Raw genomic sequence first — 111,223 nt, forward strand, 5'->3', positions numbered from 1 at the left:
CGATCCTCGGCCTTGTGATCCGGCGACTTTACCGGCGGGCGATCACCCGCGCCATGATGGAAAGCTCCGGCGCGCCGGAGGCCGCGTTCGAGGTGCCCGATGCAACCCGCCCCAACGGCGGATCGGTCGTGTTCGACATCTCCCCGCTGCCGCGCCGCCCGCGCTACCGCACCGGGCTTGCCTTGCGCTATCTGCTGTCCGGTCTCGCTTATTGCCTCGTGCTGGTCGTGGTGATGTTCGTGATCAACGACATCGCCTTCCTTCCGGTTCGGTTCGGCGTGGTGCTCGCTTCCTTCGCGACGGCGGCCATCGTGATGGCGGCCTATGTGGCCGGTCTGCGCTGGTACCTGATCCTGCTGTTTCTCGTGTTCTGGATATGGGCGCTGACCGCCATCGAACCCGAAAGCAACACGCTGATCGGCATCCTTGCCCTACCGGCCCTGTTCCTCGCCCTGCTGGTCGGCAACCCGATCTTGCGCACGACGACCCTGCCGCTATTTCTGGTTGCGGTTGCGCTGGTGGTGCCGCTGACCGTTTCGCTCGACATCCTGTACTATGCGATGGTCGCCGGGGTGCTGGATTTCCTGATCCTGTACCTGCCGCCTATGCTGTCGGCGGTATTATATGTGCTGCTGGCCCTCGCGGTGGTGCTGACGATTGGGATCGCGACGGCCCTGTTCGCGGTGCGGCTGATCGCACGGGCCACGGCCGGGTCGAGCGAGTTCATGATGCAGCATGACGTGCTGTGGCTGTTCCAGACGATCTGGATCGTGGGGCTGGGCTGGGGCGAGAATGGGCCGGTGGTGTTGCTGTATCTGCTGGCCGTTGCCGCCTACCGGATCGTTCTGCGGCTGATGCGGCCGTCGGGTGACGCGGCCGACGTGAACCTGCTTTTGCGGGTGTTCGGACAGCGCCGGTCGCAAACACGGCTGGCGCGGGGGCTGTTGCTCGACTGGCGGGCGGACGGGCCGGTGATGCTGATCGGGGCGGCGGATCTGGCCACCGAAACGCTTGACGCACCTGAACTGGCCGCCTTCCTGAACCGCAGGCTGGCGCGCATCTTCATCGGCACGCCGGAGGACCTGGCCAGCGCGTGCAACGCGGGCGAGGCACGCCACGGCGACGGGCTGTTCCCGATGCAGGATTTCTATTGCCGCGACAACAGCTGGCGCCCGACGGTCCTCACCCTGATGAGCCGGGCGCGGCGCGTGCTGATCGACATGCGCGGCTTCGACCCGACGAAAAAGGGCATCCAATTCGAAATCGACGCGCTCGCCGCCCGGGTGCCCGCCGAAAACATCACCGTTGTCGTGGACCCCGACGGGATCGAACCGGTGCAGGCGCTGTTTGCCAAGGCCTGGGCGGCCGCCGGACGGTCGGATGGAACGGACCGGATCACGATGCGGGTGGCGTGACCGCAAAATGCCACCCCATCACGTCGCGGCTTCCTTGTCACCCGTGCTGCGCAGGGCGTCCTCGATCCGGATCAGGGCAGCCTTGGCGGCCTCGGTCGCTTCCAGCCACTGGCGGTGTTCGTTGGTCACCTGTTCATCGACGGCGGCAGCAAAGTCGCGGGCAAGCCCAAGATTGCCCTTCGACACGGCCTCTCGAACCTCGTCAAGCAGCCCGGCAAGCGCGACCAGCGCCGAATAGGTCCGGTCATAGCGTTCGGCATTGCGCCGGTCCTGCGTCATCTGCTCTCGCCCGATGGCATAGGCACCAAGCGCGGCGCCAAGCACGCTGATCGCCCCGGTCGCGTGTACCCCCTGCCCCGAAAACGCCCCTGCGAGGTTGGAAAAGGTCGCAACGAACGCGCCGATGGCCCCGACAAGAACCGTCTTGTTTGCCGAGGCCTCGTGGTCGCGCGCCCGGTGGAAGAAATAGTTCTTCTGAACCTCGAACTGGTAGCGGCGGAAATATTCCAGCGCCAGCAAGGTCGCGTCCTGCGATGTCTCGCTCGCGCGTTTCAGCAACCCCTCGAAATACCCCACCCGGTGGGTTTCGGCGGTCGCCCGCTTGCGCATCCAGTTTTCCAGCAGACGCCCCTGCCGCAGCATGAGCAACCCGGCCGAGGCGACGGCCGCCGACACCGTCGCCGCGACGGTCAGGCCCAGCGCCCCGTGGCCAAGCAGCCCCTGGGTCAGCGCGTCATGCTTGATCCCCAACAGCCCCCATGCCATGGCGCCCGCGCTCAATACCGAGGTCAGGAAGGTGCCGAGATTGGTTGTGAGCATCCAGCGCATGTAGGTCGACCGCGCCCGATTAGCCTGCCCGTCGAAGCGGGTATAGGTCTCGGCCTCGCTGCGCAGGCCCGCCAGTGCGATCAACCACACCAGATCGGGCGCCGTTTCGCGGTAAAGCCGTTCATGCGTATCAAGGGACAGAATGTAGTCGTCCGGGGCCTGCCGCCCGATGATGCTTTCCGCTTCGCCCCAGTTCATGATGCCCTGTCCCCCGCCCCCGTGCCGACGGCTGGCTCGCACTACGCCAGAAAGGCGCCCGCGACGGGCCAACCGCACAGGGGGCAGAGTATCAGGCAGGCCCCCTCTGGCAAGGGCCGCGGGTCCTCAGGGCCCGGGCTTTGGCGCGGTAATCGCGGTGTAATCGGCCGGTTCGCGATGCTGGGCAAAGTTGAAGATGTTGGCGCGGATTTCGGCGCAGCGGTCAAGGTCGATCTCTGCGGTGATCAGTTCATCGCCAGAGGTCGCGGCGCGGGCCACGACCTCGCCAGTCGGGGCCACGATTACGCTGCCGCCGATCAGATCGCACCCTTCCTCTCGCCCCGCCTTGGCCACGGCCACTGCCCACAGCCCGTTCTGATAGCACCCCGCCTGCACCGACAATTCGTTGTGGAAATACTGCAGGTGGTCGTGCTCCGGCGCGGGGGGATAATGCAGCGGCGTGTTGTAGCCCAACACCACCAGTTCCGCCCCGCCCAGTCCCAGCACCCGCCATGTCTCTGGCCAGCGGCGGTCATTGCAGATGCACATCGCCGTCTTGCCCCCGAAGGCATCGAACACGGGGAACCCAAGATCGCCCTTTTCGAAATAGCGCTTCTCAAGATGCTGGAACGGGCGCCACGGTTCGTTCTCCCGATGACCGGGCAGGTGGATCTTGCGGTATTTCCCGACGATGCGGCCGGCCTCGACAAGGATGGCGGTGTTGAAATGCCGTCCCTCGGCCGTGCGTTCGGCATAGCCAAGGTGGAACCCAAGCCCCAGTTCGACGGAAAGATCGAACAGCGGCTGCACCGCTGCATTCGGCATCTCCGTCTCGAACCAGGCGTCGATCTCGGCCGGGTCTTCCATGTACCAGCGGGGAAAGAACGTGGTCAGCGCGAGTTCGGGGAAGACGACCAGTTGCGCGCCGCGGGCATGGGCGCCGCGCATCAGGGTGCACATCCGTGCCACGGCCGAGGCGCGCGGCTCACTCCGCGCGATGGGGCCAAGCTGGGCGCCCGCGACGATCATCTTGCGGGTCATCGAGCGCCCCCGGCGCGCACCTCGGCTGCGGTCTTGCCGACGATCTGGGCATAAAGGGCGGGGTCGGTGTCGCCCTCCGTCCCGAACAGGACGACGCGGGCCGCGGGACCAAGCCCCAGCGCGGTGCGCACCGCCACATCCTGCATTGCCGCCGTCAGACCGGCGAGGCCCGCGACGGCGGATTCACCTGCGACCACGGCCGGATCACCGGCGACGGGGTCGGACAACCGGCGCATCGCGGCCAGCGCCGTGTCGTCTGGCAATGCCAGCACCGCGTCGGCATGGGTCTTCAGGATCTCCCAGGCCAGCATCGAGACCTCACCACAGGCCAGACCGGCCATGATCGTGTCGAGGTCCCCTTCCACGGCCGTCGGCGCCCCGGCACGCAGGCTGTCATACCAGCAGGCCGACCGGTCCGGATCGCACAGCACGATCATCGGCCGTTCCGCACCCCAACGCCGAACCGCATTGGCCGCCACCGCCGCCGCCATGCCGCCGACACCGGTCTGCAAGAAGACATGGGTGGGCGGCTGGTCAAGCGCATCGAACGCCTCTGCCGCCATGACCTCGTAACCCTGCATCACGTCCTTGGGGATCTCCATGTAGCCGGGGTAAGAGGTGTCGGAGACGACGAACCAGCCTTCGGACGTCGCGGTTTCCTGCGCTTCGCGCACGCTGTCGTCATAGTTCCCGCGGCAGCGGCGCACCTCGGCCCCGTAGGCCTCGATCGCGCGCTTTCGGCCGGCAGAAACCGTCGCATGGATGAAGATCACGCAATCGCAGCCGAAGGCTCGTGCGCCCCACGCGACGGAGCGGCCGTGATTGCCGTCGGTCGCGCAGCAGACGGTGATTTTCGATACGAGGTCTTCATGCGCGCCCTCGATGATCTCGGCCATCGGCACCGGATGGCCCTTGGCGGTCTCGACCTCCCGCTGCAACAGGCGGGCAACCGCATAGGCCCCGCCCAGCGCCTTGAAACTGCCAAGGCCGAAACGCCCGGCCTCGTCCTTGTAGCGGATCGAGGCGACCCCGATTTCCCCGGCCAGACCGGGCAGGTCCAGCAGCGGGGTTTGCCCGTAGCCGGGCCAGGCCGAAATCGTGCGCCGCGCCCGGTCCAGTTCCTCGGCGCTCAGGATCGCGTCCTGCGCGTGGGTCCAGTTGCCGGAGGGGTCGGCCATGGTGTTCATACACAGCGCAAAACCGGTGGCATGGCCGGGGGAAGTATCGGTCGTCATCGGGCACCTTTCGGGTCAACCCCGGGCGGTGTCCCGCCCGGGGCATGGTTTCAGAATTCTGCCTTTTCTTCCTCGATGGAGGCAAGCAGCGCATCCAGCATCTCGATCCCTTCCGCGCCATACTGCTTTTCGATCAGGGCCCGCACGGCGGGCTGAGCAGAGGCCGCGAACTTGGCCTGTTCCTCGGGCGAGACCACGTTGACCTCCATCTTCTCGGCCAGCTTCGGCAGGCCACGGTCGGAGGCTTCGATCACCCGGCTCATCGCGCGTCCGGATTCCGTTGCCACCTCGGCCGCCCAGTTGACCAGCGTCTTCTGGTCGTCGGTGAGGCCGTCATAGAAATCGGCATTCATCGTCCAGATATAGGGCGTGATGATGTGGTTGGTGACGGACAGGTATTTCTGAACCTCGTCGAACTTGGCAAAGGCGATGATCGGCACCGGGTTCATCTGGCCATCGGCCACGCCCGTCTGAAGCGCGGTATAGACCTCGGCCCAGGGCAAGGGCGTCGGCTGACCGCCGAGGCTGGAGATGATCGCCTCATGGGTCGGCAGTGTCATGGTGCGGATCCGCAGGTCCTCCATGTCTTCCACCGTCTCGATGGGCTTTTTCGAGTTGGTGAAGGCAAAGAACCCGCCGGAGTCGATCAGGCCCAGCACCTTCAGCCCGGTCTTGCCTTCCAGATCGGCGACGAATTTTTCACCGAAGGCGCTGTCCGTCGAAATCACGCGGGACGCGACACCGATATTGGGGAAGGCAAAGGGGATGTCGAACACGCCCACCAGCGGATAGTGCTGCGCCATTCCGCCCGAGGAGGAGATGGTGGATTCCACCAGCCCCGCGCGGACTTGGTCGATCACCTCGTTGTCCTTGCCAAGCTGGCCGTTGGGGAACAGCTGCACCTCGATCGCGCCGTTGGAGTTGCTTTCGACCAGCGACTTGAACACGGCGGCCATGGTGCCCGAATGGCTCTGGAACGGATCCTCGGGGTTCAGGTGGGCCAGGCGGATGGTGACGTCGGCAGCAAAGGCCGTGGAGGCGAGAAGCGCGGCGGCCATGCCCATCGCGGCGGTCTTGAAGAAGGTCATCGGGTGGGTCTCCTGTTGGTCGTTTGTGGTTTGAGTCGAGAGAAAGAGGCGCCGGGCGGAGTGGCGCTTCGTGCAGGGGCAACGTCACGGACCATCCCTCACACCCCCAGCAGGCGTGGGATGAAAAGCGTCAGGTCCGACCAGAAGGCGATCAGCAGCAGGATCGCGACCTCGGCCAGAATGAAGGGCCAGAGCTCTCGGGTGATCGCCTCTACCTTTTCACCGGTGACGGAGGCCAGAACGAACAGGCATGCGCCCACCGGCGGCGTCATCAGCGAAATGTTCAGCGCAAGGATGATCATGATCCCCGCATGCACCGGGTCCATCCCGATTTGCAGGGTCAGGGGGGCGAGGACCGGGGCGAGGATGATCAGCGTCGCGTTGATATCCATCACCAGCCCGATCAGCAGAAGCAGGATCAGCACCAGCCCGATGATGACCGACGGATTGTCCGACAGCGACAGCATGAAGGCGGCAATTTCCTGCGGGATGCGGTTGAAGGTCATCCACCAGCCGAGGATCGAGGCCGACGCGATGATCAGGAAGATCACCCCGGTGATGCGGGTGGTGCGCACCGCGACCTCATACAGGTCGCGCCAGGTCAGCGCGCGGTAGATCACACCACCCACGAACAGCGCATAGGCAACGGCGATGGACGCGGCCTCGGTCGGGGTGGCGAACCCGCCGAGGATGGAACCAAGGATGAAGATCGGCAGAAGTGCGGCCAGAAACCCCTCGCGCAGGGCAAGCCCCACGCTGCGCAGGCTGGGCCGTCCGTGCCCCGCCGGCAGGTTCTTGGCCCGCGCCGTCAGGGCGATCACGGCCATGCAGATCAGGCAGATCAGAAGCCCCGGCAGGATGCCCGCCGCAAACAGCCCCGCTATGGAAACCCCCATGATCGAGCCGTAGATGATGGCAAGGGTCGAGGGCGGTATGGTCGGCCCGATGATCGACCCCGCGGCGGTGACCGCACAGGCATAGGGACGAGAATAGCCCGCCTTCTGCATCGCGGGCACCAGCGTATTGCCGAAGGCCGCCGCATCGGCGGTGGCCGACCCGGTGATACCGGCGAACATGACGCTCGCCACCATGTTGGAATGGGCCATGCCGCCCCGCATCCAGCCCACCAGCGCATCGGCCAGCTTCACCAGCCCCTGGGTGATGCCCGACCGGTTCATGATCTCGCCCGCGAGGATGAAGAACGGCATGGCAAGGAACGGAAACAGGTCCAGCCCCGCGAACATCCGGTCGGGCGCCATGGTCAGGAACCGCGGCCCCATGTCGAAAATGCCGATCATCCCGGCAACCCCGATCGAGAATCCCACCGGCATGCCCAGCGCGAGAAGCCCGAAAAAGGCGACAGCCACCATCATCGTGCCCATTCAGCGGTCCTCCTGATCGGAAAGGGGCACGATGGCCGACCCGGTGCTTTCGGGCGCTGTGCGGGCGAACCAGTCATGCACCGCCATCAGGCCCAGTTGAACGCAGGCGAGCCCCGCGGCCAGCGGCACCCCCATGAATGGATAGCCCTTGGGGATCTGGTAGATCATGGTCAGCCGGGAAAAGCCGCGCTCGGCAAAGCCGATGCCATACCAGAACAGCACGAAGAAGAAGACGAAGGCGATGGCGTCGAAACCCACGGCCATCCAGCGCCGGACCGGCGCCGGCAGGCGGGAAAAGACGAACTCCACCCCGATATGTTCGCGATAGGCGATACCGGAGGACACCGCCAGAAGCGCCATCCAGATCATCAGGTATCGGGCCAGTTCCTCGGTAAAGGTCAGCGGCAGGGGGATGACATAGCGCACGAGAACGCCCAGCCAGACATCCAGAACCAGCAGCACCAGAAGCGCCACGCAAAGCCGCTCCACCAGCCAATTGATCCGCAGGCTCCACCGTCTGGCGGTCGTCGCGATATCACTCATGCGCGCCCCTCATAGCACCGGCACCAGACGCGCCGCGGCCTCGACCCCGTCGATTACGGGGCACGGAAGCGCGGTACGCAGATGGGCCGTCAACCGCGCCATCCCGGCACAGCCCAGAACGATCGCGTCGACATCATCCTCTGCCACGGCGCGCAGGGCTTCCCCGGTCACCTGGGCGCAGGCGGCGTCGGTATCGTCCTCCAGCGCCAGCACCGGCACCTCGCTGGCCCGCACCCGCGCCAGATGAGGGCCAAACCCGTAGCCGTTGATATTGGCCTCGATGATCGGGACGGAGACCGAGAGGGTTGTGACCACGGAAAACCGCCAGCCGCGGAGGGCTGCGATGTGAAACGCCGCCTGCCCGATGCCGATGACCGGGCAGGTGGCACGCGCGCGCGCCGCTTCCAGCCCGGTATCGTCAAAGCATCCGATGACCACGCCCTCTGCCCCGCGGCCACCGGCCTGTGCGACCAGTTCCATCAGCGGGCCGATGGCGCGGTGGCCGTCTTCGGCCCCTTGGATCGCGGGGGGGCCATATTGCGATGTCCACCCCTCGAACACATGGCCCGGCGCGGTCGCCTGCGCCACGGCCAGCATGCTGTCGGTCATGGCCGCCGTGCTGTTGGGGTTGATGATGACGAAAGCCATGCGCCTAGACCATGCCCTTGCCTGCATCCGAGCCCTGCCGCGCGCGGCGCCGGTTCATCAGCCACACGGCCATCAGGAACACCCCGATGACGAGGAAGGAAAAGAGCGTGGTCAGCGTGCCAAGGGCAAAGATCACGGGCGTCGTGACATTCGTGGTCATCCCGTAGATTTCAAGCGGCAGGGTGTTGTAACTGCCCGCGGTCAGCAGCGTCCGGGCGAACTCGTCATAGCTGAGCGTGAAGCCAAAGAGCGCAACCCCGATCAGCGAGGGCGCGATGATCGGCAGGACGACATGGGCAATCGTCTGCCATGCCGTTGCCCCCTGATCCCGGGCGGCTTCCTCGTAACTCTTGTCGAAGCGGTTGAAGACCGCGAACATGATCAAGAGGCCAAAGGGCAGCGTCCATGTCAGTTGCGACCCGTACCCGCTGGTCGCCCAGTGCACGTCCAACCCCGACTGGCTGAAGATCAGCCCCACGCCAAGCGAGACCAGGATCGACGGGATGACCAGCGACGTAACAACCAGATAGAACAGCACGGTCGATCCCGCGAACCGCTTGCGGAAGGCCAGCCCGCCCATGACCGACACGACCACTGTCGTGACCATTACCATCAGCCCCAGCGCGAAAGAGCGGCGGAAGCTGCCCCAGATATCGCCCACGGCCTGTTCCTGAAACAGGTCGCGAAACCAGTGTAGCGACACCCCGTTCATCGGGAAGGTCAGCCCACCCTGCGGCCCCTGAAAGGAAAGGATGGCGATGGTGATCGTGGGGCCGTAAAGGAACAGCAGGAACAGCGCGAAGAAGACCGCAAGGACATAGAAGGCGCGGGATCGCTTTTCCATCTTACAACTCCTTCCGGATATCGACGAAGCGCAGGAGGATCCCGATCAACAGCAGAACGGTGGCCAGCAACACCACCGCCGTCGCCGCGGCGGACGGGTACTGCAACAATGCGATGTCATTCGAGATCAACCGCCCCACATTGGCCGACTGGCTGCCAGACATGAACCGCACGGTGATGAAATCGCCCATCACCAGCGTGACCACGAAGATCGTGCCGATCATGATGCCCGGTTTGCAAAGCGGAATGATGACATTGGTCAGGGTCTGAAAGCCCGTGGCGCCAGAGTCATAAGCGGCCTCGATCAGCGACTTGTCGATCCGCATCATCGTGTTGAAGATCGGCACCACCATGAACAGCGTGTAGAGATGCACGAAGGCGAGGATCACCGAAAAATCGGAGAACAAGAGCCATTCCAGCGGCTCATCGATCACGCCCCACGAGATCAGCGTCGAATTGGCAATTCCGTTGCGGCCCAGAAACGGGATCCACGAAATCATCCGGATGATGTTCGAGGTCCAGAACGGAATGGTGCAGAGCAGGAACAGCGCGATCTGCCATGTCAGGCTGCGGACATGGAACGCCAGGAAATACGCGACGGTGAACCCGATGGTCAGCGTGAAGACCCAGGTGATGACCGCGTATTTGATGGTGTTGAAGAACACCTTGTAGGTCACCGGAGAGCCGAACAGGAATTCGTAGTTGTCGAACTGGAAGGCGGGGTAGATCGAGAATTCCGTCGCGCCCCAGAAGCTGACGATCACGATCATCACGATGGGCAGCACAAGGAAGACCGCCAGAACCAGGGCCAACGGCGAGGCGAGAAGCCAGCCGGTCAGATGTCGGTTCTTCAGGAGCGTGGCCATGCGTCGTCCCTCGATCTGCGGAAGTAGGGACCCTTCCCACAGGAGCTACGGGGAAGGGTCAGGGGCCGGGCGGAAACCGGCAGGCGTGAACCCCCGCCCGACCCCGTCTTGCGGTTCATGCCATCAGGCGGCGATGAACTCGTTCCACTTGCGGACCATGTACTGGTTTTCGTCCATGACCGCGTTCCAGCAGGCGACAGCCCCCATCCGGTCGTAGAAGGACCCGCCGTCGCGGGTTTCGCCGGCCCCGGCCAGCTTGTCGCCGAACGGGTTGGTGATGTCGCCCTCGGCGGGCTTTCCCTCGAACCAGTAGCCCCACTCGTCGGCGCTCATGTAGTTCTTCGACGTCTCCGGCACGGCGGAGTAATAGCCCTGCCGCATCAGGAACCCGCCGACCCAGCCGTCGAGATACCAGTTGATGTATTCGTAGGCCGCGTCGAGTTCCAAACCGCTGAGGTTCTTCGACAGGCCGATGCCGCCGCCCCAGGAGCGATAGCCCTCTTCCAGCGGCTGGTAGACACACGGGATGCCGCGCGACTTGACCGCGGTGATGGCGGGCGACCACATCGACTGGATCACCACCTCACCCGAGGCCATCAGGTTCACGGATTCATCGAAGGTCTTCCAGAAGGCGCGGAACTGGCCGGCCTTCTTGGCCTCGGTAAAGATCGCCATGGTCTTGTCGATCTCTTCGCGGGTCATGTTGCCCTTGTCACCGTACTGGATCTCCCCCATCGACTCGCAGACCATCGCGGCATCCATGATCCCGATGGAGGAGATGTCGAGGATCGAGGCCTTGCCCTTGAATTCGGGGTTGAGCAGTTCGTGCCAATGGGCGATGGGACGGCCGATCAGGTCGGGACGGATGCCCAGCGTGTCGGCGTTGTAGATCGTCGGGATCAGCGTCATCCAGCCGGTCTCGCTGTCGGCAAAGGTCTTGCCGTCCGGCCCGTCGGTGAAGCCCACGGTGTGCGGTGCGGTGCCCTGGGCGATTTCGCTTTCAGGTGTCAGCTTGCCGGATTTGAAGATGCCCACGATCTTGTCGTAGTTCTTGATCTTGGACGTATCCATCGCCTGCAGGTTGCCGGTCGGCCAGACCTTCTTGCAGATCCAGTATTCGATATCGGCGATGTCGAAGCTTTTCGGCTGGGTCGCGGCGCGCTGGGTCACCGCGTCGGAATCGAGCGCGGTCATCTCAAGCGTGAAGCCGAGGTCTTCCTTCACCTTCTGCGCCACCTCGTTGAGGTTCGACACGCCGGTGCCGAACTGGCGCAACGTGACGTCCTTGATGTTCTGCGCCCAGATCATCGGCGCGGGGAAGGCGCTTGCCGCGGCCCCGGCGGCGGCGCCTTTCAGCAGGCTGCGCCGGCTGAGCCCGGCGGATTTCGTCTCGGTCATGGGTACACTCCCTGTGGATTGAGTGGGTATCACGCCGTCAAGGCGTGGAGGTTCTGCTCATCCCAACTCAGCCCGACACCGTCGCCGGGCTGGATGGGTTTGGCGAAATAGCGGTGTTCAGGGACGATGGCCGTGATCTCCTGCTCCCCCGCGGCCATCAGGGTCAGCGCCACGCTTGATCCCTGATACTCGATGCCCGTCACATGTCCGTCGAGTTGGCCCTGTGACGGCTCCGTCACCGCGATCTGGTCGGAGCGGATCGCGAAATGGCCCTGCGGCAGCGCGATGACATTATGTCCGCCCATGAAGCGCGCCACGAATTGCGTCTTCGGTTCGTTGAACACCACGCGCGCGGGGCCGGCCTGTTCGATGACCGCGTTGTTCATCACAACGATCTCGTCGGCGAGCGCCAACGCCTCGTCCTGCCCGTGGGTCACATGCAGGAAGGTGATGCCAAGCTCCCGCTGCAGGCGCTTCAACTCACCCCGCATCCGGATACGCAGGAACGGATCGAGCGCCGACAGCGGTTCGTCGAGGAGCAAGACCTGCGGATTGGTGATCAGCGCCCGCGCCAGCGCCACGCGCTGTTGCTGCCCGCCCGACAACTGTGCCGGCAGACGCTCCGCAAAATCGGTCATGTGAACGAGGTCCAGCATGTCCATCGCGCGCTTGCGGCGGGTGTCGCGGTCAACGCCTTTCATCTTGAGGCTGAAGGCAACGTTGTCGGCCACGCTCAGATGCGGGAACAGCGCATAGTTCTGAAACATCATCGCGGTGCCGCGTTTGGCTGGCGGCAGGCCCGAGATATCTTGCCCGCCAAGCACAATCGCGCCGTCCGACACCTCCTCGTGCCCGGCGATCATACGCAAGGTCGAGGATTTTCCGCACCCCGAAGGCCCAAGCAGGCAGGCATAGCTGCCCGCATGAAACAGGTGGTTTATACCCGCCACGGCAACGGTGTCGCCATAGCGCTTGGTCAGGCTGACAAGTTCCAGGTCGAGTTCTGTGCGCATCGAAATTCCCTGTCCAGTACAAGAAGATTGCGACAGCGCGCCGCAGGTTGAAAAGGCCATCACCGTCAGACCTGCTGAAAATTCTGCACTTGCCCAACAAAGCGGCAGCCGCCCACAGCTATGTCTGCAAACTGCACTGCGATTGTATACAATCTTAACCCTCTTTCCGAACCGAAAAGCGAATCTTGTGATCCGCTGCCGTGCGCGCGACACAGGAAGGGACAGGAGGGCTGCGGAGATGAACACGCAACGCCGCACGGCCGGCAAGGAAAGCAAACAGTCCTCCCGCGCGCGCAACGTGGCCGAGGATCTGACACGGGCAATCCATGAACATCGCCTGGGCCCCGGCATGAAACTGTCCGAGGACGAGGTGGGCGAAATCTTCGGGGTCAGCCGAACCATCGTGCGCACGGCCTTGCAGGCGCTGGCCCATGACCAGTTGGTCACGATCGAACCCCATCGCGGGGCCTTTGTCGCGCATCCCTCGATCCGCGAGGCACGCGAGGTGTTCGAGGCCCGCGCGCTTCTGGAACCGCGCACCGCAAACTCCGCCGCTGTCCGGGCCACCGGTGCGGATGTCGCGATCCTGCAGGATCATATCGACGCGGAACACGCCGCACTGGCCGAGGGCCGCACGGGTCAAGCGCTCCGTCTTTCCGGACAGTTCCATATCGAGATCGCCCGCATCGCCGACCAGAGCACGATTGCCGAATTCATCGGGCAACTCGTCTCCCGCTCCTCTCTGGTCATCGCGCTATACTGGAAACGCCGCACGGCGCTGTGCGAAAGCCACGCCCATGACGCATTGGTCAAGGCGATTGCCGATCATGACCCCGAGAGGGCAGAAGAGTTGATGAAGGGGCACCTGCTTGATCTCTTGTCCTCTCTCGACCTGCAGGAGGGACCGCGTGCGCCCAAATCGCTGAAGGAGGCATTGAAGGGCCAATGAAGCTGAGGCAGATGAGCCGCGCAGAACTGGATATCGTGCTGCACTGGGCGGGCGAAGAGGGATGGAACCCCGGCCTTGACGATGCGGATGCGTTCTACGCCACCGATCCGGGCGGGTTCTTCGTTGCCGAGGTGGCTGGCGCCCCCGTCGCCGCGATCTCCGTCGTGAATCATTCCCCGGGTTTCGCCTTCCTCGGGCTTTACATCTGCCGGCCCGACCATCGCGGGCAGGGCATCGGATACGCCCTATGGCAACATGCCCTTGCCCATGCCGGGGCGCGGACGATCGGGTTGGACGGGGTGCCGGCGCAGCAGGAGAACTACCGCCGCTCGGGCTTTGTGCTTGCCGCGCAGAACCAGCGGTTTTCCGGCGTCCTGTCGTTGGGCGAGGGCACAGCCCTGCGCCCGGTCACGCCCGACGACCTGCCCGCCCTGATCGACCTTGAGGCCGCGGCGAACGGATACCGGAAGGAAGCGTTCCTGTCCGCCTGGCTGCGCGATACCGCCACGCGGCAAACCTATGTTCTGGCCGGGGCGGAACCTCCGGCGGGCTTCGTCACGCTGCGCCAGTGCCTGTCGGGCTACAAGATCGGCCCGCTGGTGGCACCGGGCCTCGAAACCGCCACTGCTTTGATCGCGGGCGCCGGTCGCCTGACCGAGGGCGCCAGTGTCATGATCGATGTGCCAAGCGATCAACCGGCGCTTGCCGCCCAGTGCGAGGCGATGGGCATGGCGCCCTGCTTTTCCACCGCCCGGATGTATCGCGGGACTGCTCCTGGGCCCGGCGCCGAATGCCGAACGATCGCAACGCTCGAACTGGGGTGACGGATCGGCAGCGCTGGTGAGAACACGCCCTCCGATCCCCTACCCGCCTTGCGGCAAATTCCGACGCCCGGGGGGCTGAACGGACAATCCCCCTTGGAACCGCGCGTTGGCCGGGCTAACACATGCGATCAGTGACCGGATCGACAAGATGAAGAAACAGACCGCCATGAACCGCGACTGGATCGCCACCGCCCGGACCTTGTCCGAGGCGCTTCCCTATCTTCAGCGCTATACCGGTGCGATCGTCGTGATCAAGTTCGGCGGCCACGCCATGGGCGACGATGCCGAGATGGAGAGCTTTGCCCGCGACGTCGTATTGATGCGGCAGGTCGGCGTGAACCCGGTGGTGGTGCATGGCGGCGGCCCGATGATCAACGAGATGCTGGCCAAGCTGGGCGTCCAGTCTGAGTTCGTGAAGGGCAAGCGGGTGACCGATGCCGCCACCGTCGAGGTGGTCGAGATGGTCCTGTCGGGCCGCGTGAACAAGCGCATCGTGCAGGCGATCAACGATCAGGGCGGCAAGGCCGTGGGCCTGTCGGGCAAGGATGGCGCGCTGATGACCTGCGACCAGACCGACCCGGCGCTGGGCTTCGTGGGCACCCCGGCAGAGATGAACCCCAAGGTTCTGCGACAGTTGTTCGAGGCTGGGATGATCCCGGTCGTCGCGCCCATCGGCGCCGGCCGGGACGGAGAGACGTTCAACGTCAACGGCGACACCGCAGCCGGGGCGATTGCGGCTGCGCTGAAGGCGGATCGCCTGCTGCTGCTGACCGATGTGGCCGGGGTCAAGGATGAAAGCGGCGAGGTCGTCACCGAACTTACGCCCGACCACATCCGCGACCTGACCGACAAGGGCGTGATCGCGGGCGGCATGATCCCCAAGACCGAAACGGCGCTGGCTGCGATCGATGGGGGCGTGCGCGCGGTCGTGATCCTTGACGGGCGGGCACCGAATGCCTGTCTCTTGGAACTTTTCACCGATCACGGCGCCGGGTCGTTGATCCGTACGCCGCGTTGAACGCACTAGGCGGGGGGAACAAGCTGTGACAGGATACCCGAACCTGAGATGCCGTGAAGCCTGCCGCCGATGACATTGCAGTTGATCCTCGTCCGCCATGCGAAATCCAGCTGGGACGATCCGCTTGAGGACGACCACGAGCGTCCGTTGAATACCCGCGGTCAGGGCGCGGCGCCCATCGTCGGCAAATGGCTGGCTGAACGCGGCTACATGCCGGCAGAAGTGGTCAGTTCCACGGCACGCCGAACGCTGGAAACCTGGGAACGCATGGCCCCCATTCTCGGGGAATCGACCGTCATGCGGCGCGACCCAGGACTTTACCACGCCACGTCGGAGCGGATGCTGGAGGTGCTTAACAACTGCGCGGCGTCGCCGGTGTTGATGCTGGGGCACAATCCCGGCATCGCGCAATTCGCAGAGCGTCTTCTGGTGCGGCCGCTCGACGATCCCAAATTCGCCACCTACCCCACCTGCGCCACGCTGGTCGTGGAGTTTGACGGCGAAGACTGGAGCGAGGTCGTTTTCGGCACCGGCCGGGCGCTGGATTTCATCACGCCCAAACAGATCACCGACTGACCCCGCTCCTGCCCCTTCTTAGTCGGCACCACCCGGGTTGCCGGTGAAGCTGATCGTCACGTCCTCGTCACGTGCGATGAACTGGCAGGCCAGGCGATAGCGCGGCGGCATGTCGTTCACCTCGGCATTCTCGATCTCCTCGGCGGTGATCTTGCCCAGTTCTTTCAGCGTCGACTTTTCCTTGTCGGTCAGCATGACACCCTTTTTCTTCTCGGGGTTGTCATAGGTGACCTCGATCAGGCAGGAGCCGCAGTTGCCGTCCCGGCACTCGAACGGGATCGGAATCTTGTTGTCTTCGGCCAGTGCCAGCGCCGTCTTGGTGTCGCCGGCGACGCCGTAGACAGTCTTGTCCTTGTGCATCAGCGGAGAGGTAAAGGTGATGATCGCCATGTCGCTTCAGTCCCTTGGCTTTGCCCGTCCCGCAGGTACGGTCGGGCGGTGGTGGTTGGTTCGAACCGTTCGCACGTATCCATCGCTTGTTAAGCAAGGTCCGTGCCAGCGCTGCGGGGCAGCATCCGCGCCCATCGTACGGTTTTCGTTGGAAAAGCGACATTGCGCGGTGACCAAAACGACAAGGGGGCACCGTGCTGTTCCACGATGCCCCCTTGCATGTCGATTTCGGCCATTCAGTGCCCGAGGATCTGGCTGAGAAACAGCTTGGTCCGATCCGATTGCGGGTTGTTGAAGAACGCCTCCGGTTCGTTCTGCTCCACGATCTGGCCCTGGTCCATGAAGATCACCCGGTTCGCCACCTGACGGGCAAAGCCCATTTCGTGGGTGACGCAGATCATCGTCATGCCCTCTTCGGCCAGCTCGATCATGGTATCGAGCACTTCCTTGATCATCTCTGGATCAAGCGCCGATGTCGGTTCGTCGAACAGCATGATGTTGGGTTTCATGCAAAGCGACCGGGCGATGGCCACCCGCTGTTGCTGACCGCCCGACAACTGGCCGGGATACTTGTTGGCCTGTTCGGGGATCTTGACCTTTTCAAGGAAGTGCATGGCGGTTTCCACCGCCTCTTTCTGCGGGACCTTGCGCACCCAGATCGGCGCCAGCGTGCAGTTTTCCAGAATGGTCAGATGCGGGAACAGGTTGAAGTGCTGGAACACCATCCCGACCTCTGACCGGATCTTGTCGATGTTCTTCAGATCAGAGGTCAGTTCCACACCGTCCACGACGATCCGGCCCGACTGGTGTTCCTCCAGCCGGTTGATGCAACGGATCAGCGTCGACTTCCCCGACCCCGACGGGCCACACACGACGATGCGTTCGCCCTTGTTGATCGTCAGGTTGATGTCGCGCAGCACGTGGAACGACCCGTACCACTTGTTCATGCTGTCGATCTGGATCGCCACCTCGTCCGAGACGGTCAGTTTGGATCGGTCGATTTCGCGGTCCACGGCAAGTTCAGACATTGGCAAACCTCCTCAGCGGCGCTCGGTCTGAAGCTTGCGCTCCAGATACATCGAGTAGCGGGACATGGAGAAACAGAATACGAAGAACATGAAGGCGATGAAGCCGTAAAGCTCCCACACGATACCGTTCCATTCGGCATTCGCCCGGATCGAGTTGGACAGGCCCAACGGGTCCAGCAGCCCGATGATCGACACCAGCGTGGTGTCCTTGAACACCCCGATAAAGGTGGACACGATCCCGGGGATGGAGATCTTCAGCGCCTGAGGCATCACGATCAGCCGCTGCGCCTTCCAGTAGTCGAGGCCCAGCGCATCGGCGGCCTCGTACTGGCCCTTGGGCAACGCGGCCAGCCCCCGCGCACGACCTCTGCCATATAGGCGGAGGCGAAGATCGTCACCATGATGATGACCCGCAGGATGATGTCGAAATTCGTACCCGGCGGCATGAAGTAGTTCAGCAGAACCGACGCCACGAACAGGAGCGTGATCAGCGGCACGCCGCGGATCAGTTCGATGAAGCCCGTGCAGATGGAGCGGATGATGAACAGGTTCGACTGACGGCCCAGCGCCAGCAGCACGCCGATGGGCAGAGACACGGTGATCGCGACAAGCCCGATGGTGATCGACAGCATGAAGCCACCGAAGTTGCGGCTTGGCACCGCCTCGATCCCCAGCGGGATGATCCCCTGCATCAGTTGCGACCAGCCCGCGGCAAGGAACAGCCACCAAAGGACCGGCACGGCCCCGGCCGCAAGCGCGGCGACCAGCGGACCGAAGCGCGGCGCGGCTAGGCGGAAGGCCAAGGCCCCGAACACGAAGCCAAGCGCGGCCGCCACGGGCGTCCACAACGTGCCGCCCCAAAGAAGCCACGGCACGAGGAAGGGCGCCACCAGCGAAAACCGCAACATGATCCGTGGCAGGGCCGTGAACAGGACAGGCGCCAATGCGGTCATCGCAAGCGCGAAGGCAAGGATGGGGCGCCAGTAAAGCTCTGACGGATAGAAGCCGAAGATCAGTTGCAGCCAGCGTTCCCGGATCACGGCAAGGCAGGCGCCATCAGCCGTCGCCCCGTAGGCCGCCTTGATCTGCTGGCGGCATTCGTCAAGCGAATTGGCCGTCCAGCTTGAATGCAGAAGCCAAGGCAGGATTTCGGACAGGACAGAATAGATGAAGGCCAGCGACAGAACCGTCAGAATGCCGTTCAGCCAACTTGAGAACAGGTTCTCCCGCAGCCAGCCGATCACGCCAACCGAGGACGCGGGAGGCGCCTGCTCTGGGACCATCTCCGTGCGGACAAAGGAAACGTCGCTCATCCTACCGCTCCACCAGTTTGACGCGGGAATTGTACCAGTTCATCACCAGCGAAATCGCCAAAGAGATCATCAGGTAGCACAGCATCAGCAGCAGAACGCATTCCAGTTCGCGCCCGGTCTGGTTCATGGTGATGCCGCCCAGCGTGCCGGTGATGTCCATGTAGCCCACGGCGATCGCCAGCGACGAGTTCTTGGTCAGGTTCAGATATTGCGAGATCAGCGGCGGGATGATCACACGCAGCGCCTGCGGCAGGATCACGAGGCTCATGATCCGGTTGGGGCGCAGGCCCAGCGCCGCCGCGGCCTCGGTCTGACCCTTGGAAATGGCAAGGATACCGCCGCGCACGATCTCGGCGATGAAGGCGGCGGTGTAGAAGCTGAGTGCCAGCCACAGCGCGATCAGGGAGTTGCGCATGTGAACGCCCCCCTGAAAGTTGAAGCCCTTCAGCGCGGGATAGCCAAGGTGAAAGCCCAGCGCGACCAGCAGGATGACAACAGGGACCGCGACCACGCCAAGGCGCAGATACCACGTTGTCGGACGCACCCCCGATTCATTCTGGATGCGGTCGGCGCGTGACTTGATCCGGCCCGCCACGAAGAACCCGGCGGCCAGAACGGCAAGGATGGCCAGCAGGTCTATGCTGATGTTGAAGGCCCCAAAGACGGGCAGATCGCCAAGGCTGCGGCTGAACAGCGGCTCGGGGATATAGAAGCCGCGATTGGTCAGTGCAACAGTGTCACCGAACAGCATGAAGGCAGATGGGTCCGCACCGCGGAAATCGCGCGGGGCCGGAAATGTCTCGATCAGGATCGCCATGAAGAAAACGATCCAGAGCAGGACCGGCACGTTCCGGAACATCTCGACATAGACGGTCATGATCCGCGCGACGAGCCAGTTCTTCGACAGTCGCAAGACCCCGATGACCACGCCCATGACGGTCGCAAGAACGCAACCGAGCACCGCCACCAACAACGTGTTCAGAAGGCCGACAAAGGACGCCCTGAGATGGCTGTCCTGGTTGTCGTATTCGATCAGCGTCTGGTTGATGTCGTATTGCGCCGATTCCGTCAGGAAACCGAACTCGATGGGCTTGCCCAGGTCCGCAAGGTTTTGCGCGGTGTTGTTGATCAGCCAGGCCGCGGCCAGCATGAACACCAGCATCGCGACCACCTGAATTGTCAGCGACCGGTACCGGGTGTCGTAAAGCAGCATGCTCAGCCGAAACGAGTCCCGCGGTGCATCCGTAGCTATCGTCATTGGGGTCCCCCCCTTTGGTACGCCGTGCCGACAAACCTTTCCAACAGCGCTGCCGCGGGGCGGCACACCTGACATCGGTTCATCGATCTACTAAAGACAGATAGTCGAAGGGCGCGGATTGTCCCGCGCCCTTGTTGACTTCGCTTACCGGAACGGCGGCGCGTACATCAGGCCACCATCGGTCCACTGCGCGTTCAGGCCGCGCGCCAGACCGATCGGCGTGTTCTCACCGATGTACTTTTCAAAGATCTCGCCGTAGTTACCACCGGCCTTGATCGCATTGACGGCCCAGTCGGCCGGCAGACCCAGCATCTCGCCCAGGTTGCCCTCGGTGCCCAGAAGACGGTTGATCTCGGGGTTGGAGGTCGGCGCCGAGGCCAGTTCGTCGATATTGGCCGAGGTGATGCCCAGTTCTTCGGCGGCAATCAGCGCGTTCAGCGTCCAGCGGGCGATATCGCCCCACTCGTCATCGCCATGGCGGACAAGCGGGCCCAGCGGCTCTTTCGAGATGATCTCGGGCAGAACCACATGGGCGGTCGGGGTTTCAAAGGTCGCACGCGTGGCGGCCAGACCCGATGCGTCGGTTGTATAGACGTCACAGGCGCCGGCAAGGTACTGCTGCTGCGCCTCGGCGTTGGTTTCGATCGGCACCGGCTCATAGCTGATGTTGTTCACGCGGAAGAAGTCGGCGAGGTTCAGCTCGGTCGTGGTGCCGGTCTGGATGCAGACGGTCGCGCCGTCCAGTTCCTTGGCCGAGGTCACGCCCAGTTCCTTGGGAACCATGAAGCCCTGGCCGTCATAGTAGTTCACGCCGACGAAGGTGAACTTGAGGTCCACGTCGCGGGTGAAGGTCCAGGTCGTGTTGCGCGACAGCGCGTCGATTTCCCCCGAGGCGAGCGCGGTGAAACGCGTCTTGCCGGTCAGGTTCACGAATTCGATGGCGGTCGGGTCGCCAAGAACCGCAGCGGCCAGCGCCCGGCAATAGGCCACGTCGAAACCGCTCCACTCGCCATTTGCGTCCGGAGCAGCGAAGCCGACGAGACCGGTATTGATCCCGCAGTTCAGCTTGCCGCGTGCCTTGACATCATCAAGTGTCGCCGCCCCTGCCACACCGGCAGCGAAGCTGGCGATGGTCAATGCGCCAAGAAATACGGATTTGGTCATGTTTACCTCTTCCTGAGTGTCCGTCGTTGGAACGACGGTCTTATGCTGTCCCGTCCCACGGGAATACGATGCGAGAGAACAGACCCCCTCGGCGCTGAGAGTTTGGGCAAATTCCCGCTTATTCGTCAAGGCCACGTTCCGACAGGTTTCGACCAATGTCGTTGCAATCATGGGCCAGCCTGCCCCAATCGGGGGGCGCCCGAAATTTGTGCAGTCACGTATAACTTGAGGGCAGGTCAGGAAAAGCGGGTCAAATCCAGAAACCGGCGGGCCTGAAGAAAATCGCGTTTTTTCGCCTCGGCCACCTCTGCGGCCTCTTCGTCCACGCCCCACTGTTCTTCCTGCCATGTCTCATCAATGCGGGAGATGTCCCACAATGTTTCGACAGGCTGAATGTCTGTCATCGCGGCCAGCCCGATCACCAGGGATCCCGACAAACCCACCAGATCGTGCAAGGCGGTGAGGGTAAAGGCGTCCATCGCAGACACCTGTTCCCGCAGGGTCCGAAGGCTTTCAGGCGGTTGATCGCAGGGAATCACCCCCGCCACCGGAATGAGCGGCGCATCGAGCGCATCCCGCGCCCAATCCAGCAGCGGATCCCATGCCGCGGCCTGCCGCGCGACCAGTGCCTCGGGGCTGTCGGCGCGGTGGCACAGCAGATCGCTTTCGGCATAGGCCGCGATCAGGGCGGCGACCTCGTCTTTCTGCACACTGACCTTGTCGATGGCAGCATTGGCGCCGCGCATCACCGGCATGGTCACGGGGCGGACCTCTCCCTCCTGCGCGTCCCATTCGGCCGCGGCAGCCGCGGCCATCGCGCGCGAGGGCAGAACAAGCGGGTTCTTGGCGGGCGTGCGCACCGGGCGCCCATCCAGATGAACCGTGAACCCGCCGTCGATGTCGGCGACGGACGCGGTTTTCCAGAAACGTTTCAGGGCCCAGTCAGCCATCCGGTCTCTCCCACAGGCGGAGCACGGCCGCGGGCAGATCGGCAAAGCTGTGCACCAATGCGTCGGCCGCGGCCAGCCGTTCGACCGGGTGATAGCCCCAGCCGACCCCAAGCGTCTGCACGCCCGCAGCACGGCCCATTTCGATATCGAATTCGGTGTCCCCGATCATCACGGCATCCGCGGGCGCGACCCCGGCCTCGGACAGGGCCGCCAGAACCATTGCCGGATGGGGCTTGGACGGGTGGTGATCGGCCACCTGCACCGTGACGAAGTGATGCCCGATCCCGTGGGCCTCAAGGATATGGTCGAGCCCGCGCTTTGACTTGCCCGTCGCGATGCCGAGAAGAATATCGTCAACGGCCGCCAGTGCCTCCAACGCCTCCAGCGCGCCGGGGAACAGGGGCGAAGCGCCCTCCCCCACCCGCCGGGCGAAGAAGCTCTGCCGGTAGGTGTCCAGCATCCGCGCGGCCTGATCGGCCGGCAGATCGGGGGCCAAGGTCGCAATGGCCACCGGCAGCGACAGGCCAACCACGCCGATCACCTGTTCGTGCGGCGGCACGGGCAGGCCTTCGGCGGCAAAGGCCGCCTCCATCGCGGCGGCGATGTGGGTCTGGCTGTCGACCAGCGTGCCGTCGACATCGAAGATCACCAGGCGCAGGTCGGTCATTCCATCTCCTCGAACGGGTCGGCGGGCACATCGGCGGGGTCCCATCCCAGCATGTCCCATGTCCGTTGCATATGCGGCGGCAGCGGCGCGGTCAGCGTCAGCACCGCCCCGGTGACCGGATGCGTCAGGCGCAGATGGCGGGCGTGCAGGTGAAGCTTGCGGCTGATCTCTCCGCCCAGTTGCGCGCCCCAGCCATCGCCAAGGTTTTCCTGCCCCGACCCGCCATATTTCCCGTCGCCCACGATCGGATGACCGATCTCGGCCATATGCGCGCGCAATTGATGGGTGCGGCCCGTAACCGGGACCAAAGCGCACCAGCTTGCCCGTCTGCCAAGAGACGACAGAACCGCGTAATCGGTGACGGCGCGTTTCGCGCCCGGCGTATCGTCCACGGCATCGGGATGAAGGCACAGCATCTTTTCGCCCTCCCCCTTCGACCCGTGGCCCGGCGCCTTGACCAGACCGTAGCGGATCGTGCCCATCGCCGGGCTGGGCGTGCCCGCGACGACCGCCCAGTAGATCTTGCGCGTCTCCCGCGCACGGAAGGCGGCGGTCAGGGCATTGGCCACCGCGCGCGTCCGCGCCATCAGCAGAACGCCGGACGTATCCTTGTCCAGCCGGTGCACCAGCCGGGGCTTTTCCTCCAGATCGAAGCGCAGCGCCTCGGACAACCCGTCGACATGGCGGGTCTGGCCGCTGCCACCCTGCACCGGCAGGCCCGGCGGCTTGTTCAGCGCAAGGATATGGTCGTCGCGGAAGATCACGCAGTCGCGGATCATCTGCGCGTCGGCCTCGCTGACCTGCGGCTTTGGCCGGTCTTCCACCGCACCGGGATCGGGCAAGGGCGGAATGCGCACCTGCTGCCCCACGTCCACACGTGTCGCGGGTTTGACGCGGCCGCCGTCGACCCGGATTTCGCCCTTGCGGCACATCTTTTCGATACGGCCCTGGGGCACATGCGGAAAGCGGCGGCGGAACCAGCGGTCAAGCCGTTGATCGCCCTCCCCTTCCGCAACCGTCAGGGTCTGCACACCGCTCACGACATCAGGCTCCGCGTAAGCCAAAGGCCCAGCGCTATGGCACTCAGCGAAATCACGACCGAGGCCAGCACATATGTCAGGGCAAGGTCCGCCTGCCCGCGTTCGTACAAGGCAACCGTATCGAGGGAAAAGGACGAGAAGGTCGTAAAGCCCCCAAGGACCCCGATCTGGAAGAACGGGGCGAACTGCGTGCCGCCCTTCTTCGCCAGCACAACGATCAGGACGCCCATCAGGAACGACCCCGCGATGTTGACGAAGATCGTGCCCCACGGAAAGCCGCGCCCCATCAGATGCGTCGCGGCCACACCGCTGAGATACCGCCCCACGGCGCCCACGGCCCCGCCAAGGGCCACCTGTATAATCGTTCCACCTGTCATGGGCATCCCATCGCCGCCCGGCCGCGGCTTGTCAACCGCCCTGCCGCTTGGCGCGCAGCTTGGTGAAGTAGTCCAGCCGGCGCTTCAATTCCCGTTCGAAACCACGCTCCACGGGCAGGTAATAGACCCCGCGCCGCATCCTCTCGGGAAAGTAGTTCTGGCCCGAGAAGGCATCTTCGGCATCGTGATCGTATTCATATCCCGCACCGTAGCCCTGTTCTTTCATCAGCTTGGTCGGCGCATTCAGGATATGCTTGGGCGGCGGTTCCGATCCGGTCTTTTTCGCCGCCGACCGGGCATTCTTGTAGGCCGCGTACCCGGCATTCGATTTCGGGGCGAGCGACAGGTACAGGACCGCCTGCGCCAGGGCGAGTTCTCCCTCCGGGCTGCCCAGCCGTTCATAAACCTGCCACGCGTCCAGACAGACCGTCTGCGCCTGAGGGTCGGCCAGCCCGATATCCTCGACCGCCATCCGGGTAATCCGACGGGCAAGAAAGCGCGGATCCTCCCCCCCTTCCAGCATGCGCGTCAGCCAGTAAAGCGCGGCATCGGGGTCGGACCCACGGACCGATTTGTGCAGGGCTGAAATCAGGTTGTAATGCGCCTCTCCCGACTTGTCGTAATGCGCGGCCCGTTTCTGCAACCGGCGTGACAGATCCTCGGGGGACAGGGCGCCGGCCACTTTCCACGCCGCGACCTGTTCGATCAGGTTCAGCAGCGCCCGGCCGTCGCCATCGGCCATTTCCAGCAGAGTGTCGCGCGCCGGGCCGGTCAGGGGCAGCGCCCGGCCCAGTTCATGCTCGGCCCGCTGGGCCAAAAGCTCCAGATGGACAAGATCAAGCCGGTCCAGCACCAGCACCTGCGCCCGCGACAACAGGGCGGCATTCAGTTCGAAACTCGGGTTCTCGGTTGTGGCGCCGACCAGAAGGATCGTGCCGTCTTCCATATATGGCAGGAAGCCGTCCTGCTGCGCCTTGTTGAAGCGGTGAATCTCGTCAACGAACAGAAGCGTTCCCTGCCCGTTGGCGTGGCGCAGTTTCGCGGCCTCGAAGACCTTCTTCAGATCGGCCACGCCGGTGAAGATGGCGCTGATCTGAACGAAGCTCAGATCGGTCTCATCGGCCAGAAGCCGCGCGATGGTGGTCTTGCCCACCCCCGGCGGCCCCCAAAAGATGAGCGATGACAACGTGCCCGCCGCCAGCATGACGCCCAGGGGCCCCTCTGGCCCCAGCACATGCTCCTGCCCGATCACCTCCGCCAATGCCCTTGGCCGCAGGCGATCGGCCAGCGGGCGGGGCCCGGCCAGTGCCGGCGCGTCGGCGGGTGTCTGATCGAACAGGTCTGCCATTTGCGCAGCCTAGGTCAGACGGATCAGACGCGAAAGCGCAAGACGCTGCGCCGGCCGTTCCTCAGATACTCGATGGTCCATGTCCGCCCGCCGTCTCGAACGGCCTTCGCAACATCTGCAGTATCGTCGATCTCTTTGTCATTGATCCGCAGCAGGACATCGCCGGGTTTTAGCCCGACCCGGCTGCCCACCCGGCCCGGCTCTGTCACAAGCACCCCCGGCATCTCGGCTGACAGCCCGACCTCCTGCGCCACGGCCGGGTTGATGTTGACGACCGTCAGACCTTCCAGAATGCTGCGGCCGCCAATCTTGACCGGGTCGCGGGGCGGTGTCTCTGGCGGGGCGACCAAGGCGACCTTCGCCGACCGCTCACGCCCCTTGTGCAGATAGCCGACCTTGACCGTTTCGCCGATCCCCTTGGCCGACAGGCGGAACAGCAGTTCCTGAGGGGTGTTCACGGGCTCACCGTCGATTTCCAGAACGACATCGCCGATCTCGAAGCCCGCCTTTCGGAACGGGCTATCACTGTGCAGCTCGGCCAGAACGACGCCCCGGGGCAGGTCGAGACCCAATGCTTCGGCAAGGGCGGCATCGACCGCCTGCGCCGACACCCCCGCCCATGGGCGCAGGAACCGCTTTTCCCCTTGCTCGGCCTGTTCGACAAACCGCGCAACAAGATCGGCCGGGATCGCGAAACCAATGCCGTTCGACCCTCCGGAACGCGACAGGATCGCGGTGTTGATCCCGACAAGGCGCCCGGACATGTCGACAAGCGCGCCCCCGGAATTGCCCGGATTGATGGCCGCATCGGTCTGGATGAACAGGCCCCGTCCGCCGCCGATGGAGAGCCCCGACCGGGCCAGCCCGGAGACGATGCCCGAACTGACCGTCTGACCGATGCCGAACGGATTGCCGATGGCCAGAACCAGATCGCCGACCTCCACCGTGTCGGACGCCCGGAACGCCAGCGCGGGCAGGTCCTTCGCCCCCTTCAACCGCAGAAGGGCCAGATCGGCCTCTTCGTCGGCAAGCAGGACGGCAGCATCGAACTCGCGCCGGTCGTTCAGAACCACGCGGATTTGCGTCGCCTGACCAACCACGTGGTAGTTGGACACAACCAATCCGTCCTCCGACACGATCACGCCGGAGCCGAGCGAGTTCTGAACGCGCGGCTGTACATGACCGAAATTGCGGAACATTTCGGAAAAGAAGGGGTCATTCGCAAACGGCGTGGTCTTTTCGGCCACCACCCGCTGGGCGTAGATGTTGACCACCGCCGGAGCGGTCTGGCGGACCACCGGCGCAAAGCTCATCGTGATCTCGCCCCGGCTTTGCGGCACCTGCGTCTGGGCCGCAACCGGCAGGGCGGTGAGAATCATGAACAGGAAGACTGTGAAATGCCGCATGGTCCCGTTTCAGCTGTTTGACATGCACAGCGGTATATGGGCGGCGGGACCTGATTTCAAAGGCAACGTCGGCCCCCCGCCACAAGGGCGGGGGGTTCGATAACTCAGTGCAGGTTCGGGGCGAAGTTCATCGCGACGACCTGATTGTTCAACCCGTCGATCTGCATCACCGGGCCCAACGCCTCCATGTCGATGCCGACCCGCTGGTGCCAGTGGCGCCAGTTGGCATTCAACAACGCGAGACATTGGGTCGCGCCCAGCGTCCGGGCCGCGCGCGCGATCTCCTGGACGAGGTTGAAATAGATCGGGCGCCGCTGCGCGAGAGGCACCCGCTGCGTCACGAACAGTCGCGAGCTTTCCCAGACGGTCTCGGAGACGGGGGCTTCGCAGTCAAGCAACTCCCGCGGGATCGTGTCGAGAAGACCCAGTTGGGCGTCCCGTATCATGTAGCTGTAGACCCCGCACCGCGCGGTCGTAGGCGTCAACCGAAGCCCGGCCAACACCTGCCCAACCTGGTCATGCACGACGACCCAGCGGCTTGCCGGGGTGTCGTACTGGTCGTATTCCATGCCCAGGGCCTCGGGTAGGTCCCACTTGTTGCGGCCGATGAACGTTTCGCGTCTTGCGCGAAGCATGTTTGCGAAAAGCTCTCCATAGTTGTGAAGATTCTCGAAAGAAAGAGTTGTGGTCTGCATTTGAGCCTCCTGCAGGGATATCGTTGAGTGTGAACCTTGCGGGGGGCGACTGCAGTCACAGCAGTCTGTAGTCCTTTGCGCGCTGAATGGCTTCTGCCGTCGTGCGCGCCATCAGTCGGTCTCGCGCAGATGCGAGACGGGCCTTCAGCGCGCTCTCCGATATGCCTAGCTTACAAGCTGCTGCCGCATGCCGGTCACCCTCCGCAATGCATCGCAGCGCTTCGACCTGAGCTTTGGTAAGCTTTTGCGGTGGCTCGGTCATGTCGTGAAGACGACGCACGAGGGCTTCGATCATTTCGATCTCGGAATCCTCGAATTCCCGATCTGCTCGTGCCACGCTGGCAATTGTCCTGGAGGTGATCGGCCCACAGGAGATCGTCGCGCCGTACTTGAGCCCGAATCGCGCGGCATCCGCGAAGATGCCGAACGGGTCCGGGATCTTTTGGTTGCTCCACCGTGTTGCTCCGGTGGTTGCAAAGCCCCATGCGACCGTCGGATCGCGCAGGACATACCCATGTTCGGTATAGTGGTTCAGCCACTCTTGATCGTATGTCTGAAAGGTCATTATCGGCGAGGTGACACGGATATGGAGGCCGATATGGTACCCCATCGGTGACAAAGCCTCTAAGGCCCGCAACTCTCTATCAAACACCGACTTCTCGAACATGCCTTTTTAGACAAGTTGATCCAAATGCCGTCAACCTTAAATTGAGACGCAGGAGGTGAACGCCTCTGTCGGTCTCGGCACAGTGTAGTTTATAGGAGTATCCAGTGCGGGCAATACACCCAACTCTGTTCAACCGTGTGATGCAACTTCCTGCCGGCATTCGGGCAGAAATTCTTGAGTTCATAGGTTCAGCGTCCATTGGGGACGCGGAAGTGGAACGGATGCTGAACGACGTTTCGGTTTCGCTGGATGACAAGGGGGAAAAGGTCATCGAGCGGCGCCCCATTTATGACGCCTGAGAGCGGCTGGGCATAGCGCCATTTCAGGCACAGTGCCCACTGAAATGAAAACGGCCCCGCCACAAAAGCGGGGCCGTTTTTTTAATCATCCGATGGGCTAGAAATCAGCCTTCCAGGGTCTCTTCAGCCTCAAGGCGGGCACGGTCTGCGGCCCCCTTGGCATCGGGGTCGCGATCGACGAATTCAACAATCGCCATCGGCGCCATGTCACCGTAGCGGAAGCCGGCCTTCAGCACCCGGACATAGCCGCCGGGACGTTCGGCGTAGCGTGGGCCGAGAACGTCAAACAGCTTGGCCACATGGGCGTCCTGTTTCAGCCGCGAGGCCGCCTGGCGGCGGGCATGCAGGTCGCCGCGCTTGGCCAGCGTGACCAGCTTGTCGGCAATGCGCTTGAGCTCTTTGGCCTTGGGCAGCGTCGTCTTGATCTGTTCATGTTCGATGAGCGATCCGGCCATGTTGGCGAACAGGGCCTTGCGGTGCTCATGCGTGCGATTGAGGCGGCGATAGCCGCGAGCGTGACGCATCTGTCTTCTCCATCTTTGCCCTCTACGGGCGGTTTTGCTTTGTCTGGCCGGCGATGCGTGTCACCGACTCTCCTTGGGGCCCGCCCCGGACCGGTCCGGGGCCTAGACCCTATCTTGCGCCATCTGGCGCGGGTTCCGGGCTGTGGCCCGGGATAGGGCCAGAGCCCTAGAACTGGTCCTCGAACTTCTTGGCCAGATCCTCGATGTTCTCCGGCGGCCATTCCTCGACATCCATGCCGAGATGCAGCCCCATGCCGGACAGCACTTCCTTGATCTCGTTCAGCGACTTGCGGCCGAAGTTCGGGGTGCGCAGCATCTCCGCCTCGGTCTTCTGGATCAGGTCGCCGATATAGACGATGTTGTCGTTCTTCAGGCAGTTGGCCGACCGGACGGAAAGCTCCAGCTCGTCCACCTTCTTCAGCAGCAGCGGGTTGAATTCCAGCCCGTCATCCTCTGCCTCGCGGCCGGCCGATTCCGGTTCCTCGAAGTTGACGAAGATCGACAACTGATCCTGCAGGATACGGGCCGCGAAGGCGACCGCATCGTCAGGTGTCAGCGACCCGTCGGTTTCGACCTTCATCGTCAGTTTGTCGTAGTCGAGCACCTGGCCTTCCCGCGTCGGCTGCACGTCATAGGCAACCTTCTTGATCGGCGAGTAGATCGCGTCGATCGGGATGAGGCCGATGGGCGAATCCTCGGGGCGGTTCTTGTCCGCGGCGACATAGCCTTTGCCCGTATTCACGGTCAGTTCCATGAACAGGTCGGCCCCGTCGTCGAGATGGCAGATCACGTGGTCGCGGTTCAGAACCTCGATCCCGGCGGTTTCGGAGATATCGCCGGCGGTCACAACGCCCGGCCCCTTGGCCGAGACCGACAACCGTTTCGGCCCCTCGACCTCCATCCGCAATGCGACGCCCTTGAGGTTGAGCACGATATCGGTGACGTCTTCGCGCACCCCGGCAACCGAGGAGAATTCATGCAGGACGTTGTCGATCTGGACAGAGGTGATCGCCGCCCCCTGAAGCGAGCTCATCAAAACCCGACGCAGCGCATTGCCGAGGGTCAGGCCGAATCCCCGTTCAAGCGGCTCGGCAATGACGGTGGCCTGACGCGCGGGATCGTTGCCCGGCTTGATATCAAGCTGCGTGGGCTTGATCAGTTCCTGCCAGTTCTTGTGGATCATGGATGTCTCCTCAATTCCTGCCCACCGCCCATGTCCGAAGCGGCAGACGCCCGAGGGTAAAACGACATGGCTGGGCCGCGCGCAAAGCACGGCCCAGCTGAATGTTGTAGAATTCAGACCCGGCGGCGTTTCGGCGGGCGGCAGCCGTTATGGGCAATCGGCGTCACGTCGCGAATCGAAGTGATGTTGAAACCGATCGCGGCCAGGGCGCGCAACGCGCTCTCACGGCCAGAGCCGGGGCCCTGCACCTCGACCTCAAGGGTCTTCACGCCATGTTCCTGCGCCTTGCGTCCGGCATCTTCGGCGGCCATCTGCGCGGCATAAGGGGTCGACTTGCGCGAGCCCTTGAACCCCATGGTGCCGGCGGACGACCACGAAATGGCGTTGCCCTGCACGTCGGAGATCAGGATCTTGGTGTTGTTGAAGGACGAGTTCACATGCGCCACGCCTGCGGCGATGTTCTTGCGTTCCTTGCGGCGGGTACGGGTGGTCTTTTCGCGTGCCATATCTTGTACCCTCCCTTATTTCTTCTTGCCGGCGATGGGCTTGGCGGGGCCCTTGCGGGTGCGCGCATTGGTGTGGGTCCGCTGACCGCGCACGGGCAGGTTGCGGCGATGACGCAGGCCACGATAGCAGCCCAGATCCATCAGGCGCTTGATGTTCATCTGCACTTCGCGGCGCAGGTCGCCTTCGACGGTCAGGGTTGCGTCGATATGTTCGCGGATCGCCAGCACCTCGGCATCCGAGAGGTCGTTGACGCGGCGAGTCCGGTCGATTCCGACCGCCTCGCAAATCTGCTCGGCCGAAGCCGGGCCAATGCCATGAATATAGGTGAGTGCGATGGGCACCCGTTTCCCCGTGGGGATGTTGACGCCAGCGATTCGTGCCAAGTTCAGTATCCTTTTCGTTGCGAGCCCGTAGTGCCAGGCCCTTTTTTCACAACATCGGTCCGCGAGCATGTGCCGGCAGGCCTGCGTTGATCAGGTGATCCGCAGAACAGCATTGCTGTCCCGCAACAGAAATTCCATTGCAGAGGTGCGAGGCGTATGAAGATTCGGAAAGGGCGTCAAGCCCCGTTTTGGGGCAAGATCAATAAAAATGCCCGGGCGTGACTCAGGCGACGCCGGCGGCCATTCCCGATGCCGAAAGATAACCGACCAAGCCACCGATCGCCATAGGTTCTGCGAAATGAAATCCCTGCAGCACCGAACAGCCCTCTTCCCGCGCCAGGCGCGCATGCTCTTCGGTCTCGACGCCCTCGGCGGTCACCGAAATGCCCAGCGTGTCCCCGATTTCGACCATAAGCCGGAACAGCCGCCGTCGCCGATCGTCGGTGACCGCGGGTTCCAGCAAGCTGCGGTCGGTCTTGAGCCGGTCGGGCGCCACCCGCACAAGCCCCATGATCGAGGCATGGCCCGTTCCGAAATCGTCGATCTCGATGCCAATCCCCCGCTCGCGCAGCGCCTCCAGCGTCCAGAGCGTGCGCTGGTCGCTGTCATCCAGAAAGGTCGATTCCACCAGTTCGAAACTCAACGCGTCCTTCGGGATTTCCAGCGCATCGATTTCGTCGATCAGGTCAGGCGTACGCAACCGGCGCGACGAGACGTTCACAGAGAGCCGAGGCGGGACGCAGCCCGCGGCGATCAGGCGCGCACGATCTTCCAGGACCGTTTCGAGAACCCGCCGATCCATCTGCGCTTCAAGGTTCAACTCGCGCGTAAGCGCCAGAAACTGGTCCGGTCCGATCAGGCCTTCGGTCGGATGCTGCCAGCGCACCAGGGCTTCGGCCCCGACAACAGACCCGGTCTCGGCACAGATTTGCGGCTGGTAGAAGCATTTGAATTGCCCATGTTCGAGTGCGATGTTGAATTCGTCCGACAGAACCTTTCTGCGACGGGTCTGCGCGGCCAGTTCCGGGGTAAAGGCCTGCACGCCGTTCCGCCCCTCTGCCTTGACACGATAGAGCGCGATATCGGCCTGAACCATCAGTTCCGATAGGTCGAAGGGCGGCTCGCGCTGGAGAGCATAGCCGATCGACACACCGAACCGGCATTCCGCCGCGCCAAAGGTCACCGGCCGCCCAATGCTTGTCAGCAGCCGGTGGGCAAAGACGTCAACAAAGGTGCCATCTTTTCGCAGGATCAGGGCCACGGTGAATTCGTCGCCGCCGATCCGCGCGGCAAAGCTGTTCGGCCCCAGCATCGCCTGTAGCCGGTCGGTCACAGCCTGCAACACGGCATCGCCAGCCGCGTGCCCCAGCGTGTCGTTGATCTCCTTGAAATGGTCGAGGTCGAGATGCATCAGGCCGATGCCCTTGCCAATCGTCTCGGCCTCGCGCGCCATGCGGGCCAATGCCTCCTCCAAACCGCGTCGGTTGGGCAGGCCGGTCAGGGGGTCGTGGACAGCAGCGATCTTGATCTCGCGGCGCGAGCGTTCCAGATCGAGACGTTGACGCCGTTCGTCGGTCACGTCGCGTTCCACCATGATGAACCGTGTGGGCCAACCATCCTGATCGCGCTGGACGGTTACGCGCAGATGGGTCCAGTACTCGGTCCCGTCCCGGGCGGTGTTATGCACTTCGGCATCTTCGAAATCGCCGTCCTCGATGGCCTTCGCGGCCATTTCCTCTGCCGTGTAGCGCTCGCTCTTCTTTGCCAGCAGGTCGGAATGGAGCGCGCCGCGGACCGCGGCCATGGGGAACCCTGTCTTCGCGACGAACGCGTCGTTGGCCCAAAGGATCCGGAAATCCGTATCGGTGATGGTGATCATGTCCTGCGCGTATTCCGCGACGGCGGCGACACCGGCCAACTGGATCCGCTCTTCCTGCATCTTGAGTTCCGAGGCCTTGAGCGCGGCATTCCGCTCGGCCAGGTCGTTTTCCCGCCGAACCCGGTCGGTCACATCCCAATGGGTCGACACCCAATAACTGACCATGCCCGAAGGGTCCTTCACCGGGGTGAGCGTCAGATCTGCATGATAGGGGTCGCCGTCGCGTCGGTGGTAAACGACCAGAATATTGCAGGGGATCGCCGCCTCAACCGCTGCCTCGATCTTTTCAATCGCGGCCGGCTCGGTCGCTTCTCCGTACAAGATGTCGGGGCATAGGCCGCGGATGTCGTCCAGGCTATATCCGGTCAGGTTGGTGAAGGCCTGATTGCACCATACGATCTCGCGCTTTCTTGGATCAGCCGCCGCCGCACGGGTGATCAGGATGCTGTCGCTCGTATAAGCGCCGATATTCCGGATTATCGCGTCAAACTGCACCATACGCTCCGTCTCAGGCACACTCTTGGCCCAACGGGTTAGCGCGTCCAGATTGACGGAAGGTTTCGTCCCGCCCGGGAACAGGCCCGGGCGGACGTCGTCAGCTTAGCCGTTCAGGATATCGGCGATGCTGGCCGCCACCTGATCCATTGCCGCCATGCCGTCAACCGACCGCAGGTCGCCCTTGGCATGGTAGTAGCCGATCAGCGGCGAGGTCTGCTTGTAGTAGGCCATCAGGCGGGTCTTCATCGCCTCGGCATTGTCATCGGCGCGAACCGGCTGGCCCGCGGCCTCGGCCTCCTTGGCGCGGTTGACGACGCGCTGCACCAGCGTCTCGTCATCGACCTTCAATTCGATCACCACGTCCAGCGGTGCGCCCATCTTGTCCAGCAGTTCGCCCAGCGCATCGGCCTGTGCCAGCGTGCGGGGGAAGCCGTCGAAGATGAACCCGCCGGCGGCGCCCGCCTCCAGCTTCTCGGCGATCAGGCCAATCACGATCTCATCGGTGACAAGGTCACCGCGGTCCATGACTTCGGCCACCTTCTTGCCCATCTCGGTGCCAGAGCTGCGCGCCTCGCGCAGCATGTCGCCGGTCGACAGCTGGACCATGCCGCGTTCGTCCACCAGTTTTTTGGCCTGGGTTCCCTTGCCAGCCCCCGGGGGGCCAAGAAGAATGATGTTCATCGGCGAGCTGTCCCTTTTCGTTTGCTCTTGGTCTTCCGCCTGAGCTGAGATTTTTCGATCAGTCCTTCATACTGGTGAGCCAGCAGGTGCGACTGAATTTGCTGGATTGTATCCATCGTGACCGACACGACAATCAGCACGGATGTCCCGCCGAAGTAGAACGGGATCTGAAGCTGGGAGCGCATGATTTCCGGCAGCATGCAGACCAGCGCCAGATAGGCCGAGCCCAGCACCAGCACGCGGTTGACCACGTATTCGAGGTATTCCTCGGTCCGCTTGCCCGGCCGGATGCCCGGGATGAAACCGTTCTGGTTCTTCAGGTTCTCGGCCACGTCATCGACCTTGAAGGCGACGTTGAACGTGTAGAAATACGTGAAGAAGACGATCATCGACGAGAAGAACAGCAGGTAGAGCGGCTGTCCCGGCCCGAAATAGGCAAGGATCGTCGACATCACCGGTCCGGTCTGGCTGCCCGAGAAGGTCGAGATCGTCGTCGGCAGCAGCAGGAGCGACGAGGCGAAGATCGCAGGGATCACACCGGCGGGGTTCACCTTCACCGGCAGATGGCTCGACCCGCCATCATACACCTTCATCCCCACTTGCCGTCGCGGATACTGGATATGGATCTTTCGCAAGGCCCGTTCCATGAACACCACGAAGCCGATCACCGCCACGACCATCACGAAGACCACGAGGATGACGAGGGGCGAAATGGCGCCCGTCCGGCCCTGGCTCAGGAACGATGCAAGCGCAGCAGGGACCTCGGCGATGATGCCCACGAAGATGATCAGCGAGATCCCGTTGCCGACGCCGCGCGCAGTGATCTGTTCGCCCAGCCACATCAGGAACATCGTGCCACCGACAATGGTGATGACGGTCGAGGCGCGGAAGAACCAGCCGGGATCAGAGGCCAGCCCCCCGGCCTCAAGGCTGACGGCCAGACCGTAGGCCTGGAACGTGGCCAGTGCCACGGTGCCGTAGCGGGTGTACTGGTTGATCTTCTTGCGGCCCTGTTCGCCTTCTTTCTTCAGCTGTTCAAGCTGCGGCACCATGGCGGTCAGAAGCTGCACGATGATCGAGGCCGAGATATACGGCATGATCCCAAGTGCAAAGATCCCCATCCGCCCCAGCGCGCCGCCGGTGAACATCGACAGGATACCGCCAAGGCCGGCCGCAGCCTGCTCCATGAAGGCGCGCAACTCGGCCCCGTCGATCCCGGGCACGGGAATATAGGTGCCAAGGCGATAGATGATCAAAAGCCCGAGGGTGAAGAGAATCCGCTGACGCAGCTCGGTGGCCTTGCCGAAGGCCCCCCAGCTCATGTTTGCGGCCATTTGCTCTGCTGCAGATGCCATGCTGAGCCTCTTGTAAGGACAGCGCCGCCGAAACCGTTTTCCGGCTCGGCGGCGCTAGGGAAAACTTGACGGAGATGTAAGCGGCAAGCGCGCCGCCCACAACCGTTTATTCGGTCGCTGCGGCCGGTGCGGCGATCTTGAGGGATCCGCCGGTCTTCTCGACCGCCTCAATCGCGGACTTCGACGCGCCGGTCACGTCAAGCGTGACCTTGGCGGTCAGATCGCCCTTGGCGAGGATGCGCACGCCGTCCAGCTTGCGGCGGACGAGGCCAGAGGCAACCAGCACGTCCTCGGTGATCGGCTGGCCCGCGTCGATCTTGCCGGCATCGATGAATTTCTGGACAAGGCCCAGATTGACCACGGCATACTGCTTGCGGTTGGGCTTGTTGAAGCCACGCTTGGGCAGACGCTGGTAAAGCGGCATCTGGCCGCCTTCGTAGCCGTTGATGGCCACGCCCGAGCGGGATTTCTGACCCTTGATCCCGCGGCCGCCCATCTTGCCCTTGCCCGAACCCGGGCCGCGGCCGATGCGTTTGGCTCTTTTCGCCGCGCCTTCGTTGTCGCGGAGTTCATTCAGTTTCATGTCGCTTCTCCTTGGCCGGACGCGCCCCCGAAGCGAGATGGGACGGCCACGGCGTTTCTTGGTTTTTCTACGTCATTGGCAGGGAGTCGCATCCCAATGCCACCCGCGGCGTATAGGGCTTTGCCCGAAACGATGCAAGCGCTCTGATGTAAGGTCTTGCGCAGGGCCGAAAGCCGGCCGGCAGCCCCCCTCCGATCCGGTACGCCGCTGACTGCAGCCCCCTGAAAACACGTGGCCCCGGCGCGAGCCGGGGCTGTTCAACAGGCCTGCGCGATAGCGCAAGGGCCGCGGGTCTAAGCCGAGCAGTCTCTGCTCAGGTCCGCCGGTCTGTATCGTGCAGATAGTCGGCCCAGTAGGGCACGGGGCCGTCGTTCCAGATTGTCCGGGCACGACGGGCGATGGCGCGCATTGCGGTATTGACAGTCATCATGGCAAACCTCCGTAAAGTGCCATTTTATACGGCAGATTGTATACGCCTTTTCTAAACAGACCGCTAACGACACCATGGCATTACCGGCATGTGCCTGGTGCATTAAGAGCATCAGGCCGTGACGGCCTCCCCGGCTTCACGTCGGCGCAACGCAGCCAGAGCACCCAAGCCGGTTAGTGCGAGCGGCAAGCCAGCGGGAACAGGCACCGGCGCCACCTCCTCCAAGCTGACCGACATGCCAGTAAGGTCATAGGCGAAAAAACCGTCAGCGGACTCGAAGAACCCCCGCGCAAACACCGAATTGCCGAAATACGGTCGCGAAGCTTCAACATCCGACAAATCGAGGCTGTTCATCAGAATGAAGGAAAAGCCGAGCGACGGATCTGCGCCAATCAAGTTCTCCGACTGCATCTCGAAGGTAAAATGGTAGAAGCCGTCGACCCCATCGAGGAAAATGTAAGAAAATGTATCGTTCGGACCGGTTGGATTGTCGTCGATCGCGCGAAAATTGATGCGTGCGTCAACGGTATTCGGCGCGATCAAGGGGCGAGAAGTCGATGTGATCCCGTTCAAGGTAATCTCTGAACGGGTACGCGTTGCATTCAGGCCCGCAGGTTCTGTGATGTTGATGAGCCCGAGTTTCCGATCACGATTTCCCGGCTCAAGTGGCAAAAACGGATCATTGTCGGCACTGAATGTTGCGTTCAGATCAATCTCGAACCGCCCTGTCACGATATTGTCCGGATCAGGCGCTGTCGCGAAGTTTCCTGTCAGGCTATGTGCCGTTCCTGTAAAATCCAAGACGACCGTGTCTGCCTGCGCCTGCGCAGTAATTACGACAGAACACAACGCTCCGAGGCAACTAGCCCGAACTCTTTCCACGACATCCCTCCCCGTCAATATTGGCGGAAAGGTTCGCACGTTGATCGAGCCCACGCAAGGCGAATTGGAATAATCAAAAACGCAAAACGCCCCGGCACTAGGGCCGGGGCGTTCCGTTTCCGATTGCGCGGTATATCAGCCGCGCTCTTCGATGATCTCGACCAGATGCGGGATCTTGGCGACCATGCCGCGGATCGACGGCGTGTCTTCCAGTTCCCGGGTCTTGTGCATCTTGTTGAGCCCCAGACCGATCAGGATCTTGCGCTGAACGGCCGGGCGGCGGATGGGGGAACCCACCTGCTTGACGACGATGGTTTTTGCCATGTCTTTCGCTCCTTACGCTTCGGCCGGCGCATCGGCGGCGGCATCCTGCACGGGCGCATCGTCCTTGCGCAGGATATCGGCCACCTTCTTGCCGCGACGCTGCGCAACCTGCCGGGGAGAGCTTTCCTTGGTCAGCCCGTCCAGCGTTGCGCGGATCATGTTGTAGGGGTTCTGCGACCCGATGGACTTGGCCACCACGTCCTGAACGCCCAACATCTCGAACACGGCGCGCATCGGACCACCGGCGATGATGCCGGTACCTTGCGGGGCAGTGCGCATCACGACGCGGCCCGCACCGTGGCGGCCCTCGATGTCATGGTGCAGCGTCCGACCCTCGCGCAGCGGCACGCGCATCAGGTTGCGCTTGGCCTGTTCGGTGGCCTTGCGGATCGCCTCGGGCACCTCTTTCGCCTTGCCCTTGCCGAAGCCCACGCGGCCCTTCTGATCGCCGACGACCACGAGTGCCGCAAAACCGAAGCGCTTGCCGCCCTTCACGGTCTTGGACACGCGGTTGATCGCCACGAGACGATCGGCGAATTCCGGGGTTTCGTCGCGGTCGCGGCGGTCCCGGCGATTGTCTTCTCTTGCCATCTCTCGTCTCCTCAGAACTTCAGGCCGCCCTCGCGGGCCGCATCGGCAAGCGCCTTGACCTTGCCGTGGAAGAGGAATCCGCCCCGGTCAAAGTAGCACTCTTCCACGCCAGCCGCCTTGGCACGCTCGGCAATCGCCGCGCCAACCTTGGCGGCGGCCTCGACGTTGTTCTTGCCGACGACGCCAAGATCCTTCTCCAGCGAGGAGGCCGCGGCGAGCGTCTTGCCCTGAACATCGTCGATCAGCTGCACGCTGATGTTCTTGTTGCTGCGATGCACGCTCAGGCGCACGCGCCCGGCATTCATCTTGCGAAGCTTGTTCCGAACGCGCAGGCGGCGTTTCAGGAACAGTTGTCTTTTGCTGTTTGCCATCTGTCGCGCCCTTACTTCTTCTTGCCTTCCTTACGGAAGATGAACTCGCCCTTGTAGCGGATACCCTTGCCCTTGTAGGGCTCGGGGCTGCGCCACTCGCGGATATTGGCCGCGACCTGACCGACGAGCTGCTGATCCGCACCTTCGATCACGATCTCGGTCTGTTTGGGGGCCGTGACCGTGACGCCCTGGGGCACGTCGAAGTTCACCTCGTGGGAATAGCCGAGGTTCAGCTTCAGCGTGTTGCCCTGCATCTGGGCCCGATAGCCGACGCCCTGGATTTCAAGCTCTTTCTTGAACCCCTCGGTCACGCCCTTCACGAGGTTCGCAACCATCGTGCGCGACATGCCCCATTGCTGGCGCGCCCGCTTGGACGACCCGCGCGGGGTCACGGTGACGGTGTTGTCCTCAACCGTGAGGGTCACGTCATCCGTGGCGGTGAAGTTCCGGGTACCCTTGGGCCCCTTCACCTCGATGGTCTGGCCGGAGACGGATGCGGAGACACCCGACGGCAGCTCGACCGGTTTCTTACCAATACGAGACATTCCGACCTCCCTTAGAACACCTGGCAGAGCACTTCGCCGCCAACATTGGCAGACCGTGCCGCTGCATCGGACATCACGCCCTTGGACGTCGAAACGATGGAAACGCCCAGGCCCTGACGGACCTGCGGGATTTCCTTCACGCTCATATAGACGCGACGGCCGGGCTTGGAGACGCGGCGCAGTTCGCGGATCACGGGCTCGCCTTCGTAGTATTTCAGGCTGACTTCCAGTTCCGGCAGACCACGGCCGCCTTCGACCGTTTCATAGCCGCGGATGTAGCCTTCGTCTTTCAGCACATCCAACACCCAGGCGCGCAGCTTGGAGGCCGGGGTACGGACCGTCGATTTGCCGCGCATCTGCGCGTTGCGGATGCGGGTCAGCATATCGCCGAGAGGATCGTTCACGGACATCTTTTCCCCTCCTTACCAGCTCGACTTGACCAGACCGGGGATCTGGCCCTTGGAGCCAAGTTCCCGCAGCATGATCCGCGAAACTTTAAGCTTGCGGTAATAGGCGTGAGGACGCCCGGTGAGCTGACAACGGTTGTGCAGCCGCGTCGCCGAGGAGTTGCGGGGCAGCTTGGCCAGCTTCAGCCGGGCCTTGAACCGCTCTTCCATCGGAAGGTCTTCGTTGTTCGCGATCTCTTTGAGCGCGGCACGCTTGGCGGCGTATTTCTCGACCAGGCGCTGACGCTTCTTCTCGCGTTCGACCATAGACTTCTTAGCCATGTGAAATTCTCCCTCCCGCGATCAGCTGTTGAACGGCATGTTGAAATGCTTCAACAGCGCCTTCGCTTCCGCGTCGGTTTTCGCGGTGGTGGCGATAACGATATCCATGCCCCAGACTTCGTCGACCTTGTCGTACTCGATCTCGGGGAACACGATATGTTCCTTGATGCCGGTCGCGTAGTTGCCGCGCCCGTCGAACGATTTGCCCGACACGCCGCGGAAGTCGCGGATGCGCGGCATCGCGATGGTGATCAGGCGGTCGAGGAATTCGTACATCCGGTCACCGCGCAGCGTGACCTTGGCACCAAGCGGCATGTCCTCGCGAACACGGAAGCCGGCGATCGACTTCTTGGCCTTGGTGATCACGGCCTGCTGACCGGCGATCAGCGTCAGGTCGCCCTGCGCCGACTTGGCTTTCTTGGAGTCGCGAACGGCCTCGGCCCCGCAGCCGATATTCAGGACGATCTTGTCCAGGCGCGGGATCATCATCTCGTTCTTGTAGGCGAATTCTTCCTTGAGCGCCGCCTTGATCCGATTGCGGTAGTCCGCCTTCAGACGCGGGGTATAGTTTGCAGCATCAAGCATCGATCACTTCCCCCGATTTCTTGGCGTAACGCACCTTCTTGCCGTCTTCCATGCGGAAGCCGACGCGGGTCGGGCCACCGTCCTTGGGATCGACGAGGGCGAGGTTCGACAGATCGATCGGCATCGCCTTGGCGATCCGGCCGCCCTGGCTCATCTGGCTTTGCTTCTGGTGGCGCACAGCGATGTTGATGCCTTCCACCACGGCCTTGCCGGCCTTGGGATCAACCGACTGGATGGTACCTTCGCGGCCCTTGTCCTTGCCGGCCAGCACGATGACCTTGTCGCCGCTTTTCAGTTTCGCAGCCATCTTACAGCACCTCCGGGGCGAGCGAGATGATCTTCATGAAGTTCTTGCCGCGCAACTCGCGAACCACCGGCCCGAAGATACGGGTGCCGATCGGCTCGTTGTTGTTGTTGAGGATGACGGCGGCGTTGCGATCAAAGCGGATCGCGGTACCGTCTTCGCGGCGAACCTCTTTGGCGGTGCGCACGACGACGGCCTTGCGCACGTCGCCTTTCTTCACGCGGCCGCGCGGGATGGCTTCCTTCACCGAGACGACGATGATGTCGCCGACGGAGGCGTATTTACGCTTGGAACCACCCAGGACCTTGATGCACTGCACCCGGCGTGCGCCGGAGTTGTCAGCGACATCCAGATTGGTCTGCATCTGGATCATGTGGTTTCTCCCGACCTTTGGGAACGATGTCCCAGGGTTTCGCTCAAACCGGGAAGTGAGCGCTCAGGTCAGACCTGGGCGATCACCTCCCAGCGTTTCGTCTTGGACTTCGGCGCGCATTCCTGAATGCGCACGGTGTCCCCAACCTGATACTGGTTGTTTTCATCGTGAGCCCGGTACTTCTTGGACTTACGGATGGTCTTTTGCATGACGGGGTGCTTGAACCGGCGTTCGACCGAGACGGTGACCGTCTGGTTGTTCTGATTGCTGGTCACGGTGCCTTGCAGGATACGTTTGGGCATACTGGTCGGACTCCGTTACTCTGCCGCCGCGCGGGCTTTTTCGTTCAGAACCGTCTTCACGCGGGCGACGTCGCGACGGACGGCACGCATGCGGGCGGTATTCTCAAGGGCGCCGGTCGCCTGCTGGAAGCGCAGGTTGAAGGCCTCTTTCTTGAGGCTCGTCAGCTGCTCGCGCAGCTCGTCGGGCGTCTTGTCTCTCAGTTCCTGGGCGTTCATCGCCTTGTTCCTTTCAACATCACCAGAGGGCCCCTTGGCTTGCGCACGGGTCACCCTGAGTCCGGTGGAGTTCATGGATGAGCGGCCCCTCTAAGCCCCCTACCCCGATAAAGCAAGCGTTATCTTGCCAATCCGGGCCGTAAACAGGTGAATCGGGCCGCGTAGGTCGTTTGGCAAAAGGCCCCGTCTTCAAACGGGGCCTTCGCAATCCTCTCGGAAGACCGATTACCAGTCTTCGCGGTGCACGATCCGCGTCTTGATCGGCAGCTTCATCGCGGCCAGACGCAGGGCCTCGCGCGCGACGACTTCCGACACGCCGTCGATTTCGAACATCACGCGGCCGGGCTTGACCTTGGCGGCCCAGAAGTCGACGGAGCCCTTACCTTTACCCATCCGAACCTCGGTCGGCTTCGACGACACAGGGGTGTCGGGGAAGATACGGATCCAGACACGGCCCTGACGTTTCATGTGACGCGTCATGGCACGGCGCGCGGCCTCGATCTGGCGCGCGGTGATCCGTTCGGGCTGGATGGCCTTCAGGCCGAAGGTCCCGAAGTTGAGGTCGAACCCGCCTTTTGCCTGACCGTGAATCCGGCCTTTGTGCATCTTGCGGAATTTCGTGCGCTTAGGTTGCAGCATCTCTCAAACTCCTCAGCGGTCGCGATCGCGGCGCGGGCGCGACGGGGCACCGCCGCCTTCCTGCAGTTCGGCCGTGCGACGGTCACGGGCACTGGGGTCGTGCTCCATGATCTCGCCCTTGAAGATCCAGACCTTGATCCCGATGATGCCATACGGCGTTTCGGCCTCGGCATGGGCATAGTCGATATCGGCGCGCAGCGTGTGCAGCGGCACCCGCCCCTCGCGATACCATTCGGTCCGCGCGATCTCGGCACCGCCAAGGCGGCCGGCAACGTTGACGCGGATGCCAAGGGCACCCATGCGCATCGCGTTCTGCACCGACCGCTTCATCGCGCGACGGAAGCTGACCCGGCGTTCCAGCTGCTGGGCGATGCTTTCGGCCACCAGTTGGGCATCGAGTTCGGGCTTCCGGACCTCGACGATGTTCAGGTGAAGCTCGCTGTCGGTCATGTTGGCAAGCTTCTTGCGCAGGGTTTCGATATCCGCGCCCTTCTTGCCGATGATCACGCCCGGACGTGCCGTGTGGATCGTGACGCGGCACTTCTTGTGCGGACGCTCGATGATCACGCGGCTGACGCCGGCCTGCTTGCATTCCTTGTGAACGAACTTCCGGATCTCCAGATCTTCCAGCAGAAGATCGCCATAATCCTTGGTGTCGGCATACCAGCGGCTGTCCCAGGTGCGGTTCACCTGCAGGCGCATGCCGATCGGATTGACCTTATGACCCATTACGCTTGCTCCTCGACCTGACGGACCTTGATGGTCAGTTCCGAAAACGGCTTGACGATCTTGCCGAACCGGCCGCGGGCACGCGGGCGACCGCGCTTCAGCGTCAGGTTCTTGCCGACATAGGCCTCGGCGACGATCAGCTCGTCGACATCCAGGTTATGGTTGTTCTCGGCGTTGGCGATGGCGGACTGAAGGCATTTCTTCACGTCCTCGGCGATCCGCTTCTTGGAGAAGGTCAGATCGGCCAGCGCACGTTCGACCGGCTTGCCACGGATCATCGCAGCCACCAGATTCAGCTTCTGAGGCGAAGTGCGAAGCATGCGGGCTTTCGCCATCGCTTCGTTCTCGGCCACGCGGCGGGGGTTCTTAGCCTTGCCCATGACGCTTACCTTTTCTTCGCTTTCTTGTCGGCTGCGTGACCGTAATAGGTCCGCGTCGGCGAGTATTCACCGAACTTCTGGCCGATCATGTCCTCGGACACCAGAACGGGGATGTGCTTGTGCCCGTTGTAAACGCCGAAGGTGAGGCCCACGAACTGGGGCAGGATGGTGGAGCGGCGCGACCAGATCTTGATGACCTCGTTGCGGCCCGACTCGCGGGCTTTCTCGGCCTTCTTGAGGACGTAAGAGTCGACAAAAGGGCCCTTCCAAACAGAACGTGCCATGGTTTAGCGACCCTTCTTGCGCGCGTGACGGGAACGGATGATGTACTTGTCCGTGCCCTTGTTCTTGCGGGTGCGGGCGCCCTTGGTGGGCTTGCCCCAGGGCGTGACTGGGTGGCGGCCACCCGAGGTCCGGCCCTCACCGCCACCATGCGGGTGGTCGATCGGGTTCATGACGACACCGCGAACGGCGGGACGCTTGCCCATGTGACGCGTGCGGCCGGCCTTGCCGAGGTTCTGGTTGGAGTTGTCGGGGTTCGACACCGCACCAACCGTCGCCATGCATTCCTGGCGCACCATCCGCAGTTCACCCGACGACAACCGGATCTGCGCGTAGCCCCCGTCACGGCCGACGAACTGGGCATAGGTGCCCGCGGCGCGCGCGATCTGGCCGCCCTTGCCGGGCTTCATCTCGATATTGTGGACGATCGTACCGATCGGCATGCCGGTGAACGGCATCGCGTTGCCGGGCTTCACGTCAGCCTTTTCGGACGAGATCACCTTGTCACCCACGCCAAGACGCTGCGGCGCAAGGATATAGGCCTGCTCGCCGTCTTCGTACTGGATCAGCGCGATGAACGCGGTCCGGTTGGGGTCGTATTCGATGCGGACCACGACCGCGGACATGTCGAACTTGGTCCGCTTGAAATCCACGATCCGGTAGAGGCGTTTCGCCCCACCGCCACGGCGGCGTGCCGTGATCCGTCCGGTGTTGTTCCGGCCGCCCTTCTTGGTCAGACCCTCGGTGAGGGACTTGACCGGGCGACCTTTCCAAAGCTCCGAACGGTCGATCAGAACCAGCCCACGCTGGCCCGGCGTCGTCGGCTTGTACGACTTGAGTGCCATGCTTTCTGTCTTCCGTCAGCTTCGGACCAAAGGTCCGGTTTCGATCAGGGGCGTTGCCGCCCCGGTTCAAAAAATCCGGCCCCGGGGCGCACCCGGGGCCGAAGATTCTCAGGCTTCTATCAAAGACCCGTGGTCACGTCGATAGTGTTCCCCTCCTCGAGGGTCACATAGGCCTTTTTCACATTGTTCCGGCGTCCAAGGATGCCGCGGAACCGCTTTTGCTTGCCCTTGGTGATGGTGGTGTTGACCGCCTTCACCTTGACCCCAAACAGACCCTCGATCGCTTCCTTGATCTGGGGCTTGTTCGCGTCCATCGCCACTTCGAACACGACGGCATTGGCCTCGGAGGCCATGGTCGCCTTCTCGGTGATGATCGGCTTGCGGATCACATCGTAATGCTCTGCCTTCACACTCATTTCAGGCGCGCCTCCAGCGCTTCGACACCCGCCTTGGTGAGCACCAACGTGTCACGCTTGAGGATGTCATAGACATTGGCCCCCATCGACGGCAGCACATCGATCCCCTCGATGTTGCGGGCTGCGCGGGCGAAGTTCTCGTTCACCTCGGCGCCATCGATGATCAGCACCCGCTTCCAGCCAAGGCTCTTGACCGATTTCGCCAGTGCAGAGGTCTTGGCTTCCGCCAGTTCCGCGGCTTCCAGGACCACCAGCTCACCCGCCTTCGCCTTCGCACTCAGCGCGTGCTTGAGGCCCAGCTTGCGGAACTTCTTCGGCAGCTCATGGGCATGGCTACGCGGGGTCGGCCCCTTGTAGACGCCACCCTTGCGGAAGATCGGCGCGTTGCGGTCGCCGTGGCGTGCGCCACCGGTGCCCTTCTGGCGATAGATCTTCTTGGTCGAGTAGCTGGTCTCGGACCGGGTCTTGACCTTGTGGGTGCCGGCCTGCGCCTTGTTACGCTGCCAGCGGACCACGCGGTGCAGGATGTCGGCGCGCGGTTCCAGCCCGAAGATCTCGTCGCCGAGATCGACGGTGCCGGCAGTGGCGCCATCCAGCTTGATCACGTCAAGTTTCATGCTTCACCCCCTTCGGCGGGCGCTTCGTCTGCGGGTGCCTCGGCGGCTTGCGCGGCCTTGATCGCCGCGGGCAGCACGAGGTTGTCAGGCGTCGGTTTCTTCACCGCGTCCTTGATCGTGACCCAGCCGCCCTTGGCACCGGGGACAGCCCCCTTGATCATGATCAGGCCACGGTCGGCGTCGGTCTTGACGACCTGCAGGTTCTGCGTGGTCACGCGGGCGGCACCCATGTGACCGGCCATCTTCTTGCCCTTGAACACTCGGCCCGGGTCCTGACACTGACCGGTGGAGCCGTGCGAACGGTGGCTGATCGACACGCCGTGCGACGCGCGCAGGCCGCCGAAATTGTGCCGCTTCATCGCACCGGCAAAACCTTTACCGATCGAGGTGCCCGACACGTCGACGAACTGACCTTCGAAGTAATGATCGGCGGTGATTTCGGCACCGATCTCGATCAGGTTCTCCGGCGCCACGCGGAACTCGGCCAGCTTGCGCTTGGGCGCAACGCTTGCTTTCGCGAAATGCCCGCGCATCGGCGCGGTGGTCCGCTTGGCCTTGGCCGCCCCGGACCCGAGTTGAACGGCGGTATAGCCATCCTTCTCGACCGTGCGCTGCGCCACGACCTGGCAGCCATCAAGTTGCAGGACCGTGACCGGCACCTGCCGTCCATCGTCCATGAACAGCCGGGTCATGCCCAGCTTCTTTGCGATCACTCCAGAGCGCATGCTGGTGCCCTCCTCAAACCTTGATCTCGACGTCGACACCGGCAGCGAGGTCGAGCTTCATCAGCGCGTCCACGGTCTGGGGTGTCGGGTCGATGATGTCGAGAAGCCGCTTGTGCGTGCGGATTTCCCACTGGTCACGCGACTTCTTGTCGATGTGCGGACCACGCAGAACGGTGAATTTCTCGATTTTGTTCGGCAACGGAATGGGCCCGCGCACTTGCGCACCCGTCCGCTTGGCGGTGTTGACGATCTCCTGCGTGCTGGCATCCAGTACGCGGTAGTCGAAGGCCTTCAGCCGAATGCGGATATTCTGACTTTGCATTGTTCTTTGCCCTTCAGGCTGATGGGCCGGCACGTGGACCGGCCCGGGCCTTTTGCGATTACTCGATGATTTTCGACACGACGCCGGCGCCGACGGTGCGCCCGCCTTCGCGGATGGCGAAGCGCAGCTTCTCTTCCATGGCGATCGGCGCGATCAGTTCCACCGTGAACGACACGTTGTCGCCCGGCATCACCATCTCGGTGCCCTCGGCCAGCTGAACCGTGCCGGTCACGTCCGTCGTGCGGAAGTAGAACTGCGGGCGGTAGTTGGCGAAGAACGGCGTGTGGCGCCCGCCCTCTTCCTTGGTCAGGATGTAGGCTTCGGCCTCGAACTTGGTGTGCGGCGTCACCGAGCCGGGCTTGCAGAGCACCTGGCCGCGTTCCACCTGCTCGCGGTCGATACCGCGCAGCAGCGCGCCGATGTTGTCGCCGGCTTCACCGCGATCCAGGAGCTTGCGGAACATTTCCACGCCCGTGCAGGTCGTCTTCTGGGTGTCCTTGATGCCGACGATCTCGATCTCGTCGCCCACATTGATCACGCCGCGCTCCACCCGGCCGGTCACAACCGTGCCGCGGCCGGAGATCGAGAACACGTCCTCGATCGGCATCAGGAAGGGCTGGTCCACGGGACGTTCCGGCGTCGGGATGTACTCATCCACGGCGGCCATCAGTTCCTTGATCTTCTCCTCGCCGATCTCGGGGTTGTTGCCCTCCATCGCGGCCAGCGCCGAGCCCGCGACGATCGGGATATCGTCGCCGGGGAAGTCGTAGCTGTCCAGAAGCTCGCGCACTTCCATCTCGACCAGTTCCAGCAGTTCCTCGTCATCGACCTGGTCGACCTTGTTGAGGAACACCACCAGCGCGGGCACGCCCACCTGGCGGGCCAGCAGGATGTGCTCGCGCGTCTGGGGCATCGGGCCGTCGGCCGCGTTCACCACCAGAATCGCGCCGTCCATCTGCGCCGCACCGGTGATCATGTTCTTGACGTAGTCGGCGTGGCCGGGGCAATCCACGTGCGCGTAGTGACGGTTCTCGGTCTCGTATTCCACATGCGCGGTGGAAATCGTGATCCCGCGGGCCTTCTCTTCCGGCGCGCCGTCGATCTGGTCATAGGCCTTGAACTCGCCGAAATACTTCGTGATCGCCGCCGTCAGCGTCGTCTTGCCGTGGTCAACGTGGCCGATCGTGCCGATGTTCACGTGCGGTTTCGTCCGTTCAAACTTTGCCTTCGCCATGGGTAGGCCTCCTCTTGTTCCTGTCGAACGCCGGCTCCGGGCCGCGTCGTCACTTGTTCCGTCGGGGCCCCGGCACTAGGCCGGGGCGCTTGGCTGCATCAGGCGTATTTCGCCTGGATTTCGTCGCTGATGTTCTGCGGGACCGGTTCGTAATGGTCGAACTGCATCGTGAACTGCGCACGGCCCGAAGACATCGACCGCAGGTTGTTGATGTAGCCGAACATGTTGGCCAGCGGCACGAAGGCATTGATGACGTTCGCGTTGCCGCGCGTATCCTGCCCCTGCACCTGACCCCGGCGGGAGGTGAGGTCACCGATGATGCCACCGGTATATTCCTCGGGCGTCACGACCTCGACCTTCATGATCGGCTCCAGGAGCTTGGCGCCGCCTTTTTTCAGACCTTCGCGCATCGCGGCGCGGGCCGCGATCTCGAACGCCAGAACCGAGGAGTCAACGTCGTGATAGGCACCGTCGATCAGCTTGACCTTGAAGTCGATCACCGGGAAGCCCGCGAGCGGACCGCTGTCCATCACCGACTGGATGCCCTTCTCGACACCGGGGATGTATTCCTTCGGAACGGAGCCGCCAACGATGAGGCTTTCGAAGCTGTAGCCTTCGCCCGGCTCGGTCGGGGAGACGACCAGCTTGACGCGCGCGAACTGACCGGACCCACCCGACTGCTTCTTGTGGGTGTAGTCGATCTCGGCCTCGTGGCTGATGGTCTCACGATAGGCCACCTGCGGGGCACCGATATTCGCCTCGACCTTGAACTCCCGCTTCAGGCGGTCGACGAGGATGTCGAGGTGAAGTTCGCCCATGCCCTTCATGATGGTCTGACCGGATTCCAGATCGGTCTCCACCCGGAAGGAGGGGTCTTCGGCAGCAAGGCGGGCAAGGCCCTGAGACATCTTCTCCTGGTCGGCCTTGGTCTTGGGCTCGACCGCGATCTCGATCACCGGATCGGGGAAGGTCATGGTTTCCAGAACCACCTGCTTTTGCGAGTCGGACAGGGTGTCACCGGTGGTGGTGTCCTTCAGACCGGCCAGCGCGATGATGTCGCCCGCGAAGGCTTCTTCGATTTCCTCGCGGTTGTTGGAGTGCATCATCATCATCCGGCCAATTCGCTCGCGCTTGCCCTTGGTCGTGTTCATGACCGAGTCGCCCTTCTTCATCGTCCCGGAGTAGATCCGGGTGAAGGTGAGCGAACCCACGAAGGGGTCGTTCATGATCTTGAACGCCAGGCCCGAGAACGGTTCCGCATCATCGGCACGGCGGGCGATGTTACGCGTTTCGGTCTCGTCATCCGGCGAGAAGCCCATATAGGGCGGCACGTCAAGCGGACCGGGCAGGTAGTCGATCACGGCGTTCAGGAGCGGCTGCACACCCTTGTTCTTGAACGCAGACCCACACAGGACCGGCACGAAGGACATCGACAGCGTCCCCTTACGGATCAGTTTGCGCAGGGTGTCGACGTCGGGTTCGTTGCCTTCAAGATAGGCTTCCATCGCCTCGTCGTCCTGCTCCACAGCAAGTTCGACAAGCTCGGCACGCAGTTCTTCGGCCTTGTCCTTGAGGTCGGCGCGAATTTCCTGACGCGTCCAGGTCGCCCCCAGATCCTCGCCCTTCCAGGTCCACTCTTCCATGGTCACGAGATCGACGAGGCCCTCGAGCTGATCCTCGGCCCCGATGGGCATCTGGATCGGCGCAGGCGTGGCACCGGTGCGATCCGCAATCATCTCGACGCAGTTGAAGAAGTCGGCGCCGATCTTGTCCATCTTGTTGACGAACACGATGCGCGGCACCTTGTAGCGGTCGGCCTGACGCCACACGGTCTCGGTCTGCGGCTCGACACCCGCGTTGGCGTCCAGCACGGCCACGGCCCCATCAAGCACGGCCAGTGAGCGTTCCACCTCGATGGTGAAGTCCACGTGGCCGGGCGTGTCGATGATGTTGAAGCGGTGCTTGGGCGTCTGCGGCTCGGTCCCGGTCTCGGTGCGTTCCCAGAAGGTGGTCGTCGCCGCCGAGGTGATGGTGATGCCGCGTTCCTGCTCCTGCTCCATCCAGTCCATGGTCGCGGCGCCGTCATGCACCTCGCCGATCTTGTGGGACTTGCCGGTGTAGAAAAGGATACGCTCCGTGCAAGTGGTCTTGCCGGCGTCGATATGCGCCATGATACCGAAGTTGCGGTAGCGCTCGAGGGGATAATCGCGTGCCATGGGATAAGGTCCTGAGGGCCTGAGGGTTACCAGCGATAGTGGCTGAAGGCCTTGTTGGCTTCGGCCATCTTGTGGGTGTCTTCGCGCTTCTTCACGGCCGAGCCACGCGACTGGACAGCGTCGATCAACTCGCCGGCGAGGCGTTCTTCCATGGTGTTTTCGTTGCGGGCGCGGCTGGCATTGATCAGCCAGCGAATCGCCAACGCCTCACGACGCTCGGGGCGAACCTCGACAGGCACCTGGTAGGTGGCACCGCCCACACGGCGAGAGCGAACCTCGACCGAGGGCTTCACGTTGTCGAGCGCTTCGGTGAAGACCTCGACGGGCGAACGCTTCAGCTTGGTCTCGATCCGGTCGAGCGCGCTGTAGACGATGCGTTCGGCCGTCGACTTCTTGCCGTCGACCATCAGGTTGTTCATGAACTTCGTCAGCACCCGATCGCCATATTTGGCGTCGGGCAGGACTTCGCGCTTCTCGGCAGCGTGACGACGGGACATGTGTGTCTCTCCTTACTTCGGACGCTTGGCGCCGTATTTCGAACGGCGCTGCTTGCGGTCCTTGACGCCCTGGGTGTCCAGCACACCGCGCAGGATGTGATACCGGACACCGGGAAGGTCCTTGACCCGGCCGCCGCGGATCAGCACGACCGAGTGCTCCTGCAGGTTGTGGCTTTCACCGGGGATGTAGCTGATCACCTCGAAGCCATTGGTCAGGCGCACCTTGGCAACCTTCCGCATGGCCGAGTTCGGTTTCTTCGGCGTCGTGGTGTAAACGCGCGTGCAGACGCCACGCTTCTGCGGGCAGGCCTGCAGATGCATGGACTTCTGGCGTTTCACTTTCGGCTGCCGCGGCTTGCGGATCAGCTGTTGGATCGTCGGCATTCCGGTTCCCCGTGTTGCAACCCGTTCAGTTCTCGTCTCTCAGTGCGCTCCGAATCCACGAAACGCGAAAACCGCATGCGTTCCCTTGTTCGCGGGAACGACGCGGTGGGAATTCAGAGGATCGGGGCGCTGGCCCGGATCATGTCCACTTCAGTTCTGATTTCAGACACGGCAGTGAAGCCCGCCGGCCCGAAGTCCGCGCTCTATAGGTCGAGTCGTTTGGCGTGTCAACACCGGTTGGGCGAACCCTACCGCATTCGCAGCGGCACCGGTCCAGCCTGCTGCCCAAGGCGGCGTTCACGGTAAAACGTGTAGACGCCCGTGCCCACCACGATGGCCGCGCCCACCAGCGTCAGGCCCGAGGGCCATTCGCCGAAGACCAACGCCCCCAGCCCCAGTGCCCAGATCAGGGCGGTATAGCGGAACGGGGCCACGACCGCGACCTCGCCCACCCGCATCGCCATCACCGAAAAGAGGTAGCCGCCGATGATGAACCCCGTGGCCCCGGCGAGTTTCAGAACGGACGCGCCGCTCATCGCGACCCAGGTACCACCCGCGGCCCCGATCCCGGCGAATAGCGTGACCCCGATTGCCGCCACCAGCGCCACGGTCATCGACGGCACCGCCGTGGACAGCCGCCGGGTGACCAGATCCCGCAAGGTCACAAAGGCCACGGCGATCAGCGCATAGACGGAGTAGATCGTGAACCCCTCCGTCCCCGGACGGACGATCAGCAGGACCCCGGAAAACCCGATCAGGATCGCCGTCCAACGCCGCCAGCCGACCCGCTCCCCCAGAAAGAGAGCGCCGGCCAGCGTGACACTCAGCGGTATGGCCTGAATGATCGCGGTGACATTGGCCAGCTTTGCGTGGAAGAGCGCGGTAATGAAGAAATAGGCCGCGCCGATCTCGGCCAGGGTTCGCACCACTGTCAGCCCCCAGTCGCGCAGGGGAAACCGCCATCTCAGGCCACCCAGCATAAGGGCCAGTGCGAACAGAAAGATAATCGTTCCCACACCGCGCAGGAACAGCGCCTGAAAGAACGGCACCTCGCCCGACAGGGCCTTCATGCAGGCGTCGTTGAAGGTGAAGGCGGCCATGCCCCCCATCATCAGCAGCGCGCCGCGCATGTTGTCCGACAGCATCATGGCCGCCCCAAGTTTACAGGTGCCACGCCCGACACGATCGAGCTGACCCGGGTCATTCGATGTGGAACAAGGGTTGCCCCTCCAGCACGGCGTGGGCCGTGCGGACAGCGCGGTTGAGATAGATGCGCACCCGCGGGTCACCGACCGCAAGCCGCGGCATGGTCCAGCCCACAGAGGCCAGCGTGCGCAACATCACGAATACCGGCAGCATCGCATGGTCGTCCGGCGTCAGGCTGCGGACGGTCGCGTACCCCTCCACCAGGCCGGTCGCGATCTTTGAAAGCGCAGGTTCCTCAAGGTTCTGCGAAAGCGCGGTGCCAAGGTCATAAAGCCGGAAGCCGAAACCGGAATCGTCGAAGTCGATCAGATGCGCCAGATGGCCGTCGAACAGGATATTCTCGCGCAGAAGGTCGGCATGGATCAGACCTTGATCGGCGCCGCCCGCGGCATAGTCCGACAACCGCTCCCGCGCATAACGGCGCGCCTCCGACAGGAGAAGTGCCTCATCCTCGCTGGCGGCGGGATGATCCCAGAAGCGCCCCCAGAAGGGCGTCGTGCCCAGCACCCCGTCGATATCCCAATGGGGACGGCTGAACCACGGCGGAAGGGTCAACCGGTCAGAGGCCACATGCAACTGCGCTATCGCGCGGCCCACGCTTGCATAGCGGCGCATCTGACTGTCGCAATCGCCCTCGAACGGGCGCCCGCCTTCGCCCAGCGCCTCCCCCGGCATCCGGGACAGAACGGAGACAACGCGACCATCGTCCAGATGCGCAAGCAGCGCGTCATCGGTTGTCCGTTCCGGGCGCGGCACGGACAGGCCGGCACCGGCCAGGGCCTCCATCCACCAAAGCTCCGACCGGATCGCGTCTTCGGTCTGATAGCCGCGGCGATGGATCCGCAGGATGCCCTGACGCATCTGGGGCAGTGACACCGCGAAGACGGCGTTTTCCCGGTGCGAGATCAGTTGCGGGTGATCGCATCCGCCCCAATGGGTAGCGGCCTCCCGCGCCAGTGTCTGCGCCTCTTCCGTCCTCATTGCGGCACCTCCGTCTGGGCAAGAACCTTTTCCAGCGTATCGATCAACAGGTCCGCATTCTCGCTGGAAAACGGCATCGGCGGGCGGATCTTAAGCGTGTTCATCGCCCGGCCAATACTGCCCAGCAGAACGCCCCGGCGGCGCATGCCCTCGACCAATCCTGCAACGAATTCCGTCGCGGGGGCGCCATTCTCCATCCGGAACTCCGCCCCGAAAAACAGCCCCTTTCCGCGCATATCGGCCAACAGCGGATGGCGCAGCGCCCGCAGACGATCCAGCGCATAGGCACCGACACGCGCTGCGTTCTCTTGCAGCCCCTCCTCTTCCATCACCTCCAGCGTGGCCATCGCGGCCGCGGCCGAGACCGGGTTGCCCCCGAAAGTGTTGAGATAGCCAAAGGCGGTGCGGAAAGACGCCATGATATCGGGCCGCGTCACCACCGCCCCCACCGGATGCCCGTTGGCCATCGGCTTTCCAAGCGTGATGATGTCGGGTGCGAACCCCAGCACATCATGCCCCCAGAACGCCGTGCCCAGCCGCCCGAAGCCGGGCTGCACCTCGTCAGCGATCACGACCCCGCCCGCCCGGCGGATCACCCCAAGCGCCGGGTCGAGAAAGCCCTTGGGCACCGCTGGGAACCCTTCATTCGCAAAGAACGGGCACAGGATCACGCCAGCCAAGCCGTGGCCGGTGGCAACAAGCTCCTCCACCGCGCGGGCGATGTTGTCGGCAAAGGCCTGCGCCTGCGCCGCGGGGCGGCCGCCAAGGGGCGCAAGGCTGTCGGGCGCAGGGACCAGCCGCACATGATCCGGATAGCCACCTATGGGCGGGCGGCGCGTCGACAGCGCGCTGACCGAAGCGGTGTTGCCGTGATAGGTGTTGTCGGTGGCGATCAGCCCGGTCTTGCCGGTTGCGGCCTGCGCCATGCGCAGCGCCACATCGTTTGCCTCCGACCCGGTGCAGACCATGATCGCCTGGGTCAACCCGTGGTCGAGCGTCGCGGTCAGCCTCTCGATATAGTCCAGAATGCCCTGATGCAGGTACCGCGTGTGGGTGTTCAGCAGCGCAGCCTGACGCGCGATCGCCTCTACCACCTTCGGGTGGCCATGGCCCACATGCGGGACGTTGTTGTAGCAATCGAGATACCGGGTGCCGTCCGCGTCCCATAGCCAGACCCCCTGCCCGCGCACGATCTGCACAGGCTCGCGGTAAAAGGTCGGCACGTTCGGCCCCATCAGCCGGGCGCGCCGCTCCAGCAAGGTTTCGGACATATCGACCCCTCCGGCGACCGGATCAGTCTGGGATGCAAGCGCGCCTCTGGCAAGTGCGCGTGTCAGGCAAACCCTTCGGCCAGCCGGATGCGTCCGGTTCGGATGCCGCGCCAGTTGACGACCGGGGCATCCAGATATGTCGCGGCCGTGGGGTGGTCACGGTTCAGCACCCCGAGATGGGCAAGGATCCCGGTAATCGCCGTTTCGGCCGCACGGGTCGCGCCATCCTCGATCTTCAGCGCAACACCCAGGCCGCGCTCCGGCAGGATCGCGGTGAACACGCCCTCTGCCCCGGTCTTGGCGGCGACCTTGCCCTCCATCGCCTGCATCAGCGCGGTGCAGGCCCGCCCCTCCCCGGCGACAAGCATCGGATGGGCCAGCATCGCGGCGACCAGATCGCCCGCGGCCCGGCCGCGCGCATCGCCCGTGTCGGGCCGGGCCCCGGCGAAGAACGCCATCGCGCGAGCCAGACCGTAAAGCGTGGTGGCAAAGTTCGGCGCCGAACAGCCGTCGGTGACCCAAAGCGGGCTGTCTTGCTGGGTGACATCCTCGAACGCTGCGCGCGCCGCGCGTTGAACGGGATGATCGGCGTCCACGTAGTCGGGACCGCCACCCAGATGCCCCGCCAGCGTCAGAAAGCCGGTATGCTTGCCGGAGCAGTTGTTGTGCACCTGCCCCGGCGCCTCTCCGGCCTGCACCATGCGGGTGCGTTCGGCCTTGTCCCGGGTGGGCTGCGCACCGCAGCGCAGGTCATTCTCGCCCCGGCCGATGTCGGACAGCCAGCGCCGCACGAGATCCACATGCACCGGCGCCCCCTGATGCGAGGCACAGGCCAGTGCAAGCTGCGCAGGCCCCAGCCCCGCTGCCCGGGCAGCCCCGCTTTCGACCAGCGGCAGCGCCTGAATCATCTTGCAGGAGGACCGCGGCAGGATCACCGTTCCGCTGTCGCCCCATTCGGCCACGACCTGCCCGCGCGCATCGCACACCACCGCATGGCCGCGATGGCGCGATTCAACCATGTCGCCGCGCCAGACCTCCACCATCTCAACCGGGTTGTTCATGCCCTGCCCCATTCAACTGCGCGCGATTTTCCGCCGGTGGGGCGTTCAAACTTGCACGCGTCTCGGTTAGGTTGCCATTAGCGCGATATACATGTCCGTGCCAATGCAAAGGGTACGGACAAACGGGCAGGCAGGACGAAAGGCAAGGACAGGTGGACTCTGTGTTCAAGATCACATCCGTGATGCGGGGGGCTCTGCTCGGCGGGGCCATGGCGCTTGCGGCCTCGGCGGGCGCAGCGCAGGAGCAATCGACCAACAATGTTGCGGTCAAGACGGACTGGAACGTGTTCGTGGAATCCGGCGAATGCTGGGCAATTTCTCCGCCCACGAAGACCGTCAATACCAAGGGCGGACGGGTTGTTTCGGTGCGGCGTGGCGAAATCGGCCTGTTCGCCACCTTCAAGCCCAGCGACAATCGCGTTGGCGAAATCTCGTTTACCGGCGGCTATACGTTCAAACCGGACTCGGTGGTGAAGGTGGAAATCGGCGACGACCGGTTCGAGTTCTTCACGGAAGGCGAATGGTCGTGGCCGGCGTCGAAGGCGGAGGATGCAAAGGTCGTCGAGGCGATGAGACGCGGTGCCGAGGCCGTGGTCACGGGACTGTCCAACAGGGGCACTACAACCCAGGACACGTTCTCTCTGTTCGGCTTCACCGCCGCGTATGAGGAAGCCGCGAACCGCTGCAGCGCCAACTGAGCTTTCAGTGGCGTGATCCATCCCAAAGCGCGCGGCAGTTTATCTTGCCGCGCGAATCCTGTATGCGTTCCGTCTTGACCTTACGGAGACGCGACAGATGACCGCGACGCCCCCCATCGTGCCCGAGGCGATGCCGATCCCGCGCAAGCTGCCAGAGGCAGAGCGCCTGAACCTCGTGGGCCTGACCCGCGATGGTCTTCGTGCGGCGCTGATCGCTGCGGGCACGCCCGAGAAACAGGCGCGCATGCGGGAAAATCAGGTCTGGCAGTGGCTTTACCAGAAGGGCGTGCGCGACTTCGACGCGATGACCAATCTCGCCAAGGAGTATCGCGCAAAGCTGAAAGAGCATTTCACGATCGAGGTGCCCGAGGTCGTCTCTCGCAATGTCTCTGCCGACGGCACGCGCAAATACCTCGTCCGGATCGGCGGCGGGCACGAGGTCGAGGTCGTCTATATTCCCGAGGACGACCGGGGCACGCTCTGCATCTCTTCCCAGGTGGGCTGCACGCTGACCTGCACATTCTGCCATACGGGCACCCAGCGGCTTGTGCGCAACCTGACCGCCGGGGAAATCGTTGGCCAGATCATGCTGGCCCGTGACGATCTGGGCGAATGGCCGGAACCCGGGCGGCACCCGAAGGACGAAACGCGCCTGATCTCGAACCTTGTGCTGATGGGCATGGGTGAGCCGCTCTATAATTTTGAGGCCGTGCGCGATGCGATGCAGATCGCAATGGATGGCGAAGGCATATCGCTCTCCCGCCGCCGGATCACGCTGTCGACCTGTGGCGTGGTCCCCGAAATCGCGCGCACCGGGGCCGAGATCGGCTGCATGCTGGCGATCTCCTTGCACGCCACCACGGATGAGTTGCGCAACCAGATCGTGCCGATCAACCGGAAATACCCGCTGGAGCAGTTGTTCGCCGCGCTCCGCGCCTATCCGAAGCTGTCGAACTCAGAGCGGATCACGTTTGAATACGTGATGCTGAAGGGCATCAATGACAGCAATGCCGATGCCAAACGGCTGGTAAAGCTGATCGCGGGCATCCCCGCCAAAATCAACCTGATCCCGTTCAACGAATGGCCCGGATCGCCCTACGAACGCTCCAACTGGGACCGGATCGAGGCCTTTGCCGACATCCTTTACAAGGCCGGCTATGCAAGCCCGATCCGGACGCCAAGGGGCGAGGACATCATGGCCGCCTGCGGTCAGTTGAAATCGGCCACCGAACGCGCCCGCAAGAACAGGTTCCAGATCGCGGCCGAGGCCGGGTTGCCCCAGCCGGAGCGGGTGGTGCGCCGCCCGGATGCGCCGGACGTGCATTAGCACTTCCCAAGCCAGTCACGGCCAGTCAGCAATCGGCAGAAACGAAAAGGGCGCCGGAGTTTCCCCCGGCGCCCATTGTCTTTCCGCGCAAGCGGCAGCTTACATCATGCCGCCCATGCCGCCCATGTCGGGCATGCCGCCGCCGGCACCGGCGCCTTTCGGCTCGGGCTTGTCGGCCACCATGGCTTCGGTGGTGATCAAGAGGCCAGCAACCGAGGCCGCATCTTCCAGCGCGGTCCGGGTCACCTTGGCCGGGTCGATCACGCCGAAGGAGAACATGTCGCCATATTCCTCGGTCTGCGCGTTGAAGCCGAAGTGCTGGTTGTCGCTTTCGCGAACCTTGCCGGCCACGACGGCACCGTCGACACCGGCGTTTTCGGCGATCTGGCGCAGCGGGGCTTCCAGCGCGCGGCGCAGCATCGCGATGCCGGCGTTCTGGTCTTCGTTGTCGCCTTCCAGGCCGTCGAGCGCTTTCGCACCCTGAACGAGGGCAACACCGCCGCCCACGATCACGCCTTCCTGAACGGCCGCGCGGGTCGCGTTCAGTGCGTCGTCAACGCGGTCCTTGCGCTCTTTCACTTCCACTTCGGTCATGCCGCCGACGCGGATGACGGCAACGCCACCGGCCAGTTTCGCGACACGTTCCTGCAGCTTCTCGCGATCGTAGTCCGAGGTGGTTTCCTCGATGTTCTGACGGATCTGGCTGACGCGGGCCTCGATCTCGGCCTTCTCACCGGCGCCGTCGATGACGGTGGTCTCATCCTTGGTGATCGACACTTTCTTGGCCGAACCCAGCATGTCCATCGTGACGTTTTCCAGCTTCATGCCGAGGTCTTCGGAGATCACCTGGCCGCCGGTCAGGATCGCGATGTCCTGCAGCATGGCCTTGCGGCGGTCGCCGAAGCCCGGTGCCTTGACGGCGGCGATTTTCAGGCCACCGCGCAGCTTGTTGACCACGAGGGTCGCCAGCGCTTCGCCTTCGACGTCTTCAGCGATGATCAGAAGCGGCTTCTGCGACTGGATCACGGCTTCCAGCAGCGGAACCATCGGCTGCAGCGACGAGAGTTTCTTCTCGTGCAGCAGGATCAGGCAGTCTTCCAGCTCGGCGACCATCTTGTCGGGGTTGGTCACGAAGTAGGGCGACAGGTAGCCACGGTCGAACTGCATGCCTTCGACGACTTCGACTTCCGTCTCCATGCCCTTGTTTTCTTCGACGGTGATCACGCCGTCATTGCCGACCTTCTGCATCGCGTCGGCGATCTGACGGCCGATGGCGGCCTCGCCGTTGGCAGAGATCGTGCCGACCTGCGCAACCTCGTCGGAGTTCTCGACCGGACGGGCCGCGGCCTTGATCGCCTCGACGACCTTCGCGGTGGCCAGATCGATGCCGCGCTTGAGGTCCATCGGGTTCATGCCGGCGGCAACCGACTTCATGCCTTCCTTGACGATGGCCTGGGCCAGCACGGTGGCGGTGGTGGTGCCGTCGCCGGCCTCGTCATTGGTGCGGGAAGCGACTTCCTTCACCATCTGAGCGCCCATGTTCTCGAACTTGTCTTCCAGTTCGATTTCCTTGGCAACGGTCACGCCGTCCTTGGTGATGCGCGGGGCACCGAACGACTTTTCGATGACCACGTTGCGGCCTTTCGGGCCGAGGGTGACCTTTACGGCATCGGCGAGGATGTTGACGCCGGCCAGCATGCGGTTGCGGGCATCGGATTCGAACTTGACGTCCTTGGCAGCCATTTCGCTTGCTCCTTGGAATTCTGTGTTGGTGTCAGGCGACGGCTCAGGCGATGACGCCGAGGATGTCGCTTTCCTTCATGATCAGCAGCTCTTCGCCGTCGACGGTCACCTCGGTGCCCGACCACTTGCCGAAGAGGATGCGGTCGCCCTCTTTGACGGCCATCTCGATCAGCTCGCCCGAATCCTTGCGGGCGCCTTCGCCACAGGCGATCACTTCGCCTTCGGCCGGCTTCTCTTTGGCGCTGTCGGGAATGATCAGGCCGCCCTTGGTCTTCTCATCGCTCTCGACACGGCGGACCAGAACCCGGTCATGCAAAGGTTTGAATGCCATCTTTCGAACGCTCCTTCGTTCATGCTGTGGAGTGTTGTCACTCGCACTCATCGAGTGCTAACGGCGCCGAGATAGGCGGGCGCGTTCGACCTGTCAAGAACTCCGAAACGAAAAAGAATCCGCGCCACCAAAAGACCTTCCTTGTGTCGGGCGAGTGTCGTTTCAACGGCAGGCACCTGTCGATGCGAACGCTTCTCTCGTCCGGCGACCGCCGCTCTCCGCCGATTTGCGCAGGAACCGGGTCGCCTGAAACCGCCCCATCGAAGATGTCTTGCGCACCGCATAGGGAGGACCCAACGTGCTTGGCATAACGGTTGCGCTTATCGTCTTTCTTGCCCCGCTGGCCTACAGCCCCGGCCCCGGCAACTTGTTCTTCGCCGCCAGCGCGGCACGCTTCGGCCTTCGGGCGACATGGCCCGCCAATCTCGGTTATCATGCGGCAACGTGGGGCGTGACCTTGTCCATCGGGCTGGGATTTGCCGCCTTGATGAAGGTCTCTCCGCTCTTCTTCAGCGCGATAAAATGGGGCGGCGTGGCCTATGTCTGCACCCTCTCCGCCGCATTCTTTCGGGCCGGCCGGACGACCGGCGCGGCGGAGGCGACACCCGCAGGGTTTCTTGGCGGCGCGGTCCTGCTGGTCCTCAACCCCAAGGCCTACCTGATCATCGCGATGATGTTCAGCCAGTTCCTGGCCCTGCCCGAGGTCAGCCGACCGCTGAGCGTGGCGTGGATCACGACCGTCTTCACGCTGAACAATTTCATCGCGTTTCTGGTCTGGATGATCCTGGGCGACAGGATCTCCGCTCGCTTCCGTAACGACAGGGATGCACGCCGCTTGAACACGGGTTTCGGACTTGCCCTAGCCGGGGTTGCCGGCTGGCTGGCCTTGGCCTGACCCACGAATTACGCGCTTAACCACAGCGGCAGAAGTCACAAGAGCTTCACACCACGCCCCGTGACAAGCGCAGGGACGATACCTATAAGAGCGCCCGATTCCCTGTCGAGAGAATGGACACCCCCATGACTGTCAAGATTTTTGGCCACAAGGCCCCCGACACCGATTCCACCGGCTCTCCGCTGATCTGGGCGTGGTACCTGTCCGAGATCAAGGGCACCCCGGCCGAGGCGAAGCTTCTGGGTGAGCCCAACACCGAGGCGAAATTCGTTCTGGAACGCTGGGGCTTCGACCAGCCGGAGATCATCGCCGACGTTGCCCCGGGTGACGACGTGGTCGTGGTGGACACCAACAACGTCGCCGAACTGCCCGCCCATATCAATGATGCGAACGTCAAGGCGATCATCGACCATCACCTGCTGCAAGGCGGTCTGAAGACCCGCGCGCCGATCGACATCACCGTGCGCCCGCTGGCCTGCACCGCCACCATCATGCACGACCTGATGGGAGACGACGCGGCGAAAATGCCGGAAAACATCAAGGGCGCGATGCTGTCCTGCATCCTGTCCGACACGCTGGAATTCCGCTCGCCCACCACGACCGAAACCGACAAGGCCCTGGCAGAAAAACTGGCCGCCGATCTTGGCGTTTCGATCCCTGATTATGCAGGCGAGATGTTCGCCGCAAAATCCGACGTCTCCGCCTTCTCCGATGCCGAACTACTGCGCATGGATTCCAAGGAATACGAGGTCGCCGGCAAGAAGTTCCGCGTCTCGGTGCTTGAAACCACCGCGCCCGCCGTGGTGCTGGACCGCAAGGCCAGCCTGATGGACAGCATGGTCACCGTGGCCGAGGAAGACGGCGTCGATCAGGTTCTGCTTTTCGTGATCGACATCCTGAAGGAAGAAGCGACGCTTCTTGTCCCGAACGATCTGGTGAAGACCGTTGCCGAGAAGAGCTTCGCCGCGAAGCCGGAAGGCGACACCGTGGTGCTGCCAGGCATCATGAGCCGGAAGAAGCAGATCATCCCCAATCTGCAACTCTGACCGACCCCAACCTGTTGACAGGGCGCCCGCGTGGCGCCCTTTTCAGTTGAAGACCGTTCCGCCCAAGGACAGACCCAAGGACCGTGCACATGACGCAGATCATTGAATCGCTCGACGACATTTCTTCGCGCTACAAGGCGCTGTTCGTCGATCTCTGGGGCTGCCTGCACAACGGGCGAGAGGCGTTTCCCGACGCCGTCGCAGCGTTGCAGCGGTACAAGGCGACGGGCGGCACGGTCGTTTTGCTGACCAATGCGCCCCGGCATCGCGGGGCCGTGGCCGACCAGCTCGCCTCGCTCGACGTGCCCGAAGATTGCTGGGACACCATCGCAACCTCAGGCGACAGCGCGCGCGCCGCCATGTTTCGCGGTGTCGTCGGCGAAAAGGTGTTCTTCATCGGGATCGATTTCGACCTGACCTTCTTTGATCCGATCAAGATCGTCGAGGACCCGGTCGACATCACCCGCGTCCCGCTGGAAGAGGCCGAGGGGATCGTCTGCACCGGCCCCTTCGATGCCCATGCCGACCCCGCCGACTTGCGGCCGCAACTTCTCTACGCCAAGCAGAAGGGCCTGAAACTGCTCTGCGCCAACCCCGATATCGTGGTCGACCGGGGCGAAACGCGGGAATACTGCGCCGGGGCGATCGCGCAGCTTTACACCGAAATGGGCGGCGAAAGCCTCTATTTCGGCAAGCCGCATCCGCCGATCTACGACCTTGCCCGCCGGCGCCTTGCCCAGATCGCGGATGTACCCGACAGCGCGATCCTGTGCATCGGCGACGGCATCGCCACAGATATCCGCGGCGCCTTGGGCGAGGATATGGACTCCCTGTTCATTTCCGGGGGACTGGCGGCCGCCGAAACGCAGACGACCCGCCAGCCGGACCCTGATGCCCTTGCGAAGTACCTGAACCGGGAAATGGCGAGCCCGACCTTCGCCATCGGCCAGTTGCGCTGATCGGCATCGCGGAAACGCGAAAGGACCCCGGCAAGCGGGGTCCTTGAATTTCATGCTGGGTCGCGCCGCGGCGTCACATGCGCGAGAAGGCGACGATGTTGCCCTCGTCGTTGACCGAGCAGCGGAAATTGACCCCGCCGGCATTGACCGAGTAGTTGCGGTAGCCGAAGGCATCGAAATTGATCGGCGTGGCCGAGGTCATGTCGAAATCCACGCGCATCAGGCTCACGGCGCGTTCGCGGCACGCGAAGGCACCGGGATCTTCCATCGCCGCGCCCATCTCATCCACACATCCCGCAAGGGCCGCCAGCGCCGCCGCGCCTGCAATATATCCAAATTTCAATTTCATCGCTTTCTCACCTTGTTGTCCGGTGTTCCTCCCACCGGGCTGATTCCCCCAGAACAACGCAAGACATGCCCGCGCATTCTGCACGCGATCTGACGGGACAATTTTCACCCCGCACACGCTCAGCTTACCGGGCGCCCTTGGCATTTCAACTGCAAGTGATGCGCTCAACACCAGCGACACATTCTTGCGCGCAACAAAGTTGCGACATCTGAACATTCGGTAACGAAAAATTACCCAACGACATTGCACGCTGCCGCCAGCTTCGTTATGCTGCAGCGCAACATCAACACCGGGGGCCGGGGAATGCTCGACAATATGCCACGCGGAACGATCTGTATCGAGGACCTTGAAATCGGCATGTGCCGCCACCTGCGCAAGGAGATCACCGACCTCGACATCGAGTTGTTCGCCCAGGTATCGACCGACCGCAATCCGGTGCATCTGGACGATGATTACGCGATGGAAACGATCTTCGAAGGCCGCATCGCCCATGGCATGCTGACAGCCGGCCTGATCTCGGCGGTGATCGGAGAACAGCTTCCGGGCCACGGCACCATCTACCTCGGCCAGTCGCTGAAATTCCTTGCCCCCGTGCGCCCCGGTGACGTTGTCGTGGCAGAGGTCGAGGTGATGGACATCGACTATGGTAAGCGGCGCGTGAAGCTGGACACCCGCTGTCTTGTCGACGGCAAGCCAGTGCTGAAGGGCGAGGCGACGGTACTGGCGCCAACCAAGAAATTCGATTGACGCCGCCCGGCCCCCGGTGCAATCGGGGGCCATGAAGACCTTCACATCATGGACGGGCCACGCGCCGGGGGACCGCGGCGCAGTCGCCGCGATCGGCAATTTCGACGGCGTGCACCTTGGGCACCGCACCGTGATCGAGACCGCGCGCGACGAATGCGAACGGCGCGGTGCCCCCTTGGGCGTTCTGACCTTCGAACCCCATCCGCGGGAATTCTTTTCCCCCGGGGCCGCCCCCTTCCGCCTGATGAATGCCGAGGCGCGGGCGAACCGTCTGACCAAACTCTTCGTCGATCACCTGTACCAGTTGCCCTTCGACGCGCGGCTCGCAGGGCTGACGCCCGAAGCCTTCGCGCGGGACGTCATCTCCGGCGGGCTGGGGCTGGCCCATGTCGTGGTTGGCGCCGATTTCTGCTTTGGCAAGGGGCGCACCGGCAATGTCGATGACCTCAGGCAGTTCGGCGCGCAGATGGGCTTTGGCGTGACCGCCGTAGAACTCCTGGCGAATGAGGTGGGAGAGGTCTCCTCCACCGCGATCCGCGATGCGCTGACCGACGGGCGGCCACGGGATGCCGCGAAGATGCTGGGGCACTGGCACCGGATCGAGGGCGAGGTGCTGCATGGGGATGCCCGCGGTCGCGCCTTGGGCTTTCCCACCGCCAACATGTCGATCCACGGGCTGCACCGTCCGCGTTTCGGTGTCTATGCGGTCAAGGTCGATGTCCTGTCGGGCCCGCATCAGGGCACCTATGACGGGGCCGCGGCCATCGGGGTGCGCCCGATGTTCGGGGAGAATGTGCCGAACTGCGAGAGCCACCTGTTCGACTTCAAGGGCGACCTGTACGGCACGCATCTTTCCGTTGCGCTGGTCGAGTTCCTGCGCGACGAGATGAAATTCGACAGCCTGAACGAACTGGTGGACCAGATGAACCGGGATTGCGACCGCGCGCGAAAGATCCTCGCGCAGGCGCCCCCCCTTCCCTTCCGGCGCTAGACGTCTAGTCTACGCCCCATGGACCCCCGCCAAGATCCCATCGATCGCAACGGCCTGCGCCCCCGCTTCTGGGAGCGCATCCCCCTGACGAAGCTTACACCGAAAGAGTGGGAGGCACTGTGCGATGGCTGTGGGAAATGTTGCCTGAACAAGCTGGAAGATGCCGATACCGGCGAGGTGGTCTTCACCCGCGTGGCCTGCCGTCTGTTGGACGACGAAACCTGCCGCTGCGCGCATTACGATGTGCGCAAGACGATCGTGCCGGAATGCGTTGTCCTGAAACCCACGAACATTGCCGAGATCGCCTATTGGATGCCGGCAAGCTGTGCCTACCGCCTGCTGTGGGAGGGGCGGTCGCTTTTCGACTGGCACCCGCTGGTGTCGGGCCGGCCGGATAGCGTGCACGAGGCCGGCGTTTCGGTGCAGGGCTGGACCGTGCCGGAATTCGACGTGCCCGTCGAGGAGTGGGAAGACCACGTCATCGAAGAGGAGCTTTGAGGGTCATGCATTTCGCCTCGGACAACACCGCGCCCGTACCGCCGCAAATTCTGGAGGCCCTGATCGAGGTCAATCACGGCTATGCACCACCCTATGGGACCGAGGTGCAGATGACAGAGGTGCGCGAAAAGATCCGGCAGGTTTTCGAGGCGCCGGAGGCAGAGGTCTTCCTTGTCCCCACGGGAACGGCGGCCAATGCAATCGCGCTCGCCTGCCTGTGCCCGCCTTGGGCCACCGTGTTCTGCCACCGCAATTCCCATGTTGAGGAGGATGAATGCGCCGCACCGGAATTCTACACCGGCGGGGCAAAGCTGACCCTGCTGGACGGGGCGGACGCCAAGATTACCCCCGAGGGGCTTGAACGCGCCATCGCCTTTACCGCGCGCGCTGGGGTACACAACGTGCAGAAAGGTGCGGTGTCGATCACCAACGCGACGGAACTGGGCGCCGTCTACACGCCAGACGACGTGGCCCTGATCTGTGCGGTGGCAAAGAAGGCGGGCCTGCCCGTTCACATGGACGGGTCGCGCTTTGCCAATGCGCTGGTCACCGCCGGATGTACGCCCGCCGAGATGACGTGGAAGGCCGGCGTCGATGTCCTGTCCTTCGGCGGCACCAAGAACGGTCTGATGGGCGTGGAGGCCGTGGTGCTGTTCAACCCATCCAAAGCGTGGGAGTTCCAGTTGCGCCGGAAACGGGGCGGCCACCTGTTTTCCAAGCACCGGTATCTGTCGGCGCAGATGGCCGCCTATCTGGATGACGATCTGTGGCTGAAACTGGCAGAACGGGCCAACGCCGCCGCGAAGCGCCTGTCCGATGGCATCGCCGCCCTGCCCGATGCGACCCTCTTGCACCCGACCGAGGCCAACGCCGTTTTCGCGGCCTGGCCGCGCGCGGGGCACCGGGTCGCTCAGGACAAGGGGGCCTATTACTACCTCTGGCCGATGGACCAGACGCTTGAGGGCGCGGGCGACGTGCTTGTCTCGGCGCGACTTGTCTGCTCCTGGTGCACGACCGATGAGGATGTCGATCAGTTCCTGTCGGCCATCGGCGGCTAGGCTGGACGCCCCGCGCGGGAAGGTCTGCACTTGTTTTCGCCGCATCGGGGAATAGCGTCACGTTCCCCGTGCAGTTCCGTCTCCTGTGGTTTTCAAGGCCGCAGACCGGTGTTAAGCGCTGTCAACGTAACGTGACAGTTACGAATCTGCCGCCTCTGGGAAATCAGCCAATGCACAACATCCACGAACCGAAACTGATCGCGGGCAATGCCAACCGTCCGCTTGCCGCGTCCATTGCCCGGCGGATGTCCATGCATCGGGGGGTGAATGTCAGCCTCGTGGACGCGCGGGTGGAGCGGTTCAACGATCAGGAAATCTTCGTCGAGGTGTATGAAAACGTCCGGGGCGAGGACATGTTCATCATCCAGCCGACCTCAAACCCCGCCAACGACAACCTGATGGAGCTGATGATCATGGCCGACGCGCTGCGCCGGTCGTCGGCGGCCCGCATCACCGCCGTGATCCCCTATTTCGGTTATGCCCGGCAAGACCGGCGAACCAAGGCGCGAACCCCGATTTCTGCAAAGCTGGTCGCCAACCTGCTGACCGAGGCCGGCATTGAACGGGTACTGACGATGGACCTGCATGCCGCGCAGATTCAGGGCTTTTTCGATATCCCGGTGGACAACCTCTATGCCGCGCCGATCTTTGCGCTCGACATCGCGCATGCCTTCAACGGCGCGCTGGAACAAATCACCGTGGTCTCACCGGATGTCGGCGGGGTGGCCCGCGCCCGGGAACTCGCGCAACGCATCGGGTCGGGGCTTGCCATCGTTGACAAACGCCGGGTCCGCCCTGGCGAGGTCGCCGAGATGACGGTGATCGGCGATGTCGAGGGGCAGATATGCTTCATCGTCGACGATTTGTGCGATACCGCCGGCACGCTCTGCAAGGCTGCGGACAAGCTGATCGAGGCCGGCGCGCGGGAGGTCCATGCCTATATCAGTCACGGCGTGTTCTCCGGGCCGGCGGTGGAACGGATCACCGGGTCGCAACTCAAATCGGTCGTCGTCACGGACTCGATCCAACCGACCGCGCCCGTCGAAGCCTGCCCCAATATCCGCATCGTCCCGACCGCGCCGCTCTTTGCGCAGGCAATCATGAACATCTGGCAGGGCACATCGGTGTCGTCGCTCTTTGCCCACGAAACGCTCGCCCCGATCTACGAGGGGATGTACGCACCCGGCAGGGGATGAACGTGACGCCGCTTCGGCGGCGTATAACGCAGACCAAACGCGAAAAGGCCCCGTCGCCGGGGCCTTTTGTTTTGCTGGATGATGGTGCCGCCGGTCAGCTTTGCGGCTCGAACCCCATATGGGTCCCCATCGCCACCATGTCGGCCAGCATCTTCGCCGATGCGTCGACAACGTCGGGGTGGGCGTCTTCATGGGCGGCGCGGGCCTCTGCGACCCACTGGTTGACCATGTCCTGCGTCACGTCCTCAACGGCCAGCGACCGCTCTGCCAGAACGGTGGCGCGGTCGGCGGTGATCTCGGCAAATCCGCCGGTCACAGCGTATTTCTTGCTGTCCTTGCCGGTGAAGACCTCAAGAATACCGGGGCGCAGCGTGGTGATCAGCGGTGCGTGCTGGGGCATCGCCGTCAGGTCGCCTTCGAAGCCCGGAATGACAACCTGCGTCGCCTCGGCATGGGCCACGCGGGCCTCCGGCGCCACTAGATCGAATTGCATCGTATCGGCCATTTCGCCTCCTTGCGCATACGGGCGCCGGGCCTTGCAAACCCGGCGCCGAAGCCTTCATCAGGCCGCGTCGGCCGCCATCTTCTCGGCCTTGGCGATCACCTCGTCGATGTCGCCAACCATGTAGAAGGCAGCTTCGGGCAGGTGGTCGTATTCGCCGGCCACAACCGCCTTGAAGGACGCGATGGTCTTTTCAAGCGGCACCTGCACACCGTCGGAACCGGTGAAGACCTTCGCCACGTCGAACGGCTGGGACAGGAAGCGCTGGATCTTCCGGGCGCGGGCCACGGTCAGCTTGTCCTCTTCCGACAGTTCGTCCATGCCGAGGATCGCGATGATGTCCTGCAGCGACTTGTAGCGCTGGAGGATCCCCTGCACGTCACGCGCCACCTGGTAGTGTTCCTCGCCCACGATCGACGGATCGAGGATCCGCGAGGTGGAGTCGAGCGGGTCCACGGCCGGGTAGATGCCCAGTTCCGAGATGGCACGCGACAGAACGGTCGTGGCGTCGAGGTGGGCAAAGGTCGTGGCCGGGGCCGGGTCGGTCAGGTCGTCCGCAGGCACGTAGACGGCCTGGATCGAGGTGATCGAGCCCTGCTTGGTCGAGGTGATGCGTTCCTGCATCGCGCCCATGTCGGTGGCCAGCGTCGGCTGATAGCCCACGGCCGATGGGATACGACCCAGAAGTGCCGACACCTCGGAGCCCGCCTGCGTGAAGCGGAAGATGTTGTCGACGAAGAACAGAACGTCGGTGCCGGAGGCATCGCGGAACTGCTCGGCCAGGGTCAGGCCGGTCAGCGCAACGCGGGCACGGGCGCCCGGCGGCTCGTTCATCTGGCCGTAGACCAGCGCCACCTGGGATTCCGACAGGTTGTCGGGCTTGATGACGTTGGATTCGATCATCTCGTGATAGAGGTCGTTGCCCTCACGGGTCCGCTCGCCCACGCCGGCGAAGACCGAGTAACCCGAGTGCACCTTGGCGATGTTGTTGATCAGTTCCATGATCAGAACCGTCTTGCCCACGCCGGCACCGCCGAAGAGGCCAATCTTACCACCCTTGGAGTAGGGCGCCAGAAGGTCGATGACCTTGATGCCCGTCACCAGGATTTCCGACCCGGTGGCCTGCTCGGCGAATTCCGGGGCAGGCTGGTGGATGGCGCGGGTTTCTTTCGCCTCGACGGGGCCCTTCTCGTCGATCGGTTCCCCGATCACGTTCATGATCCGGCCCAGCGTCGCTTCGCCGACCGGCACAGCGATCGCCTTGCCGGTGTCGGTCACCTTGGCGCCGCGGACGAGACCCTCGGTCGCGTCCATGGCGATGGTCCGCACGGTGCTTTCGCCAAGGTGCTGGGCGACTTCAAGCACCAGACGCTTGCCGTTGTTTTCGGTTTCGAGCGCGTTCAGAATTTCGGGCAGGTGATCGTCGAACTGAACGTCGACGACGGCGCCGATCACCTGGGTGACTTTGCCTACAGCAGTTGCCATGTCGTTTCTCCGGTTCCTTTAGAGCGCCTCGGCGCCCGAAATGATTTCGATGAGTTCCTTGGTGATCGCAGCCTGACGCGAGCGGTTGTACTCGAGGTTCAGCTTGTCGATCATCTCGCCGGCGTTGCGGGTCGCGTTGTCCATCGCAGACATCCGCGCACCCTGTTCCGATGCGCCGTTTTCAAGGAGCGCTGCGAAAATCTGGGTGGCCACGCCACGGGGCAGCAACTCCTGCAGGATCTCGCCCTCGGTCGGTTCGTAGTCGTAGATGGTCGAGGTGTCGGCCTCGGCCTCGTCGAACACCGCCGGAATGATCTGCTGCGCGCGCGGCTCTTGCGCGATCACGGACTTGAACTCGGCATAGAAGATCGTCGCCACGTCGAATTCGCCGGCCTCATAGCGGCCGATGATGTCCTTGGCGATGTCTTGCGCATTGGCATAACCGATACGCTTGACCTCGCTCAGATCGACATGGCCGATGAAGTGATTGCCGAATTCACGCTTGAGCTGTTCGCGCCCCTTGCGCCCGACGGTCAGAATCTTGATCGTCTTGCCCTGCCCCAGCAGTTCGGTGATCTTGTTCCGCGCCAGGCGCACGATGGACGAGTTGAAGCCACCGCACAGGCCCCGCTCGGCCGTCATCACGACCAGCAGTTGCACCTGATCCGATCCGGTGCCGGTCAGCAGCTTCGGCGCATTGGCCGACCCGGTCGCCGAAGCGGCAAGGCCGGTCATCACCTTCGTCATCTGCTCGGCATAAGGCCGCGCGTTTTCCGCGGCCTCCTGGGCACGGCGGAGCTTGGCCGCCGCGACCATCTGCATGGCCTTCGTGATCTTCCGCGTGTTCTTGACGCTTCCGATCCGGTTCTTGAGGTCCTTAAGGCTGGGCATCTATTCGATCCCCCGGCCTCAGGCGAAGTTCTTGGCGAAGTCGCCGAGCACCGCCTTGATCTTGTCCTCAAGCTCACCCTTCACCTTGCGGTCGTTGTTGGTGATGTCGTCCAGCAGATCCTGATGCTTGGTGCGCAGGAAGTTCAGCAGGTCCGCCTCGTAGCGGGTGACATCCTTCACGGCCACGTTGTCGAGATAGCCGTTGGTCCCGGCAAAGATCACGCAAACGATTTCGGCGTTGGTCAGCGGCGAGTACTGCGGCTGTTTCATCAGCTCGGTCAGGCGTGCACCACGGTTCAGAAGCTTCTGGGTCGCGGCATCAAGGTCGGAACCGAACTGCGCGAAGGCCGCCATCTCGCGGTACTGCGCGAGTTCCAGCTTCACCTTGCCGGCAACCGACTTCATCGCGTTGGTCTGGGCCGAGGAGCCCACGCGCGACACCGACAGACCGGTGTTCACGGCCGGGCGGATACCCTGATAGAACAGGTCGGTTTCAAGGAAGATCTGACCGTCGGTGATCGAGATCACGTTGGTCGGAATGTAGGCCGACACGTCACCCGCCTGGGTTTCGATGATCGGCAGCGCCGTCAGCGAGCCCGCGCCGTGATCCTCGTTCATCTTGGCCGAACGTTCCAGCAGCCGGGAGTGCAGATAGAACACGTCACCCGGGTAAGCTTCACGCCCCGGCGGACGGCGCAGCAGCAGCGACATCTGGCGATAGGCGACGGCCTGCTTGGAGAGGTCATCGTAGATGATCAGCGCGTGGCGGCCGTTGTCGCGGAAGTATTCCGCCATCGCGGTCGCGGCGTAAGGCGCAAGGAACTGCATCGGCGCGGGGTCGGACGCGGTCGCGGCCACGACCATGGAGTATTCCATGGCACCGGTTTCCTCCAGCTTCTTCACAAGCTGGGCCACGGTGGAGCGTTTCTGGCCGACCGCGACGTAGATGCAGTAGAGCTTCTTGCTCTCGTCATCGCCCGCGGCGTCGTTATAGCTTTTCTGGTTCAGGATGGTGTCGAGCGCCACAGCGGTCTTGCCGGTCTGGCGGTCGCCGATGATCAGTTCCCGCTGGCCGCGGCCGATCGGGATCATGGCGTCGACCGATTTCAGGCCGGTGGCCATCGGTTCATGCACCGATTTACGGGGAATGATGCCCGGCGCCTTCACGTCGGCGATGCGGCGCTCGGAAGCGGCGATCGCGCCCTTGCCGTCAATCGGGTTGCCGAGACCATCGACCACGCGGCCCAGCATTGCGTCGCCCACAGGCACGTCCACGATGGCGTTGGTGCGCTTGACGACATCACCTTCCTTGATGTCACGGTCGGAGCCGAAGATAACGATACCGACATTGTCGATCTCGAGGTTCAGCGCCATGCCCCGGATACCGCCCGGGAACTCGACCATTTCACCGGCCTGGATGTTGTCGAGGCCGTGGACACGGGCAATACCGTCGCCGACCGACAGCACGCGGCCCACCTCTGCAACTTCGGCTTCCTGACCGAAGTTCTTGATCTGCTCCTTGAGGATCGCAGAGATCTCAGCTGCTTGGATACCCATTTATCCGACCTCTTTCATGGTGTTCTGAAGTGCGTTGAGCCGCGCCTTGATCGACGTGTCGATCATCTTGGAGCCCAGCTTTACGATAAGACCGCCGATGAGTTTCTCGTCGACGGTGGCTTTGATCTTGACGTCCTTGCCCGCATTGGCCTTCAGCGCGGCGGCAAGCTTTTCGGCCTGCGCCTCCGACAGCGGTTTGGCCGAAACGACCTCGGCCGTGACCTCGCCCTTTTCCTCGGCGATCAGCGCGCGCAGGTTCGCCACCAGATGCGGCAGCGTGAACAGGCGCCGCTTGGATGCCATCAGGCCAAGCGTCTTGGTGGTCATCTCACCCAGGTTCATCTTGACCGCAATCGCGGTGATCGCCTTGCCCTGCGCGTCGCGCGAGTAGACGGGGGAGTGGATCAGATCGCGGAAATCGGCGCTTTCGGCGATGGCGGCGTCGAGCGTATCGACATCCGCTTCAAGGCCGGCGAGCGCTTTGGATTCCTTTGCGATCTCAAACAGTGCCGTGGCATAGCGCGCGGCAATGCCAGACGAAATCGAAGCTGGTTCGGACACGTCAACCCTTCCGATGTCTTAAGGCCCCTCGCATGCCCGAAACGCTCGGACGGGGCAGATCAAGCGGCGCACCCGGACGGGCACGCTCCGAAATCGGCGTGGGTGTAGCAGAGGCTGTTAAACCTCGCAACCGCCTAGAGCGGCATAAATTGTCCTGCTTCGAGCGTCGCTCTTGCGGGGCGGTTTGGCAAGTGAAGATCCGACGGCGAAAGGCGACCATTCTTCTGGCGCGGATATGGCAATTACACCTTTTTTTGTTGGGCTCATGCCGGTTCCGCCCCCGGCTGCGGCAACCCTTCGAGAATGCGCAGCGGACGCGGAAGCTCTTCCCTGACGACAGTGCCGGAGGGGCGGTAGACCCGCTTGGCCGCCTCTACCATGAGCACACCGCCCGCATAATAGGCCGACATGCGACGGCCGGCGTTTTCCCACATGGGCGCTGTTCTAAGCCAGAATCGCCTGTTCGCCGGCGGCGCAAAGAGAGCCGCGCGAAACCGTTCGGGCTCAAACGCATGGCGGCGCAATTGCGCCTCCAGCTGGCCGGAACTGTAGGGACGACCAAACCCGAAAGGCGTGCCGTCCCGCCGTGCCCAAAGCCCCGACCGGTTCGGCACGACGAAAAGCGCCCGCCCGCCGGGGCCCAAGACCCGCCATGCCTCGTCCAAAAGCGCCGAGGGGTTTTCGCTGGTCTCCAGCCCATGCAGCAAAACCAGCTTGTCGACAAATCCGTCCTGCAAGGGCCAGGCGGTTTCCTCGCACAGGACAGAGACATTGGCCTGCCCGGCGGGCCACGGCATCACGCCCTGCTGTCCCGGCATCAGGGCGATCACGCGGCGGGCCTCCGGCAGATAGGGCCGCAAGAGCGGTACCGCAAAACCGAAGCCCGCCACCGTTTGCCCCTTCGCCTCGGGCCAGAACTCCAGCACCTGGTCTCGGATTGCCCGTTGCGCCGCGCGCCCCAGATTGGTCCGGTAGTAAAAATTCCTCAGGTCCAGAACGTCGAGATGCATTGCCGCGCGCGATACCGTTGGGTCAAGGTCCAGAGGACTTCAAGATAGCCATGCGGAGCAAGATTGCCATGCCCCTAGAGATCGTCATCGTCCCCTGTCTCAGCGACAACTACGCCTATCTGCTGCATGACGCGCAAACAGGCGCCACCGCGGTCGTCGATGCCCCGGATGCCGGACCGATCGAGCTGGCCCTTGGGCAACATCGCTGGAAGCTGACCGACATCCTGATCACGCACCACCATCACGACCATATCGGCGGGGTAGAGCCCCTGCGCGCGGCCCATGGCGCGCGTGTGATCGGTGCTGCGGCCGATGCGGGCCGCTTGCCGAAACTGGAACTCGCTGTGGAAGAGGGCGACACGATCATCGTTGGCAGCGAAACCGCGCGGGTGCTTGACGTGTCGGGCCACACCATGGGCCACATCGCCTATTTCTTCCCCGACAGTGCCGCGGTCTTCACCGGCGACAGCCTGATGGCGCTCGGCTGCGGACGGCTATTCGAGGGCGACGCCGACACGATGTGGGCCAGCCTGTCGAAACTCGCCACGCTGCCGCCGCAGACACAGGTCTATTCGGGGCACGAATACACCATCGCCAACGGCCGGTTCGCGCAATCGGTCGAGCCCGACAACCCCGCATTGCAGGATCGCATCGAACGGGTGGCCGAGTTACGGGCCCAAGGCAAACCGACGGTTCCCGCCCGCATCGACGAGGAACTTGCCACCAACCCGTTCCTGCGTGCGCGCCTGCCGCAGGTGAAATCGGCCCTCGGCATGGAAAACCGGCCCGATTCCGACGTGTTCGCCGAAATCCGCCAGCGAAAGGACCGGTTCTGAGCCCGGAACGGGTGCCGAAAAACCGGGCGTTCGGACACGCACGCCGAACTTTTGAACAGAAAAAACTTGAAGCAGGCCGACAAACACCAAAACTTAACCGTAAGAGACCATGGTGGAGGAACGGCTCACGCCCCTCCGCCCCAGAAGGAAAGGAGCACGCCTCGTGCCTTCATTTTCGAACACACTCGAGCAAGCCATCCACGCCGCACTCGCGCTGGCCAATTCCCGTCGGCACGAACTTGCGACGCTGGAACATCTGCTTCTGGCCCTGATCGACGAACCGGACGCAGCCAAAGTCATGCAAGCCTGTTCCGTCGACCTCGAGGAGTTGCGAAAGACCCTGAACGAATTCATCGAGGATGAACTGTCGACGCTGGTGACCGATATCGAAGGGTCCGAAGCGGTGCCGACGGCCGCCTTCCAGCGCGTGATCCAACGCGCCGCGATCCATGTCCAAAGCTCGGGCCGGACCGAGGTGACGGGCGCCAACGTTCTTGTCGCGATCTTCGCGGAGCGGGAATCGAACGCTGCCTACTTCCTGCAGGAACAGGACATGACGCGCTATGACGCGGTGAACTTCATCGCGCACGGCGTGGCGAAGGACCCGTCCTTCGGCGAACATCGCCCGATCACCGGCGCCAACGAGTTCGAGGAAGAGGCGCAGGCCGCCAGTTCCCAGAGCGAAAGCAACGACGCCCGGGAATCCGCGCTTGCGAAATACTGCGTCGACCTGAACGCCAAGGCGCGCGAGGGCGAGGTCGATCCGCTGATCGGCCGCGAGGACGAGGTGGAACGCTGCATCCAGGTGCTGTGCCGTCGCCGCAAGAACAACCCGCTTCTGGTCGGCGATCCGGGTGTCGGCAAGACCGCCATCGCGGAAGGTCTGGCCCGCAAGGTCGTTGGCGGCGAGACGCCCGAGGTTCTGTCGAAGACCACGATCTATGCCCTCGACATGGGCGCGCTTCTGGCCGGCACCCGCTATCGCGGCGATTTCGAGGAGCGTCTGAAAGCGGTCGTCACCGAACTGGAAGATCACCCCGACGCGATCCTCTTCATCGACGAGATCCATACCGTGATCGGCGCGGGCGCCACGAGCGGCGGCGCGATGGATGCCTCCAACCTGCTGAAGCCCGCACTTCAGGGCGGCAAGCTGCGCTGCATGGGCTCGACCACCTACAAGGAGTTCCGCCAGCATTTCGAAAAGGACCGCGCCCTGTCCCGCCGGTTCCAGAAGATCGATGTCAGCGAGCCGTCGGTCGACGATGCCGTGAAAATCCTCAAGGGTCTCAAGCCCTATTTCGAGGAGCATCACGACATCAAGTATACCTCTGACGCGATCAAGACCGCGGTGGAACTGTCGGCGCGCTACATCCATGACCGCAAGCTGCCCGACAAGGCCATCGACGTGATCGACGAGGCCGGCGCCGCCCAGCACCTGCTGACCGAAAGCAAGCGCCGCAAGACCATCGGCACCAAGGAGATCGAGGCCGTGGTCGCCAAGATCGCCCGCATTCCGCCGAAAAGCGTCTCCAAGGACGATGCCAAGGTGCTGAAGGACCTGGAAACGACACTCAAGCGCGTGGTGTTCGGACAGGACAAGGCCATCGAGGCACTCGCCGCTTCGATCAAGCTGGCCCGGGCCGGTCTGCGCGAACCTGAAAAGCCCATCGGCAACTACCTGTTCGCCGGGCCCACCGGTGTCGGCAAGACCGAGGTCGCGAAGCAGCTCGCTTCCACCCTCGGCGTGGAACTGCTCCGCTTCGACATGTCGGAATACATGGAGAAGCACGCGGTCAGCCGCCTGATCGGTGCGCCTCCGGGCTATGTCGGCTTCGATCAGGGCGGTCTTCTGACCGACGGCGTCGACCAGAACCCGCATTGCGTGCTGCTGCTCGACGAGATCGAAAAGGCGCATCCGGATGTGTTCAACATCCTCTTGCAGGTGATGGACCACGGCAAGCTGACCGACCATAACGGCCGTCAGGTGGACTTCCGCAACGTGGTGCTGATCATGACCTCGAACGCGGGCGCCGCGGAACAGGCCAAGGCCGCCATCGGCTTTGGCCGCGACCGGCGCGAGGGCGAGGATACCGCCGCGATCGAGCGGACCTTCACGCCCGAGTTCCGCAACCGTCTGGATGCCGTGATCTCCTTCGCGCCGCTGCCGAAAGAGGTCATCATGCAGGTGGTCGAGAAGTTCGTGCTGCAACTGGAAGCCCAGCTTATGGATCGCAGCGTGTCGATCGAGCTTTCCCGCGAAGCCGCCGCATGGCTGGCCGACAAGGGCTACGACGACAAGATGGGGGCGCGGCCGCTGGCCCGCGTCATCCAGGAAAGCATCAAGAAACCGCTTGCCGAGGAACTGCTGTTCGGCAAGCTGGCCAAAGGCGGTGTGGTCAAGGTCGGTGTCAAAGACGGCGAACTCGACCTGGAGATAGAGGAGCCGGAGAAACGTCGGCTCGACTCGAAACGGCCGCCTCTGCTGACAGCAGACTGATCGCCAGAACGGCGATACCGGACTAGTCAGGTCCCCCGCACCGAAAGGTCGCGGGGGACATTCTTTTCCGGGATGGCTATCACCGCTCGGTCAGTTTCAGTTCGATCCGGCGGTTGTGGGCGCGGGCCTCTGGGCTGTCGCCAGCTTCAACCGGCTGATACTCGCCGAACCCCGCAGCGGCCAGCCGGTCGGGGGGAAAGCCCAGATCGTCGACCATGAAGCGCACGACCGACAGCGCCCGGGCCTGGCTCAGTTCCCAGTTGTCAGCAAAGGCTGCCCCTTCGACCAAAGGCGCGTTGTCGGTATGCCCGTCCACCCTGAGGATCCAGTCGATCTCGGCCGGGATTTGATCCGCCACGTCCCGCAGGATCGACACGACCTTGGCGATCTGCTCCTTGCCATCCTCCGACAGCGTGGCGCTCCCGATCTGGAACAGCACCTCGGACGAGAACACGAACCGGTCCCCCTCGATCCGCACGCCCGGGCGCCCCGCCAGAAGCTGACGCAATTCGCCAAAGAACTCCGACCGGTAGGTTTCCAGACGCCGCGCCTCATCGGCCAAACGCTGCGCCTCTTCCTCCAGCCGCTGGCGTTCGGCAGCTTCCAGTTCGGCCCGGGCTCGCTGTTCCGCGGCGGCCTGCGCCAATGCCACGTTCAGCCGCGCCCCAAGGTCGTCGATCTGAACCTGTGCCTGCGACTCCCGCGCCTCGCTCTGTTCCAGCAGCGACAGGACATTGCCCAGATCGGCGCGCAGCGCAGCCACCTGCTGGTTCAGCAGGGCAAGCTTGCGCCGGTCCTCGGCAGAGCGTGCTTCCTCGGCCTGAAGCGTGCGGTTGGCCTCGGCCAGAAGGGCCGCACGCTGTTCGGCCGCACTCAGGTTCTGATCGGCCGCCTGCTCTGCTGCCAGCTTCGCGGCAAGCGCGGCGGCGAGACGGCGTTCGATCTCCGCCTTGTCGCCCACTTCATTTCGCAGCGCGGCAATTTCGGCCCGCGCGCGTTTCAAATCGGCCTCCAGCGCCTGCCGGGCCCTGTCCGCGTCTGCAAGGTCATCCCCGGCACGGTCCAGCGCAGCCATTTGGGTCGAAAGCTGTTCCCCCAGCGCCTGACCTTTCGCAAGCGCATCGCCCAGCCGATCCCCCAGGGCCTGTTTCTCGGCCGCGACCGCGGCCAAGTTGTTCCCCAGCGCATCCCCTGCGGCCAGCGCGTCCGTCAGTTTCTCCCCAAGGGATTGCTTCGCTGCCTCTGCCGCGGCCAACAGGGTCAGCGTTTCCTCGGCCTTCCGGCGTTCCTCCTCCAGCACCAGGGTCATCGCGGTCAGTTCGTCTTCGGAGCCCGCCAGTTTCCGACGCAAGGCCTCTGCTGCCGCGGCTTCGGCCAGCCGCGCGGCTTCCTCTTCGGACAGATCGGCGCGCAAGTCCGCGACCTGACCTTCAAGCGCGTGACGGGCCGCCTCGCTATCAGAGTTCTTTGTCTTGAGATCCGCGATCAGGGCTTCCAACGCTTCGCGCTTGGCCGCGGCCAGCCGCGCGGCCTCAACCCCGGCGTCGATCGCCTCCCGGGCAGCGGCAAGGGCGAACTGTAGCTGCTCCTGCTCCGACATCAGCGCCTGTTGCGCCTGCTCCAGATCAGCACGGGTCGCCTCCAGTTCGGCGATCTCCTGGGTCAGGGCCGCGCCGCGTGTCCGCGCCGCATCACGCTCGGTCAGCAGCCGGGCCACCTGCGTCTCGAAATCGGCGATCCGCACACCGGCAGCCTCTAGGTCGGCCGCCTGCGCCGCCACGCGGCCTTGCAAGGAGGCGATCAACGCTTCCCGCGTCTCCGCCTCGGCGCGCGCCTCCGACAGGGCCGAGCCGAGCGTGCCGAGTTCCTCTTCCAACTCTGCCGTGCGCGTGCGTTCGATGCCAAGCGCATTAGCCAATGCCGATAGTTGCGACCCGAGTTCGGAAAGTTCGGTTTCCTGCCCAGTGATCGTCTCTTTCAACATGACCTGCATGATCATGAAGATCGACAGCACGAACATCAGCACCAGCAACAGCGCCGTCATGGCATCGACGAAACCCGGCCAGATCGAGGCCTGAAACCGGTTTCCGCCGCGCCGGGTCAGGGCCATGACGTCAACTCCACCGCTCACCCTCGGGGTCGAGACGCGACAGCGCCCGCCCGATCTCCGCCAGATCGCCGCGCAAGTCGGTCAGGGTCTCTTGCCTCCCGGCCGCGATCTCTTCCAGAATGCGCAGAAGCTGAACGTCGATGGAGCGCAGGCGCATATGCGCCTCGGTATCTGCGAGAAGCCCGCCTTCCTCCACCCGTTTCTCGATAACTGCGACGGCGCGTTCCTGCCCTTCGGCCATGCGGGTCAACGCGGCGGTCAGGGCTTGCCGGTCGTCCAACTGTTGTTCCATCGCGACGCCAAGCGTGTTCACCGCCTCGACAAGGGTGCCCACCTGGGCCTGTAACGCATCGCGGGCGCCTTCGGACCGGACGAAGAGCGACTGCATCCCGTCCATATGCTCTGCCAACTGGTCGAGCGTTGCGGCCAGCATGCCGGCCTCGCCACCGCCCTCACCCTCTCCATCGCCGCTGGAAAAGCCCAGCCGCGTGATCGTCGACAGCCATTCTTCCAGTTCCCGGTAGAACCGGTTCTGACCGTGGCTTGCAAACAGTTCCAGAAGCCCCACCACCAGCGACCCGGCAAGACCAAGCAGGGAAGAGGCGAAGGCCGTGCCCATACCCCCAAGCTGCGCCTCAAGGCCGGTCATCAGGCGGCCGAAGACCTCTACCCCGCCCTCCCCTTCCTGCGGGGCGAGCGAGCGGATGGTTTCGACCACCGCGGGAACGGTCGTGGCCAGGCCGTAAAAGGTGCCGAGAAGCCCAAGGAAGATCAGCAGATTGGTAATGTAGCGCGTGATATCCCGCGCCTCGTCGATCCGGGTGGCGACGGATTCAAGGATTGACCGGGCCGAGGCGGAACTGATCTGCATCCGCTTTTCGCGCTTGCGCAAAAGCGCCGCCAGCGGGGCCAGAAGCCGCGGCGCGCGCGTGATCTCATGCCCCGGGGTCCGGGCGACGAACCCCTCGATCCAATGAACCGAGGCAATCAACTGGATCACCTGCAGGAAGCAGGCCATCACCCCGATGACGAAGACAAACAGAATCGCGCCGTTCAGATAGGGGTTGGCGAGAAAGACGGGCTGAACACTGGGAAAGGCAACATAAGCCCCGGCCGAGAACAGCCCGACCGCGAACAGCATCAGGAAGATTTGGCGCAGCGGGCGGGAAAATTGAGGCTCCGCTTCGCGCTCGGTCATCGCCATAGGCTGGGCCCTGCCCGGTTTTTTCCTTGAAGTTAAGCCTATTGCATGAAAACCCGCGCCACAAGAATCAAAGCCGCGACATAGCGCGGACGCGATCCGCCAGCCATGAAAGATCTGCGTCCTCGATGCCGAGTTCCGCCAGATGGGCCGCGGTATTGAACAGGTATTCGTCGTTCGGCCCCATCCCGCCGCGGGCGCGTGCGATGATCTCGGCTTGATCCTCCAGCGGCAGGCCCCCGCAATACTGAACATGCTCGGGGTCGATGACATAGGCCAGAACCGTCTGCACGCCGGGTCCGTCCTCGAACGTGACCTCGACCTCGGTCTCCAGATAGGCCGAGGAAATCAGTTCGCGTTCGCGCAAATAGGCAAGCGTGTCCGCCTCCGTCCCGGTCTCGGCCCGCAGCGCCAGCCCGTGGCACGACGCCCCCGGCATCGAGTCGAGCGCCAGAACCAGCCCCGGCTCCGTCTCTGTCCCGCGATGGTGGATGGAGCGCATGCAGAAGCTGCGATGCCAGCCGTCAAGCCGCGCAAGGCGCCGGTCGGCCACCGGGAAACCGGGGTTCCACAAAAGCGATCCATATCCGAAAACCCAAAGCCCGTCGCGCATTCCACTGGTCCCTGCCATGTGCCCCCTGTAAACCCTATTCGAGAGAGCGGGAAAAGGGGCAGGTCGATGCGGCGTGTTCTGATGGTTCTTCTGGCGACGGCCGCAATCTGGTCGGGTTACTGGCTGGTCAGCGCGCGCCTGCTGGAGTCGGGTTTGCAGGTCTGGCTGGAGGAGCGGCGCAGCGAAAGCTGGGTCGCCGATGCCGGCAAGATCGGCGTGACCGGGTTTCCGACCGCGTTCAACGCGGCGATCACCGGTCTGACGCTGGCCGACCCGGACACTGGCCTCGCCTGGGCAGCGCCAGAATTTCGCTTCGCAGCGAAAAGCTACAAGCCCCATGAAATCCACGCCACATGGCCGGACCGCCAGCAACTGTCGACGCCGGACCAGAAGATCGACATCGGGGCACAGCGGATGCAGGCCGCCCTGCATTTCCGCCCCGGCCCGGCGCTGGCACTGACCCACGGTCAGGCCGATCTGGACGGGTTCACCCTCATCTCGACCGCGGGCTGGACGGCCGACATGGCCGGTGCAAGCCTTGTGGCGGATGCGGAAGACGGGGCCGAGGCCCGCTATAGCATCGCCTTTGAGGCCAGCCAGATGCGACCACCCGCGCCGCTGGTTGCGATGCTCGACCGGGCCGGTATCCTGCCCGACCTGTTCGACCACCTTCGCCTTCAGGCGCTTGTCGATTTCGACACCGAGTGGGACCGCCACGCCATCGAAGACCGGCGCCCGCAGATCACCCGGCTGGACCTGACGATGCTGGACGCGAAGTGGGGTGACCTTGCCGTGCAGGCGGCGGGCGCGCTGGATGTAGACGCCGATGGCCTGCCCACAGGCGATGTCACCCTGCGGGCCACGAACTGGCGGGACATGATCGCAATCGCCCGTGCCTCGGGCCGGTTGTCCGACGGGGTCGCCGATCAGGTGGAGGCAACGCTCGGCCTGATCGCGGGGCTGTCGGGACGGCCCGAGACCATCGATGTGCCCCTGCGCTTTGCCCGCGGGCTGACATGGCTTGGCCCTGTGCCGCTTGGCCCCGCGCCCGATTTCAGCATCCGGTAGCCCGGGCCCGGCCTACCGGCAGTAGGGACCACTGCGATAGCGCGCCGTGTCCAGGTGGAAGTGATCCTGGTGAAACCGGTCGGAACGCGGGCCCAGAACCGTGCCGAACGGGCCGCAGGCGGCCGCATGCATCTTTCGCAAAAGCTTGCCCTGCACCGGATCGGTCCAGCCTTTCAGCACGCTCAGCGCCACGCCGTTCTTGAGGTTGATGGCCGCCACGTCCACCGCCTTGCCCCGGCCATGTTCGGAAATCTTCGCGCCGGGCTGGTTGTTCCGGGTCCGGCACGCATAGTCGGCGACCACCCGGATCGACCCGACACCGCCACCAAGGCGCCCGACCGCGGGTTTCACACCCTTGGCCACCCATGTCTTCAGCGCCCGCGCGGTATCGCAGTCCATCGTTGCGGGCCGGGTCAGCGGCACCCCGTCGACAGAACTGACCCGCACCGGCCGTGCCACGCCGCAACCGCGGAGCCGCCCCGGGATCGGCGCAAGGCTTTGCCCGCGGATCGCCTTGTCACCACAAACGGCCCCCTGCGGTCCCGTCACCACGGTCGAGGGCTGGCTGCGCACCCCCGCCGCGGTGAGTGAGGCGGTCTGATAGGGTGTCCGGGGGCGCGGCTCCGGCCGGGCCGAACGGGTCAACGCAACCGAACTCGACACCTCGACCACCCGGGTCGGCACCCCGGCGCGCGCCGGCCGCAACCTGGGACGAAGGCCAGCCCCGGCCCCCGACGGGGCGGCAGCGCCGATGGACGGACGCGGCATCGGGCGAATGGTAGCATCGTCGCGCACCACGACAGGCGCCATTGCCGCCGAATTCTCCGCCACCACCGGACGCGGGACGGGACGGGGCGACGCATCGGGCACCCGCGCGGCCCCCTGCCCCGCGACCAGCGCCAGGATCAGCGCGGATATCAGGGTGCGCCCGGTCAACGTGCCTTGGCCCGCCCGAAATCCGGGGCGTCCGTATCCTGCCCGGCCTCGATGATACCGCGGCGGATCGCACGGGTCCGCGTGAAATAGTCGAACAGCAACTCGCCATCGCCGGACCGGATCGCCCGCTGCAGGGCGAACAGCTCTTCGGTGAAGCGACCAAGGATTTCCAGGGTGGCGTCCTTGTTGGTCAGGAACACGTCGCGCCACATCGTCGGGTCAGACGCGGCAATCCGGGTGAAATCGCGGAAACCCGCGGCGGAATACTTTATCACCTCGCTATCGGTGACGCGGCGCAGATCGTCGGCCACCCCCACCATGGTATAGGCGATCAGGTGCGGCGCATGGCTGGTTACCGCCAGAACAAGATCATGGTGATCGGCGTCCATCAGGTCGACATGGGCCCCCATGCCTTCCCAAAGCGCGCGCAGCCTGTCGATGGCCCCGACATCGGCATTGCCCGACGGCACCAGCAGGCACCAGCGGTTGTCGAACAATTCGGCATAGCCAGAGCGGGGCCCGGAATGCTCCGTCCCGGCCAATGGGTGACCGGGGATGAAATGCACGCCTTCGGGAATATGCGGGTCGACCGCCGAAATCACCGCCCGCTTGACCGATCCGACATCGGTAACCGTGGCGCCGGGTTTCAGATGCGGGGCGATTTCACGGGCCACGGCCCCCATCGCGCCGACGGGCACCGCAAGGACAACAAGATCGGCCCCCTCGACCGCCTCGGCGGCGGTATCCACCACCCGGTCGCACAATCCGATCTCTTGCGCGATGGCGCGGGTTTCCGCAGACCGGGCGGTGCCCACGATCTCACCCGCCAGATTGCCGCGACGCATGGCATGGGCCATCGACCCCGCGATCAGCCCCAGACCGATCAGCGCAACGCGGTCATACAGCACGGGCATCCGCCGCCTCCCTGAACCGGGTGATCGCCTCGATCACGCGGCGGCAGGCGGCTTCGTCCCCCACGCTGATCCGCAGGGCATCGGGAAGCTTGTAGCCAGCAACGCGGCGCACGATCAGACCTTCGGATTTCAGAAAGTCGTCGCAGGCCTCGGCCTCGGCCCGGTCCCGGAACCGCGGCAGAACGAAGTTTGCAAAGGACGGATCGGTCGGCACGCCGGCCGCGTTCAGTTCCACCACCAGCCAGTCGCGCAGCCGGGCGTTTTCGGCACAACATTTCTCGGTATACGCCACGTCGCGCACCGCGGCCTCGGCCGTGTCAAGCTGCGCGCGGCTGAGGTTGAAGGGCCCCCGCACGCGGTTCAGCACGTCGATCACCTCGGCCGGGCCATAGCCCCAGCCGATCCGCAAACCGCCAAGACCGTATATCTTGGAGAAGGTGCGCGTCATCACGACATTCTCGCGCCCCTCGACAACGGCGGCCCCGCCATCGAACCCTTCGACGCATTCGGCATAGGCCCCGTCCAACACCAGCAGCGCCTGATCCGGCAACCCATCCGCCAGCCGTGCGGTGTCTTCGGCCGAAATCATCGTGCCCGTGGGGTTGGCGGGGTTCGCCACGAACACCAGCCGGGTCCGGTCCGTGCAGGCCGCAAGGATGGCATCGACATCGACGGTACGGTCGCGTTCCGGCACCTCCACCGGGGTCGCCCCGGCGGCCAGGGCCGAAATCCGGTACATCGCGAACCCGTGCTCGGTATGGATCACTTCGTCCCCCGGGCCGGCATAGGCGTTGCACAGGAAGGCGATGACCTCATCCGACCCGGCCCCGCAGATCACCCGCGCGGGGTCCACACCGTGCACTTCTCCGATCGCGGCCCGCAACGCGGCGTGATCGGTGGACGGATACAGATGCAGCGCCGCCGCCGTGGCCGCAAAGGCGGCACGCGCCCGTTCGGACGGGCCGAAGGGGTTCTCGTTCGACGACAGTTTCACCACATCGGATCGGCCCGCGATCTGCGATTGCCCACCCTGATAGGGCGCGATGTCGAGTATGCCCGATTGAGGCTTGATCCTTGCCATGTTCCGCTCTCCTTGGCGCGCATCCCTAGCTTGTCCCTTGGATCAACGCCAGTGGGAAAGGCCGCCCAATATAGGGCGGGGCACCCCCCGGCCGAAAACGGCACCACGCACGACTCAGGATGGATCTAAACTCTGGGTCTTCCCTTGCTTCGCGCCGCAGAAATGCCGTCGATTCGAAGCTTTCATGGAAACCTATTGCGGACAATTGGCGCGAATCAGAAGATCTTTCGACCCACGCGCAACAATGGGCAGCGCCGCCGCACCGAAGCCAAAGTTTTGGATCAAGTTTGAAAAAAACATGCGGCAATTGCGGAATTCTTGTGTAAAGTCGCCCGTGGAGTGCGAGACTTGGTGACGAGGGACCGATGAGGTCGGATTGGGTGTGTAGCGACTTGGCGTAACCTGCGGTCAGGGCCGTGGGTGGGCGGCATTCTCCTGACATTGCATGTGGCGTCGAATGCGTTGATCTGGCCGTTTTGGTCAGTTCACGGCTGCATCCCTGCATCCTCGATCAACAGCTCTACTCGAGTGAAACTGACGAGTCCCCCGACATGGCGGGGGAGGAATGCGTTGTGTCGCAGAAGGCACTGTGAGCGAGGGAACTATGACCTATTACTATGACCGGTATTACGACTGCGAGAAGAAGTACGAGTGGTCGGCCTTTTCCGAGGACGCCATGGGCGGCAATATCGGCTGCGGTGCCAAGTTCACCATGCCGGGCTCCGGCGCAGTCTGCATGTCGACGTATGACGGGGACCGTTACCTGAGCGGCGACGATTGCTACAATGAACGGTCGTCGGACCGCTACGGCCAGGACACCTATATTGACGGTGCGCCGGTCGGGGCGAAAATGTACGCCGAATGCTATCACGTCCTGAAAGACGGCAACGGCAACGTCTATTACCTGATCGAGATCGAGGTCGAAGGCTGCAACGGCGAAGGCGACTACTTTGCCTTCTACGGCAATGTGCCGGCGGCTGGCACCGACCTGACGGTGGTCAACACCTGCAACGTTTCCGGCAACCTTGTCGATTTCAACTGCCTCGCGACCTGCGAGGAGGCTCACAACACGCCCCCGACCTTCTCTGACGACTACGCGGCCAACTGCATCACCGTCGACGAGAACACGACCTTCGTCATCGACGTGGATGCGAGCGACGCCGACGGCGACGCCCTGACCTACTCCATCGAGGGTGGCGACGACGCCGCGTTCTTCACCATCGACGCCTCGACCGGTGAACTGACCTTCAAGACCGCCCCCGACTATGAGAACCCGCAGGATGTCTGCAACGACAATACCTACAAGGTGTTGGTCAAGGTCGACGACGGCAAGGGCGGGACAGCCACCCAACTGCTGACGGTCTGCGTCAACGACGTGGCAGAGGGCAACGGCTCCTGCACCGTGATCGAAGCCGAAGACATGGAACTTTGCGGCTACACGGTCGAAGGCCGCGGCGATGCCTCTGACGGCGCCGGCATCAAGCTGTGCTCCTCCACCGGCTATGCCTCGACCACCTACAAGGGTGAAGCGGGCGCGCTCGACCTCAGCATCGACTACATGGACGAAAGCGACGGCCAGGGCCGGATCGAAGTCTATGTCGTCAACAACTGCGGCTGGCGCTATGTCGAAACCATCTGCCTGAACAAGAATGACGACGGCAACGGGTGCGACGGCTCGTCCAGCTGGTCGACTGCCACGATTGCGGGCGTCGAACTGGAATACGGCGACAAGATCGTTCTGAAAGGCGTCGGTGACTGCGGTGAATACGCCCGCATCGACAAGATCGAACTTTGCGAACCCGACTGCGCCCCGTGCGTGACCATAGAAGCCGAGGACATGACGGCCTATGGCTTCACGACGGTCTGCGGCACCCAGGCTTCCGGCGGCGAACTTGTCAAGCTCGCCTGCGGCACCGGCCGTGACGTTGACGGCACGCTTTCGACCACGTTCAAGGGCTGCGATGGCACCTATGACTTCAAGATCGTGGTGCAGGACGAATGCGACGGCCAGTCGACCCTGACGGTCAAGGTGAACGGCGTCGAGGTCGGCACCATCATCCTGAACGAGGACGACGACGGCTCCGGCAGCGACAATGGCGGCTTCTCCGAGTTCACGCTGCAAGATCTCGAACTCGGCTACGGCGATGTGCTCACGATCGAGGCCGACGGCGACGCCGGTGAATATGTCCGCATCGACAAGATCGAACTCTGCAAGGACGATCAGCCGGCCACCGGAGCGATCAAGGGCCGCGTGTTCGAAGACACCAACGGCGACAACACCGAGTGGCTCAACGACGGCAGCAACACTTGGGAACCGTCCGTCGTCGGCGTGACCGTCATCCTGCTGAATGCAGCGGGCGAGCAGGTCGCTGAAACCACGACAGGCGACGACGGCTGGTACAGCTTCGACAACCTCGTCGCGGGCGACTACTACGTTCAGTTCCCGACCGAAATCGACGGCCTGACCCTCATCGAGCAGGGCGTCGGCGATCCGGCGGGTGGCGACAGCAACGAAGACAGCGATGCCGACCCGACAACCGGTGTGACGCAAGTGATCACCGTCAACACCGGCGAAACCGTTTGGAACATCGACGCCGGGATTGCCGACCCGGGCACCGCATCGATCACCGGCACGGTGTTCTCCGACAATGACGGTTCCGACACCCAGACCACCGGCGACACGCCGATCTCGGGCGTCGAGGTCGAGCTGTTCAACGGCGACGGCACCACGACCGGCCTGATCGCGACCACCGACAGTAACGGGACCTACAGCTTCACCGGCCTGCCGGCTGGCGACTACTATGTGGTCTTCCCCGAAACCGTCGACGGCAAGACCCTCGTGGCGCAAGACGCCGGGGACGACGCGATCGACAGCGACGCCGGCACCGACGGCCAGACCGCCACGGTCTCTGTCGGCATCGGTGAAACCGCCGATCTCGACGCGGGCTATGCCGACCCGGGCACCGCATCGATCACCGGCACGGTGTTCTCCGACAATGACGGCTCCCACACCCAGACCACCGGCGACACGCCGATCTCGGGTGTCGAGGTCGTCCTGTTCAACGGGGACGGCACCACGACCGGCCTGACCGCCACCACCGGCGATGACGGGACCTACAGCTTCACCGGCCTGCCGGCGGGCGACTACTACGTGGTCTTCCCCGAAACCGTCGACGGCAAGACCCTCGTGGCGCAAGACGCCGGGGACGACGCGATCGACAGCGACGCCGGCACCGACGGCCAGACCGCCACGGTCTCTGTCGGCATCGGTGAAACCGCCGATCTCGACGCGGGCTATGCCGACCCGGAAACCGCCTCGATCACCGGCACGGTGTTCTCCGACAATGACGGCTCCGACACCCAGACCACCGGCGACACGCCGATCTCGGGCGTCGAGGTCGAGCTGTTCAACGGCGACGGCACCACGACCGGCCTGACCGCGACCACCGACAGTAACGGGACCTACAGCTTCACCGGCCTGCCGGCGGGCGACTACTACGTGGTCTTCCCCGAAACCGTCGACGGCAAGACCCTCGTGGCGCAAGACGCCGGGGACGACGCGATCGACAGCGACGCCGGCACCGACGGCCAGACCGCCACGGTCTCTGTCGGCATCGGTGAAACCGCCGATCTCGACGCGGGCTATGCCGACCCGGAAACCGCCTCGATCACCGGCACGGTGTTCTCCGACAATGACGGTTCCGACACCCAGACCACCGGCGACACGCCGATCTCGGGCGTCGAAGTCGAGCTGTTCAACGGCGACGGCACCACGACCGGCCTGACCGCGACCACCGACAGTAACGGGACCTACAGCTTCACCGGCCTGCCGGCGGGCGACTACTACGTGGTCTTCCCCGAAACCGTCGACGGCAAGACCCTCGTGGCACAAGACGCCGGGGACGACGCGATCGACAGCGACGCCGGCACCGACGGCCAGACCGCCACGGTCTCTGTCGGCATCGGTGAAACCGCCGATCTCGACGCGGGCTATGCCGACCCGGAAACCGCATCGATCGGGGACATCGTTTGGCAGGACGAGAACGGCAACGGTGTTCAGGACGCGGGCGAGCTTGGTCTTGATGATGTCACGGTGACGCTGCTGGCCGACACCGATGGCGACGGCGATATCGACGACATCGTGGCCACGACCCAGACGGCGAATGGCGGCAAGTACCTCTTCTCGGGTTTGGCCGCCGGAACCTACATCGTCGATTTCGACGAGCCGAACGGGTTCCACTTCACCGAGCAGTACGCCGGCGTTGATGACGAAGTCGACAGCAATGCTGACGTGACCACCGGTGCAACGGACGAGATCGTGATTGGCATCGGCGAAGAAGTTCTGACCATCGACGCGGGTCTGAATGCCGATCCCGATGCGGTGGACGACACCGCTGGCGGCTGTGCCGACGAGGTGCTGGTTGTCGATGTCCTGGGCAACGACAGCGACGACGAGGGCGATGCTGCGCTGAGCATTGTCGCCATCGGCGGGCAGAGCGTGTCCGATCTCGGTGACGAAGTCACCCTGAGCGGAACGGTCACCTCGACGGATGGCGTCGTGATCACCTTTGACGATCTCACGGCGACGCTGACCGCGGACGGGATCGAATTCGACGCCAGTTCAGCGCTGGCCGACCTCGACATCGGCGATCATGCAACCTTGACCGTCTCCTACACCATCTCCGATGGAACGGGCGGAACGGACACGGCCGATATGACGCTGTCCTTCTGCGGCGATGCAAACAGCTACGCGTCGCTGGCGGAAACGTTCCCGGCAACGGCCGATCTGATCGTTACCGGCGCCTTGGCCGATGCGGGGGCATTCAACGTCACGGTCTCGGGCTCCGGTGATGATCGTTTCGATGGTGAAAGTTTCACCAAGGCCTACTGCCTCAGCTTCACCGACCCGATCCCACTGAACACGGCGGTTTCCGGTGACGTGTTCGGGCTTGCCGACGCGGAACTGTTCGAAGACGACGAGGACATCTTCGACAACGATCAGGTCAGTTCGTTCAACGGCAACACGCCGGAAGACAACCTGGACCTGATCCAGTACATCGTCGCCAAGGACTGGAATGCCGATGCCAACTTTAGCAACGTGGACGATTGGGATATCCAGTTTGCCATCTGGGAACTGACCGATACCATCACCTCCAGCGACTACACTGGCTACAGCATGGCGACCGAGAGCATTGTCGATGCCATCCTCGCGGATGCCGATGCCAATGGCCATGGCTACTCCTTCGAGGGAGATGGCAACGTCGCCGGGTTCATCTGGGATCCCAACCCTGAGGTAAGCGGGATCCAACAACCCTTCATCGTCGCATTTGATTTCGATGCGGTCGATTGCATCTGCTGATGCAGCAACCCTTGTCGGCAGCCGTCTTGCGGGTCGGCTGCCGTCACATGCGGGGAAGCCCGCAACACCCAACGGGGTATTGGTTCATGCCTCGAAAACCATCGTAAAGGAGTAGATGAATGAAAACTGTTATCATGACCCTCACCGCTGTCTTTGCCGCCACCGCGGCCTCCGCGAACGCGTTCGCCGTTCCGGAAATCAGCGCGCTGGAAGGCACCGCCGCGGTTGCCGCGCTGGCTGCCGTTGTCCTGCTGGTGTGGGAGCGCCGTCGCGCCGCCTGATTTCAGGCCGCACGATTTGACAGGCCCGTGCCGATCCCGGCGCGGGCCTGTCGCCTTTTTCAGCGGAACGTTGCCCGGCCTTAACTTGGCACGGCCCCGCGTCCCGTCCGGCAGGCCCGGAATGCCCTAGCCGAGCCACAGGCGGTTGACCTCTTCCATGGCTGCAACTACCCACCGTGCCACGGCGCGATGACAGGCGCGCCCTGCCCCGCGCAGGCACGCAACCGGGGCCAGCATGGAAAGAACCCGACATGCGCTCTGCAAAGAAAACCCGCCGGCCGCTGTTTCACAAGGATGACACCGACAATATCGCGTGGTTCTGGGTCCAGTACCTGCGCGACAAGGCCCCCTGGCTGGTGCTGATCCTTGTCATGGTCAGCCTGCAGGGCGTCGTCTATCAGCAGTTCCTGTCGCTGACCGAAAACGGCCTGCGCGTCATCTTCGAAAAAGAGTCCGTCGCCGACCTGATCCGGGTTTGCGCCATCGTGTTCGTGTTGTTCGCAACCCGTGGTTTCCTGTCCTACATCGTGCCCCGGATGTCGAGCTGGCTTGCCGGGAACGCGGTGATGAAGATGCGCGGCGACCTGATCGATCACCTGCTGCGGCTGGATCTGGCCTATTTCGAACGGACCAAGGCCGGCGACATCATCCTGCGGCTGGTCGAACAGGCCAACACGCTGACGAACTTCATCAGCCAGTCCATCGTCGGCGCGGTGCGGGACGTGATCACCGTGATTATCGTGTCCGGCTATCTCATCCTGAAATCGCCGCTCCTGTTTCTGGCCGCGATCATCGTCATCCCGGCGATCATCCTGATGATGCAGGTCGTTTCTCACCGGATCAAGGATATCCAGGCGAAGGCGCAGGCCGCGACGGGCCGCTACATGAACGGCATCGAAGAGATGTCGAACGGCATGCGCACGGTCAAGATCCTCGGGCAGGAGCCGTTTGAACGCGCCCGCCTGCTGGATGCGACCTCCGATATCCGCGACCTGACGATCCGACTTCAGGCGGCGCAGGCGCTGGTCATGCCCTCCATCGACCTGGTGTCGGCCTTCGTCTACGTGCTGGTGATCGGCGGCGGCGGCTACATGGTGTTGAGTGGCAATTTCGGGATGGATGCCGCCGGGATCGTGACCTTCCTGCTGGGGCTGGTGATCCTGTTCGATCCGGCCCGGCGGGTGGCGCAGTTCTTTGCCCGACTGCAGGCGCATCTGATCCTTTTGGACAGCATCCGCGCGATCCATCGCGAACGGCCTGCCATCGCGGATGCGCCCGACGCGGTGTCAGACTTCGAACGCGCCGGCGACATCCAGTTCGACAACGTCACCTTCGCCTATGATCCCGCAACGCCGCTGTTCAGCGGGCTCGACATGGGGATCAGGGGCGGTGCGTCCACCGCAATCGTGGGCGCCACCGGCTCTGGCAAGACCACGATCCTGAGCCTCATCACGCGGCTTTACGACGTGCAGGCGGGCGCGATCACCATCGGCGGGCGCGACGTGCGGGACATCCGCGTCCGCGACCTGCGGGAGTCGTTCTCGGTGGTCGCGCAGGACATCGTGATCTTCAACGACTCGATCTGGGAAAACATCCGCTACGTCCGGCCAGACGCGACCGAGGCCGAAATCTGGGCCGCGGCCGAAGCCGCCGAAATCGCCGATCTGATCCGCACCCGCGGGGATGCGCCGCTTGGCCCGAAGGGCAGCCAGCTTTCGGGGGGGCAAAAGCAACGGATCGCCATTGCCCGTGCCTTCCTGCGGTCTGCGCCGATCCTGCTGCTGGACGAGGCGACCTCAGCCCTCGACCAACGCACGGAGGAACGGATTCAGGGCGCCCTGTCGCGCCTGTCGGAGGGCAAGACGACGATCATTGTCGCGCATCGTCTCTCCTCCATCGCGCATGTCGACTGGATCTATGTTCTGGATGCCGGTCGGATTGCCGAGCAGGGCAAGCATGTGGATCTGATGGCGCGGGGCGGTCTCTACGCGGCCATGTACAGCGCGCAGAAGGACGGCTACGCCTGAGTCCCGTGTAGCCCGGACGCGAACGAGCGGTCCAAGGCGGCCTACCCGTAAGGAACGGCCCGCCGGCACCGGCAGGCCATAAGGTCAGCGGCGCCGAAAGGCGCGATGCCATCATTTCGAAACCAGCATTGGAAAAAAAGATGCCCGGAAACGAGAGCCCCCGATCTCGTTCCAGGACACCTCTGTCAATGTGCACGCTTACGCCGAAGACGCAGCACGCAATGCTTGCACTGACAGTCGTACTGTCGAACAGGGACTGCCATCGCACAAAGCACAGCGATGGGCGCGCAGGCCCTATCCATCAGACGAAAGATGGTACGCCCCACCGAACGCGGGACGAACCGTATCGCTTTGCCGAAATCAGGCCGTCTTGCGACGACCGGCAACCGCGCCGAACGCGCCGAGACCGGCGAGCATCAGCAGACCCGCGGCCGGCACCGGCACGGGGTCGATCGTGACGAGGTCCTGGCTGTCCGTGTCGGATTCCAGGAAGACCAGGTTATAGTCGCCAGAGTCGTTGGTCAGCGACGACAGCCAAGCCGACGCGGTCGTCGCAACCGCACCACCGGAGTTCAGCACGAACGCACCCGACGACAGGTCCAGAGCACCCGTGTCGTACACCATCTCCCAGACCAGCACCTGGAGGGCCGCCGACGTCACGCTGTCGACAACATCCGCATAGTGCTGCGTGAACAGACGATCGAGATTGTCCACCACGTCGCTGGTGAAAAGGGTCGCGTCATACTCGTAGGTGTAGGACGTGTTCCCCGAAATCGTGTTCGCCAGATCGACACAGTAAGCCACCAGGCTCCCGAGTTCCGGCGACGACAGCTGGAATTCACCGGCAACGCCGGCATGCGAACCGTCGGCAATACCCGAGATACCCAGGGTGCTGTAATTGATGGATTCGAAACCGTGGCTCGGTCCGAGATACGTCAAATGGATCGTATTCGCCGAGGCCGCCGTCATGGACCCGGCAAGTACCAGGCCAGCCAAGCCAATCTTTTTCATGGCAATTCCCCTTACCGCTAACACGCGAGCCGAAGGTGCTCGCCTGTCAAATGAGGTAGAAGGAAGGCGAGATTGTGGCAATGCGACAGGTGGAAACAATTTGTTCTCCTTGCTTATCCGGGCGTTAAACGGAGACCGCAAGGTTAATAAATGTGCAGAACAATCTTGCCCACATGCTGTCCCGCCTCCATTCGGCCATGTGCATCGGCGGCACGGTCCAACGGGAACACCGAATCCATCACCGGGGCCACCCGCCCGGCAGCAATCAGAGGCCAGACCCGGGCGCGCAATTCGTCCGCAATGTGCGCCTTTGCAAGATCCGACTGCGGGCGAAGCGTCGACCCGGTGATCGTCAGGCGGCGCATCATCACCTGCGCGAAGTTGAGACTGACCTTGGGCCCTTGCAGGAAAGCGATTTGAACAAGCCGCCCTTCGTCTGCCAGCGCCTTGACATTGCGCGGCAGGTAATCGCCCCCCACCATGTCGAGGATCAGGTTCGCCCCACCTTCCGCACGCAGAAGTTCCACGAAGTCTTCTTCGCGATAGTTGATCGCGCGCTCTGCCCCCAGCCCAGTGCAGGCGGCGCATTTCTCGGGGTTGCCGGCGGTCGCGAACACCCGCGCCCCGAAGACGTTGGCCAACTGAATTGCCGTCGTCCCGATCCCCGAAGACCCGCCATGGACAAGGAAGCGCTCCCCCGCCTGCAATCCTCCACGCATGAAGACGTTGGACCAGACGGTGAAGAATGTCTCGGGAAGACAGGCAGCTTCTTTCAGGCCCAGACCGTCGGGCACGGGCAAGGCGTGGGCCGCGGGGGCCACGGCATATTCGGCATAGCCGCCGCCGGGCAGCAGCGCGCAGACATTATCGCCCACCGCCACGTCGGCCACATCTGCGCCAACGGCGACGACCTCACCCGCCCCTTCCAGTCCGGGCAGGTCAGAGGCCCAGGGCGGCGGCGCGTAAAGCCCGGCCCGCTGCAAAGCGTCAGGCCGGTTGACCCCGGCATAGGCCAGCCGGATCAGGATATCGCCCGGCCCCGGGCGGGGCACCGGACGCTCCGTCAGCTTCAGGACAGAGGGGCCGCCTGGTTCTGAAATCTCGACGGCACGCATCGTGGCGGGCAAGGTCATCCTCAGCCGGCGGTGCCGTGGGCCATTGAACCGGGCATGTCGGGCCGCGTGCGCAAATGCGGCGGCCGCACCTGACGCCCCAGCCAGTTCGGCCCGACCGTGAACGGCTTCAGCAGAAGGCTTTTGTTCACTTGCGCCTTCAGCTTTTCGAACCGCATGATCCCGCCAATCCGGCGATCGAGGAATTCCCATGTCGCGGCATCGCCCGGCGTCTCGTCGCCCAGCCAGTACAGAACGGTCGCCCCGTAGACGGCCGCCAGCGATGCCCGCTTGGTGTACCAGTTCACATCGTCCGAGCTGTCGCCAAGCAAGGTCCAGATACGGTCCGCCGTGCCCCAGACCAGTTTCGATCCGTCGGCGGCATAGGTCGGCAGCGCGAACAGCGTCATGCCGCGGCGCACGATTTCCTTGTCGTCCACCGCCTCCAGACGATAGCGCACGGCCAAAGCCACCTTGTCGCGGATGCGCATGTCTGTGGTGTCCGTTTCATTGAAACGTTTCACCATCTGTGCGTCGCCGCGTTCGTGAAAGGCCACGGCGAGGTCCACAGCGCCACGGGGGCACGCCGCGCGCGCCAGTTCGGGGTCGACCCCGGCATCGGCGACGGCGGCGCGAAAGGCGGTTTCACTCCACCCGTCGAAGGGCACGTGCATCTGCGCAGCGTCGAGAAGCTGTTCCTTGATCTTGTCCATGCCGTTCGGTGTCTCCGTCATGAAAGCGATCTCCTGGTTAACGAGTCAGTCTATAGACAAGTTAGTGTCGCTTTGCTATATGGCCACCTCCTGCTGTAAATCGAAACTCTAACAGGAAAGGTGGTGACACCCACATGCAGGTGAGCGTTCGCGACAACAATGTCGATCAGGCACTTCGCGCCCTGAAGAAGAAACTTCAGCGCGAGGGCGTGTTCCGCGAGATGAAGCTTCGGCAACATTTCGAGAAACCGTCGGAGAAGAAGGCACGCGAGAAGGCCGAGGCCATCCGCCGCGCCCGTAAGCTGGCGCGCAAGAAAGCCCAGCGCGAAGGTCTCCTCTAGGACCAGACGACATGGCGAACGGGGGCCTTCGGGCCCCGTTGCGACGACCCCCGCGGCCCGGCCCCGGGGGTTTGTTGTTTTCAAGGGGCCGCTTTCTGCCCAGCGTCACCAAGGCGGGTCAACGCCACCTCGGCGCCCCCCGAAAAGACGAGCATTTCAGTCGAATTGAAAGGTCTTCAATTGCGCGTTTGGGGTCGCATTTACGATTTCGTGCAAGGAAAAAGGGGTTCGCAATTGAAAAACGCCAGACATGCACGAACTCGTCCGATCAACCCTGTCGTCGCTCCGGTCGGCCCTGACGAAGCACCCCACGCCGGAAGATGCGGCGAGCATCGTCAATGGAACATCGGTCGGCGCCTTCGTGACCGCCCTGAACGCCGTGGTCTATTCCATCGGCGCGTTCGAAAAGGATGGGATTCCCTTCCTTTCGGTCTGGCTTCCCGTGATCTTCTTGCTGTGCGTCGCCTTGGCACGAATGTCGCAAAAGGCGGCATCGCGGACGATCACCCGCGTGTCCCGGAAAGGCGCACGCAAGCTTGTCCAGACATCGGTGGCCCTTGCCCTGCCTTGGGCTGCGCTGTCGGTCTACGTCATCGGGTTTCACGGGTCCGGCGAACCGATGATCGTGCTTCTTGTCTGCTCAGGCATGTTGTCGGGCGGGGCGTTCATGCTGTACCGCGCCTTCGTGGCAACGGTCAGCTACATGGTGACGATCCTCATAGCCGTCGTCTTGTCGTTTCAGTTCGGCGATTGGGAAAACGCCTGGTCGGTGACCGTCTACACGACCGTCTATTCCGGATTTCTCGCCTATTTCGCCTATTCCGCCGGTGAAACCGCGCGACAGCGCGATGACTCCGTCCGCGCCCTGTCGACCGCCGTCGAAAACCTGAAAGAGGCGCGGGACGAAAACTATCATCTCGCCAATATCGACGACACGACCAATCTTCTGAACCGCAAGGCGTTTAACGAGCGGCTCCGCGATATGGTCGCGCAGCAGCAGGAAACGGGCCGTCCATTCTCTGTCCTGCTGATGGATCTGGACCGGTTCAAGAACGTCAACGACCTGTTTGGCCACGGCGTGGGGGACGAGTTGCTGGCAGAGGTCGCCCGGCGCCTGCGCAAGAGCCTTCCCGAAAACGACACCGTCGGGCGGCTGGGCGGCGACGAATTCGGCATGATCCTGACAGACGTGTTTCAGGAACACGCCATCGCAACCATCGCGAACCGGTTGCTGGCAACGTTGAACCAGCCCGCGCATCTGGCCGGACGGCATCTTCACCCCGGCGCGTCGATCGGGGCGGTGATCTGTCCTGACGATGCGGCCGCCCCGGTCGAACTGATGATGAAGGCCGACCTGGCATTGAACCGGGCCAAGGAAACCGGCCGCGGCCAATGTGTAAAATTCGACGACCACCTGCGCCAGCAGGTCATCGCCAATGACAAGATCGAGGCCGGCCTGCGCGCTGCGCTGGAAAGCAACCTGATCTACGTCCAGTACCAGCCCCAGATCTCGCTGACGGACGGTCGGCTGATCGGGGCGGAAGCGCTGGTCCGCTGGAAGACCGAAGAAGGCTACAAGATCCCGCCGGAGCGGTTCCTTTCGATCGCCGCCGAACGCGGTCTCTTGCCGACCTTGTCGCGCTACATCGCCGAAGCCGTGGCCAACGACATCCTGACGTGGCGGGCATCGGGACTGGCGCCCGGAAAGGTGGCGCTGAACATCCATCCCGACGACATCAAGTCGCCCGAACTGCTGATGGAAACCATCGACATGTTCGAAGCGCGCGGCATCACCGGGCGCGACCTCGCCCTGGAAATCACCGAAGGCTGCCTGATCGGCCGCGGCACCGACGCGGTGACCATGATCCTCGACGGACTTGCGGATCGCGGCTACGACCTGTCGCTGGACGATTTCGGCACCGGCCATGCGTCGCTCGCCCATCTCAAGAAGATCCCCGTGGCCGAAATCAAGATCGACCGCAGCTTCATCTCTGGCATCGCCGTTCGCCGGGACGACCGCGCCATCGTCGCAGCCATCGCCGAAATCGCGCGCGGCATGGGCATCCGCTCCGTTGCCGAAGGGGTCGAAGACAAGGCCCAGCGCGAGATCCTTCGCGATCTGGGCGTCGATGTCGGACAGGGTTACCTGTGGTCACGGCCAGTCGGGGCGGAGCGCTTTGCCGCATATCTCTGCCGACGCAAACGGCGATCGGGATAGGCGACTGCCCCTACGAAAGCCGCCTATCCGTCATCGTCCGAACTGGACGACGACCCAACATCAGCCTTTCGCCTGCCCATACCCCTTGGTGAATTGCTCCAGCGCCTCTGCCAGTTGCGCCTCGTTCAGAACCGGCGGATCGCCCAGAAGCAGGGCGCCGTGATATTGCCGCGCCAGGGCTTCCACCTCGACCGCCAGCCACATTGCCTTTTCTAGCGAGACCTCGGCCGCCACCATGCCATGATGGGCCATGAGGCAGGCCTTGCGCCCCTCCATCGCCGTGATGATGTGATCGGACAGGGCCTGCGTGCCGAACGTGGCATAGGGCGCGCAGCGAATGTTCTCGCCCCCCGCCGCCATCACCATGTAATGCACCGGCGGGATTTCCATGTGGTGGATGGCCAAAGTCGTGCAATAGGGCGCATGCGCATGCACAACCGCGTTCAGATCCGGCCGCGCCCGCAGGATGTCGAGGTGGAAGCGCCATTCCGACGACGGTTTCCGCTCCCCATGGGGTGTTCCGTCCATCTCCAGAAAGACGATGTCTTCCGGCGTCATCGCCTCGTAGGGGATCGAGCTTGGGGTGATCAGCACCCCCTGCCCGTGGCGGACACTGATATTGCCGGATGTGCCCTGGTTCAGGCCGGTGGCGTTCATGCTCCGGCAGGTCGCCACGATCCCGGCCCGCTTTTCCTGCTCTTCGAGCATCTCGATCTCCATCGTTGTCGTCCCTCTATACGGGCAAGGCCGTGGTTTTGAAAACGGTCCGAAGTGCAAAGGACGACTGCATCCGGGCGACCCCGGGCAGACGCGTCAGATAGCGCTGGTGGATGCGGGCGAAATCCTCGCTGTCCTCAGCCACGACCTTCAGGACATAGTCTGCATCCCCCGCCATCAGGTGGCATTCCGTCACCTCTGGTACACGGGCGACAGCCGTCTCGAACGCTTCAAGAACTTCGTCGGCCTGCCCGGTCAGGGTGATCTCGACGAAGACCGTGGTCAGCCGGCCCAGTTTTCTGGGGTCAAGTAGCGCGACATAGTCCCGGATAAAGCCCGCCTCCTCCAGCCGGTGCACGCGCCTGTGGCAGGCCGAAGGGGAGAGGTTCACCCGCTCGCTCAACTCGGCATTCGAAATACGGCCCTGCTTTTGCAGGACCCGCAAGAGACGGCGGTCGGTGTCGTCCAACTGATCGGGCACGCGGATTCCTTCGAAAGATCTGGCCCTTTGTGCAAGATTTCACCGCATGGGCGCGAGATGGTCAGGCGCGAAATCAAAGCAATTTCGTCGCGCTTGCGGCAAAATGTCCACAACAGATGGGAGGACTACAATGCGCATCGGATGCCCCAAGGAAATCAAGCCGCAGGAATACCGCGTCGGGCTGACCCCCAACGCCGTGCGGGAGGCCGTGGATCATGGCCATGAGGTTCTGATCCAGACCGACGCAGGCGCAGGCGCGGGGTTCACCGATGCCGACTATACCGCCGCCGGCGCAACACTGGTCGCAACCCCGGCCGAGATATTAGCGAAGGCCGACATGGTCGTGAAGGTGAAGGAACCGCAACCGGCAGAGCGGGCCATGCTGCGCGAGGGGCAGGTGCTTTTCACCTATCTCCATCTCGCCCCGGACGCCGATCAGACACGGGACCTGCTGAACAGCGGTGTCACGGCCATCGCCTATGAAACCGTCACCGATGCCCAAGGCGGGCTGCCGCTTCTGGCGCCGATGTCCGAGGTTGCCGGACGGTTAGCCGCGCAGATGGGGGCGTGGGCGCTGCAAAAGGCCAATGGCGGGCGCGGGACACTGATGGGCGGCGTGCCCGGCGTTGGCCCGGCCGAGGTCGTGGTGATCGGCGGCGGCGTGGTCGGCACCCATGCGGCACGCATCGCGGCCGGCATGGGGGCCCATGTCACGGTACTCGACCGGTCCCTGCCGCGGCTGCGCTATCTGGACGAGGTGTTCGGGGGCCGCATCGGCACCCGCTATTCTTCCGGCGGCACACTGGCCGAGTTGCTGGAATCCGCCGACATGGTGGTCGGCGCGGTGCTGATCCCCGGGGCGGCGGCACCGAAACTCGTCCGCCGCGACGACCTTGCCCGGATGAAGCCCGGCACGGTGCTGGTCGATGTCGCCATTGATCAGGGCGGGTGCTTTGAAACCTCCCGCCCCACCACCCATGATAATCCGATCTACGAGGTCGACGGGATCATCCACTACTGCGTGGCCAACATGCCGGGCGCCGTCCCCCGCACATCGACCATCGCGCTGGGCAACGCCACCATGCCCTATATGCTGGCGCTGGCCGACAAGGGCTGGCGGCAGGCCTGCGAGGACGACCCGCATCTGCTTGAGGGGCTCAACACCCATGCCGGGCACCTGACCTACTATGCGGTGGGCAAGGCGCAGGGCATCGACGTTCTGTCGCCGCATCTGGCGCTCAAGTCGTGACGGGAGGACCGCAGGCAAATGCGGGCGCCCCCGGTGTCAGCGCGCCTTCAACAGGTCGCGGATCTCGGCCAGCAGTTCCTCCTGGGTGGGGCCTGCGGGTGCCTCGGCCTTGGGCGTGGCGGGCATCGCCGCGTTCTTGATCCGGTTCACCAGCTTCACCAGAAGAAACACCACCCACGCAACGATCAGAAAGTTGATCAGGACGGTGATGAAGTTGCCATAGGCAAAGGTCCCCGCATTGTCGCCCTCTCCCACCCGGAAGGACAGGCCCGAAAAATCGATGCCACCGACGAACAGCCCGATCAGCGGGTTGATCAGGTCATCGACCAACGACGTCACGATCGCCGTGAAGGCCGCACCGATGATGATGCCGACGGCCATGTCCATCACATTGCCCTTGGCAATAAAATCGCGAAATTCTTTCAGCATATCCATTCCAATACTTTTGCTACCTGTCGGGCCCCGCGTCGCGGGACAAGAAGAAGTTAACACGGCCATTGGCAACCCGTGTTGCAATTCTTGGCCGTTGCCCCGACAACCCACGCAATCGCAACCGGTACGAGGCCCCGATGACCGCATTGACCGATTTCCCGATCACGAAACGCTGGCCGCCGGAAAACCCGGAGCATATCCAGCTTTACTCCTTCCCCACGCCGAACGGGGTGAAGGTCTCTATCATGCTGGAGGAATGCGGCCTGCCCTATGACGCGCACAAGGTCGACATCAACACCAACGACCAGTTTTCCGAGGCGTTCCGCTCGCTCAACCCCAACCGCAAGATCCCCGCGATCATCGACCCCGACGGGCCGGGCGGCGAACCCTTCGGCCTGTTCGAAAGCGGCGCGATCCTGATCTACCTTGCCGAGAAGACCGGCAAGCTGCTGCCAGCCGAACCGCGGGCGCGCTACGAGGTCTTGCAATGGCTGATGTTCCAGATGGGCGGCGTCGGGCCGTTCTTTGGCCAGATGGGCTTTTTCGTGAAGTTCGGCGGCAAGGACGTCACCGACCCGCTGCCCCGCAAGCGCTATGTGGGGGAAACCACGCGGCTGATGCGGGTGATCGACGAACGGCTGGAAGGGCGGGAGTGGATCTGCGACAGCTATTCGATTGCCGACATCGCCATCGCCCCGTGGCTAAGGGCGCTCTTGGTCGGCTACGAGGCGCGCGAGTTGCTGGAATGGGACGACTACGACAACCTGCCCGCCTATCTTGACCGGTTCCTTGCCCGGGACACGGTGCAGCGCGGGTTGAAACGGCCGCCGCGGGATTAAGGGGCGCTCCCGGCCCCTACCCGAACATCCCCGTCACCCGCCCCAGCACCATGAAGGCCCGGGCGGTGCGGGTTTCGGCCAGGTCGCTCACTTCCTGATCGCTGGCATTCCGGACGAACTCGCTCAGAACATTGTCGAACTGGCGCAGGAAATGGTGCGCGACATCGCGAAACACCGGGTCCTGCTTCATCCGCGCGGTGGTCAGGGTCAGGCAGGACTTGTCGCGCACACCGCCAAGGGCCGCCACGGCCGGGCCCCGTTCCCCTTCGGCAAAGCGCCGCCAGATCTCGGGCCGCGCCCGGTCGGGCGCGAGGTCATCCATGTAGATGCCTTCCTGGCTCAGCAGTTCCAACACATCCTGGGCCGAGCGGACGAGTTTCGACGCTGTGCGATCCTCCAGCGCGCGGCGCAGTGCGCGAAAGCCTTCGCGGTCCTCCAGATTCTCGGGAAAATCGAGGGCCCGGATGAAATCCGAAGAGGCAAGCGGCGGCCGCAATGCCTCTGGCGGTGTGCCCAGCGCCAGTGACGGTTGGTCGCCTTCGGGGCCGCGCGCAGGCGGCGGCGCCGGTTGCCGCGGCGGGGGGACGCGGGCTGTCCTGCGGTATGGTCGCGCCGAGAGGTAAAGGTCGCGATCACGGTCTCCGTCTGCCGCTGGGCCCGGGCGATCTCGTCCAGCCGTTTCTCGACAGCCGGGTGCACGCCCTCGCCGGCTTGCTGCTGCTGAAGATAGCCTTGCCGCATGCTGTCAATCGTGGCGCGCAGGCGTGTCGCCTCCTCACGCAGGATCCGCGTCGCCTTGACGGCGGAGGCCGCCAGCCAGATCAGCGCGATCGGCATGATCACCGCCAGAAGCGCAACCAGAAACCGCACCCGCCCCAGTCCGGACTCGTCCCCCCCAAGATCGAGCAGGAACAGAACCGCGCCCGCAATGGCCAGCCAAAGCACGCTCAGAAACAGCGCGATCGTGTCGGCGGGATCTATGCCGGCCTCCCGCCCCGACGGCGAAAAGAAGCCAAGGGCATGGGGTTTTGCCTTCTCGTCGTCGGGCATGGCCGCGGGCTCGCGTCTGTGGCCTCAGATATACTTGATGCTCAGCACTTCGTAACTGCGCTCCCCGCCCGGGGTGCGCACTTCGACGCTGTCGCCTTCTTCCTTGCCAATCAGCGCGCGGGCAAGCGGCGACTTGATGTTCAGAAGGCCTTTCTCGATATCGGCCTCGGCCTCGCCCACGATCTGATAGGTCTTTTCCTCCTCGGTATCTTCATCCACCAACTTGACGGTCGCGCCGAACTTGATCGCACCCGAAAGCGTCTTGGGGTCGATGACATCTGCCAGCGACAGCAATGCCTCAAGCTCCTTGATGCGGCCCTCGATGAAGCTCTGTTTCTCGCGCGCGGCATGATACTCGGCGTTCTCGGACAGATCGCCATGTTCGCGCGCCTCGGCAATCGCCCGGATGACGGCAGGCCGCTCGACGGATTTGAGTTTTTTCAGTTCTTCATCAAGCGCGGTATGGCCCGCGCGGGTCATCGGTATCTTTTCCATCGCACTCTATCTGGACGATTGCAGGGAACGTCGGCATCGCGAAAAGCGGGCGGCCGAACGGGATCGGGCACCACCTGAGCGCACGGCGCGGCGGAATGCAAGGGGGGAAGCGCGGCACGGTGCAGGCTTTCGCCCATCGCCCACCTGTCGATCCATTGCGAAATGCTGCCCCGCAGCGAAATTATGTTGCGGTGCAATTGAAACCGCGGTCGGACTGCGATAACGGTTTGCGGAATGCAGCCCGGCAGGTCGGTTGCCGGGTCGCGCCAGAGGGGTTTGCGACATGGCCGAGATCGAACGGGAATCGATGGAATATGACGTGGTGATCGTGGGGGCGGGCCCGTCCGGCCTGTCCGCGGCGATCCGGCTGAAGGAACTGGACCCCGATCTTTCCGTCGTGGTTCTTGAAAAGGGGTCCGAGGTCGGCGCGCATATCCTGTCGGGCGCGGTGCTGGACCCCACCGGCCTAGACGCTCTGTTCCCCGACTGGAAGGATCGCGGCGCCCCGGTGACCGTTCCCGTGAAGGAAGACAACTTCCTGTTCCTCGGCGAGAAAAGCAAGATCCGCTTCCCCGGTTGGCTGATGCCCCCGCTGATGTCGAACCACGGCAATTACATCGTCTCGATGGGCAATGTCTGCCGCTGGCTTGCCGAACAGGCCGAGGCGCTGGAGGTCGAGATCTTCCCCGGCATGGCCTGTTCGGAAATCGTCTGGGGCGAGAACGGCGAAGTCAAAGGCGTGGTCGCCGGGGAATTCGGCAAGAACGCGGATGGCACGCCGGGGCCGAATTACGAACCCGGCATGGAACTGCACGGCAAATATGTCTTCCTCGCCGAAGGCGTCCGGGGCTCGCTCTCCAAGCAGGTGATCCAGAAGTTCAACCTGTCCGAGGGGCGCGATCCGCAGAAGTTCGGCATCGGCATGAAAGAGGTCTGGGAAATCGACCCGGCCAAGCACAAGGAAGGCACCGTCACCCACACCATGGGATGGCCGCTGAACGGCAATGGTGGCGGCGGGTCGTTCATCTACCACGCCGAGAACAACCAGATCTTCATCGGCTTCGTGGTGCATCTGAACTACGAAAACCCGCATCTCTATCCCTACATGGAATTCCAGCGCTTCAAGCATCACCCGGCGGTGGCCGACCTTCTGGAAGGCGGCAAGCGCATTGCCTATGGCGCACGGGCGATTTCCGAAGGCGGCTATCAGTCGATCCCGCAGGCGGCCTTCCCGGGCGGGGTGCTATTGGGCTGTTCCGCGGGGCTGGTGAACGTGCCGCGGATCAAGGGCAACCACAACGCGATGAAGTCGGGGATCGAGGCCGCGAAGGCCGCCGTCGCGGCGATCAAGGGGGGCCGGTCCGGCGACACGCTGGCCGATTATGACACCGCGCTGCACGCGGGCGAGATCGCGAAGGATCTGAAACGTGTGCGCAACGTCAAACCGCTGTGGTCCCATTACGGCGCGACGCTGGCCACCGCGCTTGGCGGGTTCGACATGTGGGTGGCCAACCTGACCGGCTGGAACCCCTTGGGCAGCATGCACCACGCCAAGACCGATGCCGCCCATACCGGCAAGGCCAAGGACTTCCCGAAGATCGACTATCCCAAACCGGATGGGAAGCTCAGCTTCGACCGGCTAACCAACGTGTCGTTCTCTTTCACGAACCACGAGGAAAGCCAGCCCTGCCACCTGCAGCTGAAAAATCCGGACGTGCCGGTGCAGGTCAACCTGCCCGACTACGCCGAACCGGCACAGCGCTATTGCCCGGCGGGCGTCTATGAAATCGTGGAGGAAGAGGGCAAGGACCCGCGCTTTGTCATCAACTTCCAGAACTGCGTCCACTGCAAGACCTGCGATATCAAGGATCCCAGCCAGAACATCGACTGGACGACCCCGCAGGGCGGCGACGGCCCCAACTATCCCAACATGTAACATCCGCGCGACGCAGGCGGCCTTTCCCCGTTGCGGCGGGCAAGGTGGATTGCCTTGCCTGCGCCGGGGCTCTACCGTGCTGCGGCGAAACAGACGGAGTGTGTTCTTGCCCCACCTCTTGCCGCGCCTGTCCGCGCTTGCCGCCTGCGGATTGTCCGTGCTGATCTCGACGACCGCCGCCACCGCCCAGAACGGGCTGGCCGGGGCCTATCTGGCCGCGCGACAGGCCAGCATGAATGGCGATTACAGCGCCGCGGCGGAGTATTACGGGATGGCGCTGGCCCGCGACCCGTCCAATCCGCGTCTTCTGGAAAACGCCCTGATGGCCTTTGTGGGTCTTGGCGAGGTGCCCAAGGCCGTACCCGTTGCGCGACGTCTGGAAACCGGCGGCAACCTCGGGCAGGTGGCGAACCTCGTGATCATCGCCGAACAGATGCAGCGCGGCGCCTATGACGAGATGCTGGACGACTTCGCCGCGGGCCGCAAATCGGCCCCGCTGGTCGATGGCCTTGTCTCTGCCTGGGCCCGGTTCGGGCAGGGGCGCATGTCCGACGCCTTGGCCGCCTTTGACGATGCCGCCGACAGCACCGGCCTGAAGGCGTTTGCCCTCTACCACAAGGCAATGGCACTGGCCGCCGTCGGCGATTTCGAAGGCGCCGACGAGATCTTTTCGGGGTCCGCCGAGGGGCCCTTGCGCGCCACCCGCCGTGGCGTTCTGGCCCATGCGCAGGTCCTCAGCCAACTTGAACGCAACGGGGACGCGCTTGAACTGATCGACTCGGTCTTCGGCCCCGATGCCGATCCGGGGATCGATGCCTTGCGCGAGCGCTTGGCCAAGGGCGACACCCTGCCCTTCGACATGATCAAGACCGCTGCCGACGGCGCGGGAGAGGTGTTCTACACCGTCGCCGGCGCGCTGAACGGCGACGCGATGGACGGCTACACGCTGATCTACACCCGGCTGGCCGAGTATCTCGCCCCGGCGAATGACGAGGCGAAGCTTCTGTCGGCCAGCCTTCTGGAAGCGCAGGAACGCTATCAGCTGGCGATCGAGAGCTATGGCAGGGTCGCCCCGGGCTCGACCGCGTTCTACGCCGCCGAACTTGGCCGGGTGGAGGTGATGCGCCAATCCGGCGATGTCGAGGGCGCCATCACTGCCCTGAAGAAACTGACCAAGACCTTCGCGCATATCCCCGGCGTCCATATCACGCTGGGCGACATCTACCGTGGCGAGGAAAACTATCAGGACGCCCGCAAGGCCTATGACGCGGCCATCGCCCTGTTCAAGGAACCCGATGATGGCCAATGGTTTGCCTATTACGCCCGGGGCATCGCCCATGAACGTCTGGGCAACTGGGACAAGGCCGAGGCCGACTTTCGCAAGGCGCTGGACCTGAACCCCGGCCAGCCGCAGGTGCTGAACTATCTCGGCTATTCCTTCGTGGAGATGAAGACCAACCTCGACGAGGCGCTGGACATGATCGAGCGCGCGGTCGATGCCCGCCCGAATGACGGCTACATCACGGACTCCCTCGGCTGGGTGCTCTATCGCCTTGGCCGCTATGCAGAAGCCGTGCCCCATATGGAACGCGCCGCGGCGCTGATGTCGGTGGATCCGATCGTCAATGACCATCTCGGCGATGTCTACTGGGCCGTCGGGCGCCGGAACGAGGCGCGGTTCCAATGGCATCGCGCCCTGTCCTTCGACCCCGAGGAAGCCGATGCCGAACGCATCCGGCGCAAGCTGGAGGTCGGTCTCGACAAGGTCCTTCAGGAAGAAGGGGCCCCACCCCTGAAACCCGCAAATGACGGTTGAGGTCTTCGCGCCCGCCAAGATCAACCTGACCCTGCATGTCACCGGACAGCGGGCCGACGGCTATCACCTGCTCGACAGCCTCGTGATCTTTGCCGATACCGGCGACCGCCTGACCCTTGCGCCGTCCGACGATCTGCGCCTGTCGGTCACGGGACCACGGGCAGAGGGCGTGCCGACCGACGGGCGCAACCTGGTGCTGAAGGCCGCGGCCCTGTTCGGGGCCGGCCAAGGTGCCGACATCACCCTTGAAAAACACCTGCCCGCCGCCGCCGGGATCGGGGGCGGATCGTCTGACGCCGCCGCGGCCCTGCGCGGTCTGGCGCGGCTCTGGTCGCGGCCCATGCCCGACGACGACGCGGTTCTGTCGCTCGGGGCCGACGTGCCGGTCTGCCTTGCCCCGCGCCCCGTGCGCATGCGCGGCGTGGGTGAGGTGATCGAGGCCGGGCCAAAGCTGCCGCCCATGGGGCTGATTCTGGTCAATCCCGGGGTCGAAGTCTCGACGCCTGCGGTTTTCAAGGCCCTCGACCGCAAGGACAATCCGGCCATGCCCCATCCCCCCGGCTGGGCAACGGCCGCCGTGATGGCCCATTGGCTGGCCGAGCAGCGCAACGATCTGGAACCGCCCGCCCGCGCCCTCAGCCCCGTGATCGGCGAGGTGCTGGATATGATTGCTGCCACGCCGGGCTGTCTGCTGGCGCGGATGTCGGGGTCAGGCGCGACATGTTTCGGGATCTATGACACCCGGGGTCAGGCACAGGCCGCCGCCGCCACGCTGCGCACCGACCGGCCCGACTGGTGGGTCGAAGCCGCCGCCCCATACGAGGAATAGGGCCGCGACGCCCCCCAAGAACCGCGCGCCCGGATCAGGCGGGCAATTCCCCCGTCAGCACATAGCGCAGGATCTGCACCACCTGCGCAGGCTCCTCCGCCACGGCCAGCGCCGCCGCGTCCACCTCTTTCAGCGCGTGCGCATGATCGGGCCCGTGCAGAACGATCAGCGACTTGTTCAGCGCCGCGGCATAGCCCGCGTCAAAGGCCGCGTTCCACTGCTTGTATTTCTCACCGAAGCGCACCACCACCACATCGGCGTCGGCAATCCCCTTGCGGGTCCGGATGGCGTTGACCATGGCGCCCTTGTGGTCATGCCAGAACTTGTTGTCCTCGGCCCCTAGGATCGCCACACCGCAATCGTCGCTTGCCCCGTGGTCGGTGACCGGGCTGTCAAAGCTGACATCCAGCCCCTTCGCGCCGTCGATGATCTGCTCTCGCCAGTCGGTATGGATCTCACCCGACAGGTATACTTTCAGCGTCATGCTTCCCTCCCTTGTCCGCCTTCGGCCCAGGCCCGCTGCAACAGCGCGACGACCTCGTCATCCTCGACCTGATCGAAGGTATCGTAGTGCAGGCTGACCGCCTGAAAAGCGCGCGGCGCTTCCAGAAAGAACAGCCGGTCAGTCATGCCGCGCAACTGCCAGACGACATCCTGCGGGGCAACCGGCACGGCCAGCCACATCTCGATAGCGCCCCGCTTGCGCAGGGCTTGCAAGACCGCGCGCACGGTGGCCCCGGTCGCGATCCCGTCATCGACAACGATGACCGTGCGGCCGTTGATCCGTTCCGGTTCCCGCCCGGCAAGGTATGTCGCGCGCCGCTCTGCGATCTCGGTCAGCTTCTGCTCGACCGACGCGGCGAAATCGGCCTGGGTCAGCCCGGCCTGCTGCAAGATCTCATCGTTGAAGACGATTTCCCGGGCCTTGCCATCCACCACGGCCCCGGCGGCGAAATCGTCATTTCCCGGCATCCCGATCTTGCGCACGAAGGCCAGGTCCAGCGGACAGCCCAGCGCGTGCGCAATCGGCAGGGCGACCGGCACCCCGCCGCGCGGCAAGGCCAGCACCAGCGGGTTTTCCGGCCCGGCCTCGACGATCTTCTCGGCCAGGCGCTGCCCGGCCTCTTCGCGGTTCTTCAGCATCGCGCGCTTCCCTTCCCGGTTTCCGGGAGCGAGTATGCCGCCCGGCGGCGGCGCGGCCAAGGGTCAGCCGCGCAACGTGCCGCCCGTGGCCTTTTCCACCTTCTCGACGATCTTCTTGCCCACCGCCTCGATCTCGTCCTCGGTCAGCGTCTTGTCGACGGGCTGCATCCGCACCGTGATGGCCAGAGACTTCTTGCCCTCGCCCAGGCTGCCGCCGATGAATTCGTCAAAGACGCGCACATCCTCGATCAGGGTCTTGTCGGCCCCGGCCGCCGCGTTGACGACATTGATCGCCTCGACACCGGCATCCAGCACAAAGGCGAAGTCCCGCTCCACCGCCTGGAAATCGCTGGCCAGAAGCGCCGCGCGCGTCGCGCCCTTCTTGCGCGGCAGGGGCGGTTCTTCAAGATAGATGGTAAAGGCCATCGCGGGGCCCTTCACATCCATCGCCTTCAGCACCTTGGGGTGCAGTTCGCCGAACACCGCCAGCACCTTCTTCGGGCCAAGGCAGACGCGCCCCGACCGGCCGGGATGCCACCATGCGGGCGCATCGCGCAGGATCTGTGCCTTGGCGGGCGCACCGATGGCGGCCAGCACGGCCTCTGCATCGGCCTTGGCATCGAAGACATCGATCGGGCGGCGAGAGCCATAGGGGTCACGCGGCGCCGCCTGCCCCACCAGAAGCCCTGCAACCTGGGTGTGCTGTTCCTCGGGCTCCGCGCCGTGGAAGGCCGGCCCCACCTCGAAAAGCGACAGGTCCATGAAGCCACGCGCCTGATTGCGCGCCGCGGCCTGCAAAAGGCCGGGCAGCAGGTCGGGGCGCATATGGCTCATCTCGCTGGAAATCGGGTTGTCCAGCGCCGCGGCGTCATCCCCCCCGCCGAACAGGGCCGCCGAAGCCTGATCGATGAAGGAATAGGTCACGCATTCATTATAGCCCAGCGCCGCACAGGTGCGCCGCGCCGCAGCCTCGCGCTTTTGCATCGGCGTCAGGATGCCCGTCGGCACGCCGACATGGGTCCGCGCCAGCCGCTTGCCTTCCAGCTTGGTCAGGGAGGCCACACGGGCGACCTCTTCCACCAGATCGGCCTCTCCCAGCACATCGGGCCGCCATGACGGCACATGGGCCATGTCGCCCTCCAACCGGAAACCCAGCGCGGTCAGGGTCGCGCGCTGTTCCTCGGCCGGGTTTTCCATCCCGACAAGGCTTTGCACCCGGTCGGTATCGAGCTTGTAGGCGCGGGCCACATCCGGCACCTCGCCCGCGACAACGACCTCGGACGGTTCGCCGCCGCACAGGTCCATGATCATCTTCGTCGCGGCCTCTATCCCCGCCGGCGTCCATGCCGGGTCGATCCCGCGCTCAAACCGATAGCGCGCGTCGGAGTTGATCTTCAGCGCCCGGCCCGTCATCGCGGTGCGGATCGGATCGAAATAGGCGGCTTCGAGGAAGACATTCACCGTCTCCTCGGTGCATCCGGTCTCTTCCCCGCCCATCACGCCGGCAAGGCTTTCCACGCCCGTGTCGTCGGAAATCACCGTCATGCCCGGCTGCATGACATATTCCTTGTCATCGAGGGCGTGGAAGACCTCTCCACCCTGGGCCGCATGCACCCGCAACCCGCCCTGAACCTTGTCGGCGTCGAAGACGTGCAGCGGGCGGTTCATGTCATAGGTGAACAGGTTGGTGATATCGACCAGCGTGGAAATCGGCCGCAGCCCGATGGCCCGCAGGCGGTTCTGCAACCACTCGGGCGAAGGGCCGTTCTTCACGCCGCGGATCACACGGCCACAGAAGACCGGGCAGGCCTTTTCCTGCGTTTCCGCATCGATGGTCACACCGATGGTGCACGGGAACGTGCCAGCAACCGGCGCCACCTCCACCGGCTTCAGCTTGCCAACGCCGCGCGCGGCCAGATCGCGGGCGACACCATGCACGCCCAGCGCATCGGGGCGGTTCGGCGTGATCGCGATCTCGATCACCGGGTCGATCTTCGCCGGGTCGTTTTGGGCCAGCCAGTCGACGAACCTATCGCCGACCTCGCCCGAGGGCAGTTCGATGATCCCGTCATGTTCGTCGGAAAGTTCCATCTCCCGTTCCGAACACATCATGCCGTGGCTTTCGATCCCGCGGATCTTGCCCACCTGAATGATCGTGTCGATGCCAGGCACATAGGTTCCGGGGCTGGCGACGACCACCGTAATCCCCTCGCGTGCATTGGGGGCGCCGCAGATGATCTGCTGCTCGCCCGCCGCGGTTGCCACCTGACAGACACGCAGCCGGTCCGCATCGGGGTGCTTCTCGGCCTTCAGCACCTTGCCAAGCCGGAATTCCTCCAGCTTCTGGGCGGGGTTTTCGACGCCCTCGACCTCCAGCCCGAGATCGGTCAGCGCATACAGGATGTCATCGAGGCTCGCCTCGGTCTCCAGGTGCTGTTTCAGCCAGGAGAGGGTGAATTTCATGGTCTCACGCCTTTTCACGGTCGCCGGTCGGCGCCGTCTCTAGCCCAAAGGGGCGCGGGGGGAAAGGGGGGCGGTTCGCGACCCTCAGGCCGCGG

General features: G+C 63.8%; 117 protein-coding genes and 1 pseudogene (2 of these 118 running past the window's edge). 29 read left to right on the forward strand and 89 right to left on the reverse strand.

Annotated features, from left to right (window positions below):
- Positions 1-1,415, forward strand: the 3' portion of a protein-coding gene (locus tag RGUI_RS05955) for a hypothetical protein (protein WP_081532209.1). The gene continues 76 nt to the left of window position 1, outside the view; only the last 1,415 of its 1,491 coding nucleotides appear in the window; its start codon lies off the left edge, out of view; its stop codon occupies positions 1,413-1,415.
- An 18-nt stretch (positions 1,416-1,433) separates the two neighbouring features.
- Here the strand turns inward: RGUI_RS05955 and RGUI_RS05960 are convergent, their stop codons facing one another.
- The 11 genes from RGUI_RS05960 to RGUI_RS06010 all read right to left on the reverse strand — a co-directional run bounded on the left by RGUI_RS05960 (position 1,434) and on the right by RGUI_RS06010 (position 12,498).
- Positions 1,434-2,441, reverse strand: coding sequence for a hypothetical protein (locus tag RGUI_RS05960; RefSeq protein ID WP_081532210.1), 1,008 nt, complete (start codon positions 2,439-2,441; stop codon positions 1,434-1,436).
- Positions 2,442-2,567: 126 nt separating this feature from the next.
- Positions 2,568-3,482, reverse strand: a complete 915-nt coding sequence (locus RGUI_RS05965) for an N-carbamoyl-D-amino-acid hydrolase (protein WP_081532211.1) — start codon at positions 3,480-3,482, stop codon at positions 2,568-2,570.
- Positions 3,479-4,717: a diaminopropionate ammonia-lyase gene (locus tag RGUI_RS05970; RefSeq protein ID WP_081532212.1), complete on the reverse strand. Its 1,239-nt coding sequence runs from the start codon at positions 4,715-4,717 to the stop codon at positions 3,479-3,481. The genes RGUI_RS05965 and RGUI_RS05970 overlap by 4 nt, the downstream gene beginning before the upstream one ends.
- 50 nt (positions 4,718-4,767) lie before the next feature.
- The gene (locus RGUI_RS05975; protein WP_081532213.1) at positions 4,768-5,805 is read right to left on the reverse strand and encodes a DctP family TRAP transporter solute-binding subunit; all 1,038 of its coding nucleotides are present in this window, start codon (positions 5,803-5,805) and stop codon (positions 4,768-4,770) included.
- Between the two features lie 98 nt (positions 5,806-5,903).
- Entirely contained in the window at positions 5,904-7,187 is a 1,284-nt protein-coding gene (locus tag RGUI_RS05980; protein ID WP_253798880.1) for a TRAP transporter large permease, read from the reverse strand.
- Positions 7,188-7,730 carry a TRAP transporter small permease gene (locus RGUI_RS05985; protein ID WP_081532214.1) on the reverse strand — a complete coding sequence of 181 codons (543 nt, stop codon included), beginning with the start codon at positions 7,728-7,730 and terminating at the stop codon, positions 7,188-7,190. It lies immediately after the preceding gene.
- Between the two features lie 9 nt (positions 7,731-7,739).
- Complete coding sequence (locus RGUI_RS05990; RefSeq protein ID WP_081532215.1) at positions 7,740-8,378, reverse strand: aspartate/glutamate racemase family protein; 639 nt, start codon at positions 8,376-8,378, stop codon at positions 7,740-7,742.
- A gap of 4 nt (positions 8,379-8,382) precedes the next feature.
- Complete coding sequence (locus tag RGUI_RS05995; protein WP_081532216.1) at positions 8,383-9,222, reverse strand: ABC transporter permease; 840 nt, start codon at positions 9,220-9,222, stop codon at positions 8,383-8,385.
- Between the two features lies 1 nt (position 9,223).
- Positions 9,224-10,087 carry an ABC transporter permease gene (locus RGUI_RS06000; protein ID WP_081532217.1) on the reverse strand — a complete coding sequence of 288 codons (864 nt, stop codon included), beginning with the start codon at positions 10,085-10,087 and terminating at the stop codon, positions 9,224-9,226.
- A 123-nt stretch (positions 10,088-10,210) separates the two neighbouring features.
- Positions 10,211-11,485, reverse strand: a complete 1,275-nt coding sequence (locus RGUI_RS06005; RefSeq protein ID WP_081532218.1) for a PotD/PotF family extracellular solute-binding protein — start codon at positions 11,483-11,485, stop codon at positions 10,211-10,213.
- A gap of 29 nt (positions 11,486-11,514) precedes the next feature.
- The gene (locus RGUI_RS06010) at positions 11,515-12,498 is read right to left on the reverse strand and encodes an ABC transporter ATP-binding protein (protein WP_081532219.1); all 984 of its coding nucleotides are present in this window, start codon (positions 12,496-12,498) and stop codon (positions 11,515-11,517) included.
- Between the two features lie 238 nt (positions 12,499-12,736).
- Here RGUI_RS06010 and RGUI_RS06015 point away from each other — a divergent pair, with 238 nt between their 5' ends.
- The 4 genes from RGUI_RS06015 (at position 12,737) to RGUI_RS06030 (ending at position 15,865) form a co-directional block, all read left to right on the forward strand.
- Entirely contained in the window at positions 12,737-13,447 is a 711-nt protein-coding gene (locus RGUI_RS06015; RefSeq protein WP_081532220.1) for a GntR family transcriptional regulator, read from the forward strand.
- Positions 13,444-14,271 (forward strand): GNAT family N-acetyltransferase, encoded by an 828-nt coding sequence (locus tag RGUI_RS06020; protein ID WP_081532221.1) that lies wholly within the window; start codon positions 13,444-13,446, stop codon positions 14,269-14,271. Before RGUI_RS06015 ends, RGUI_RS06020 begins: the two co-directional genes overlap by 4 nt.
- Positions 14,272-14,419: 148 nt before the next feature.
- A complete protein-coding gene (gene argB, locus RGUI_RS06025) occupies positions 14,420-15,289 on the forward strand; it encodes an acetylglutamate kinase (RefSeq protein ID WP_081535985.1) in 870 nt (289 codons plus the stop codon).
- A gap of 69 nt (positions 15,290-15,358) precedes the next feature.
- Entirely contained in the window at positions 15,359-15,865 is a 507-nt protein-coding gene (locus RGUI_RS06030) for a histidine phosphatase family protein (RefSeq protein ID WP_081532222.1), read from the forward strand.
- An 18-nt stretch (positions 15,866-15,883) separates the two neighbouring features.
- On the opposite strand, the gene RGUI_RS06035 is transcribed toward RGUI_RS06030, so the two are convergent.
- The 13 genes and pseudogenes from RGUI_RS06035 to RGUI_RS06095 all read right to left on the reverse strand — a co-directional run bounded on the left by RGUI_RS06035 (position 15,884) and on the right by RGUI_RS06095 (position 28,168).
- The gene (locus RGUI_RS06035; RefSeq protein ID WP_081532223.1) at positions 15,884-16,255 is read right to left on the reverse strand and encodes a 2Fe-2S iron-sulfur cluster binding domain-containing protein; all 372 of its coding nucleotides are present in this window, start codon (positions 16,253-16,255) and stop codon (positions 15,884-15,886) included.
- Between the two features lie 236 nt (positions 16,256-16,491).
- Complete coding sequence (locus tag RGUI_RS06040; RefSeq protein ID WP_081532224.1) at positions 16,492-17,283, reverse strand: amino acid ABC transporter ATP-binding protein; 792 nt, start codon at positions 17,281-17,283, stop codon at positions 16,492-16,494.
- A gap of 12 nt (positions 17,284-17,295) precedes the next feature.
- Positions 17,296-18,596 (reverse strand): annotated as a pseudogene (locus RGUI_RS06045) (amino acid ABC transporter permease).
- A gap of 1 nt (position 18,597) precedes the next feature.
- Positions 18,598-19,854, reverse strand: a complete 1,257-nt coding sequence (locus RGUI_RS06050) for an amino acid ABC transporter permease (RefSeq protein ID WP_081532225.1) — start codon at positions 19,852-19,854, stop codon at positions 18,598-18,600.
- Between the two features lie 144 nt (positions 19,855-19,998).
- On the reverse strand, positions 19,999-21,018 hold the full coding sequence (locus tag RGUI_RS06055) for an amino acid ABC transporter substrate-binding protein (RefSeq protein WP_081532226.1): 1,020 nt from the start codon (positions 21,016-21,018) through the stop codon (positions 19,999-20,001).
- 236 nt (positions 21,019-21,254) lie between these two features.
- A complete protein-coding gene (locus tag RGUI_RS06060; protein WP_081532227.1) occupies positions 21,255-21,968 on the reverse strand; it encodes an ATP12 family chaperone protein in 714 nt (237 codons plus the stop codon).
- Positions 21,961-22,635 carry an HAD-IA family hydrolase gene (locus tag RGUI_RS06065; RefSeq protein WP_081532228.1) on the reverse strand — a complete coding sequence of 225 codons (675 nt, stop codon included), beginning with the start codon at positions 22,633-22,635 and terminating at the stop codon, positions 21,961-21,963. The genes RGUI_RS06060 and RGUI_RS06065 overlap by 8 nt, the downstream gene beginning before the upstream one ends.
- On the reverse strand, positions 22,632-23,675 hold the full coding sequence (locus RGUI_RS06070) for an RluA family pseudouridine synthase (RefSeq protein WP_081532229.1): 1,044 nt from the start codon (positions 23,673-23,675) through the stop codon (positions 22,632-22,634). The genes RGUI_RS06065 and RGUI_RS06070 overlap by 4 nt, the downstream gene beginning before the upstream one ends.
- Positions 23,672-24,052, reverse strand: a complete 381-nt coding sequence (gene crcB / locus RGUI_RS06075; protein ID WP_081535986.1) for a fluoride efflux transporter CrcB — start codon at positions 24,050-24,052, stop codon at positions 23,672-23,674. Before crcB ends, RGUI_RS06070 begins: the two co-directional genes overlap by 4 nt.
- Before the next feature lie 31 nt (positions 24,053-24,083).
- Positions 24,084-25,400 (reverse strand): replication-associated recombination protein A, encoded by a 1,317-nt coding sequence (locus RGUI_RS06080; protein ID WP_081532230.1) that lies wholly within the window; start codon positions 25,398-25,400, stop codon positions 24,084-24,086.
- A 23-nt stretch (positions 25,401-25,423) separates the two neighbouring features.
- Positions 25,424-26,806, reverse strand: coding sequence for a Do family serine endopeptidase (locus tag RGUI_RS06085; RefSeq protein WP_081532231.1), 1,383 nt, complete (start codon positions 26,804-26,806; stop codon positions 25,424-25,426).
- Between the two features lie 104 nt (positions 26,807-26,910).
- Positions 26,911-27,501, reverse strand: a complete 591-nt coding sequence (locus RGUI_RS06090) for an acyl-homoserine-lactone synthase (protein WP_081532232.1) — start codon at positions 27,499-27,501, stop codon at positions 26,911-26,913.
- Between the two features lie 55 nt (positions 27,502-27,556).
- Entirely contained in the window at positions 27,557-28,168 is a 612-nt protein-coding gene (locus tag RGUI_RS06095) for an autoinducer binding domain-containing protein (protein ID WP_081532233.1), read from the reverse strand.
- 140 nt (positions 28,169-28,308) lie between these two features.
- On the opposite strand from RGUI_RS06095, the gene RGUI_RS21125 reads away from it, so the two are divergent.
- Positions 28,309-28,467, forward strand: a complete 159-nt coding sequence (locus RGUI_RS21125; protein ID WP_156882884.1) for a hypothetical protein — start codon at positions 28,309-28,311, stop codon at positions 28,465-28,467.
- Between the two features lie 104 nt (positions 28,468-28,571).
- Here the strand turns inward: RGUI_RS21125 and rplQ are convergent, their stop codons facing one another.
- From rplQ to RGUI_RS06280, 37 genes are all read right to left on the reverse strand, one after another.
- Complete coding sequence (rplQ, locus tag RGUI_RS06100; RefSeq protein WP_081532234.1) at positions 28,572-28,991, reverse strand: 50S ribosomal protein L17; 420 nt, start codon at positions 28,989-28,991, stop codon at positions 28,572-28,574.
- Positions 28,992-29,157: 166 nt separating this feature from the next.
- The gene (locus RGUI_RS06105) at positions 29,158-30,174 is read right to left on the reverse strand and encodes a DNA-directed RNA polymerase subunit alpha (RefSeq protein ID WP_081532235.1); all 1,017 of its coding nucleotides are present in this window, start codon (positions 30,172-30,174) and stop codon (positions 29,158-29,160) included.
- Positions 30,175-30,287: 113 nt separating this feature from the next.
- Positions 30,288-30,680, reverse strand: a complete 393-nt coding sequence (rpsK, locus tag RGUI_RS06110) for a 30S ribosomal protein S11 (RefSeq protein ID WP_081532236.1) — start codon at positions 30,678-30,680, stop codon at positions 30,288-30,290.
- A gap of 15 nt (positions 30,681-30,695) precedes the next feature.
- Positions 30,696-31,064, reverse strand: a complete 369-nt coding sequence (gene rpsM, locus RGUI_RS06115) for a 30S ribosomal protein S13 (RefSeq protein ID WP_081532237.1) — start codon at positions 31,062-31,064, stop codon at positions 30,696-30,698.
- Positions 31,065-31,287: 223 nt separating this feature from the next.
- The gene (locus RGUI_RS06120) at positions 31,288-33,441 is read right to left on the reverse strand and encodes an EAL domain-containing protein (RefSeq protein WP_081532238.1); all 2,154 of its coding nucleotides are present in this window, start codon (positions 33,439-33,441) and stop codon (positions 31,288-31,290) included.
- A 102-nt stretch (positions 33,442-33,543) separates the two neighbouring features.
- The gene (locus RGUI_RS06125; RefSeq protein ID WP_081532239.1) at positions 33,544-34,122 is read right to left on the reverse strand and encodes an adenylate kinase; all 579 of its coding nucleotides are present in this window, start codon (positions 34,120-34,122) and stop codon (positions 33,544-33,546) included.
- Positions 34,119-35,477, reverse strand: a complete 1,359-nt coding sequence (gene secY / locus RGUI_RS06130) for a preprotein translocase subunit SecY (protein ID WP_081532240.1) — start codon at positions 35,475-35,477, stop codon at positions 34,119-34,121. The genes RGUI_RS06125 and secY overlap by 4 nt, the downstream gene beginning before the upstream one ends.
- Positions 35,478-35,583: 106 nt before the next feature.
- On the reverse strand, positions 35,584-36,060 hold the full coding sequence (gene rplO / locus RGUI_RS06135) for a 50S ribosomal protein L15 (protein WP_081532241.1): 477 nt from the start codon (positions 36,058-36,060) through the stop codon (positions 35,584-35,586).
- Positions 36,061-36,601: 541 nt separating this feature from the next.
- Positions 36,602-37,291, reverse strand: coding sequence for a VPLPA-CTERM sorting domain-containing protein (locus RGUI_RS06140; RefSeq protein WP_172841091.1), 690 nt, complete (start codon positions 37,289-37,291; stop codon positions 36,602-36,604).
- 216 nt (positions 37,292-37,507) lie between these two features.
- Complete coding sequence (gene rpmD, locus RGUI_RS06145) at positions 37,508-37,696, reverse strand: 50S ribosomal protein L30 (RefSeq protein ID WP_081532243.1); 189 nt, start codon at positions 37,694-37,696, stop codon at positions 37,508-37,510.
- 12 nt (positions 37,697-37,708) lie between these two features.
- Positions 37,709-38,287, reverse strand: coding sequence for a 30S ribosomal protein S5 (gene rpsE / locus RGUI_RS06150; protein WP_081532244.1), 579 nt, complete (start codon positions 38,285-38,287; stop codon positions 37,709-37,711).
- Between the two features lie 11 nt (positions 38,288-38,298).
- Positions 38,299-38,658 carry a 50S ribosomal protein L18 gene (rplR, locus tag RGUI_RS06155; RefSeq protein ID WP_081532245.1) on the reverse strand — a complete coding sequence of 120 codons (360 nt, stop codon included), beginning with the start codon at positions 38,656-38,658 and terminating at the stop codon, positions 38,299-38,301.
- Between the two features lie 11 nt (positions 38,659-38,669).
- On the reverse strand, positions 38,670-39,203 hold the full coding sequence (gene rplF / locus RGUI_RS06160; protein ID WP_081532246.1) for a 50S ribosomal protein L6: 534 nt from the start codon (positions 39,201-39,203) through the stop codon (positions 38,670-38,672).
- Positions 39,204-39,214: 11 nt separating this feature from the next.
- Positions 39,215-39,613: a 30S ribosomal protein S8 gene (gene rpsH / locus RGUI_RS06165; RefSeq protein ID WP_172841092.1), complete on the reverse strand. Its 399-nt coding sequence runs from the start codon at positions 39,611-39,613 to the stop codon at positions 39,215-39,217.
- 12 nt (positions 39,614-39,625) lie between these two features.
- Entirely contained in the window at positions 39,626-39,931 is a 306-nt protein-coding gene (rpsN, locus tag RGUI_RS06170) for a 30S ribosomal protein S14 (RefSeq protein WP_081532247.1), read from the reverse strand.
- A gap of 21 nt (positions 39,932-39,952) precedes the next feature.
- A complete protein-coding gene (rplE, locus tag RGUI_RS06175) occupies positions 39,953-40,516 on the reverse strand; it encodes a 50S ribosomal protein L5 (protein WP_081532248.1) in 564 nt (187 codons plus the stop codon).
- Positions 40,509-40,823, reverse strand: a complete 315-nt coding sequence (rplX, locus tag RGUI_RS06180; RefSeq protein ID WP_081532249.1) for a 50S ribosomal protein L24 — start codon at positions 40,821-40,823, stop codon at positions 40,509-40,511. Before rplX ends, rplE begins: the two co-directional genes overlap by 8 nt.
- A gap of 1 nt (position 40,824) precedes the next feature.
- The gene (gene rplN, locus RGUI_RS06185) at positions 40,825-41,193 is read right to left on the reverse strand and encodes a 50S ribosomal protein L14 (protein ID WP_039523372.1); all 369 of its coding nucleotides are present in this window, start codon (positions 41,191-41,193) and stop codon (positions 40,825-40,827) included.
- A 68-nt stretch (positions 41,194-41,261) separates the two neighbouring features.
- The gene (gene rpsQ / locus RGUI_RS06190; RefSeq protein WP_081532250.1) at positions 41,262-41,495 is read right to left on the reverse strand and encodes a 30S ribosomal protein S17; all 234 of its coding nucleotides are present in this window, start codon (positions 41,493-41,495) and stop codon (positions 41,262-41,264) included.
- A gap of 15 nt (positions 41,496-41,510) precedes the next feature.
- On the reverse strand, positions 41,511-41,711 hold the full coding sequence (gene rpmC, locus RGUI_RS06195; protein ID WP_081532251.1) for a 50S ribosomal protein L29: 201 nt from the start codon (positions 41,709-41,711) through the stop codon (positions 41,511-41,513).
- 225 nt (positions 41,712-41,936) lie between these two features.
- Positions 41,937-42,350 (reverse strand): 50S ribosomal protein L16, encoded by a 414-nt coding sequence (gene rplP, locus RGUI_RS06200; protein WP_081532252.1) that lies wholly within the window; start codon positions 42,348-42,350, stop codon positions 41,937-41,939.
- 12 nt (positions 42,351-42,362) lie between these two features.
- Positions 42,363-43,079, reverse strand: coding sequence for a 30S ribosomal protein S3 (gene rpsC, locus RGUI_RS06205; RefSeq protein WP_081532253.1), 717 nt, complete (start codon positions 43,077-43,079; stop codon positions 42,363-42,365).
- On the reverse strand, positions 43,079-43,459 hold the full coding sequence (gene rplV, locus RGUI_RS06210) for a 50S ribosomal protein L22 (protein ID WP_081532254.1): 381 nt from the start codon (positions 43,457-43,459) through the stop codon (positions 43,079-43,081). Before rplV ends, rpsC begins: the two co-directional genes overlap by 1 nt.
- 5 nt (positions 43,460-43,464) lie before the next feature.
- Positions 43,465-43,743 carry a 30S ribosomal protein S19 gene (gene rpsS / locus RGUI_RS06215; protein WP_081532255.1) on the reverse strand — a complete coding sequence of 93 codons (279 nt, stop codon included), beginning with the start codon at positions 43,741-43,743 and terminating at the stop codon, positions 43,465-43,467.
- Positions 43,744-43,746: 3 nt separating this feature from the next.
- Positions 43,747-44,586 (reverse strand): 50S ribosomal protein L2, encoded by an 840-nt coding sequence (rplB, locus tag RGUI_RS06220; protein WP_081532256.1) that lies wholly within the window; start codon positions 44,584-44,586, stop codon positions 43,747-43,749.
- Between the two features lie 119 nt (positions 44,587-44,705).
- A complete protein-coding gene (locus tag RGUI_RS06225) occupies positions 44,706-45,002 on the reverse strand; it encodes a 50S ribosomal protein L23 (protein WP_081532257.1) in 297 nt (98 codons plus the stop codon).
- Positions 44,999-45,619, reverse strand: a complete 621-nt coding sequence (gene rplD / locus RGUI_RS06230) for a 50S ribosomal protein L4 (protein ID WP_081532258.1) — start codon at positions 45,617-45,619, stop codon at positions 44,999-45,001. Before rplD ends, RGUI_RS06225 begins: the two co-directional genes overlap by 4 nt.
- Entirely contained in the window at positions 45,616-46,344 is a 729-nt protein-coding gene (gene rplC, locus RGUI_RS06235; RefSeq protein ID WP_081532259.1) for a 50S ribosomal protein L3, read from the reverse strand. Before rplC ends, rplD begins: the two co-directional genes overlap by 4 nt.
- A gap of 13 nt (positions 46,345-46,357) precedes the next feature.
- On the reverse strand, positions 46,358-46,666 hold the full coding sequence (gene rpsJ, locus RGUI_RS06240) for a 30S ribosomal protein S10 (RefSeq protein WP_042456850.1): 309 nt from the start codon (positions 46,664-46,666) through the stop codon (positions 46,358-46,360).
- Positions 46,667-46,724: 58 nt separating this feature from the next.
- Complete coding sequence (gene tuf / locus RGUI_RS06245; RefSeq protein WP_081532260.1) at positions 46,725-47,900, reverse strand: elongation factor Tu; 1,176 nt, start codon at positions 47,898-47,900, stop codon at positions 46,725-46,727.
- Between the two features lie 98 nt (positions 47,901-47,998).
- Positions 47,999-50,116, reverse strand: a complete 2,118-nt coding sequence (fusA, locus tag RGUI_RS06250; RefSeq protein ID WP_081532261.1) for an elongation factor G — start codon at positions 50,114-50,116, stop codon at positions 47,999-48,001.
- Positions 50,117-50,142: 26 nt separating this feature from the next.
- Complete coding sequence (gene rpsG / locus RGUI_RS06255; RefSeq protein WP_081532262.1) at positions 50,143-50,613, reverse strand: 30S ribosomal protein S7; 471 nt, start codon at positions 50,611-50,613, stop codon at positions 50,143-50,145.
- Between the two features lie 12 nt (positions 50,614-50,625).
- Entirely contained in the window at positions 50,626-50,997 is a 372-nt protein-coding gene (gene rpsL, locus RGUI_RS06260; RefSeq protein WP_035253348.1) for a 30S ribosomal protein S12, read from the reverse strand.
- Positions 50,998-51,245: 248 nt separating this feature from the next.
- The gene (locus RGUI_RS06265) at positions 51,246-52,145 is read right to left on the reverse strand and encodes a DMT family transporter (RefSeq protein ID WP_081532263.1); all 900 of its coding nucleotides are present in this window, start codon (positions 52,143-52,145) and stop codon (positions 51,246-51,248) included.
- A 52-nt stretch (positions 52,146-52,197) separates the two neighbouring features.
- Entirely contained in the window at positions 52,198-53,184 is a 987-nt protein-coding gene (locus RGUI_RS06270) for a phosphotransferase enzyme family protein (RefSeq protein ID WP_081532264.1), read from the reverse strand.
- Positions 53,181-54,455, reverse strand: a complete 1,275-nt coding sequence (locus tag RGUI_RS06275; RefSeq protein WP_081532265.1) for an aspartate aminotransferase family protein — start codon at positions 54,453-54,455, stop codon at positions 53,181-53,183. Before RGUI_RS06275 ends, RGUI_RS06270 begins: the two co-directional genes overlap by 4 nt.
- Positions 54,456-54,517: 62 nt before the next feature.
- Complete coding sequence (locus RGUI_RS06280) at positions 54,518-55,516, reverse strand: asparaginase (RefSeq protein WP_081532266.1); 999 nt, start codon at positions 55,514-55,516, stop codon at positions 54,518-54,520.
- A gap of 209 nt (positions 55,517-55,725) precedes the next feature.
- Here RGUI_RS06280 and RGUI_RS06285 point away from each other — a divergent pair, with 209 nt between their 5' ends.
- Together RGUI_RS06285 and rlmN are read left to right on the forward strand one after the other, a co-directional pair.
- Entirely contained in the window at positions 55,726-56,214 is a 489-nt protein-coding gene (locus RGUI_RS06285; RefSeq protein ID WP_253798883.1) for an invasion associated locus B family protein, read from the forward strand.
- 97 nt (positions 56,215-56,311) lie between these two features.
- Positions 56,312-57,541, forward strand: a complete 1,230-nt coding sequence (rlmN, locus tag RGUI_RS06290) for a 23S rRNA (adenine(2503)-C(2))-methyltransferase RlmN (RefSeq protein WP_081532267.1) — start codon at positions 56,312-56,314, stop codon at positions 57,539-57,541.
- Positions 57,542-57,640: 99 nt separating this feature from the next.
- Here rlmN and groL read toward each other — a convergent pair whose 3' ends face one another.
- Positions 57,641-59,284 (reverse strand): chaperonin GroEL, encoded by a 1,644-nt coding sequence (groL, locus tag RGUI_RS06295; RefSeq protein WP_081532268.1) that lies wholly within the window; start codon positions 59,282-59,284, stop codon positions 57,641-57,643.
- A gap of 43 nt (positions 59,285-59,327) precedes the next feature.
- Positions 59,328-59,615: a co-chaperone GroES gene (groES, locus tag RGUI_RS06300; protein ID WP_081532269.1), complete on the reverse strand. Its 288-nt coding sequence runs from the start codon at positions 59,613-59,615 to the stop codon at positions 59,328-59,330.
- 298 nt (positions 59,616-59,913) lie between these two features.
- On the opposite strand from groES, the gene RGUI_RS06305 reads away from it, so the two are divergent.
- The 3 genes from RGUI_RS06305 (at position 59,914) to RGUI_RS06315 (ending at position 62,515) form a co-directional block, all read left to right on the forward strand.
- Positions 59,914-60,510, forward strand: coding sequence for a LysE family translocator (locus tag RGUI_RS06305; RefSeq protein WP_081532270.1), 597 nt, complete (start codon positions 59,914-59,916; stop codon positions 60,508-60,510).
- A gap of 125 nt (positions 60,511-60,635) precedes the next feature.
- A complete protein-coding gene (locus tag RGUI_RS06310) occupies positions 60,636-61,556 on the forward strand; it encodes a manganese-dependent inorganic pyrophosphatase (RefSeq protein ID WP_081532271.1) in 921 nt (306 codons plus the stop codon).
- Between the two features lie 89 nt (positions 61,557-61,645).
- Positions 61,646-62,515, forward strand: a complete 870-nt coding sequence (locus tag RGUI_RS06315; RefSeq protein ID WP_081532272.1) for a TIGR01459 family HAD-type hydrolase — start codon at positions 61,646-61,648, stop codon at positions 62,513-62,515.
- Positions 62,516-62,588: 73 nt separating this feature from the next.
- On the opposite strand, the gene RGUI_RS21690 is transcribed toward RGUI_RS06315, so the two are convergent.
- A complete protein-coding gene (locus RGUI_RS21690; protein ID WP_172841040.1) occupies positions 62,589-63,233 on the reverse strand; it encodes a hypothetical protein in 645 nt (214 codons plus the stop codon).
- Between RGUI_RS21690 and RGUI_RS06325 the strand changes: the two genes are divergently transcribed.
- From RGUI_RS06325 to RGUI_RS06345, 5 genes are all read left to right on the forward strand, one after another.
- Positions 63,168-63,611, forward strand: coding sequence for a MaoC family dehydratase (locus RGUI_RS06325; RefSeq protein WP_081535989.1), 444 nt, complete (start codon positions 63,168-63,170; stop codon positions 63,609-63,611). The genes RGUI_RS21690 and RGUI_RS06325 overlap by 66 nt on opposite strands.
- A 31-nt stretch (positions 63,612-63,642) precedes the next feature.
- Positions 63,643-64,602, forward strand: a complete 960-nt coding sequence (locus tag RGUI_RS06330; protein WP_081535990.1) for a bifunctional riboflavin kinase/FAD synthetase — start codon at positions 63,643-63,645, stop codon at positions 64,600-64,602.
- An 18-nt stretch (positions 64,603-64,620) separates the two neighbouring features.
- Positions 64,621-65,100 carry a YcgN family cysteine cluster protein gene (locus RGUI_RS06335; RefSeq protein ID WP_081532274.1) on the forward strand — a complete coding sequence of 160 codons (480 nt, stop codon included), beginning with the start codon at positions 64,621-64,623 and terminating at the stop codon, positions 65,098-65,100.
- 5 nt (positions 65,101-65,105) lie between these two features.
- The gene (locus RGUI_RS06340; RefSeq protein WP_081532275.1) at positions 65,106-66,158 is read left to right on the forward strand and encodes a low specificity L-threonine aldolase; all 1,053 of its coding nucleotides are present in this window, start codon (positions 65,106-65,108) and stop codon (positions 66,156-66,158) included.
- A 170-nt stretch (positions 66,159-66,328) separates the two neighbouring features.
- Entirely contained in the window at positions 66,329-67,354 is a 1,026-nt protein-coding gene (locus RGUI_RS06345) for a ribose-phosphate pyrophosphokinase (RefSeq protein WP_081532276.1), read from the forward strand.
- Between the two features lie 94 nt (positions 67,355-67,448).
- Here RGUI_RS06345 and RGUI_RS06350 read toward each other — a convergent pair whose 3' ends face one another.
- The 6 genes from RGUI_RS06350 to RGUI_RS06375 form a co-directional block, all read right to left on the reverse strand.
- Positions 67,449-67,859 carry a F0F1 ATP synthase subunit epsilon gene (locus RGUI_RS06350; protein WP_081532277.1) on the reverse strand — a complete coding sequence of 137 codons (411 nt, stop codon included), beginning with the start codon at positions 67,857-67,859 and terminating at the stop codon, positions 67,449-67,451.
- Between the two features lie 57 nt (positions 67,860-67,916).
- On the reverse strand, positions 67,917-69,341 hold the full coding sequence (gene atpD / locus RGUI_RS06355) for a F0F1 ATP synthase subunit beta (RefSeq protein WP_081532278.1): 1,425 nt from the start codon (positions 69,339-69,341) through the stop codon (positions 67,917-67,919).
- Between the two features lie 18 nt (positions 69,342-69,359).
- Positions 69,360-70,232: a F0F1 ATP synthase subunit gamma gene (locus tag RGUI_RS06360; RefSeq protein WP_081532279.1), complete on the reverse strand. Its 873-nt coding sequence runs from the start codon at positions 70,230-70,232 to the stop codon at positions 69,360-69,362.
- An 18-nt stretch (positions 70,233-70,250) separates the two neighbouring features.
- A complete protein-coding gene (atpA, locus tag RGUI_RS06365; protein ID WP_081532280.1) occupies positions 70,251-71,789 on the reverse strand; it encodes a F0F1 ATP synthase subunit alpha in 1,539 nt (512 codons plus the stop codon).
- Positions 71,790-72,350, reverse strand: a complete 561-nt coding sequence (locus RGUI_RS06370) for a F0F1 ATP synthase subunit delta (protein ID WP_081532281.1) — start codon at positions 72,348-72,350, stop codon at positions 71,790-71,792.
- 263 nt (positions 72,351-72,613) lie between these two features.
- Complete coding sequence (locus RGUI_RS06375; RefSeq protein ID WP_081532282.1) at positions 72,614-73,360, reverse strand: class I SAM-dependent methyltransferase; 747 nt, start codon at positions 73,358-73,360, stop codon at positions 72,614-72,616.
- 68 nt (positions 73,361-73,428) lie between these two features.
- Here RGUI_RS06375 and gloB point away from each other — a divergent pair, with 68 nt between their 5' ends.
- Positions 73,429-74,196 carry a hydroxyacylglutathione hydrolase gene (gloB, locus tag RGUI_RS06380; protein WP_081535991.1) on the forward strand — a complete coding sequence of 256 codons (768 nt, stop codon included), beginning with the start codon at positions 73,429-73,431 and terminating at the stop codon, positions 74,194-74,196.
- Between the two features lie 163 nt (positions 74,197-74,359).
- Positions 74,360-76,693 (forward strand): ATP-dependent Clp protease ATP-binding subunit ClpA, encoded by a 2,334-nt coding sequence (gene clpA, locus RGUI_RS06385; protein WP_081532283.1) that lies wholly within the window; start codon positions 74,360-74,362, stop codon positions 76,691-76,693.
- Positions 76,694-76,772: 79 nt separating this feature from the next.
- Here the strand turns inward: clpA and RGUI_RS06390 are convergent, their stop codons facing one another.
- The 3 genes from RGUI_RS06390 to RGUI_RS06400 form a co-directional block, all read right to left on the reverse strand.
- Complete coding sequence (locus RGUI_RS06390; protein WP_081532284.1) at positions 76,773-78,803, reverse strand: peptidoglycan -binding protein; 2,031 nt, start codon at positions 78,801-78,803, stop codon at positions 76,773-76,775.
- Between the two features lie 4 nt (positions 78,804-78,807).
- On the reverse strand, positions 78,808-80,007 hold the full coding sequence (locus RGUI_RS06395) for a biopolymer transporter ExbB (RefSeq protein ID WP_081532285.1): 1,200 nt from the start codon (positions 80,005-80,007) through the stop codon (positions 78,808-78,810).
- 67 nt (positions 80,008-80,074) lie between these two features.
- The gene (locus tag RGUI_RS06400; RefSeq protein WP_253798899.1) at positions 80,075-80,635 is read right to left on the reverse strand and encodes a gamma-glutamylcyclotransferase; all 561 of its coding nucleotides are present in this window, start codon (positions 80,633-80,635) and stop codon (positions 80,075-80,077) included.
- Between the two features lie 48 nt (positions 80,636-80,683).
- On the opposite strand from RGUI_RS06400, the gene RGUI_RS06405 reads away from it, so the two are divergent.
- Positions 80,684-81,685 carry a DUF2125 domain-containing protein gene (locus RGUI_RS06405; RefSeq protein ID WP_081532287.1) on the forward strand — a complete coding sequence of 334 codons (1,002 nt, stop codon included), beginning with the start codon at positions 80,684-80,686 and terminating at the stop codon, positions 81,683-81,685.
- A 12-nt stretch (positions 81,686-81,697) separates the two neighbouring features.
- On the opposite strand, the gene RGUI_RS06410 is transcribed toward RGUI_RS06405, so the two are convergent.
- The 3 genes from RGUI_RS06410 to hisC are packed head-to-tail and all read right to left on the reverse strand — an operon-like array spanning position 81,698 to position 84,616.
- Entirely contained in the window at positions 81,698-82,621 is a 924-nt protein-coding gene (locus RGUI_RS06410) for an extensin family protein (protein ID WP_253798902.1), read from the reverse strand.
- Complete coding sequence (locus RGUI_RS06415; RefSeq protein WP_081532288.1) at positions 82,618-83,535, reverse strand: prephenate/arogenate dehydrogenase family protein; 918 nt, start codon at positions 83,533-83,535, stop codon at positions 82,618-82,620. Before RGUI_RS06415 ends, RGUI_RS06410 begins: the two co-directional genes overlap by 4 nt.
- On the reverse strand, positions 83,519-84,616 hold the full coding sequence (gene hisC / locus RGUI_RS06420) for a histidinol-phosphate transaminase (RefSeq protein ID WP_081532289.1): 1,098 nt from the start codon (positions 84,614-84,616) through the stop codon (positions 83,519-83,521). Before hisC ends, RGUI_RS06415 begins: the two co-directional genes overlap by 17 nt.
- Positions 84,617-85,205: 589 nt before the next feature.
- On the opposite strand from hisC, the gene RGUI_RS06425 reads away from it, so the two are divergent.
- The 3 genes from RGUI_RS06425 to RGUI_RS06430 all read left to right on the forward strand — a co-directional run bounded on the left by RGUI_RS06425 (position 85,206) and on the right by RGUI_RS06430 (position 92,283).
- On the forward strand, positions 85,206-89,975 hold the full coding sequence (locus RGUI_RS06425; protein ID WP_172841093.1) for an SdrD B-like domain-containing protein: 4,770 nt from the start codon (positions 85,206-85,208) through the stop codon (positions 89,973-89,975).
- A 119-nt stretch (positions 89,976-90,094) separates the two neighbouring features.
- Positions 90,095-90,256: a hypothetical protein gene (locus RGUI_RS21130; RefSeq protein ID WP_156882887.1), complete on the forward strand. Its 162-nt coding sequence runs from the start codon at positions 90,095-90,097 to the stop codon at positions 90,254-90,256.
- 251 nt (positions 90,257-90,507) lie between these two features.
- Positions 90,508-92,283: an ABC transporter ATP-binding protein gene (locus RGUI_RS06430; protein ID WP_081532291.1), complete on the forward strand. Its 1,776-nt coding sequence runs from the start codon at positions 90,508-90,510 to the stop codon at positions 92,281-92,283.
- Positions 92,284-92,643: 360 nt separating this feature from the next.
- Here RGUI_RS06430 and RGUI_RS06435 read toward each other — a convergent pair whose 3' ends face one another.
- The 3 genes from RGUI_RS06435 to RGUI_RS06445 all read right to left on the reverse strand — a co-directional run bounded on the left by RGUI_RS06435 (position 92,644) and on the right by RGUI_RS06445 (position 95,140).
- Complete coding sequence (locus RGUI_RS06435; RefSeq protein WP_081532292.1) at positions 92,644-93,294, reverse strand: VPLPA-CTERM sorting domain-containing protein; 651 nt, start codon at positions 93,292-93,294, stop codon at positions 92,644-92,646.
- A gap of 143 nt (positions 93,295-93,437) precedes the next feature.
- Complete coding sequence (locus RGUI_RS06440; RefSeq protein ID WP_081532293.1) at positions 93,438-94,427, reverse strand: NAD(P)H-quinone oxidoreductase; 990 nt, start codon at positions 94,425-94,427, stop codon at positions 93,438-93,440.
- Between the two features lie 2 nt (positions 94,428-94,429).
- Positions 94,430-95,140 carry a COQ9 family protein gene (locus tag RGUI_RS06445; RefSeq protein WP_081532294.1) on the reverse strand — a complete coding sequence of 237 codons (711 nt, stop codon included), beginning with the start codon at positions 95,138-95,140 and terminating at the stop codon, positions 94,430-94,432.
- A 113-nt stretch (positions 95,141-95,253) separates the two neighbouring features.
- Here RGUI_RS06445 and rpsU point away from each other — a divergent pair, with 113 nt between their 5' ends.
- Together rpsU and RGUI_RS06455 are read left to right on the forward strand one after the other, a co-directional pair.
- Complete coding sequence (gene rpsU / locus RGUI_RS06450) at positions 95,254-95,460, forward strand: 30S ribosomal protein S21 (protein ID WP_007818122.1); 207 nt, start codon at positions 95,254-95,256, stop codon at positions 95,458-95,460.
- A 250-nt stretch (positions 95,461-95,710) separates the two neighbouring features.
- Positions 95,711-97,678, forward strand: coding sequence for a bifunctional diguanylate cyclase/phosphodiesterase (locus RGUI_RS06455; protein ID WP_081532295.1), 1,968 nt, complete (start codon positions 95,711-95,713; stop codon positions 97,676-97,678).
- A gap of 60 nt (positions 97,679-97,738) precedes the next feature.
- Here RGUI_RS06455 and RGUI_RS06460 read toward each other — a convergent pair whose 3' ends face one another.
- Both RGUI_RS06460 and RGUI_RS06465 read right to left on the reverse strand, forming a co-directional pair.
- Positions 97,739-98,398, reverse strand: coding sequence for a class II aldolase/adducin family protein (locus RGUI_RS06460; protein ID WP_081532296.1), 660 nt, complete (start codon positions 98,396-98,398; stop codon positions 97,739-97,741).
- Between the two features lie 13 nt (positions 98,399-98,411).
- Complete coding sequence (locus RGUI_RS06465; RefSeq protein ID WP_081532297.1) at positions 98,412-98,876, reverse strand: Lrp/AsnC family transcriptional regulator; 465 nt, start codon at positions 98,874-98,876, stop codon at positions 98,412-98,414.
- Positions 98,877-99,006: 130 nt separating this feature from the next.
- On the opposite strand from RGUI_RS06465, the gene ald reads away from it, so the two are divergent.
- The gene (gene ald / locus RGUI_RS06470; RefSeq protein ID WP_081532298.1) at positions 99,007-100,125 is read left to right on the forward strand and encodes an alanine dehydrogenase; all 1,119 of its coding nucleotides are present in this window, start codon (positions 99,007-99,009) and stop codon (positions 100,123-100,125) included.
- Positions 100,126-100,161: 36 nt separating this feature from the next.
- On the opposite strand, the gene mscL is transcribed toward ald, so the two are convergent.
- A complete protein-coding gene (mscL, locus tag RGUI_RS06475; RefSeq protein ID WP_172841094.1) occupies positions 100,162-100,560 on the reverse strand; it encodes a large-conductance mechanosensitive channel protein MscL in 399 nt (132 codons plus the stop codon).
- 134 nt (positions 100,561-100,694) lie between these two features.
- On the opposite strand from mscL, the gene RGUI_RS06480 reads away from it, so the two are divergent.
- Positions 100,695-101,396, forward strand: coding sequence for a glutathione S-transferase N-terminal domain-containing protein (locus RGUI_RS06480; protein ID WP_081532299.1), 702 nt, complete (start codon positions 100,695-100,697; stop codon positions 101,394-101,396).
- Between the two features lie 16 nt (positions 101,397-101,412).
- Here the strand turns inward: RGUI_RS06480 and RGUI_RS22085 are convergent, their stop codons facing one another.
- Genes RGUI_RS22085 through greA form a run of 3 tightly spaced genes read right to left on the reverse strand, consistent with a single transcriptional unit; the run spans position 101,413 to position 102,941 of the window.
- On the reverse strand, positions 101,413-101,718 hold the full coding sequence (locus RGUI_RS22085) for a hypothetical protein (RefSeq protein WP_253798917.1): 306 nt from the start codon (positions 101,716-101,718) through the stop codon (positions 101,413-101,415).
- 17 nt (positions 101,719-101,735) lie between these two features.
- Complete coding sequence (locus RGUI_RS06485) at positions 101,736-102,446, reverse strand: hypothetical protein (protein WP_253798919.1); 711 nt, start codon at positions 102,444-102,446, stop codon at positions 101,736-101,738.
- A gap of 24 nt (positions 102,447-102,470) precedes the next feature.
- Positions 102,471-102,941 (reverse strand): transcription elongation factor GreA, encoded by a 471-nt coding sequence (greA, locus tag RGUI_RS06490; RefSeq protein ID WP_081532300.1) that lies wholly within the window; start codon positions 102,939-102,941, stop codon positions 102,471-102,473.
- A 283-nt stretch (positions 102,942-103,224) separates the two neighbouring features.
- Here greA and RGUI_RS06495 point away from each other — a divergent pair, with 283 nt between their 5' ends.
- The 3 genes from RGUI_RS06495 (at position 103,225) to RGUI_RS06505 (ending at position 107,522) form a co-directional block, all read left to right on the forward strand.
- Positions 103,225-104,877 (forward strand): electron transfer flavoprotein-ubiquinone oxidoreductase, encoded by a 1,653-nt coding sequence (locus RGUI_RS06495; protein ID WP_081532301.1) that lies wholly within the window; start codon positions 103,225-103,227, stop codon positions 104,875-104,877.
- Between the two features lie 106 nt (positions 104,878-104,983).
- Entirely contained in the window at positions 104,984-106,693 is a 1,710-nt protein-coding gene (locus RGUI_RS06500) for a tetratricopeptide repeat protein (protein ID WP_081535994.1), read from the forward strand.
- Positions 106,683-107,522: a 4-(cytidine 5'-diphospho)-2-C-methyl-D-erythritol kinase gene (locus RGUI_RS06505; RefSeq protein WP_081532302.1), complete on the forward strand. Its 840-nt coding sequence runs from the start codon at positions 106,683-106,685 to the stop codon at positions 107,520-107,522. Before RGUI_RS06500 ends, RGUI_RS06505 begins: the two co-directional genes overlap by 11 nt.
- A 34-nt stretch (positions 107,523-107,556) precedes the next feature.
- Here the strand turns inward: RGUI_RS06505 and RGUI_RS06510 are convergent, their stop codons facing one another.
- The 4 genes from RGUI_RS06510 to metH form a co-directional block, all read right to left on the reverse strand.
- Positions 107,557-108,006: a YtoQ family protein gene (locus tag RGUI_RS06510; RefSeq protein WP_081532303.1), complete on the reverse strand. Its 450-nt coding sequence runs from the start codon at positions 108,004-108,006 to the stop codon at positions 107,557-107,559.
- Positions 108,003-108,665 carry a phosphoribosyltransferase gene (locus RGUI_RS06515; protein ID WP_081532304.1) on the reverse strand — a complete coding sequence of 221 codons (663 nt, stop codon included), beginning with the start codon at positions 108,663-108,665 and terminating at the stop codon, positions 108,003-108,005. The genes RGUI_RS06510 and RGUI_RS06515 overlap by 4 nt, the downstream gene beginning before the upstream one ends.
- A 63-nt stretch (positions 108,666-108,728) precedes the next feature.
- Positions 108,729-111,128: a phenylalanine--tRNA ligase subunit beta gene (pheT, locus tag RGUI_RS06520; RefSeq protein ID WP_081532305.1), complete on the reverse strand. Its 2,400-nt coding sequence runs from the start codon at positions 111,126-111,128 to the stop codon at positions 108,729-108,731.
- Positions 111,129-111,212: 84 nt separating this feature from the next.
- Positions 111,213-111,223, reverse strand: the 3' portion of a protein-coding gene (gene metH / locus RGUI_RS06525; RefSeq protein WP_253798942.1) for a methionine synthase. It continues 3,715 nt past the right edge of the window; 11 of the gene's 3,726 nt are visible here — the last part of the coding sequence; its start codon lies off the right edge, out of view; it ends in the stop codon at positions 111,213-111,215.

This window comes from Rhodovulum sp. P5 (genome assembly GCF_002079305.1).
In the GTDB taxonomy this organism is placed as follows: Bacteria; Pseudomonadota; Alphaproteobacteria; order Rhodobacterales; family Rhodobacteraceae; genus Rhodovulum.

What these genes read in the sequence shown, in the direction of transcription:
- RGUI_RS06065 (WP_081532228.1), bottom strand. Translation starts at nt 22,635, where the DNA reads ATGACCGACCTGCGCCTGGTGATCTTCGATGTCGACGGCACGCTGGTC.
- RGUI_RS05960 (WP_081532210.1), bottom strand. Translation starts at nt 2,441, where the DNA reads ATGAACTGGGGCGAAGCGGAAAGCATCATCGGGCGGCAGGCCCCGGAC.
- rpsJ (WP_042456850.1), bottom strand. Translation starts at nt 46,666, where the DNA reads ATGCAAAGTCAGAATATCCGCATTCGGCTGAAGGCCTTCGACTACCGC.
- RGUI_RS05995 (WP_081532216.1), bottom strand. Translation starts at nt 9,222, where the DNA reads ATGGAAAAGCGATCCCGCGCCTTCTATGTCCTTGCGGTCTTCTTCGCG.
- rpsH (WP_172841092.1), bottom strand. Translation starts at nt 39,613, where the DNA reads ATGTCCGTGAACGATCCTCTCGGCGATATGCTGACCCGCATCCGCAAC.
- RGUI_RS06345 (WP_081532276.1), top strand. Translation starts at nt 66,329, where the DNA reads ATGCACAACATCCACGAACCGAAACTGATCGCGGGCAATGCCAACCGT.
- RGUI_RS06085 (WP_081532231.1), bottom strand. Translation starts at nt 26,806, where the DNA reads ATGCGGCATTTCACAGTCTTCCTGTTCATGATTCTCACCGCCCTGCCG.
- RGUI_RS06460 (WP_081532296.1), bottom strand. Translation starts at nt 98,398, where the DNA reads ATGGAGATCGAGATGCTCGAAGAGCAGGAAAAGCGGGCCGGGATCGTG.
- RGUI_RS06040 (WP_081532224.1), bottom strand. Translation starts at nt 17,283, where the DNA reads ATGTCTGAACTTGCCGTGGACCGCGAAATCGACCGATCCAAACTGACC.
- RGUI_RS06485 (WP_253798919.1), bottom strand. Translation starts at nt 102,446, where the DNA reads ATGCCCGACGACGAGAAGGCAAAACCCCATGCCCTTGGCTTCTTTTCG.
- RGUI_RS06455 (WP_081532295.1), top strand. Translation starts at nt 95,711, where the DNA reads ATGCACGAACTCGTCCGATCAACCCTGTCGTCGCTCCGGTCGGCCCTG.
- rplF (WP_081532246.1), bottom strand. Translation starts at nt 39,203, where the DNA reads ATGTCTCGTATTGGTAAGAAACCGGTCGAGCTGCCGTCGGGTGTCTCC.
- groL (WP_081532268.1), bottom strand. Translation starts at nt 59,284, where the DNA reads ATGGCTGCCAAGGACGTCAAGTTCGAATCCGATGCCCGCAACCGCATG.
- rpsE (WP_081532244.1), bottom strand. Translation starts at nt 38,287, where the DNA reads ATGGCAAGAGAAGACAATCGCCGGGACCGCCGCGACCGCGACGAAACC.
- RGUI_RS06495 (WP_081532301.1), top strand. Translation starts at nt 103,225, where the DNA reads ATGGCCGAGATCGAACGGGAATCGATGGAATATGACGTGGTGATCGTG.
- rplC (WP_081532259.1), bottom strand. Translation starts at nt 46,344, where the DNA reads ATGCGCTCTGGAGTGATCGCAAAGAAGCTGGGCATGACCCGGCTGTTC.
- greA (WP_081532300.1), bottom strand. Translation starts at nt 102,941, where the DNA reads ATGGAAAAGATACCGATGACCCGCGCGGGCCATACCGCGCTTGATGAA.
- rpsQ (WP_081532250.1), bottom strand. Translation starts at nt 41,495, where the DNA reads ATGCCCAAACGTATCCTGCAAGGCACCGTGACCAGCAATCAGAACAAC.
- RGUI_RS06360 (WP_081532279.1), bottom strand. Translation starts at nt 70,232, where the DNA reads ATGCCCAGCCTTAAGGACCTCAAGAACCGGATCGGAAGCGTCAAGAAC.
- RGUI_RS06095 (WP_081532233.1), bottom strand. Translation starts at nt 28,168, where the DNA reads ATGTTCGAGAAGTCGGTGTTTGATAGAGAGTTGCGGGCCTTAGAGGCT.
- rpmC (WP_081532251.1), bottom strand. Translation starts at nt 41,711, where the DNA reads ATGAACGCCCAGGAACTGAGAGACAAGACGCCCGACGAGCTGCGCGAG.
- RGUI_RS06440 (WP_081532293.1), bottom strand. Translation starts at nt 94,427, where the DNA reads ATGACCTTGCCCGCCACGATGCGTGCCGTCGAGATTTCAGAACCAGGC.
- RGUI_RS21125 (WP_156882884.1), top strand. Translation starts at nt 28,309, where the DNA reads ATGCAACTTCCTGCCGGCATTCGGGCAGAAATTCTTGAGTTCATAGGT.
- RGUI_RS06275 (WP_081532265.1), bottom strand. Translation starts at nt 54,455, where the DNA reads ATGTCCGAAACCTTGCTGGAGCGGCGCGCCCGGCTGATGGGGCCGAAC.
- RGUI_RS06480 (WP_081532299.1), top strand. Translation starts at nt 100,695, where the DNA reads ATGACCGCATTGACCGATTTCCCGATCACGAAACGCTGGCCGCCGGAA.
- RGUI_RS06400 (WP_253798899.1), bottom strand. Translation starts at nt 80,635, where the DNA reads ATGGCAGGGACCAGTGGAATGCGCGACGGGCTTTGGGTTTTCGGATAT.
- RGUI_RS06090 (WP_081532232.1), bottom strand. Translation starts at nt 27,501, where the DNA reads ATGCAGACCACAACTCTTTCTTTCGAGAATCTTCACAACTATGGAGAG.
- RGUI_RS06505 (WP_081532302.1), top strand. Translation starts at nt 106,683, where the DNA reads ATGACGGTTGAGGTCTTCGCGCCCGCCAAGATCAACCTGACCCTGCAT.
- RGUI_RS06265 (WP_081532263.1), bottom strand. Translation starts at nt 52,145, where the DNA reads ATGATGCTGTCGGACAACATGCGCGGCGCGCTGCTGATGATGGGGGGC.
- RGUI_RS06340 (WP_081532275.1), top strand. Translation starts at nt 65,106, where the DNA reads ATGCATTTCGCCTCGGACAACACCGCGCCCGTACCGCCGCAAATTCTG.
- tuf (WP_081532260.1), bottom strand. Translation starts at nt 47,900, where the DNA reads ATGGCGAAGGCAAAGTTTGAACGGACGAAACCGCACGTGAACATCGGC.
- RGUI_RS06375 (WP_081532282.1), bottom strand. Translation starts at nt 73,360, where the DNA reads ATGCATCTCGACGTTCTGGACCTGAGGAATTTTTACTACCGGACCAAT.
- rpmD (WP_081532243.1), bottom strand. Translation starts at nt 37,696, where the DNA reads ATGGCAAAAACCATCGTCGTCAAGCAGGTGGGTTCCCCCATCCGCCGC.
- rplV (WP_081532254.1), bottom strand. Translation starts at nt 43,459, where the DNA reads ATGGGCAAGGCTAAGAACCCCCGCCGCGTGGCCGAGAACGAAGCGATG.
- RGUI_RS06330 (WP_081535990.1), top strand. Translation starts at nt 63,643, where the DNA reads ATGAAGACCTTCACATCATGGACGGGCCACGCGCCGGGGGACCGCGGC.
- RGUI_RS21130 (WP_156882887.1), top strand. Translation starts at nt 90,095, where the DNA reads ATGAAAACTGTTATCATGACCCTCACCGCTGTCTTTGCCGCCACCGCG.
- RGUI_RS06510 (WP_081532303.1), bottom strand. Translation starts at nt 108,006, where the DNA reads ATGACGCTGAAAGTATACCTGTCGGGTGAGATCCATACCGACTGGCGA.
- RGUI_RS05990 (WP_081532215.1), bottom strand. Translation starts at nt 8,378, where the DNA reads ATGGCTTTCGTCATCATCAACCCCAACAGCACGGCGGCCATGACCGAC.
- RGUI_RS06315 (WP_081532272.1), top strand. Translation starts at nt 61,646, where the DNA reads ATGACGCAGATCATTGAATCGCTCGACGACATTTCTTCGCGCTACAAG.
- RGUI_RS06055 (WP_081532226.1), bottom strand. Translation starts at nt 21,018, where the DNA reads ATGACCAAATCCGTATTTCTTGGCGCATTGACCATCGCCAGCTTCGCT.
- RGUI_RS06105 (WP_081532235.1), bottom strand. Translation starts at nt 30,174, where the DNA reads ATGATCCACAAGAACTGGCAGGAACTGATCAAGCCCACGCAGCTTGAT.
- argB (WP_081535985.1), top strand. Translation starts at nt 14,420, where the DNA reads ATGAAGAAACAGACCGCCATGAACCGCGACTGGATCGCCACCGCCCGG.
- RGUI_RS06445 (WP_081532294.1), bottom strand. Translation starts at nt 95,140, where the DNA reads ATGACGGAGACACCGAACGGCATGGACAAGATCAAGGAACAGCTTCTC.
- rpsN (WP_081532247.1), bottom strand. Translation starts at nt 39,931, where the DNA reads ATGGCTAAGAAGTCTATGGTCGAACGCGAGAAGAAGCGTCAGCGCCTG.
- RGUI_RS06050 (WP_081532225.1), bottom strand. Translation starts at nt 19,854, where the DNA reads ATGACGATAGCTACGGATGCACCGCGGGACTCGTTTCGGCTGAGCATG.
- rlmN (WP_081532267.1), top strand. Translation starts at nt 56,312, where the DNA reads ATGACCGCGACGCCCCCCATCGTGCCCGAGGCGATGCCGATCCCGCGC.
- rplR (WP_081532245.1), bottom strand. Translation starts at nt 38,658, where the DNA reads ATGGCAAACAGCAAAAGACAACTGTTCCTGAAACGCCGCCTGCGCGTT.
- RGUI_RS05985 (WP_081532214.1), bottom strand. Translation starts at nt 7,730, where the DNA reads ATGAGTGATATCGCGACGACCGCCAGACGGTGGAGCCTGCGGATCAAT.
- RGUI_RS06405 (WP_081532287.1), top strand. Translation starts at nt 80,684, where the DNA reads ATGCGGCGTGTTCTGATGGTTCTTCTGGCGACGGCCGCAATCTGGTCG.
- RGUI_RS06280 (WP_081532266.1), bottom strand. Translation starts at nt 55,516, where the DNA reads ATGAACAACCCGGTTGAGATGGTGGAGGTCTGGCGCGGCGACATGGTT.
- RGUI_RS06435 (WP_081532292.1), bottom strand. Translation starts at nt 93,294, where the DNA reads ATGAAAAAGATTGGCTTGGCTGGCCTGGTACTTGCCGGGTCCATGACG.
- rplP (WP_081532252.1), bottom strand. Translation starts at nt 42,350, where the DNA reads ATGCTGCAACCTAAGCGCACGAAATTCCGCAAGATGCACAAAGGCCGG.
- RGUI_RS05965 (WP_081532211.1), bottom strand. Translation starts at nt 3,482, where the DNA reads ATGACCCGCAAGATGATCGTCGCGGGCGCCCAGCTTGGCCCCATCGCG.
- RGUI_RS06415 (WP_081532288.1), bottom strand. Translation starts at nt 83,535, where the DNA reads ATGCCCGTGCTGTATGACCGCGTTGCGCTGATCGGTCTGGGGCTGATC.
- RGUI_RS06325 (WP_081535989.1), top strand. Translation starts at nt 63,168, where the DNA reads ATGCTCGACAATATGCCACGCGGAACGATCTGTATCGAGGACCTTGAA.
- RGUI_RS06125 (WP_081532239.1), bottom strand. Translation starts at nt 34,122, where the DNA reads ATGAACATCATTCTTCTTGGCCCCCCGGGGGCTGGCAAGGGAACCCAG.
- rplD (WP_081532258.1), bottom strand. Translation starts at nt 45,619, where the DNA reads ATGAAACTTGACGTGATCAAGCTGGATGGCGCCACTGCCGGCACCGTC.
- RGUI_RS06310 (WP_081532271.1), top strand. Translation starts at nt 60,636, where the DNA reads ATGACTGTCAAGATTTTTGGCCACAAGGCCCCCGACACCGATTCCACC.
- RGUI_RS06395 (WP_081532285.1), bottom strand. Translation starts at nt 80,007, where the DNA reads ATGGCGATGACCGAGCGCGAAGCGGAGCCTCAATTTTCCCGCCCGCTG.
- secY (WP_081532240.1), bottom strand. Translation starts at nt 35,477, where the DNA reads ATGGCATCTGCAGCAGAGCAAATGGCCGCAAACATGAGCTGGGGGGCC.
- RGUI_RS06010 (WP_081532219.1), bottom strand. Translation starts at nt 12,498, where the DNA reads ATGCGCACAGAACTCGACCTGGAACTTGTCAGCCTGACCAAGCGCTAT.
- rpsG (WP_081532262.1), bottom strand. Translation starts at nt 50,613, where the DNA reads ATGTCCCGTCGTCACGCTGCCGAGAAGCGCGAAGTCCTGCCCGACGCC.
- RGUI_RS06270 (WP_081532264.1), bottom strand. Translation starts at nt 53,184, where the DNA reads ATGAGGACGGAAGAGGCGCAGACACTGGCGCGGGAGGCCGCTACCCAT.
- RGUI_RS06515 (WP_081532304.1), bottom strand. Translation starts at nt 108,665, where the DNA reads ATGCTGAAGAACCGCGAAGAGGCCGGGCAGCGCCTGGCCGAGAAGATC.
- RGUI_RS05975 (WP_081532213.1), bottom strand. Translation starts at nt 5,805, where the DNA reads ATGACCTTCTTCAAGACCGCCGCGATGGGCATGGCCGCCGCGCTTCTC.
- RGUI_RS06225 (WP_081532257.1), bottom strand. Translation starts at nt 45,002, where the DNA reads ATGAGTGTGAAGGCAGAGCATTACGATGTGATCCGCAAGCCGATCATC.
- rplN (WP_039523372.1), bottom strand. Translation starts at nt 41,193, where the DNA reads ATGATCCAGATGCAGACCAATCTGGATGTCGCTGACAACTCCGGCGCA.
- RGUI_RS22085 (WP_253798917.1), bottom strand. Translation starts at nt 101,718, where the DNA reads ATGGATGACCTCGCGCCCGACCGGGCGCGGCCCGAGATCTGGCGGCGC.
- atpA (WP_081532280.1), bottom strand. Translation starts at nt 71,789, where the DNA reads ATGGGTATCCAAGCAGCTGAGATCTCTGCGATCCTCAAGGAGCAGATC.
- RGUI_RS06285 (WP_253798883.1), top strand. Translation starts at nt 55,726, where the DNA reads ATGGCGCTTGCGGCCTCGGCGGGCGCAGCGCAGGAGCAATCGACCAAC.
- RGUI_RS05970 (WP_081532212.1), bottom strand. Translation starts at nt 4,717, where the DNA reads ATGACGACCGATACTTCCCCCGGCCATGCCACCGGTTTTGCGCTGTGT.
- pheT (WP_081532305.1), bottom strand. Translation starts at nt 111,128, where the DNA reads ATGAAATTCACCCTCTCCTGGCTGAAACAGCACCTGGAGACCGAGGCG.
- rpsS (WP_081532255.1), bottom strand. Translation starts at nt 43,743, where the DNA reads ATGGCACGTTCTGTTTGGAAGGGCCCTTTTGTCGACTCTTACGTCCTC.
- atpD (WP_081532278.1), bottom strand. Translation starts at nt 69,341, where the DNA reads ATGGCAACTGCTGTAGGCAAAGTCACCCAGGTGATCGGCGCCGTCGTC.
- RGUI_RS06000 (WP_081532217.1), bottom strand. Translation starts at nt 10,087, where the DNA reads ATGGCCACGCTCCTGAAGAACCGACATCTGACCGGCTGGCTTCTCGCC.
- RGUI_RS06005 (WP_081532218.1), bottom strand. Translation starts at nt 11,485, where the DNA reads ATGACCGAGACGAAATCCGCCGGGCTCAGCCGGCGCAGCCTGCTGAAA.
- gloB (WP_081535991.1), top strand. Translation starts at nt 73,429, where the DNA reads ATGCCCCTAGAGATCGTCATCGTCCCCTGTCTCAGCGACAACTACGCC.
- RGUI_RS06335 (WP_081532274.1), top strand. Translation starts at nt 64,621, where the DNA reads ATGGACCCCCGCCAAGATCCCATCGATCGCAACGGCCTGCGCCCCCGC.
- rpsU (WP_007818122.1), top strand. Translation starts at nt 95,254, where the DNA reads ATGCAGGTGAGCGTTCGCGACAACAATGTCGATCAGGCACTTCGCGCC.
- RGUI_RS06390 (WP_081532284.1), bottom strand. Translation starts at nt 78,803, where the DNA reads ATGGCCCTGACCCGGCGCGGCGGAAACCGGTTTCAGGCCTCGATCTGG.
- rplE (WP_081532248.1), bottom strand. Translation starts at nt 40,516, where the DNA reads ATGCTTGATGCTGCAAACTATACCCCGCGTCTGAAGGCGGACTACCGC.
- RGUI_RS05980 (WP_253798880.1), bottom strand. Translation starts at nt 7,187, where the DNA reads ATGGGCACGATGATGGTGGCTGTCGCCTTTTTCGGGCTTCTCGCGCTG.
- hisC (WP_081532289.1), bottom strand. Translation starts at nt 84,616, where the DNA reads ATGGCAAGGATCAAGCCTCAATCGGGCATACTCGACATCGCGCCCTAT.
- fusA (WP_081532261.1), bottom strand. Translation starts at nt 50,116, where the DNA reads ATGGCACGCGATTATCCCCTCGAGCGCTACCGCAACTTCGGTATCATG.
- RGUI_RS06020 (WP_081532221.1), top strand. Translation starts at nt 13,444, where the DNA reads ATGAAGCTGAGGCAGATGAGCCGCGCAGAACTGGATATCGTGCTGCAC.
- rpsL (WP_035253348.1), bottom strand. Translation starts at nt 50,997, where the DNA reads ATGCCGACGATCCAACAGCTGATCCGCAAGCCGCGGCAGCCGAAAGTG.
- RGUI_RS06120 (WP_081532238.1), bottom strand. Translation starts at nt 33,441, where the DNA reads ATGGTGCAGTTTGACGCGATAATCCGGAATATCGGCGCTTATACGAGC.
- RGUI_RS06015 (WP_081532220.1), top strand. Translation starts at nt 12,737, where the DNA reads ATGAACACGCAACGCCGCACGGCCGGCAAGGAAAGCAAACAGTCCTCC.
- rplB (WP_081532256.1), bottom strand. Translation starts at nt 44,586, where the DNA reads ATGGCACTCAAGTCGTACAAGCCGACGACGCCGGGCCAGCGTGGGCTG.
- rpsK (WP_081532236.1), bottom strand. Translation starts at nt 30,680, where the DNA reads ATGGCACGCGAAAAGACCACCCGTACCCGCCGCAAGGAACGCAAGAAC.
- RGUI_RS06030 (WP_081532222.1), top strand. Translation starts at nt 15,359, where the DNA reads ATGACATTGCAGTTGATCCTCGTCCGCCATGCGAAATCCAGCTGGGAC.
- rplO (WP_081532241.1), bottom strand. Translation starts at nt 36,060, where the DNA reads ATGAAACTGAATGAACTCCGCGACAACGAAGGCGCGGCGAAAAGAGCC.
- crcB (WP_081535986.1), bottom strand. Translation starts at nt 24,052, where the DNA reads ATGACAGGTGGAACGATTATACAGGTGGCCCTTGGCGGGGCCGTGGGC.
- RGUI_RS06080 (WP_081532230.1), bottom strand. Translation starts at nt 25,400, where the DNA reads ATGGCAGACCTGTTCGATCAGACACCCGCCGACGCGCCGGCACTGGCC.
- RGUI_RS06035 (WP_081532223.1), bottom strand. Translation starts at nt 16,255, where the DNA reads ATGGCGATCATCACCTTTACCTCTCCGCTGATGCACAAGGACAAGACT.
- groES (WP_081532269.1), bottom strand. Translation starts at nt 59,615, where the DNA reads ATGGCATTCAAACCTTTGCATGACCGGGTTCTGGTCCGCCGTGTCGAG.
- rplX (WP_081532249.1), bottom strand. Translation starts at nt 40,823, where the DNA reads ATGGCTGCGAAACTGAAAAGCGGCGACAAGGTCATCGTGCTGGCCGGC.
- RGUI_RS06350 (WP_081532277.1), bottom strand. Translation starts at nt 67,859, where the DNA reads ATGGCCGATACGATGCAATTCGATCTAGTGGCGCCGGAGGCCCGCGTG.
- RGUI_RS06430 (WP_081532291.1), top strand. Translation starts at nt 90,508, where the DNA reads ATGCGCTCTGCAAAGAAAACCCGCCGGCCGCTGTTTCACAAGGATGAC.
- RGUI_RS06060 (WP_081532227.1), bottom strand. Translation starts at nt 21,968, where the DNA reads ATGGCTGACTGGGCCCTGAAACGTTTCTGGAAAACCGCGTCCGTCGCC.
- rpsC (WP_081532253.1), bottom strand. Translation starts at nt 43,079, where the DNA reads ATGGGTCATAAGGTCAATCCGATCGGCATGCGCCTGCAGGTGAACCGC.
- mscL (WP_172841094.1), bottom strand. Translation starts at nt 100,560, where the DNA reads ATGGATATGCTGAAAGAATTTCGCGATTTTATTGCCAAGGGCAATGTG.
- rplQ (WP_081532234.1), bottom strand. Translation starts at nt 28,991, where the DNA reads ATGCGTCACGCTCGCGGCTATCGCCGCCTCAATCGCACGCATGAGCAC.
- ald (WP_081532298.1), top strand. Translation starts at nt 99,007, where the DNA reads ATGCGCATCGGATGCCCCAAGGAAATCAAGCCGCAGGAATACCGCGTC.